The sequence below is a fragment of the Anabaena azotica SJ-1 genome, from assembly GCF_047275885.1.
In the GTDB taxonomy this organism is placed as follows: Bacteria; Cyanobacteriota; Cyanobacteriia; order Cyanobacteriales; family Nostocaceae; genus Trichormus_B; species Trichormus_B azotica_A.
The window spans coordinates 2,709,389-2,824,731 of the sequence record NZ_CP178454.1 but is presented as its reverse complement, the minus strand read 5'-3'; the positions used below and the strand labels follow the sequence as shown (position 1 = coordinate 2,824,731).

Genomic DNA, 115,343 nt, shown 5'->3' with positions numbered 1-115,343 from the left:
AGACAACGATGAGCTTTCAACGCTTGACCAATTTGAATAGCAGCAGTTTCAAAAATATGCTGAGTTTGCAAACTTTGACGAATTTGATCAGTGATTTGCTTGAGTAGTAGTTCCTTTTGTAATTTCTGTTGTAAGGCTGATTCCACTTGTTTACGCCCAGTAATATCTGTCAGCATCGCTAATGCGCCTGCATATTTTCCTGTCGTATCGAAAATCGGTGTAGTAGAAACTATTGCCCATAACTCAGAACCATCTCGACGGCGAAATTTGAAATCGTGTTGTTCTTGAATACCTTGATGCCGACGTTCTAAGTTTGTTTTGGCTATTTTTTGTTCTTCTATGCCGATGAAATCAAATAATGGTTTTCCTAGCATTTCTTCGACGGAATAGCCCAGCATTGCTGACATTTGGGGGTTGACAAAACTGGTATTACCTTCTCTATCGAGCATCCAAATTCCTTCAGAAGTGGTTTCTACAATGCGTCGATATTGTTCTTCACTTTTTTGGAGTGCAATTTCTACTTGTTTGCGATCGCCTTCAAGTCGCGCTTTTTCACTAATGTCTCGAATTAGTGCCAGCATTCCTATATAATTGCCTTGCTCATCTTTGAGGATGCTGATTGATGATTCGACAAATATCTCATCTCCATTGAGTTTACAATGAATATTTTCTCCTTGCCAAAAGCCTAAAGTGGCTAAGGCTTCATGGAAATTTTCTTGATCTTCCGGTTGAATCCAGTGGTGTTCTAAACATTCCGCGATGGGCTTTCCTAATGCGTCTTCGGCTTTGATGCCATACTGTTTTTCTGCTGCGGCATTCCAATGAATTACGCGATAAAAAAGATCAATTGCGACAACGGCATCACTCATTTGTTCCAACAACTGGGCTTGGAATTTGACTTGTTTTTCAACTTGCTGACGCTGGGTGATGTCGAGACCAACGCCTAAGAAAATGCGTTTTCCATTTTGTTCCATCCGTTGCAGATGAACTTCTACAGGATAACGACTGCCATTTGCACGTTCATGAATAGTTTGAAACTGGATAATTTCTTTTTCACCAGATAACAAGGGTGTGATTAAAGATTGAAACTGCTCTGTTGTCATCTCTGGTTTAATATCCAGGGGTGTTTTGTGCTGTAATTCTGACAAAGAGTAGCCTAAATTTTGCAGTCCTCCTTGGTTAACGTACTGAAATTGGAATGTTTCAACGTCAAAAACATAAATTTCATTGAGGCTGGCTTCTAGTAAATTGGAGAGGTAAAGTTTCTCTGCTTCTATGGCTTTGGATTGGCTCAAATCATCAAGAACATAGGAAAAACGAGGGCGATCGCTCTCACTCATACCAATGTAACAAACGGTAGCAGATAACCATTTTATTTTTCCATCTGTTATATGTTGATATTCAAAGCGAACTGGTTTACCTGTGCGTTGACTTTCTTGATAGTGACTAATCCAGACGTGAATATATTCTTGGGTTGTTCCCATTTGACTGGCAAGTTGATTGTGCATTGCCTCTGGGGTTGTTCTGAAAAACTGAGCAGTCGTATAGTTATCAGATAAATGCAATATGTCATTATCTAGTAATTCCACTACACCCATCATCATTGGGGCAGAATCATAAAAGCTTCGCACTGTTGCTTCTCTTTCTCTCAGTGCTGCTTTGGCTTGTTGAGAGCGAATTAACTCTTGTTGTAAACGTTGATTGGTTGCTTGCAATTCTTTAGTTCGTTCTACTACCTTGGCTTCAAGCTCGGCATTGACTTTCTGGACTTGTGCAAGTAAAGTTGCTTGTTTAATGGCGTTTGCTACCTGTGTTGATAGCTGTTCTAGAAATTCTATTTCGTCAGTTTGCCACTCACGCACATCATTACAGCTATGAGCAATTAATAATCCCCACAGGGAATCATCTAAAATAATTGGTACTGTTAAATTGGCTTTGATTTGAAACTGTGTTAAAAATTCTATGTGACAAGGACTCAAGTTTGATTGATGAATATCGGCAATAGCTTTAGAAGTTTTGTTTTGATAATGGTCTAGCCAATTCTGCTCGAAACAATTATCTACTACCACTTGATCTAAAATTGACCATTGGGGAATATCTACTGATTCCACAATCACTTTTCCATGCCAGTTAGAGTCAAAATGATAAATTATTACACGCTCAACTTCTAATAATTGACGTACTTCTGTAACTGTTTGATTGAGAATTTCGTCTAAATGCAAAGAGGCACAAATGCGTAAAGCGATATCAGCTAATAGTTGACTGCGTTGAAGTTGGGTTTTTAGTTTGGCTTTTTTGTTGCTGACTTGTTCTGTCAGATCGGAATTAAGGCGTTTGAGTAAATTGACTTTTTCAGTTTCTAGGTTATTTACTTGCTGTTGTAATAGGGTAATAATTTGGTGCAGTTCTCTGATATCACAAGCTTGTAAAATGCTGGTTTGGGTTAAAATCCCTGCTAGATATCCTTGGTCATCAGCAACAACAGATAGCTGTATATTCTGCTGCTGCATTTTGTGATGAGTTTCCCAAAGTGAATCTTCAGGATTGACTAACAACGGGGGATAACTCATTACTTGTTGGGCTTGTAGTTCCCTAAAGTTTATTTCTAGAAGTTGGAATTGAACAATATCTCGTTCTGTGACAATTCCTAGCGGTAGGACTTTTCCAGGTGCGATCGCTCTGCCAATGACAACACAACTGAGATCATGAGAATCCATCAGCTGTACTAACTCCAGAACTGTGGCTGTAGGAGGAGCATGAATCACATTTTCTGCCATTACCTCTCTGACATACCGACATTTGAGTAAATCTGCTGGTTGTAGCACACCTCGAAGGCTAGATTGTGTGACTAAACCCACAGGTTGATCCTGTTCGTTGACTATTGGTAAATGACGAATTCTATACTGACGCAGTAGCTGGATCACTTTCATTGGTTCCTGCACTTCCCATTCTTGGCAGGTAATCACATTCCTGGTCATGACTTCGGAAATTTTGGTTGTTCTTAAATTGCATTGTTGTGCAGCTATTCTCACCAAGTCTCTCTCTGTTAATAAACCAACTAGTTGCTGGTTATTTAAGACAAAAGCACAAGTAGCACGAAGGAGATTGGAACTAGAAACAGTTTCCCCCACTCTACTCATCATTTGTAAAACATCCATGAGATAGGCATCTGGATTGACTACTACAAAGTGACGCTGAATGCATTGACTACCGAAGTCAGACAGTGAGGTGTTTGCAGGTTCCATGATTAAACATCAACAAGTTAGTTCTAAAAGCTTTCGCTGATTGGCTCTAGTGTTCCCTTCTAGTATTCCCTAAATATTGGTATCACCAATAATCACACCTATAATTAATTCCCTAAGCTCATTAGCATTGAAACGTGCATATTTACATTTTTATGTAAATAATTCTGTAAAAAGGGGCAATTTATGAATTCCCCCTGCTTTCGTTATGTTTTGCATAATTTCTAATTATATAATTACATAGATTAAATAATTAGCATCCATACAGAATTATTACATTTTGCTACAAAGCTACTCCCTTCTCAGCGTAAGATTACATATCTTCTTCCTTCTTCACTTCGCGTCCTTTGCGTCTTTGCGGTTCATTTAATCCATATTCTTTGAGTGGGAAGGGAGTAAATAAATCCAGGGGGTTGAAGCACCCAGAAATTATTGGTAAAAATCAAATCTAAGTAGAACGATGGGAAAAAACAAAAGTATGTAAAGAAAAATAAATTAACCTAAAAACCTCTTCTCTCTTGCCTTTTGCCTATTGCCTTTTGCCTTGTCATAACGACAATTTTTAACGCCTACCTACTTATTGTCAGGTGCGTCAGATTTTGAAAATCTGTTGATATTAAACAATTTCTAGGTTTGACGCACCCTACTAATATGGCTGTTCTGTCTAGGAAAATTGCTGGGCATAAAACCGCGCATATTTACCTTCTAAGGCTAATAATTCTTCATGATTGCCTGATTCTACAATTTGTCCTTTTTCTAAAACTAAGATGCGATCGCACTTTCTCACTGTCGATAATCTATGTGCAATAATTAATACTGTACGGTTTTCCATCAATCTTTCTAAAGCTTCTTGTACCAATGCTTCTGACTCAGAATCTAACGCAGAGGTGGCTTCATCAAGTATCAATATTTGCGGGTTTAACAGTACAGCGCGTGCGATCGCAATTCTCTGTCTTTGTCCACCAGATAAATTTACACCACGTTCACCTACCCAAGTATTATAACCTTCTGGTAGTTGCTGAATAAATTGATGGGCATTAGCAATTTTTGCAGCTTCTTCGACTGCATAAATATCAAAACCTTTTTTTCCAAACGCGATATTTTGAGCAATAGTTCCTGAAAACATAATGGTTTCTTGAGGAACAATACCAATTTGTTTTCTTAAACTATTTAGTGTTACATCTCGAATATTGACACCATCTATAAAAATTTCACCAATTTCCGGATCATAAAATCGTGGTAACAGATTGACAAAAGTAGTTTTACCAGCACCAGAAGCACCGACCAGTGCGATCGCTTGTCCTGGCATTACCAATAAACTAATATTATTTAAGACAATTTCTCCTGGTTTATAAGCAAAAGTCACATTCAAATATTCAATTTTGCCAGTCACAGCAGGAAGATGGAAAGCATCGTCTTTTTCTAATACCGTTGGTTGAATTGCTAATAACTCAAAAACTCGGTCAACTGATGCCTCACCTTGTTTAAATTCATTATAGTTATTAGTCGTATGACCGATAGGATCAATTAACAAAGCTGCTGCTGCTAAATAACTAAAAAACTCACCTACAGTTAAATTGTTTTGAGAAATTTGCCATACTCCCACCATCAGCAAAGATAAAGCACTCAAAGCTTCCAAAAATCCGACAATGGGGATTTGAATTGCTTTTAATTTTTCTGCTGAATATTTAGCCTTTAAACTACGTTCTGCTTCATGGCTAAATCTAGCAATTTCATAGTTCTCAGCCGCAAAAGCTTGAATTAAACGAATACCACTAAATACTTCTGTTAAAATAGCTGATAAATCGGAAATTCGATTTTGACTTTTAAGTGAATATTTACGTAAACGTTCCCCAAACCAACCGATTAAAATTCCCATGATTGGGGCAACAATCACTGTAGCAAGAGTGAGTTGCCAATTCAAATAAATCATGTAGATGGGAATGGCTACCAATTGCAAAAGACAGGGTACAAAATCATGAAAAAGCTTATTGATAACTTCCCCAACCCTATCAACATCTTCTGTCAAACGGTAAGATAAATCTCCTGCTTTTGCGGTTTCAAAATAACTAAGATTTAGTTTTTGTAAGTGTGCGTAAACCTGTTGACGGAGATGAAAAGCCACTCTTAAAGCTGCACGTGCCATGTATAAATCTTGCACAGACTGAAAAAAGCCGCGCACCAGAAATACTAAAGCACACATTCCCGTTAATTGGGCGATCGCTACTACATTACCCTGTCCAAAGGGAACAGCCAACTTCCCAGCGAGATTAATCAGCGTTAAAGTGGCCAATACATATCCTAATATTCCCACAAAACCCTTAGCGATGGTTTCCCACTGGGTACGAATATAAGGTAAAAGTTGCCAATAATTAGAGCGTGAATTAGAGCGTGTGTTCAAAACCTAAACTTCCACAAAAAATATTTTTCCTTTGTTTGACGCTACCAGTTTTCGGCTAAATTTGGTAATTGGTAATCGGTAATTGCTAATTGGTATTAGTTGTTACCTTTATCTATCTGCCACTGTCACCTTTATTTATTCGCTCTATTTTCTTTAATGATATGAATAATCGAAGGCAATAAAGAAACAATAATGATTAAGCCAATGATTGGTAATAGATATTTATCTAATTGTTCTGCTGGTAGTGACTTACCTAAAAAGAAACCTAACATAGTAATGCCAAAAGTCCAAACAAAACCACCAATTAAGTTGTAAGACATAAAGGTTCGATAATGCATAGAACCAATACCTGCTACAATTGGGGCAAAGGTGCGAATAATTGGCATAAATCTTGCTAAAACAATAGTTTTTTTACCATGCTTTTCATAAAATGCTTGAGTTTTCACAACATGATTTTTATGAAATAACCAAGAATCTTCTTGATCAAATAATTTTCTGCCAAATTTATGGCCAGTAAAATAGCCAACATTATCCCCAAACACAGCACAAACAAACGCACCAAAAATTAGCACCCAAATATTCAGTAATTGCTGAGAAGCCACAAATCCTGCTGTAAATAGTAAACTATCACCAGGAAGAAAAAAGCCGATCAGTAAGCCAGATTCAGCAAAGATAATTCCCCATACCCCAAAGTAACCCAGTGATTTAATTAAATCTGGTAAGTTAAAATGCATGAAATCTCACCTGCTCAAGAAGTTGCATTCAACATCTTAACGTTCAAAATTTTCTGAAAATAAAAATTAATATTAAGATTATATAAAGTTATTTTAGATGTTGTAGATATTGGTTTAAAGGAAAAAAATGGAAAGATATATAAAAGTGCTACGATTATTTTGGACTGCTGCGATCGCCGCAGAAATGGAGTATCGTATCAACTTCATTATCGCCACCTTTAGTAGTATCGGCAATCTGGCTGGCAGTATTTTTGGGCTATTCTTGTTTTACCGCAACGGTTACACCTTTACTGGTTGGTCATGGTCGGCCGCTTTAATAGTTTTAGGAATATTTACCTTATTGCAAGGCTTTTCTGCCACTTTTCTAGCACCTAACTTAAACCGCATTGTTCGTCATGTCCAAGAAGGTACTTTAGACTTTGTATTATTAAAACCTATCCGCAGTCAGTTTTGGCTTTCCACTCATACCCTATCACCATGGGGATTACCAGATTTAATCTTTGGCTGTATCATCATTGGTTATGCAGGTAAAAATCTGGGTTTAGGAATAGACAAATACTTACTGGGTATATTTCCTTTGGGTTGTAGCTTGGTGATTCTTTACAGCCTGTGGTTTATGTTGGGATCTACTACAATTTGGTTTGTAAAAATATACAATGTTACGGAAGTATTACAGGGTTTATTAGAAGCTGGCAGATATCCAATTGTAGCTTATCCAGCTACTTACCGAGTTTTCTTTACCTTTGTAGTTCCAGTGGCATTTCTGACCACCGTTCCTGCACAAGCAATGTTAGGTCAAGGTGAGTTAATTTGGTTATTTGGTGCAGCCATATTAGCAGTGATATTATTTTTAATTTCTACTTGGTTTTGGCGGTTTGCATTAAGGTTTTATACTAGTGCTTCAAGTTAATAAATAACCATTTAGAAAAGATTAATGTTGGGTTTCCTTGCGTCAACCCAACCTACATTGAATCTACAAAGAAGAGATCACAACATATCTGGATTTTCACCCAGTTCTCTTAATCTAGCAGCCAATCTAGCCGCTTGTGCTTTTGCTTCTTCCTCTCGTGCTTTTGCTTCTTCCTCTCGTGCTTTTGCTTCCTCCTCTCGTGCTTTTGCTTCCTCCTCTCGTGCTTTTGCTTCCTCCTCCCGTGCTTTTGCTTCCTCTTCTGGTAACAAAACTAGATTTCCCGAAACATCGTAAAACCTTACCCAGATTGCAGTTTCCCTATCTATAGTTCCTTCCCAAGTTCCTAACCAAAAACCCAAACGTCTACACCATAACCAACCATTTTGATTAGGTGTTAAAGGTTGATATTCTTGGTTTTCATCTAAATGCCATCCTTGTAAGGAATTAGGGTCAAATGGGTCGTAGACAAAATAATCTGAAGTGCGGAAGGTCTGTTCATAAAGGTCTTTTTTAATTCCTTTATCTATTGCGGCTGTAGACCGTGACATTAATTCCACAATCACATCAGGATAACGACCATCTTCTTCCCAAACTACCCAACCTTGTCTAGAATTTGTGCCGTCAACATTGAGAACAGCAAAAAAATCAGGCCCACGAAAATCGCGGTTACGAATCTGGGTACTGCTGTAATAAATAAACATATTGCCCCCAGTAAAATAATCACTGCGGTCAGACCAAGCCTGTTGCAATGACCGAATCAGGACATTCATGGCAATACGGTGTCGATTTGATTCCAAGACTTCACCATCATCAAATATTAAATCTGTAGGTGGGTCATGAGGTTCCCAGTCTACAATGGCTAGATTGTTTTCGGTAGTCATGTGTGATTTTCACCTTTTTTCATCAAGCCGTAAATTTTAATCATAATCTGTCAGGAGATTCGTAAAAGCATTTTACTTAGGTACAAATTTTAGTTATTTATAAATTTCATGTAGAGTTTTTGTCAGAGGGAGTTGAGTTTTATACTCATGATTTGATTTAGAGGAAGATTAGATAAGTATTTTTTATAAAAAGGAAATTACTTAAAATGGCTAGACATTTTTGATATTCTACAGTAGGATTACATACATATAATTGATAGCAAACAGCCTATCCAGCTTTAAAGGTGCAAGATGAGTTCTGAATCTAATGTTAAACTCAAAATTGCTCTTTGCAATCCAGATTTAGATGCAGAGGATCAAGAGAGGGAAACACGTAATTTGCTGCGAGAGATTAAAGACTTAGATGTGGAAAATGCTGGACTTGTAGCAGCCACAGAAATTCCCGAAGGCTCAAAAGCGTTAGGAGGTGTTCTGCTTGGGATGTTGCAAGCTGAAGTAACTATTGGCAATATTAAGCAATTACTGGGTTTTTTAGGCGATCGCTTGGGTGGTAAATCAATTGAATTAGAAGTCGAAGCAAACGGAAAAAAGCTGAAAATTACAGCCAGCAGTAGGGAAGAATTAACAGCAGCACTGGAAGCAGCACAAAAATTTGTAGCAGAAAGCTGAGGAAAAATCGCAGACTAAATTTAGAGAATAGCAAAATGGTGAAGGTAGCACTGCTAATCGGAGTTAGCGAGTATGAACCTGGACTAAACCCATTACCAGCCTCTGTCAATGATGTGCAAGCGATCGCCAAAGTTTTGCAAAATCCTGAAATGGGTGGCTTTGCTGAAGCAGATATCCAAAGACTAGAGAATCCCAATCCTCAAACAATGCAAGAAGCAATTGAGGGATTATTTAGCGATCGCCGCAAGGATGATCTAGCAATAGTATACTTCTCCGGTCACGGCATTAAAGATGAAAGCGGCAAACTTTATCTTGCTACTCGCCTCACCCGCAAAAATCCTCAAGGACAACTGATTAAATCGACTGCTGTTCCCGCTAGTTTCGTCCATGACATCATGAGCAATAGTCGCTGTAAGCGACAAGTAATAATTCTCGACAGTTGCTTTAGTGGCGCATTCGCCGAAGGCTGGTCAGCAAAAGATGACGGTTCCGTTAATATCCAAACTCAATTAGGAGGTGAGGGACGAGTTGTTCTCACTTCTTCTACCTCTACACAATATTCTTTCCAACAAGAGGGAGAAAATCTTTCTATTTACACCCGTTACATCGTTGAAGGTATTGAAACAGGAGCAGCAGATTTAGATAACGATGGTGCAGTTTCAGTTGATGAGTTGCATGAATACGCCAAAAAGAAAGTTAAAGAAGCGGCACCAGCAATGCAACCAGAAATCTATGCAGTTAAAGAAGGTTTCAAAATTCGCCTTGCTAAAGCACCTATTGGGGATCCTAAACTGAGATATCGCAAAGAAGTTGAGCTTTTTGCTAGTCGTGGTGTAATTTCTGCCATTGGGCGCAGTACCTTAGACCTAAAAAGACAAAGTTTAGGACTAATACCTGAAGAAGCTACCGCTATTGAAACTGAGGTTATCAAACCTTATCAAGAGTACCAAAAAAGATTGCAGGAATACGAACAAGTATTAGTTAAAGAGGTTAATAAACAATATCCTTTTAGTGATCATACTCGCAAAGAATTAGCTTATTTTCAGCAAGCTTTAGGTCTGAGAAATGAAGATGTTGAACCGATACAAGCTCGTTGTGAACCTAAGAATATCCCTACAGAATCACCAGAAATTAAACCTAAAAACTCTACTCAAGTATTAGTGTCTGTTTGGGGGCGCATAGTAACTTTTAGTATAGGAGTATTTATATTAGGTAGTTTAGGATCTTGGATACAAAGCAATATGTCGACAAATCCAATTACTGTAACTCCAACACCTATACCAACAAAACCACCTTTTGGAACAGCACCTAAGTCTTTTTGTGTGAGATGGAAAAAAAATTGGGAAGCCGAAACAAAACGTTCTGGAAAGGATGATGAAGAGACTCGAGCTAAAATGGAAGAAAGAAACTGTAGTTATTGGGGCATAAATTTACCCGCACCTTCATCCAATCTGCCAGAGCCTTCACCAACAAGTGGGAATAATATTACAATGCCAACACCTAAAACAACAGAACCAGAAGTAGGATCATCCAAAATATTTACAGAACCTTCTCCTTCTAAATTAAAGGATTTATTTGAAGAAGCAAAAAAACTTCAAGATTCAATAAAGGAGAAAAAATTTGATGATGTTGATATAACTTTACCTCCTCAAATTTCTTCACAAACCAAACAAAATCAATCACCTAAATTCCCAGATGTTTCTGTAGCAGGAAGTTTTGGGTCTATACCTACATTTACAACAATTGATCCGAAATCAATACCAGATGATTACCATAAAAATCCACTGACACCACGTCCATTTTCATCAAGTGATTCATTATTCAATGATTCCAATAGCAATTTACTTTATAAAACAGAAAAAACAAAATGTCTTCAAGAAAAAGCAAAATTGAATACATTAATCAGGGATGGAGCGGTGAGTGAACAGGGAGCTAAAAGTATTTGGAATCAGAAAAAATGCAACAACTTTGATATAAGTTTTCCATAATTTCCAGTTTTAGTTATAAATGCAATTATCCTACTCTTACAAATTCTCCTTAACCCAACTCCTAAAATTCCGCATTGCTTGACTTCTGCCAATAGTTAAACACTGCTGTACATACTCATTAACTAATTCCACAATGGGAATATTAGGAAAATTAGGACTAGATTGAGATTTTACATAATTCCCTTCCTGTAACAAGAAAATCTCCAAACCTTGTTGTTTATATCGCCAAAGTTCAGGAACTCCCAAAATTGCATAATTTTCAAATCGAGTGCGGGAAGTAATATCAATTTCAATAGCTAAATCTGGTGGTGGATCTATATTTAAGTCAATCCGATTTTTTCCAATTACAGCCGCTTGATTTTGAATATAAAAACTGGTATCTGGTTCTACTGCTTGTCGCATTCTTTCGTTTTTCAGTGTTGTAGACCCAAAAGGTTCAAAATCAATTTCGAGTTTATCTAATAAAAGTTTAACTAAATCACCAAGAAGTTCTTTATCTTTTTCATGTTCAGGTAAAGGAACCATAATTTCTAACCAACCATCACTATAAGAAATACGTGCAGCACGCCTTTCTCCCATTTCTTCCAAAATATTTTCTAACTGCTGCCAACTAATATCTTTGAGTAACATCTGTTGACCTGGGTTGACAATAATTTGTTGCAGTTCTAAAAGCATATCGCCTCAGAGATTGTCAATTTTTTGATAATTGTCTTTCTTCATAATACGACCAAAAATGAAAATCTTACTTCATTCACCCCCAGTTGATATTTCCTGTAAAATCAACATCTGAAGATAGTACAACAGGAGAAACCAGGCGTGCCTACACTCGGTGTAAATATTGATCATATCGCTACTATTCGCCAAGCCAGACGGACTGTAGAACCTGACCCTGTGGCGGCTGCGGTATTGGCAGAATTAGCAGGTGCAGATGGAATTACCGTACATTTACGGGAAGATAGAAGACATATTCAAGACAGAGATGTGAGAATTTTAAGACAAACGGTGCGATCGCACTTAAACTTAGAAATGGCTGCAACTGATGAAATGTTAGCAATTGCCCTCGACATCAGACCCGATTATGTAACTTTAGTACCCGAAAAACGCGAAGAAGTAACCACAGAAGGCGGTTTGGATATTGTCGGACAAATTGCTAGAATAGGGGAGATAGTAGATAAATTGCAAAATGCTGGCATTCCCGTGAGTTTGTTCATTGATGCCGAATCAGCACAAATCGAAGCTTCTGTCAAAGTTCAGGCGAAATTTATTGAACTGCACACAGGACAATATGCTGAAGCAAAAGATGAAACAACCCGTCAACGTGAACTAGCTTTATTAGCACAAGGATGTGAGCAAGCAATTAAAGCAGGTTTACGAGTGAATGCCGGTCACGGACTCACATACTGGAACGTTTATCCAGTAGCGGCGCTTCCAGGCATGGAAGAACTAAATATTGGTCATACTATCATCAGTCGGGCAGCTTTAGTAGGAATGGAAAGAGCCGTCCGAGAAATGAAACAAGCCATACTGGGTAATGGGTAATTGGTAAAGTTTTTGCCTTCTGCCTTCTGCCTCCTGCCTTCTCAGAGGGGTAGTTAGCTGCGTAATCCGAAACAAGGTAAAGTCACATTTTTAAAATCAGACCTCTATGACTTCCACACAGTCTAACAACCTGCCTCTTTGGGTACAGGATCGAGATACAGTGATTGCATACAGTACCCATGCCGAATGGCGTTATCAAACACCACCGGATTATACTCGTTCCAAAGAAAATCTAGCGAAAGAAAGCACCTGCAATCACTTAGAAGGTACACTAGAAGCGATCGTACAGAACTTGGTGAGAACCTTCGAGATGGAGGTATCTTTCAAAAGTAACCCCCAGCAATGGTTATCTGTGGTAAGTGACAAGTTTCGGGTTAGTACCAATGGTGGTAAAGAGTATACAGCAGCAGATTTATCAGCCCAAGGTACTTATAACCTATTTATGGCTGATTCCCAACATTACAAAGCTTCTCAAGAAAGTTTTGAATCATCAGCTAAAATATTCCACAGCACATTTCCGCAAGGTTTTCCTTGGGAAGTGCTACAAGTGTACTCAGGACCACCTAATGTTACATTTAAGTGGAGACACTGGGGACATTTCCAAGGTGCTTACAAAGATTTTGCACCTACGGGGGAAACGGTGGAAATTATCGGTATAAGTGTAGCTCACGTTACTGATGATTTAAAAATTTTGTCCGTAGAACACTATTTTGATAACAACCTGTTCTTAGAAAAGCTAACAGCAGGTGGTAAACAGGTAAATAGTGACAACGAAAACAAAGGTGGTGGCTGTCCCTTCAGTTCTTTCTTTAAGGGATTCAAAAAAAGTTAACTGTTCAGGGTACAGTACGGCTACTGTACCCTATAAATTATTAAATAGTAACCAAAGGAAGAAAATGAAAACATACTATTACGTTTTGGCTAGTCAACACTTTCTACTGGAAGAAGAACCAATACACGAAGTGTTGAAAGAACGCACCCGTCATTATCACGAACAAGAAAAAGAAATTGATTTTTGGTTAGTAAAAAACCCAGCTTTTCTAGAAGCGCCAGAAATGGCAGACAATAAATCTAAGTGTCCTAGACCACCAGTAGCAATTATTTCTACCAATCATCAATTTATTACTTGGTTGAAATTGCGTCTAGAGTATGTAATTACTGGACAATTTGATGCACCTTCACCACAAATTCCTGATCCTTTGGCATCTTTAACAACTGTGTAATAAATTAGAATCTATGTAGGCATTTTGGCTTGGTGCTGAATGCTTACAAACATATAATATTAGGTATCCAATGTTTGTGCAAAGAGTTCATTCTTTACCAAGTGCTTTATTATTAGCAATAACTACACTCACCGCAGGCATAGCTCCTTTAATTAGTAGCATTAATCCTGTTTTTGCCCAACCAGCTATTCCTGTTTGTCAACCTCCTAGTGCGGGGGAGTATCTTTTATTAGTTGTTAGTCCCACAACTAATAGTCAACAGCAATTACGCAGTGCTTTACCATCGGATTTAAAAAGTGTTACTTGTCAATATTTGAATGAAACAGTAACCCGGATTGGTGGTTTTAAAAAGATTGATGATGCTAATCGTTGGGCAAAGTATGTTAACAATATAGTCGGTTTATCAGCCATTATCACCACTCGACCAACTTCACCAACAATCACACCCACAACCGTTGCACCTGCAATAACCTCATCAACAAGAGTTGCACCTGCAACAATCGCACCGCCAATAACCTCATCAGCAGTGATTCCCAATCAGAGACTGAGCTATAATCCCAGAGTCTTAGGAGATGGTTTTGCTGTATTGGTAGATTATTTCAACCGCCCCGAACTGGCAAATAGTGTGCAAAGAGCAGTTGGGGGTAATGTGGGTCTTGTTTCTTATGGACAACGCCCTTATTTATTGGCTGTTTATACTACCAATCAAACAGAGGCATATAACACATTACAAAAACTAAATGAAAATGGTTTTTTTGCCCTCTTAGCAGATGGGAGGAAAGTCATGTTACTGCGTTCAGTTGTCAATTCAAAGTGATTTTTTCAGTTATCAGTGATCATTTTTCCCTGTTAAGAGTTCCCTATTACCCATTGCTAATAAGCGGCTCTAGATAGCCAATAAATAGTGATACCTAAAGCTGAACCGGCGATGACTTGAACTGGTGTATGTCCCAGGAGTTCTTTGAGCCGGTCTTGGCTAAATTCCGGTTTTTCATGAAATAATTCATCAATCATTTGATTAAGTATTCGAGCTTGCTTACCAGCGGCTTGGCGCACTCCAGCAGCGTCGTACATGACAATGATGGCAAAGACCACAGCTACGGCAAAATCAGGGGATGCCCAACCCAGAGTTTGCCCCACACCAGCAGCTAAAGCCGTTACTAAGGCTGAATGGGCGCTGGGCATACCTCCTGTAGTGACTAAGACACGCATATCTATTTTGCGATGTTTAATCACTTCTACGATAAGTTTTAATCCTTGAGCCACAAAACAAGCTACAAGAGCAACCAGCAGCACCCGGTTGTTGAAAATGTCGCCTATGTCCTGCATGGTATTTTGATTAAGGTGAATTAAATTATGAGCAGCAGTTGTGTGTTGAGGAACAGTTTTTTACACCAGTAGTCAGCGTTCAGCATCCAAACTAGTTTGGTAGATGATTTTGTGACTAAATTTTGTATTTGCGATTTTAAATTTGGGATAGGTTGATCTAAAATCCAAAATCGTTAGTCCAAAATCCAAAATTCTTCTGTCTTTTGACGCTAGTGATCGCGATTAATGATAAAGTGTGCGATCGCCTGGAGAGGAACTGCTTTATCTCCATAGAATGCCAATTCCAAACAAGCTTCCTCAACCAGTTTTTGTGCTTTAGCTCGTGATTCTTCGATTCCCCACAAGCTGGGATAGGTGACTTTCTCCGCTTTCAGGTCTTTACCTGCGGTTTTGCCCAGTTTTTCTTGGGTAGCAGTGATATCGAGAATATCATCTATGATTTGGAACGCCAGCCCAATATTTTGAGAATAGCGAGTTAATTTTTGTATATCTTCAGGTGATGCTCCGGCGATAATTCCCCCACACACCACACAAGCTTCTAAAAGTGCAGCAGTTTTGTGGTTATGAATAAAATTTAGAGTTTCTAGGGAAATATCTGATTTACCTTCCGATTCTAAATCTACAACTTGACCACCAACTAAACCAGCAGCCCCCAGCGCCTTACCCAAACGGGCAATTACCTGTAAAGATCGCTCTGTTGGCACGTTTTTAGGGGTTTGGGTGGCTACGAACTCAAAAGCCAAAGCTAATAAGCCATCCCCGGCTAAAATCGCAATATCTTCACCGTAGACTTTATGATTTGTCAACTTGCCACGACGGTAATCATCATTATCCATTGCTGGCAAATCATCATGAATCAATGACATGGTGTGGATCATCTCCACCGCACAAGCTGTTGGCATAGCCATTTCCAGTGTACCGCCTATCATTTCACTGGTAGCAAGGCAAAGAATGGGACGTACACGCTTACCTCCGGCTAAGAGGGAGTAACGCATAGCTTCATAAATTTTTTCTGGATAAACGACAGGAATCGCTTGATCCAAAGCAGTATCGCAAAGCTTTTGTCGTTCTTTTAGATAGGCAGCGAGGTTAAACCTAGCTTGTTCTGATTTCTTTTGAAAGTTATCCGTTGCTACCATACTGCAATTCCTAAAGTTTTCGGTTTATCTTGATATGTGTGACAATTTTACGGTCTGATGGAGCATAAACACCCACTGGATTTTGGATTTTAGATTTTAGATTTGGGTGTGATTCCATAGTTGGAACCAGGAACTTTAACCAAAAAATCTCAAATCGGCTCAGTTAGCTGGGAAATTATCACTCCTTAATTACTGGTTGCTCGCAAATAGCTAGATACTGTATTTTGCAATAACAGAGTGACTGTCATCGGACCAATACCACCGGGAACAGGGGTGATATATTCTGCCACCATAGCCGTTGTGGGAAAGTCAATATCGCCAACCAGACGACTCTTACCACTGCTATCACTAATGCGATTTATCCCCACATCTACCACAACAGCGCCCGGTTTCACCATCTCGGCTGTGATTAATCCAGGAATACCAGCTGCTGCAATCAGAATATCAGCATTTTGGGTGATGGTTTTGAGGTCTTGGGTTCGAGAATGGGCAATAGTGACTGTAGCATCAGCCTCTAACAGCATCAATGCCATTGGCTTACCAACTAAAATACTACGTCCTACCACCACAGCCTGTTTTCCCACCAAAGGAATTTTATATTCTTCTAGCAGCCGCATCACTCCAGCAGGGGTACAACTGCGTAAACCTGCCTCACCCCGCACCAGTCGTCCTAAATTCACCGGGTGAAGTCCATCAGCGTCTTTATCCGGTGCAATTTTATGTAAAAGTGCGATCGCATCTAAATGTTTAGGCAAGGGTAACTGTACCAGAATCCCATCTACCCGTTCATCTTGGTTAAGTTCAGCAATTACCTCCTCTAGTTCAGTTTGGCTAGTTTGCGTGGGAAAATGTTGACCAAAAGACGCTATTCCCACCTTAGCGCAAGCTTTTTCTTTATTACTTACATAAGCGGCTGAAGCTGGGTTATCACCAACCATCAACACAGCTAAACCAGGAGGTCGTCCAATTTTCGGTTGTAACTCTGTAATGGTAGCAGCCAATTCTTGCTGAATTTTAGCGGCTAATGCTTTACCATCAAGGATTTGAGCAGTTTGTGTTTTCATCGTTAGTTGTCAGAAGAAGGAGTCAAGATTCAGGAGTCAGGAGAAGCAGGAGCGGGGTGCAGGGGGGCGGGGTGCAGGGAAGAAGAGTTATCCCCCTTGCTCCTTCCTTGTACTCTTCACTGTCACCTGTCACCTGTCACCTGTCACCTGTCACCTATTCCCCTGACTATTTTCTCAGATTAGTTGTGTCAACTGAAGGATAAAGAATAGATAGTATGAATAAAAATTTGAGAAAACTAGTGACAAGGTAAGGATTAATGCCAAAATTATCTCATTCGCTGGCTTTTATGAAACAAGCACAACTTTCTGCTTTCAGTCTCTTTCACCAAGGATTGGTTATTCTTCTGGTAATGGGACTTTGTAGTTGTGGTAATGGGAAATCTACAGAATTGAACTTAAATAATTTAAGGATTGGTGCTAATGTGACACCCATTCGAGAAATTAAACCAGTACCAGATAATAAGACTACAGTTTACATCCAAGGGAAAGTAGAAAAACAAGCGCCTTTAGTAAAACAGCAAGCATATCAAATTGCTGACTCTACTGGGAAAATTTGGGTTGTGACTAATCAAACTAATCTGCAAGTGGGACAAGATGCCGTATTTAAGGGCAAAATCAGATACAAAAGTATTCCCTTGGCTGGGCAAGAATACGGAGAAGTTTACTTGGAAGAAGAATAATATTATGAACAATCAAATTGAGCAAGTAGCGATCGCCATCCTTTACCAAAATAACAAGTTCCTCATGCAACTGCGAGATAACTTCCCTCATATTGCCCATCCTGGTTGCTGGGGATTATTCGGTGGACATCTAGAACCCAATGAATCACCAGAAATAGCCCTTCAGCGAGAAATTTTAGAAGAAATTGGTTATGATTTACCATCTTTTGAGAAATTTGGTATTTATTCTAATATCAAAGTTTTACATCATGTTTTTCATGCACCATTGTTAGTGGAAGTAGATCAATTGTGTCTAAATGAAGGCTGGGATATGGGATTATTAACACCAGACAATATTCGCCAAGGTAATTGTTATTCAGCAATAGCTGGAGAAATACGACCATTGGGGGATATAACTCACCAAATTATGCTGGATTTTATTTCTACCTAAAAAGAATTTTCACCCTCTTCTCTATCCCCTATACCCTATTATATGAATCATCAATTACCACAAGTTGCCATCATCATTCTTTGCCAAAACAACAAATTTCTCATGCAACTACGGGACAATATCCCTAATATAGCTGCTGCTGGTTGTTGGGGATTATTTGGTGGACATCTAGAACCAGGAGAAACCCCAGAAATAGCACTTGTGAGGGAAGTTATTGAAGAAATAAATTATGAATTACCATCTTTTGAGAAATTTGGAATTTATGCTGATGAAAAAATTATTCGTCATGTTTTTAAAGCACAATTATCAGTAGGATTAGATCAACTGGTCTTAAATGAAGGTTGGGATATGGGATTATTAACATCCGAAGATATTTACCGGGGTAGTTGTTATTCACCTATAGCTGGGGAAGTAAGACCTTTAGGAATTCCCCATCAACGCATTATGCTGGATTTTATTAATGGTTAAAAAATCATTACACTTCTATTTGATTTTTGTTAGCGATAGGCTACTTTCTGAGCTTACAAAACTCAGTACACCTGAATTATCTAAAATCTTTTTACCTACTTACATAAGTAAATATGGTTTTCGCTACGCTGCGCTATCAGAAATCAAACCGGATTCCTATAGTGTGTAGTAAGAGAGATGAAAATAGTTAGATGTAACCGCATAATTCAAATATAAACCGCTCAATCTGGAAAAATCAAATTCATGCAAACAATCAACAAATTACCAAGATGGTTAAGTATAGGCTTGGCTTTTCCTATCGCTATTCTTAACGGTTGGTTATTAATCCAAGTTATCCAATATTTTCAACCCTTAGTCAGTGTTATTTCTGTTGCCATTTTATTAGCTTTTGTCTTGGATTATCCGATCAAATTTTTCTATAAACGAGGAGTACCGCGTAATTTAGCCATTGTGGGAGTTTTACTGATAGCGGTAGTGATTTTGGGGGCTGTAGGCGTAATTTTAGTACCTTTAATTTTTCAACAACTCAATGAATTAGTTAACATTCTTCCAGTTTGGATTGATTCGGGGACTCAACAACTACAAGTTTTTCTAAATTGGGCTGCTACACAACAAGATTTACCAGTTAATATTAGTGGTTTAGCTACGCAGTTATTGGAAAGAATTTCTAGTCAATTTCAATCTTTTACGGGCAAGATTCTTGGCTTTGCTTTTGATACGATTGGATTTTTAGTTAATTTATTGTTAGCAGTGGTTTTAACTATTTACTTAATTCTCAATGGTGAAAGGTTGTGGGATGGAGTTTATCAATGGTTTCCTCCCAATATTAGCACCAGAGTTAGGGCATTATTAAAGGAAGATTTTCAAAATTATTTTATCGGTCAAGCAACTTTAGGGGCAATTTTAGCGGTGACAGTTACTTTGGCATTTGTAGCGTTAAGAATTCCTTTAGCTTTACTGTTTGGTATTGGAATTGGACTTTTCTCGATTTTCCCTTTTGGAACTGGTATTGGTATTGGTATTGTTAGTTTATTGGTGGCTTTAGAAAATTTTTGGGAAGGGGTAGAAGTTGCAGCTATAGCGGTAACAATTGACCAGATAAATTCTAATATTGTTGCACCAAGAATTTTGGGTAATTTGACTGGTTTAAATCCTGTTTGGGTGGTGATTTCTTTGTTAATTGGCGCGAAGTTAGGCGGGGTTTTGGGTTTGTTGGTGGCTATTCCTATCGCTAGTTTTATTAAGGATATTGCTGATAGTTGGCGGGCTGGTGAGTTGAGAAAGGTTGAGGATGTTGATGGGAGTGTGGTTGAAACGCAGAGGAACGCGGAGGTTAACGCGGAGGTTCGCTGAGGTTTATTTGGAGGAATTTTGGGAAAATTTAGGTGAGTAAATAGGAGGAGTAAGTGGAAGGTAAAAGATTTATTCATAAAATTAAGTTAACAAATTTTCTTTCCTATGGAAGTGAGGGGGAAGAAATTGAATTACAACCGCTAAATGTGTTAATTGGTCGTAACAGTTCAGGGAAGTCTAATTTAATAGAAGCTATTAGTATTTTAAAAGCAACACCCACAGATTTACCAGCACCTTTTCGTCAAGGTGGAGGTATTAATGAATTTTTATGGAAAGGTGAGGGAAGTAATTCTATAGCTAATCTAGATGTGATCTTAAATTATTCAGAAAGACACAAAAACAATTTACATTATAAATTAAGCATAACAGAAGTAGGACAAAGGCTAGAATTAGTAGATGAAGCTATAGAAAATGCACAAGTCTATGAAGGACAACAAGATGTATATTTTTATTATCGTTATCAAAATGGTCGTCCAGTTTTAAATATTAATAAAATTACAGATGATGGTAAGGAATTTAAAAGAACTCTCCGCAGAGAAGATTTAATTTTAGATCAGTCAGTTTTATCTCAAAGAAAAGATCCAGATTTATATCCTGAACTTTCTTATGTGAGTACAGAATTTTCTAAGATAGGTTTATATCGTCATTGGCAAATTGGGCGATATTCAGAACCAAGAAATTCTCAAAAAACTGATTTACCTCAACATCCTTTATTGGAAGATGGAAGTAATTTAGGTTTGGTATTAAAAGCTTTACAACGTAAATTAGGTATGAGAAAACTTATTGGATATCTGGAAAAATTCTATGAAGAAGCGGAAGAATTAGATGTAAGCATATATGGCGGTACTGTCCAAATATTCATTCGGGAAAAAGGGTTAATTCAACCAATTCCTGCAACTCGTTTATCTGATGGAACATTGAGATATTTGTTTTTAATGGCTTTACTTTTAGATCCAACTCCACCACCTTTAATTTGTATTGAAGAACCAGAAATAGGTTTACATCCAGATATTTTACCAACTATTGCTGAAATGTTAATAGAAGCATCTCAGAGAACTCAATTAATTGTCACAACTCATTCTGATGCTTTGGTTTCTGCTTTGAGTCAATATCCTGAATCAGTAGTAGTTTGTGAAAGAGATGGAACAGGAACTCATTTAAGGAGATTAGAACCTGATAAACTCAAAGATTGGCTAGAAAATTATACTTTGGGTGATCTGTGGTTAATGGGTGAAATTGGTGGTGACAGATGGTAAAAGAGATTAGAATTTATATAGAAGGTGGTGGAGATTCTAAAAATACCAAAAAATTAATCAAGGAAGGATTTGCAGGTTTTCTAAAACCCATTGCTGATATTGCAAGAAATCAAAAAATTAAATGGGATATTATTATTTGCGGTACTAGAAATAATGCTTTTCGTGACTTTAAAAATGCCTTAAAATCTCATCCCGATGCTTTTAATATTTTGTTGGTTGATGCAGAAGCACCTGTGAAAATCAATTCTCCTTGGGAACATCTGAAATTAAGAGATAATTGGGATAAACCAGCAGGAGTTGATGATAATAACTGTCATTTGATGGTACAAACAATGGAAGCTTGGTTTATTGCGGATATTGCAACTTTGAAAAAATTTTATGGACAGGGTTTTAAAGAAAATGCTGTTCCCAAAAATGCTAATGTGGAGATTATTGCAAAAGATAATTTAGAACGTATTCTCAAAACTGCGACTGGTAGCACTACCAAGGGAGAATATCACAAAATTAAACACGCTTACAAACTCTTAGAATTGCTAGATGTAGATCAGGTTTGTCAAGCTTCCCCTTATTGCGATCGCTTGTTTACTACTCTAACATCAAAAATGACTGTATCAACCAGCAATACTGACGCAGAATAAAGAAAATTTGATTTATATTACAAGTATTAAGTAAGCAAAATATATTGGGTCTTAATTATGCTGAAAAAACTGATTCTCGAAAATTGGAAAAGTTTCCGTTATGCTGAACTTCCACTTGATCCTTTAACTGTCCTTATTGGAACTAATGCAAGTGGTAAGTCTAATGTGGTTGAAGCTTTGGAATTTTTGCAAAGAATAGCTAATGGTGAAAATATTAAAACAGCTTTAGCAGGAGATAAAACACTTACTTCTATTCGTGGTGGTGTGGAATTAGCAGCAAGGAAAGGTGAAAATGAGTTTACTTTAAAAGTATTAATTGGAGGTGAAGATGATGAAATAGATTATCTTTATAGTATTATATTAACAACCAAACCATCTATTAATAATTTAAACGAAATAATAACTATCATTAATGAAGAAAACAATAAATATTATCCTATTCAATTTGGATTAAATACTGAAAAATTATATTTAATAAGTTCCTTGCTTAACCGCAGTTCGCTAGATAAAATTAGGTTAGATTTTATAGGTTTAAATAGTTTTGGCAGAGAACTAAATAAAAAAGAATCATATCAAATGAAAATAGTTAGAGAACAATCTTTGAATATAATCAATAAATATATTTTACCAACCATTCAAAATATCCATATTTTAAACCCCATGCCATCTACAATGCGTGATTATTCGCGACTTTCTGAAAACCTAGAAAGTGACGGTTCAAATATTGCTGGAGTTTTAGCAGCATTACCAGATGAGAAAAAAACAGAAGTTGAAAATACGCTATCTGAATATATTAAATATTTACCAGAAGGTGATATTAAAAAAGTATGGGCTGAACCAGTAGGAAGACTGAAAACAGATGCGATGCTGTACTGTCAAGAAGAATGGAAACCAGGAGAAATCACGGAAATTGATGCTAGAAGTATGTCAGATGGAACATTGCGCTTTCTAGCAATTCTCACAGCATTATTAACCCGTCCTGAAGGTAGTCAAATTGTAATTGAAGAAATAGATAACGGTTTACATCCCTCCCGTGCAGCATTACTGGTGAAAATATTAAAAGAAATTGGCAGTAAACGCAATATTGATATTTTACTAACTACCCATAACCCTGCTTTACTGGATGCTTTCGGTTCAGAAATAGTTCCCTTTGTAGTTGTTGCACATCGAGATTCAGAAACCGGAGAAAGTAAACTTACTTTATTAGAAGATATTGAAAACTTACCGCTTTTACTAGCATCAGGAACTTTAGGAAGATTAGCAACTAAAGGTGCGATTGAAAAAAGTCTTTCTACTCAAAAATAAAGCAGATTATGAAAAAAGTTCTGATTATTGATACTTCAATACTTTGTGTTTATCTGGGTGTTCCTGGTAAAGAAACCTGTGGTGATGATAATGATAAATGGGATAAAAAGAGAGTAGATAATCGTTTTTTAGAAGAAGAAAAACAAGGAACAAAGTTTATATTGCCATTAGCAACAATTATAGAAACCGGCAATCATATTGCACAAGCTAATTCAAAACGATATGAAATTGCTCAAGCTTTTGCTGACATTTTGATAAAAGTAGCTGAGGGAATCATCCCTTGGGCTGTTTTCACTACTGAATTAGATGAACTCTGGAGTAAAGAAAAGCTGAAGGAGTTAGCCATTGAATGGCCTAAACTAGCATCTCGTAACATTTCTCTAGGTGATGCTACAATAAAAAATGTGGCTAAATTTTATGCTAAAATTGGCTCTCCTGTAGAAATTTTTACAGGTGATCGTGAACTGAAAGCTTATGAACTAACAACTACACAAACTCGTCGTAGTAGTCGAAGATAAGGTAAAATTGAAACATATAATCTTACATAACATTCTATGAAAACTTTCACCGCAATTATTGAAAGAGATACACAAACAAAACTTTATGTAGGTTATGTTCCAGGGTTTCCAGGAGCGCATTCTCAAGGGGAAACATTAGACGAATTACAGAAAAATTTACGTGAAGTAATTGAAATGCTGCTTGAAGACAAAGAACCAGAATTTGAGACGGAATTTATTGGTATACAACAAATTATACTTCAGTCAGCATGAGCAGTATTCCTGTACTTAAACCTCAAGAGGTAGTGCGAATTTTAGAAAATCTGGGATTTATAGAAGTGCGTCAAACTGGTTCTCACAAACAGTTCCGTCATACAGATGGTAGAGGAACAACCGTTCCCTTTCACAAAGGACGTGATATTGCACCGACTTTGTTACGTAAAATTGCCAGTGATATCAATTTAACAGTTGAAGAATTTTTGGAAGCTCGCTAAAAATTAAAAAACCTTAAACAACTACCCTCATCTCCCCCACATCACGCTATCATCAAAAATAGTGCCTAAACTGTGCAACCTCAGCATCTACCATGACCACTCCCACACCAGAAAGCAATCAACCAAATACACCTCTTAGCGATACAAAACTGGTAGAAGATCGCAGCAAGCTGAGTAAAATGTATCAGCACTATGTAGAAATGAAGGATAAATATCCTCATGCGTTGCTGCTATATCGCGTCGGTGATTTTTTTGAAACTTTTTTCCAAGACGCTGTAACCGTCTCTAGAGAATTAGAATTAGTTTTAACCAGTAAACATGGTGGTGAACTTGGTCGTATTGCGATGACTGGTGTACCTCACCATGCTTGGGAACGCTACACAACCCTACTGGTAGAAAAAGGTTATGCTGTGGTGATTTGTGACCAAGTTGAAGACTCTTCGGAAGCGGTGGGTTTGGTAAAACGGGAAGTAACTCGCATCCTTACACCAGGGACTTTGCTGGAAGAAGGAATGCTGAAAGCTAGTCGTAATAATTACTTGGCGGCTGTGGTAATTGCTGTCAATCATTGGGGTTTAGCTTACGCAGATATATCAACAGGGGAATTTCTCACCTGTCAAGGTAGTGATTTAGAACACTTGACCCAAGAGTTAATGCGACTGCAACCATCAGAAGTGTTGTTTCCTACTAATGCTCCTGATTTGGGTAGTTTACTACGTCCGGGGGAAACTTCGCCATCTCTTCCCCAGTGTTTACCACCCACATTTTGCTATAGTTTGCGATCGCAACTCCCTTTTTCTCAAGCTGAAGCTAGAAGTAAATTATTGCAGAAATTCAAGCTGCGATCGCTTGAAGGTATCGGTTGTGAACATCTCCCCCTCGCAGTTCGCGCTGCTGGTGGACTTTTGGAATATATCGAAGATACCCAAAAACAGAACCCCGTACCTCTGCAATTATTACGCACCTATGCCTTAACTGATTATCTCATCGTTGACCACCAAACCCGACGCAACTTAGAAATTACCCAAACCGTGCGCGATAGCACATTTCACGGTTCTTTATTATGGGCTTTAAACCGCACTACCACCGCCATGGGTGGACGAGCTTTAAGAAGATGGTTGTTACAACCGCTACTAGACCTTAAAGGCATCCGAGCGCGACAAGATACCATTCAAGAATTAGTTGAAAATACTTCCTTACGTCAAGATTTACGAACATTATTACGGAAAATCTATGATTTAGAACGTTTAACAGGTCGGGCAGGTTCAGGAACAGCCAATGCACGGGATTTAATGGCTTTAGCTGATTCTTTCTCCCGTTTACCTGAATTATCTCGTATAGTGGAAGATGCGCGATCGCCATTTTTGAAAGCTTTGCAAAAAGTACCATCCATACTAGAAGAAATAGGAGAAAAGCTACACGCACACATCGTAGAATCACCACCTACACATTTAAAAGACGGTGGTTTAATTCGTCCCGGTATAAATCCCCTATTGGATGAAAGAAAAGCTACCGTAGAAGCAGATCAACAATGGATTGCAAATTTAGAAGTTGATGAACGTGCGAGAACAGGAATCCCGACTTTAAAGGTAGGATTTAATAAAACTTTTGGCTATTACATCAGTATTTCTCGTTCCAAGTCTGACCAAGTTCCTGATAATTACATCCGTAAGCAAACTCTGACGAATGAGGAACGTTACATTACTCCCGATTTGAAAGAGAGAGAAGCAAGAATCCTGACGGCGCGAGATGATTTAAATCAGTTGGAATATGAGATTTTTGCCGCTTTACGGGATGAGGTCGGTTCTCACGCCGAAACTATCCGCAATATTTCCCGTGCGGTGGCTGCGGCTGATGTGTTATGTGGGTTAGCTGAGTTGGCTGTACATCAAGGTTATTGTCGGCCGGAAATGGTGGAAGGACGGGAAATTGAGGTTGTTGATGGTCGTCACCCGGTGGTTGAACAGTCTTTACCTGCGGGGTTTTTTGTTCCTAATTCTACTTGGTTGGGGGGAATGAATTACGGAGGAATGAACCGCGAAGGCGCGTTCACGGAGTGTCTCGCAGAGAAGGAAGAGAAGAAGAGTACATCTTCTCCTGATTTGGTGATTTTGACAGGTCCTAATGCGAGTGGTAAGAGTTGTTATTTACGACAAGTGGGTTTAATTCAGTTAATGGCGCAAATTGGCAGTTTTGTACCTGCTAGGTCGGCTAGGTTGGCTGTGTGCGATCGCATTTTTACCCGTGTTGGTGCTGTGGATGATTTAGCAACGGGTCAATCTACTTTTATGGTGGAAATGAATGAAACTGCAAATATCCTCAATCATGCAACTGCTAAATCTTTGGTTTTATTAGATGAAATTGGTAGAGGTACTGCAACTTTTGATGGTCTTTCTATAGCTTGGTCTGTGGCAGAATATTTAGCAGTGGAAATTAAATCTCGGACTATTTTTGCAACTCATTATCATGAGTTAAATGAATTAGCTACTATTGTTTCTAATGTGGCTAATTATCAAGTTACGGTGAAAGAATTACCAGATCAAATTATCTTTTTACATCAAGTTCAACCAGGTGGTGCTGATAAATCCTATGGTATTGAAGCCGGAAGATTAGCCGGTTTACCTGCGGTGGTAATCAAGCGTGCAAAACAGGTAATGGGACAAATAGAAAAACATAGTAAAATTGCCATGGGTTTGCAGAATTTGGAATAGTCAAATCTTGCGTAAGTCCTATTTATATCAAATCCGGGTAATTATTTTGGAGATTCAGGGGGATATACTGGTATTGGATACCACAAAAATCTTTTCAAACACCCTCTTATGGTAAGTATCATTATCTTCACACCTTACCGATTAGGTTAAAATGTGTAAAATTTCACAATATCCCTTGGATTTCACCCAAAAAAATGCCAATATATAAGAGGCATTGTATAAAAAATTTATGTCACGACATAAACGAGTTAAAAGAGTCCTAGTAGTGGAAAACTGCTAAAAACCGTTTATAATCTGGGAAAATATGAAATTTTCTCCTATTCAATTGTATTCAAACTAGCAATTTATTACTTAAACAACACTAACTTGTATTACCTTATATGAGACACAATACGTACAATAATGGAGATATTATAGGGCGCTATAAAATCATAAAATTTATAGGTGGCGGTTCATTTGGAGAGACGTATTTAGTCGAAAATATACAGTCACCAGGATCTAATTATTTACTCAAATATCTAAACCCCTCAAATCCAGCCAGCTTGGAACAAGCAAGAAATAAGTTCGATATAGAGGCACAAGTTCTGAATGACTTAAACCACCATCAAATCCCAACGCTTTATGATAAATTCCAGGAAAATCAAAAAGACTACTTGGTGGAAGAATATATTAAAGGTCATAATCTCGAAGAAATAGCCAAAAATCATATTTTCATTGAAACAGAAGTTATTCAAATTTTGAATGATGTTTTAAACATATTAAATTATCTGTTTCAAAAGAATATCATCCACCGCGATATTAAACCGGCAAACTTAATCAAGAGAGAATCGGATGGGAAAATTTTTCTGATTGATTATGGCACAGTTAAACAAGTCAGTACATTAAATTCAACAATAATGGCTGGTACAGCCGGTTATATGCCCCAAGAACAAATAGCAGGAAACCCGCAATTTGCCAGTGACATCTATGCTTTGGGTATGACGGCAATTCAACTTTTAACAGGAGAAAATCCGATCAACTTATCAAGCTCTGAGAATGAAGTTATCTGCCAGAATTTAACTCAGTTTAACCCACACTTAGCGAAAATCTTAACCAAGATGGTGCGGCGCATTCCATTAGCCCGTTACTCACTAGCGAATGATGTTATTGCAGATTTAGAACCACTCACTTTCTTGAATCAAACACTAATTCAACGCTATAAAATTATTAATTATTTGGGTGGCAGTGGTGGCTTTAGTCATACATATTTAGCAGAAGATACTAAAAGGAAACAACGTCCTTGTATTGTTAAGCAATTTAACCTAAATAATAATCTACATATTGCACACGAGGTAGAAGCTCGTTTAGAAGTCGCATTACCATTACTAGAAAACTTCCCTAATCACGAGCAAATTTCACGGTTTCTGGATTATGTTAGAGACAATAAAAAATTATATTTAATCTATCCATTTATAGAAGGCGAAAATTTAAAAAACAAAATCACAAAAGGCAACTGCTGGAGTGAAAAAGAAGTTACTGATTTCTTGCAAGATGTTTTGCAGGTATTAAAGTTCATCCATGGGCAAGGAATTATTCATGGTGATATTAAGCCGTCTAATTTAATTCAACGACAACAAGATAAAAAATTTATTCTCATAGATTTTTCGGAATTCAAGCAAATTTTCACTTTAGAATTTAATAACAGAGATAACAGAATAGTTGTCAAACCAGGAGGTACAACTGGATATATGCCTCTTGAACAAGAGAAAAATCAACCGCAACACAGCAGCGATATTTATGCTTTAGGAATGACAGCTATCCAAGCTTTAACAGGAGTACATCCTCAAAATTTACCAAGAGATTCAAACCATGAGCTAATCTGGCAGAATGAAATTCAGATTAGTCCTGAGTTAGCAAAGATTTTAACTAAAATGGTGCGTTTCCGTTTAGGAGAACGTTACCAATCTGCACAAGAAGTTTTAGATGCTTTAAATCCATCACCACCACCAATACCTCCTCGTCCTGCTATAGAAATAATTTGGGAATGGTTGAAGAATCATAAGCGATTGGTATTCATCGGTGTATCTAGTCTAGGAATTTCAACATTTGTAAGTTGCCAAATAAACAGCCCAAAAGAAAGAGCAAACAATTTGCTTGCAATCTGTAAAGCAGAAACAGATAATAAACAGTATCTTCAAGCCATTCAAACCTGTAATCAATCAATCCAAATTCATCCCTTGCCAGCAGCTTACGTTTTTAAAGGTATTGCTTTACAAAGTCTAGCAAGAAATGAAGATGCGATCGCATCCTATGGTGAAGCCATAAAAATTGATCCAAACTATATATATGCCTGGGCTAATAAAGGCTCTATACATAATAATCTCAAAGAATTTGACAAAGGTTTGAGTTCTTGTGAAGCAGCAACTTTAATTGATCCAAACAATTTTAAAGGTTGGCTATGTTTAGGAATCGCTCAACAAGGTTTAAAACAATACGATGAATCAATCAACTCTTTTGATAAAACTATTAATTTAGCTTGTGGTGATAATAGTCCAGATGCTGCTTATGATTGCGCTCTCAGCTGGCATAATAAAGGTGAATCATTGCTGTTCAAAGCTCAAGATTTATTAAAATCAACTCCTCCAGATAAAGTTCAAGCTGTTCAACTTTTAAAAGAAGCTATTCCAGCCGTTGACATAGCAATTGAAAAAGGAAAAGCAATTAACATAAACACAGCTATTTTTTCCAAGACTAAAGCAGAAGCAGAAAAGCTTCTTTCAAAACTTCTTTCTGAGCAACGCTAACCCTTAATACAGTTAAAGCCAATTACCTATCAGAGTAAAAGCTGCCCAGTAAAGAGGATGATCATATTCTTTTTGTTCTATCAGAGAAATTTGGGCATTTCTAAGTGCTGTGGCTCGAGTCATTTTTTGATCACGATTAGTTAAATTTTGATCACGATTAGTTAAATTTTGATAAAATCGTTTCATCAACTCTGCGGTAGCTTTATCTGATACAGGCCATAAACTAGCAATGGTACTACTTGCACCAGAACGAAGAGCTACTCCAGCCATACCTAATATAGCTTTTTCATCACCTGAAGCTGTTTGACAGGCACTTAAAACCAGTAATTCAATATTTTTGTTTCTATTTTTACCTTGAGGGTTGAGCAAATTCTGGAAATTATTTATATCAATGGTATTATCCTCATCAGTATCTCCAGTTACAATAAACGTTTGCTCTCGATTAGAACTAAAAATACCATGTGTTGATAGGTGTACTACCGTAGGAGAAGATTTCATTTTGGCTTTAAAATTACTTTTGGTAAATGGCTGTTGACAAATTGTGTTCTCATCACAAAGTATGATCGGATTTACTCTTACTCTTGCTTTTAAATTCTTAATATTTGTCAATTCTGCATTTACATTTTCAAGTTCAAGAAAAGTATTCCCCCGTGCAGAGACACTTTTACTCATACCAGCTGCTAAAATTTCTATATTTTCTGGTTTAATTGGTTTTGGGTTTATTAGTTGCTGACCCAAACTTAATGCTATATTATACTTCTCAATCAAATAATCTTTGCCATTGTAAAGAGCAGCTATAGGAATTTTCTGGAAAGAACGATCTAGTAGCACAAATACTAAAGTTTCAATCTGGTCTAATTGATGATTTTTCTCTAAAGGTTTGATTAACCAATCATATACCTGTTGAGAACGCCTGAAAACTTGTTTTTTATTTTTATTAAGTTGATCTTTTCCTATGGTTTGATCTTCTATCAGAGATGAAGCAGATATTATTCCATCTTTGGGAATTTGAGTGTAAATAAGATCAGCTAAATTTTCAAGAGTATCGTTAACTTCTGTTTTAGCAATTTTAATAACTGGAGAAAGATAAGGTGATTTATTTTTTTTAAACAGCATCACCTGTAGCTGATTTTCTAAAATAATTGGATAAATAACCGCAGCTTTGGCATCAATATTTTCAAGTTGTACTAACTTATCTATTGGTGGTGAACATGGTTCTTGAAAGAAATTATCTAGTTCTGCTAATTGCAGAGATTCCATCACTAAACGAGCGACATTTAATGGATTATCTAAAATATTTTTTCCTGTTTCATCTTTATCGGAACTATATCTTGTGGTGATATTATTGAGTAATACCAATTTACTTAAATCAATTCCACTGCTTTTAGATTGCAATAATAAATCAATAAATTCCCGATATACAGGTTCGACGTTTTGACGAAAAGAAAATTGGTTATCAGCACTAGTTACTAAATCTGCTCTTAATGACTGGAGTATATTCCATGCTTCAGCATAAGATGTTAATGCTCCTTCAATATTTCCTGAAGCTTTCAAAATTCTTCCTAACTGGTGTCTGTAACGATATAAAATTTGCCGATTATCAACATTCATATCATTTAACAGACTTAGTGCTTGCTCTGTTAAATTTTTGGCTTGAGTAAGTTTATCTTGTCTTGTGAGGTCTTCTTGACGGGATGCTTGCAATTCACGTAATCTAGCAAGGTTGCTTAAACCTTGTGATTCGGCTTGTTTATCTGCAAATGTATGAGCTTGTTGAATAGCTGTAGATAGAAGTTTATCAACTTCATTGAGTTCAGGTATTTGTTGTTGTAAAAAATTATCCTTGTTAGTGTTGATATTAAGACGAATTAAGCTATTTGAAAAATTAATTTTTGCATATACTAGCTCACGAATGATCTCACTATTTTCAGGCAAATTACCCAAATCAGACCTGATTGGATTTAACAGATATTCTATTTTATTATCCAGGTCTTTTCTTAAATCAGACCAATCATTTTTTGAATTTTTGCTAATCTGTTCATTCCACCATTCCTGCATATCTAATAACAAAGTTAGTTGATTTAGTTTTGCTTGAATTTTGGTTAGAGGTTGAGTCTGATCATTTGTTGCTTGCTGATAATCTTTAAAAGATTCACTGTAATGTCTGAATGCTTGTTGATATAATTTTAAATTATCATTATTGCTACATTTTATTTCATATTGATATTTGTCTTCGTCACTCAGAATATCTGTATTCAAAACATTATTAAATTCATTATTGCACTTATTACTAAGAATAGTATCAATTTGGGGAAAATAATTTAATTTATCTCGGTCTTTATTACCAATAGATCGTTCTATATTACCTAAACTCAGTAAAATTGCACTTTTTTCTTCTGGATATTTTTCAGACTCTTGCAAAAGTATTTCAGAAATATTTTGTGGTTTTGGTAATTTGATTTTATTTCCATTATGATCGGCAATTTTTTCAAAATTTACTTGGGTTACAGGGATGTAAATATCTAATTTTAATAATATTTCAGCAAGCAGACGTAAGCCTCGTATTTTATTTAGAGAACTAGGTTGTTCTTGGATTTGGTTAATAAACTTCTTTTGAAAATCAGAATTTTTGAACTGCTCATTTAGACAACTGGAATTAAAATTTGTAAAAACTAGCATAATTTGACTACAAGCTTCAGGATATAACCCCAAAGATTGCAATGATTTAGCTTTGTTAATTAAATTTCTATTTTTGCCATCTTCATCTTTTCCATAAGCCTCTGCTGCTTTTTGCCAGATTTTGGCCGCTTCAGCAAAGCTGCCGATGTCGTAGTATTCTTTTCCCTGCTGTTCTAACTTTAAAGCATTGGATATTTGAGATATTAAAAATGAATTCGGTTTGATTTTATGTTCAGTTCCTATTACTTTTTCTGGAAATAAAATAGGAATAACTAAAGTAAAAATTAGGGTTAATAATCCTAAAAATAATGCTGTGAATTTTTGACGATTCTTTAACATATATATTCGTTTTAAAATGGATTGTACTGTACAGAAAAATAAATACCATTGTCTTGCCATGTTCTTTCTCTGGCGTTAATCTCAACTAAAGGAATACCATAATCTAAACGGGTTTTAAATCTTTCCCCCATTTGCCACTGTAAACCCAAACCAACAGATGTTAAAGTGTTAGAATCAGGATTTTTTCTACCAGGAATATTCCAAGCAGTTCCCACATCTATAAATGGAATTAATTGTAAAACATTTTCCCCATTATTGGTGTTGTAAATCGGTAATTGCAACTCCGCAGATGCAAAAATGCCATTATCACTAAAAACGGCATCTTGACGATAACCACGCACATTAAAAATCCCGCCTAATGTAAATTGCTCTAAAGGTAAAAGCGATGTAGTTGCTAGTTGAATATCAGAGCGGAATAAAAGGCGGGGTGTCAGCTTGGGATTATCAGTTTGAGAACCAAGCAAGCGCAACCAAACTAATTGTCCTCTCCATGCAAAAAAGCGACTATCAGGTTCTTGATTATTAATTGTCGCATCAAATGTTCCCACACCTAAACTAAATTGAGAACGAGCAACAAAGACTTGTTGGAAACTTTTTTTGTTCCATTCTTGAAAGAAACGTAGTGCAGAAATTCTGGTTTGTCCTTGTGCATTTGCTCCTACAGAAATAGGAAAGTTGATTCCTAAAATAGAACCATCACTTTCACGTCGATTGATTGTAAAACCTAGTGCAAATTCTTCGGTAAATTGTTGGTTAGCTTTCTGAGCTATGGGTTGACGGAATGTAAATTCAAAGTTGCGGGAATTTGATTCAATATCTAATTCATCAAATTTAGGTTCAATAATGTTGCTTTGGCTGTTGCTATAGTTAAAACTGATAGTACCATTACGGGAATTAAACGGGATGGTGTACTTGGCATTTATGGCGTTGCTACCATCAGTGTTGTCATAATTTATATTGAGGCTATCTCCTAACCCGGTTAAGTTAGCTTCCTCTATTTCTAAGCCACGCCGAAAACTACCAATGCTGGGGTTTCTACTATTATCGGCAGTAATTTTAGTGCTAAAAGAGTCTGCTTCTTCTATGTTAATTTTTAGTAAATTTGTCCCTGGAGTTGTACCAGCAGATAATTCTGCGGAAAGGTTTTCAATTAAGGGATCTAATTGTAGAAGTTGTAAAGCTTGTTGTAATTTGCGGATATTGAGAGGTTTGGTAGTAGCTAAATTCAAACGCGATCGCACATAATTATCATGCAAACGTTTTCTACTTTTCTCATCTCTAGTAATGCGAATTTCCTCCAAACTCCCTTCCACAACTTGGATTGTGACAACACAATTCTTTCCAGTTTGTTCTGGCTTTACAAAACAACCGCTTAAAGTTTGTTCAGGAATATAAGCACCAGAAGTCACATATCCTTTTTGAACGTAAAAAGCAGTAATTTTAGAAGCAGCTTGTAGTAATTGAGGAAAACTAATAGGTTTGTTAGTAAAATCCTGCAACTCGTTAGATAATATTTCCGAACTAAATACTGAATTTGTATTCCCAACAAATTCAAAACGCTCAACCCGAATAATTCCAGAAATATCTAAATTCTGTTCTGGTAAAATTGGTGCTGAAGGAGAAATTTGCAACAGTTCTTCTGGAGGAAGCAACGGTTCAGGTTTCTGAAGTTGGGGACGAGTCGGAGTAACTGAGTTAGGAACTTGAGTAGGAGGAATATTTTGCGATCGCGCTGACAAAGATATTCCACTCACAGCCAACAAGCAAAAGTTTACCACTAACAACTCACAAAACAACCAAAGGCTGTAAAAATGTTTAACGTACATGACAATTAGCTGTTGGTATTTGAGAACTTTGATTGATCGAATTAGCGGTAAGCAGCAATTCACCTTTGTCGTTGACTCCCCAACCCGTAGCTGGTCGCGGTAACTTTACTGAAGTTATCGAATTATCTGGAATTGTTCTCGCTTGTGATGAACTTACCCTCACCGTTTCACTACTCAGTGTTTCTGTTGCACTAGGTGGTAGTCCACCGCGTCCAGTAATAATAAATTGACTGCGGTTTTGTCCTTTTTCTGATGCACAAGCTGAAGCTACCTGGTTTTCAGGATTAAGAAAATTTTCTGGGGGAGTAACTAACCCTTGACTCGGTTCAACATCAGGAGTATTTATTGCTACATTGCCACTAAATTGTGTCCCCTGTGCAGAACTGGCAGTGATAGCATTTGCAAGGGAGAAAAGTCCTTGGGTTGTAATCTGCACATTACCACCTTGTATGCCAGCATCGGCGCTAATCTTACTATTTTCTAAAATGGCCAAAGCACCTGCGGTAATTTTGATGTTCCCACCATTTCCATTAACACCCGCATCCGTGGAAATTTCAGAATCACCCAATAGTTGCAAAGAGTCCCGAACTTCTAAGGTGATGTTAGCACCGCTACCCTTTACTGTTGCACCTATAATTGAGCCGTCTTGTAACCTAATTCCACCTGCGTTTACTTCCAAGTCTCCTGCTGTTCCTTCACCTTTGGCACTTACTGATACTTCTGCACCATCTCGCACAGTTAACAAGTCAGTATTAATTTTTAAGTTGCCACCTGCACCCGTAGCTTCATTATCTGCAATATTCGGTCTTATTTCTCCAGACAAAGCAAATAAACCACTGGCAAATGTCCGTGTTTCTATCTGACCATTGCGTAGCAGTTGCACTGTCTTCGTACCACTCAGTTCAATTTCTTTAGCATTAACAAATAAATTACCTCCCTTACCTCCAAGAATATCGTTGTCTATATCTCCTTTACCACGAGTTGATCCAGAAATTCTTGCACCATCTAGTACCTGCAATAAAGGAGTATTAATTGTTATATCACCGCCATCTTTAGTACCTTCAGTAGCCGCAAACAAACCGCTACGACTGAAAATGTCACTATCAGGAATAGCACTAGCTCCAATGAGTTTTATAGACTCCGAAGCATTAACAGTCAGGTTTCCTGAAGTACCCGTTCCAAAAGCTGTTACTGAAACATCTGCTCCATCACTAACTCTCAACTTTTTGGTATCAATAGTAATGTCGCCAGAATCACCGTTTTTACCTGATGTTGCCGCAATTGTACTGAAAATCTGATCTTTTGGAGGTGCAGTGCTATGTGAGACTCCTGTTACTTCTATGACATCAGCCGTGATCTTAATAGTTCCCGCATTACCTGTATTAGCTGTAGCGGCTGATACTCGCGCTCCATTACTAATCTTTAACTGCCCAGTTGTAATCTCAATGCTTCCAGCATTTCCTGTAGCTTCATTTTCTTCAATCTTTGGTCTTAGTTCTCCAGACAAAGCAAACAAACCGCTAGGAAATATCTTTGTTTCTGTTTCGATATTATCGGTTTTTAACAATTGCAAGGTTTCTACACCATCCAAGTATATCTCTGCTGCATCCACATTTAATACACCTCCATTACCACCTGTTTTACCGTCTTTTCCTGAACCGCGAGTTGATATCGAAACCCGCGCTCCATTGCTTACTCGCAATAAAGGAGTATTAATTGTTATATCACCGCCATCTCCAGTGCCTTCTGTAGCAGCAAATAAACCACTACGACTGAAATTTCTGCTATTGGGAATAGATACAGCCCCAGTTAGTTTTATTGACTCAGAAGCTTTTACCGTGAGAGTTCCACCCTTCCCTGAGCTAACAGTCTTCACAGATACATCACCACCATCTCTAGCAATTAATCTCTTGGTTGTAATATCTACATTCCCAGCATCTCCAGCATTATCTGATGTAACTGAATCTGATGTTGCCGCAATTGTACTAAAAACTTGTTCATCTGGAGGTGCAGTGCTATGTGATACTCCTGTCACTTCTATGACATCAGCCGTGATATTAATATTTCCAGCATTACCTGTATTAGCTGTAGCAGCTGATACTCGCGCTCCATTACTAATCTTTAACTGCCCAGTTATAATGTTTATGTTTCCACCAATACCTGTAGCTTCGTTTTCTGCAATATTTGGTCTTATTTCTCCAGACAACGCAAACAAACCACTGATAAACCTGCCATCAGCACTAGTACCACTCAGGTCTATTAGTGCCGCATTAACAAATAAATTACCACCCTGACCACCTGTTTTACCACCTTCTCCTTTACCCCGTGTAGATACCGAAACCCGCGCTCCATCTCGTACCTGTAACCAAGGGGTATTAATTGTTATATCACCACCGTCTCCAGTACCTTCTGTGGCAGCAAATAAACCGCTCCGACTAAAATTGTTACTATTGGGAATAGAGACAGCCCCAATTAGTTCTATAGATTCAGAAGCGTTGACGGTAAGGTTTCCTCCTTTCCCAGAGCCAACTGTCTTTACCGACACATCACCGCCGTCTTTAGCAATTAACTTTTTGGTGGTAATATCTATATTCCCAGAATTTCCACTTCCTGTTGATGTAGCGGCAATTGTACTAAAAACCTGACCATTTGGAGATGCCCCTTTCACCTCAATCTTATTAGCTTGTATAGTAATTTTACCCCCACTAGCTGTACTATTAGTATTAGCTAATATTGCTGAACCATCTTTTACTGTCAAATCTTTGGCTCTAACAAAAATTTCACCACCATTATCAGCACTTACTTTCGACTCCGCCTGTAGTTTAATATTACTAAAATTATTTATACCGTCATATCCTAAAGACCAACCATTGCCTGTGGGAGTCAAACTCACCAGACTATCACCAGCAACACTACCTAATTCAACTCGTCCCTGTGGTGCTGTTAAGTTACCAGCTTCTAAAGTAATATCCCCACCTATCAAAGCGATGGTTTTTTCAGATGATACTTGCAGGTTAGTAGCGCGATTAGTAATGCTTGCAGGCATTCCAGGAAATTGCAAACCCAAAGGAACGGTTATACTCAATCCAGATGTGCGTTGAGGATTAATAGCACTAAATTCACTACCATCAGTAAATCTAAGACTACTGGCTGTGCTTGCTACAAAAGAACCACCAATATCTAAAGTAGCATTTAGTCCAAAAATAATACCGTTGGGATTAAGTAGAAATAAGTTGGCGCTATGTTGGGTTTGCAGAACACCATCAATATTAGAAACTGATTTACCAGTCACCCTTGTGACTATATTTTGAATATTTAAAGAATTGCTAAAAGATGCTGTTTCACCAATACCAACAGAAAATTCTTGAAAACTATGGAATAAATTGCTTCCAGCTATAGTTCCCCCACTGATAGCTTTAATATTTCCTTGGGGTGTAACTAATGAGTTAATCGGCAGGGTTTGATCGGGAATTATTTGTGCTATTGTGGAATTTGTGACAGTAAGCAAGCATAGGGGAAGGAAGCGAGCAACCCAGATTGGTATAACACTTGGTTTCATTAAATACAGGCTAACGGGGTTATAGCTGTGACTGGACTAGTATTGATATTTACTATAAAACATAGACACCAGTCAAATAATTCCCTATTTTGTTTACAAATAGAAATTTAGTTACACTATTAAAGCCATGATTACACTTAAAAATTCGTTGTTAATTGGTTTGAGTTTGACAGGTATCGCACTTACAGCTACCCCTGGTTTCAGTCAGTCTACTTCTGTGAGTACAGAACCATTCCAATGTGGCATAATTGATGGACAACGAACAACCTTCGCTTATAATGCTGAAACGGGGACAAAAACACCATTAATTCGTTGGGAAAGCGAGTATATATCAGAGAATCTTGATACAGCTTGTAAAAATGCAGCTAATAAATTAAAAATATCTTATAGTAGCGGACGGGATTTTAAGATCCTAGTTGATGGTACTTCTTTGGCACCGAAAACTACCGTTTGCTTGATTAATGGATCAGGGAAGTGTGGTAGTAATAATAACTATGTTTTTTTCACTGTGAAATCAGAAGCTCCGTTGGACGAAGCTTTGCCCAAAATTATAGTAAATAGAAACCTTACTAACCTAGATATTAACGAGTTGGATAAAGCCAAGTTTAGAGCAGTCGGACGAATTTATTACCCCAGCATTCAACCAAGATCATTTTGGGAAATTTTATTGGGTAGATAGAAATCCTGATTTCCCTCCTGATTTGAATTTTAAACATCGCAAGTCTCAGATCATCGACTTCTTTTAAAAGTCGGTTATCTGGGATGATGTTTATTTCTACAAACCAAAGAGTGTCAATCTGAACGATAGGCAACCCGCAGACTTTGAACTAAAATCACTAAAGAAGCTACAGCCATTAAACCACCCCAAAACCAATAAGGTAATAGTAAATATTTCTGCATTTGTGCTGTATCGGAAAGTCCTAAAGAACCAGCACTATAACTAAATAGATAATTTAATTGGTGGTAGGTACTTACACAAGCTTGCACACCCAATAACTGAATAGCAAAACCCTGTACCCAACGCGGAGTTTTCAAAGCTATTCCCAAAATAATTAAACCTAGTAAGGGAATTGCTATTAAACCAAACCAAGAACGTACCCAAACTAATGTAGAAAATAGCAAAAAACCCCCCAAGATTTTCAAACTCAGGGAAGCAGCTTTAAAATTGCGAGAAGCGAGAATCAAAGCAGCACCAGCGATGGGTGGACCCATTGGCCCTGCGGCTGCAACTAACGCCGGAGCAATTGGACCCAAGGTTGATCGCATGGTGTAACTAGCTACACCAGAACCATTGCTAAAAATTAGTAATTTCTGAAAATTTCCCCCCAACATCAACGCCATTAAACCGTGACCCATTTCATGAAACCATGTTGCTAGGATTGTAAAGGGGTATAAAATATAATCTCCTCCTGGGAATTGCCACAAAACAGCAGTAGCGATCGCAGCTCCTATTAGCCATGTTAGCCCCATTCGCTCGACTTCTGGAGGCGCTTGGTGAGATAGCAAAGGTTGAAAATCGTTTGGTTCTCTCATGGGTGATATTCCTAATGATTAATCCGTAATTCGTAAATTATAATTACTCATTATTAATTACGAATTACGAATTATTCCGCTAAGAGAGTTGAAATAAGAAAGTTACCAAATCTCCCTTACCCAGACTGATGCGATCGCCTGGACGTAAGCGATGTCTGTTCCCTGGTAATAGCGGCAAATTATTAATATAGGTGCCGTTAGAACTACCCACATCTTCTATATAGTGAGCATCTCCCTCAACACGGATATCTGAATGAATCCGGGAAACAATTTCTGAATTGGGAAATCCAGCCACATCTATATCTGGGGGAATGCGGTCATTAGGTTTACCGATATGAATTACAGAGAGATTTTGCGGTAATTCAATTTCTTGATTACTTTGAACATGGAATAGCCGCGCCACTACTTGCTGTAACTGGGTTCTAGACGCAGTTACCATAGGTGCTTCTGGCGGTGGCACAGGTGCAGGTGGTACAGGTGGTTCAACTGCTTCTGGAGGTGGAGCCGGTACAGGTGGTGCAACTGCTTCTGGAGGTGGAACCGGTACAGGTGGTTCAACTGCTTCTGGAGGTGGAACCGGTATAGGTGGTGCAACTGCTTCTGGAGGTGGAACCGGTACAGGTGGTGCAACTGGTGCTGGAGGTGGAACCGGTACAGGTGGTGCAACTGCTTCTGGAGGTGGAACCGGTGCAGGTGTTGGAATAGGTTGTGGGGCTGCTGCTACCACTGTTGGGGGTAGAGTAGAAGTAGGAGGAGCGCCTAGTCCCAGAGCATCTGGTTGTAAAAGTTCTAACATTGGATCAGGAGTAACCAACGGTGGCACTTCCACAGGAAAATCGGGAGCCATCATTGATCCTACTACTGTTGCTTCTACTGCGGCAGCGTTAGAGTGTAGGTTATAACCACACTGACCACAAAAAGCAGCATCTGCTTGTACGGTTGCCCCACAACTGGGACAGTTAGTAGTCGCTGGTAACGGCGTGTAGCAAGCTTCACACTGAACAGCGCCGTCTGGATTGGGATGATTGCAATTCGGGCAGACGATCATGGATTTAAGCCTTTGTCAAGGTCATCGTAAAATATATTACTGGCAAGCAGTGGTCAGTTATCAGTTGTTCCCTGTCACCTGTTCACTGATTTAGGGTTTGAGTTCCAAACCTGCGGCTGCGTCTAGCAGCCATAACAATTCTCCTTGGGGTCTAATTAAGCGCGATGGATAAGCAAAATCATCAGCGACTGGTGCAAAAACTTGAGCTAAAGCAGGTCGTTTATTAGTACCAGCAGCTAAGAAAATAACACTCCGTGCAGCGTTGATGAATGGGTAAGTGAAAGTGATACGAAGATTATCATCTTTATTACCCACAGTTACCAAGCGATCGCTCACTTTAAGAGCTTCTGTGTGCGGAAACAAAGATGCAGTATGGGCATCATCACCCATTCCTAATAAAACTACATCCAAAGCAGGAAAGTTTCCCGGTGAAGAATTGAAAAATTTTTGTAGATGCTGTTCATGTTTAGCCGCATCTACTGCTGGATTGCCTGATAAAGTTGGTATGGCGTGAATATTCGCTGCTGGGATAGCTACGCGGTCTAGCCATGCAGCACGTGCCATCAATTCATTGCTATCAGGGTGATCTGGTGGTACATAACGTTCATCTCCCCAGAACACATGAATTTTATTCCAAGGCAGGTCTAAACAGCCTATTGCTTCGTACAACGGCTTGGGTGTGCTGCCACCAGATAAAGCAATAGTAAATTGCCCCCGTTCCCGAATAGCAGTTTCCAACTTGGACAGGATCAAATCTAGCGCCCGTGCTACCAGCGCAGGCAGATCCGGTAAAACTTCAACCGTTTTGTTCATGGCTTCATCATCACATAGCCGGCTTCCAGCATTACAATACCTAACTTCTGACTATTTCCCTTTTTAACTTTTGAAACTTTTAACATCATGAAGAGGCAGGAAGTAGGAGTCAGGAGGTAGGAGTCAGGAGTCAGAAGGCAGGAGGCAGGAGGCAGAAGGTAGAAGGCAGAAGGCAGGAGATAATACATTATTCTTCCCCATCCTCCCCATGACCCTCATCTTCCCCATCACCCCCATCTCTCTTACACCCAGTATCTTGAGTTTATTATCTTATAACTGATCACTGATAACTGTTAGCTGATAACTGTTAAAGTATGGGCTGCTCAAATAGTATTAAAGCCAGTATAAAATCCATGATAAAAATGGCTACCCACGTAGTCACAACTGCCGTTGTCGCAGATTCTCCTACTTCCTTAGCCCCTCCTTTGGTAGTCAGTCCCCAACTACAACCATTAACTGCTACTATCAGTCCAAAAATCAGCCCTTTGAGCAAAATAATAAAAACATCTGAAGGTGTTAAAAAATCTCGGACTGACTCTAAAAATGTTTCTGGTTGAACTTGATAAAAATATGATGCGGCAAAAGCTCCGCCTATGATGCCCATAATTACAGCAAAAATCATCATCAAAGGCATCATCAAACAGCAAGCGATCACTCTCGGTAGGACGAGATAATCAATAGGATCAGTTTTGAGCATATAAAGAGCATCAATCTGTTCTGTGACTCGCATTGCTCCTATTTCGGCGGCAAATGCTGAACCTACCTGTCCGGCGATAATACTAGCGGTCAAGATTGGTGCTAATTCTCGGCAAAAAGCCAAAGCAAAAGCACCTCCCACATTTTCCACAGCGCCAAATCTCACTAATTCTCTGGCTGTTTGAATGGTGAAAATCATTCCTGCAAAACCATTAACGAGGAGAACAGGTGGCAGGGAAGCCGGACCAGCTGTAACTGTATGACCCAAAACCTTACGATAATAGGTTTTTCCTTGAAGTATATGTAGCGAGATTTGACCAAAGAGCAGCACTGTGGACAAACAGCGGACAATCCACAATTGCTCTAAATTTTTAGTTGGTTGCAAGTTTACCGCCATTAGTCTTGACTTTTGTTATTTGTTAGTATTCAACACAAGTGACCATTGACGGGAAATATTGCATCTTAATTTCCTATCAGAATATTCCAATTAGTAATAGCATCCCGTTGAGCAATTAATAATTCCTGAATTCCTTTTTCGGCAACATCCAGCAACTTATTCAATTGCTGACGGTTAAAACTACCTTCCTCTGCTGTTCCCTGGACTTCTATAATTTCCAAGTTTTGATTCATAACTACATTAAAATCTACCGTTGCAGCTACATCTTCAATGTAATTAAGATCCAAAAATGACTCTCCCTCTAATAAGCCAACGGAAACTGCTGCCACTTGTCCACACAGAGGCGATCGCTCTAATACTCCCTGCTGCAATAATTGAGAAATAGCATGAGCTAAAGCTACAAAACTGCCCGTAATAGCCGTTGTTCTTGTCCCAGCGTCAGCTTGCAACACATCAGCATCTACAATCAGCGTCCGTTCTCCCAACACTTCAAAATCCAAAGCTGCTCTTAAACTGCGTCCAATTAAACGTTGGATTTCTTGTGTCCGTCCCGATAATTTCAATAATTCCCTTTCCTGTCGTTGTTGAGTAGCCGATGGCAACATCCTATACTCAGCCGTCAACCAACCTTTCCCAGTCCCATTTAAAAACTTAGGCACACTTTCAGAGATGCTAACAGTGCAAAGTACCTGCGTATCACCACATTTAGCCAAAACAGAACCAGGCGCAAAACGAGTGAAATTAGGGTAAAAACTTAAGGGACGAAGTTCACAAGAATTTCGACCGTCGGGACGCTGCCAAGCCATGGAAATTGCCTCAAAATTTTTGCATTCTGCCTTTAGATTACAGCAGAATCACGGAAACCGGTGACTGGGAAAGCAGGGAGCAGAGGAGCAGGGGGAGCAGGGGAGCAGGGGAGCAGGGGGGCAGAGGGGCAGGGGAGCAGAGGGGCAGGGGAGAGGGGGAGAATAAATAACCTTCTGCCTTCTGCCTTCTTTCTGTCACCTGTCACCTGTCACCTATTCCCCAGTAAACTGAGAATATTGTGGTGTACCTGTTCTGGGGAATCATCACCATTGATAGTTAACAGACGGCGACGACGATCATAGTATTCTAAAATAGGAATAGTGCGATCGTAGAATAATTCTACACGCCGCTGAACAATTTCTGGTTGATCATCTGGGAGCGATCGCCCTAAAGAACGATTAACCATCACTGCCTCTGGTACTTGCAGATAAATTGCCCAATCTAATTTTTGTTCCAAAGTGTCCAGCAAAAAATCTAATTCTTCAGCTTGAAAAGCCGTCCGAGGATAACCTTCTAATATCCACCCATAATTAACATCCTCTCGCTTTAGCCGAACTTTAATAAATTCAATCATCATTTCATCCGGCACTAATTCCCCTTTTTCAACATAAGGTTTGGCATAGCGAACTAAATCACGCATTTCACCATAGCCATTGCTGGAATTATCATCAGATATCGCTTCCCGTAAAATCTCACCCGTCGAAATCAGAGGAACATCAAAGTGTTTACCTAGCCTGTGTGCTTGAGTGCTTTTCCCTGATCCTGAACCTCCTAAAATTACCAATTTCACAACAATTTACTCCTCATCATCTTAAATTTATTTATTTTCTTGCTCTGTTTTTCGCAAATAGAATGATCAACCGACTACTTCCAGGATTTATTAGCCCCTATATTTGATTTTTAATTTATAGCGATCGCTAAAGATATTTAGGACATCAACTGATAATAAAATGGGCATACAAACAACTTTTAACCCTGTCACCCTTTGGCTAACGTTCATAATGAAGTCCGTTATTTGCTATATAGACACTGGTAATTGTTTGTTTGTATTTTTACAACTAATTTCCTGCAAAAAACTAAAATCTTAATAAAAATCCCTCTTGACTTCAGACTAAATCTAGTGTTTGACTAAGAATGCTAATCAAAAAATACCCTAGTCAGTAAAAAACAAATTGATTATACAGCCTAAATTTGCGTTTACTACTATCAGAAGCTATTTAATTTATTGTTACTTTTAAAACTAAGCCCTATGGTTGCCCAACTAGACACCCCCAGTATTAATTCGACTCTCAGCTTACCATACTCAGTTCAGGGACTAGTGCAAGTTTTCACCAGTTCCCACCGTAACTTTTTTACTAGCGTTATGTCTCAGGCGCTAAGAATCGCTGGTCAAGGTACACCAGTCTTAATAGTGCAGTTCCTCAAAGGTGGTATTCGTCAAGGAAAAGATAAACCTATTCAAATGGGGCAAAATTTAGATTGGATTCGCTGTGATTTGCCACGTTGTATTGATACACCACACTTAGACGAAACAGAAAATCAAGCCTTACAACAATTGTGGCAATATACACAAACAGTCGTATCTGAAGGCAAATATTCTCTTGTTGTTTTGGATGAATTAAGTTTAGCTATTAACTTTGGCTTAATTCCAGAAGCAGAAGTTTTAGAGTTTCTGACAAAACGCCCTCCTCATGTGGATATCATTCTGAGTGGACCGGAAATGCCCAAATCATTATTGGATGTAGCAGACCAAATTACAGAAATTCGTCGTAGTCATCAGCCATAAAAAAATTGCCAAGAGGATTTCTTCGCCGAGCTTAATATCTATTTAATAAATATATATATAGGCATATAGGCGAACTTTAGTTCGCCCTAATTCTAATTAACCCACATCATCATGAGCAAAGCGGTTAAACAAGAAATCTAGCGCATAGTTACGGAGTTGGTAATATTGAGGATCTTCCATAATTCTGGCTCTATCCCGTGGACGAGAAAAAGGAATTTCCATCACTTCCCCAATTTTGGCATGAGGTCCATTGGTCATCATTACCAACTTATCAGCCAAAAACAAAGCCTCATCAATATCATGGGTAATCATCAACACCGTACAACGATTATCACCCCAGATTTTTAGCAATTCTTCCTGTAATTCTTCCTTGGTAATCGCATCTAGCGCCCCAAAAGGTTCATCTAAAATCAACACCTTGGGACGAATAGCCAAAGCACGAGCAATAGAAACCCGCTGTCTCATCCCCCCAGACATTTGCATGGGTTTCTTTTCCATTGCGTCACCTAAACCCACCATTGCCAAATGGTCTCGGACAATAGCCCGTTTTTCCGCTTCTGGCTTAGTGGGATAAACTGCATTTACAGCCAGATAAATATTTTCAAAAGCCGTTCTCCAAGGTAATAATGCATAGTTTTGGAAAACCACCATTCTGTCAGGACCTGGCTTGGTAATTGGTTCTCCTTCTAATAGCACTTGTCCGCTGGTGGGAAAATTAAAACCAGAAACCATATTTAACAGGGTTGACTTTCCACAACCAGAGTGGCCGATAACGCAAAGAAATTCACCTTGTTCAACGTTGAGGTTAACACCATCAAGGACGGTAAAGGGTCCATTTTTGGTGGGATAAACTTTGCAAACGTCCTTAATTTCCAGGAAAGACTGACGGCTGATTGTACTGGTAGCTGTGTTGCTGGCTCTCAAGTTACGGTTTTGCATTTTAAATTTTGAGTTTTGTATTTTTTAATATCTCGTTATCTCGTTCCCAGTATCGGGTTGGGAATGCTATCAAGAGGCTCTGCCTCTGGTATCGTTGAAGGCAGAGGCTTCCATAATTAATTCCCATACAAAGTATGGAAACGAGAAAGAAGGTTTGTTTTAAGCTGCTGTTCGTCTGGGGGCATCTAGAACGACTTCGGCTATGGAGAAGTCGCGTTTAATTTCTAAATCGTTAAGATAGCTAATGGGGTCATCAGCGTTGAAGGGTTTACCATCAAATAATTGAATCGGTTGACGGGTGTAACTAATATCCAAGCCCAATTCTCTAGCGGCTGTACTGAAAACACGCACTCGACAGACTCGTTCAACAATTTCTACCCAGTTTCTGGGGAAGGGAGTATCACCCCAACGCGCCAATTGAGTCATAATCCAAATTTGTTCGGTGCGACTGGGGCGGTTAATGGCAGACTCAGAATAAAATTGGTGATGGGCATATTCCCGCATGGGATGGTCTAAGTCACAGGTAGTGCCATTCGGGTCTTCAATTTGGATATAGTCAATATCTGTGCTGACATATTCCCGACTTGCTAAAATCTGGCGAACTTCTTGGGCGTTGGCAGGATCTGCACAATATTGGCAAGCTTCTAGTAAGGCTTTGGTTAAAGCAATATGGGTATTAGGATAAGCTTCTGCCCAATCTTCCCGCACACCCAGAACTTTACCGGGATGTCCTAACCAAACTTCTAAATCAGTCGCAATGGTAAAGCCTGAACCTTCTACCGCAGCGCGATAATTCCAAGGTTCACCAACAGAGTAGCCGTCAATGGTTGCGCCTTTCAAATCTACTACCATCTGGGCAGGGGGAATATTTTTCATAGCCACATCATTGTCGGGATCAATCCCACCTGCTGCTAACCAATAACGTAGCAGTAAGTTGTGCATGGATGCCGGATGGACTACGCCCATTCTATGTTGTTGATCACGGGTCTGGAGAAGGTAGTTCTTGAAGTCGGATAAACTGTGTACACCTTGATCATAAAAACGTTTAGCTAAGGTAATGGCGTTACCGTTGCGGGTCATGGTCAGGGCGGTGACAACGGGTAAGGGTTCGTTTTTATTGCCTCCCAAACTCAACCACATGGGCATCCCTGATGGCATTTGTGCGGCATCTAAATAACCGCCTGTCATGCCATCTACAATTCCCCGCCAACTGCTTTCCCGGACTAAATTAACTTCATCTAAGCCATGTTTCACAAAAAAGCCTTTTTCTTTGGCTATAGCCAGAGGGGCGCAAGCGGTGAGAGGTAAGAAGCCAATCTCTAAATTAACTTTTTCTAAACCATGTCGGACAATAGCAGCGGTTTTCCGCGCCCGAATTTTCTTAACGCGTTTTTGTTGATTGAGGAAGTAAATCATTTCACTCCGCAAGGTGTAGTAACTGGGATGTTTTACTACTTCCATGCGTTTGCGGGGTCTGGGAATATCAACTTCTAAAATATCGCCAATTTTCGATTCCGGTCCGTTGGTTAACATGACTATTCTGTCAGATAACAAAACGGCTTCATCTACGTCGTGAGTTACCATAACGGCGGTAACTTCGTTTTCTTCGCAGATTTTCATTAATTGTTCTTGCAAATTACCACGAGTCAGTGCGTCTAAAGCACCGAAGGGTTCGTCTAGTAGTAATAGTTTAGGACGAATTGCCAATGCGCGTGCGATCGCTACCCGTTGTTTTTGTCCGCCCGATAACATCCCTGGTTGTTTGTCTGCATGGGGACGTAAACCCACCATATCTATATGTCTTTCGATGATTTCTTTACGTTCCCCTGCCGGCATTCCATTTAAGACTGAATCTACAGCCAAGGCGATATTTTCTCTAACAGTTCGCCAAGGTAAGAGAGAATAGTTTTGGAAAACTACCATTCTATCAGGTCCTGGTTTGCTGATTCTTTGTCCTTCCAAAGTCACCAAGCCTTCTGTTGGTAAATCCAAACCGGCAATCATGTTTAAAAGCGTGGATTTTCCGCAACCTGAGTGACCAATTAAAGAAACAAATTCGCCTTTTTTAATTTGGAGATCGATACCTTTGAGGGCAATATATTGACCGCCACCAGTTAATTCAAAAACTTTATCAATTTGATCAACGCCAACAAATATAGACATATTATTTGGTAATGGATAATTGGTGATTAGTAATGGGTGATTGGTGATTGGTAATTAGTAATTTGTGGCTGGTAACTTTCTTACCTATTACCTATTACCTATTACCAAATCTCTATTTTTGTTCTGAGGGAAGAATCCAGTTTTGTAGCGCAGCCATGAGTTTATCTAAAATTAGACCAACAACACCGATATAAACTAGAGCCAAAATGACTTCGCTGACGTTGTTATTTTGATAAGCATCCCAGATAAAAAAGCCAATTCCCACAATCCCCGACATAACGATTTCTGCGGCGATAATTGCCAACCAAGCCAAACCGATGGCAATTCTTAAACCTGTGAAAATGTAGGGCAGTGCTGAGGGAATGAGAATGTTAAAAAAGTAATCTTTGCGACTGAGTTGCAGAACTTTAGCAACGTTGTTGTAATCTTGGGGAATTTGAGTTACACCTACAGCCGTGTTAATGAGAATCGGCCAAATTGCAGTGATAAAGATCACGAACAATGCGGCTGGTTCGTTTTGGCGTAAAGCTGCCAAAGAAATAGGAACCCAAGCTAAAGGTGGTACAGTTCTGAGTAATTGAAATAAGGGATCTAAAGCTTTGGACATGGTTTTATTGACACCAATCAAAACCCCCAAGCCAATTCCGACAATTGCCGCTAATGTATAGCTAATAGCAACCCGTTGTAAACTAGCCCAAATTTGCCAAAATAGCCCTTTGTCAGTACCACCTTTATCATAGAAGGGAAACACAATTAAGATCCAGGTGTCTTGAATAACCTTTATTGGTCCTGGTAATGTTGCACCTGGAGTCCAAGAAAATAGTTGCCAAATAGTTAAGAAGATCAGGAGGGCGATAGCTGGAGGAATAAGTTCAGGAAATTGCTTTTGCAAACCTGATAAAAAGCTATTATCAAATTTAGGGCTTGTGGAACGTTTTTGGGCTAAAGTCATGGATGTTATTCTCCTCAAATTTACTAATGACTAATTACTAAACAGCAACTTTTTTGATTTTCAAACTCTTGAGATATTCTTCTGGCTTTTCTGGGTCAAATTTAACGCCATCAAAAAATTCTTCTACTCCACGAGAGGTACTGCTGGGAATATCAGCAGCAGGTACTCCTAATTCTTTAGCGGCTTCTTTCCAAATATCTTCACGGTTAACTTTTTTGATTAATTCTTTAGCTTTGGCTGCACCATTAGCAATGTAATCTTTGGGTAAGAATCCCCAACGCACATTTTCAGTTATGAACCACAAATCATGACTTTGGTAAGGATAAGATACGCTGCCTTTTTCATCTTTCCAGTAGTAAGCAGCCATTGATTTATCATCAATTTTCCGACCATCACCCATGTCATATTTACCTTGATATGGGTTGGCAAGAATTTCTGGTGAAGATAAGCCAAAATATTTTTTAGCCGCAAGAATGTCAGCCGCTTCTTTGCGGTTGTCAAAATTATCTAGCCATTGTTGGGCTTCCATGATGCCTTTGAGTAAGGCTTTTGTGGCTTTGGGATGTTGATCAACCCAATCTCCTCTCATGGCAAAATATTCTTCGGGGTGATTTTTCCAAATTTCGGCTGTTAATGCGGCCATGAAGCCAATTTTGTCGTTAACGAGGCGGAATGGCCAGGGGTCGCCGGTGCTGAAAGCATCCATTGTACCGGTTTTCATGTTGGCGACTGTTTGCGCTGCTGGTACTGTTAGCAATTTGACATCTGTATCCGGGTCAATTCCACTTGCTGCTAACCAGTAGCGAATCCACAAGTCTTGATTAACATGGGGGAAGGTGAAAGCTGCTGTGAAGGGTGTGGAAGATTTGAGTTGGGCAAATAGGGGTTTAGCAGCATCCAGTTTTAAGCTAATTCCTTTTCCTAGATGTTTGTTGGCGATCGCTATTGCATTACCATGGGTAATTAACTGTGCCAATACATACATCGGGATTTTTTTATTCCCTTTGGTAATTAAACCTTCTGTAATTAAGTGGGGCATGGGCATTTGCCATTGACCACCATCAATACCACCACCAGCAGAACCAATTTCGACGTTATCCCTTGCAGAACCCCAAGAAGCTTGTTTGGAAAGTTCTACTTCGGACATTCCGTATTTAGCAAAAAAGCCTTTCTCTAAAGCAATAATTAAAGGTGCAGATTCAACAATAGGAATATATCCAAGTTTGGCTTTTGTTGTTTCTGGTTTTTGTTCTGGGTTAGTAATAGCAGCTCCTTGAACCTCAGATTTAGTAGATGTGCTACCACTGTTACCAGGTTCTGGAGGATTGCCTAGACAGCCTTTCAGGAAAACAGCACCTGCTGATACTCCTGCTGTCGTAATAAATTTCCGCCGAGAAATTTGATTAAAAAATTCTGACATAATACATCTCCTTGATTGGCAAAGTCATTTTTTAGGCATGACAATCAGAGCAAGAACGAAAAAAACTTGAATTTCTTGCCTCTGCACTAAAATATATGTAGTCATGCAAATTCGACATTTTCTTAGAGAAAATGGCTAAATCGGCTATGGGAACAAAGTTAATTACTTTGAGTCACTAGGAAGGATGAGGAAGCATCTCTGACCTAGTGAAACCTAGTGTACAGGTTTTTTAGAGCAATTTGTCAACTTTGAAAAGCAATTATTAAATAAATATTAGATTGGATATATAAGCAAAAATTTATAATGGGGGCTTAATTTTGTGAAACCTTTCTAATATATATTGTTTAGTTGATAATAATGATTGTGTAGAGATTATGATATCCGTAGCTCTTAGTCTCTTTAGTTACATAATCAAGGCATGAAATAGATAAGTTGGATGTTAACCATAGAATCATACCTTTATCTATAGATGACTCTTATGATTACTATTTTTTATTTTGCACGACTACTTAAAGATGGATTAATCAATGGATTTCAAGATTAAGTGCTGGTATCAAAAAATCTAACTATACTCAAGACCTAAAACTGTTCCCTGTCTACACAGATAACTTTTATGGCTTACGCTTGGCGTTACCTATCAGCAAACCCTACTTAATAGAAATAGGACTTACGCAAGTGTCACACCAAACATCTATTTTATGGTGCGTCAGACTTCATAAATCCTGCGAATAAACAGATATTTGATATCTGACGCACCCTACTAATATGCCAGTTGCGTAAGTCCTGAGAAAGTTTAAAAATACCTCTTCCGTATTTTATAGATTCTTAGGAAAGAGGTATTTAAATTGATTAAAGTTTAGATGTTGCCTTAAGCAGCAACTTTTTCTTCCAGTGGTTTAAAAGTCTTTTTAGTTGCACCGCAAATAGGACAACTCCAATCATCAGGAATTTGTGCAAAAGGTGTACCAGGTGCAATTCCCGAATCAGGATCACCAACAACGGGATCATAAATCATGCTGCATTGTCTACAAATCCATTTTTGAGTTTGAGGATCTTCACCTGCTACTCTGGTTACAGCTTGTCCTCCATTTAATAGTTCTAATGCTTCGGTGTAACGATCTGCGTGATAATTCTCGATGAATTTTAGCAACCCAAAACGGTGTGCTGCGGCGCGGAATGTGTTAGCGTGGTCGCTAGATTCTTGAGCTTGTTTAAGAAATTCTTCGGCTGCGGGATTGTCTCTATCGTTTTGAGCAGCAGCAGCAAATTCAGGATACATTGTAGTGTACTCATAGGTTTCGCCTTCAATTGCTAAAGACAAACAGCGAGATACTATTTCCCGTTTTTGTTCATCAGTTAAACCAGCAGCATCTTTCACAACTAGTTCTGGATGTAATAACTCAAAATGTGCAAAAGCGTGTTCCGTTTCTTGATCTGCTGTTTCTTTAAAAAGTTTTGCTAAGTCTGAAAAACCCAGTTGACGCGCTACATTTGCAAAAAACAAGTATTTGCGATTTGCCATTGATTCACCACCAAAGGCAGATTCTAAGTTTTGGAGTGTAGTAAAATTTGACAAATCCATATTTGTGTGTGCCTGCGAAGTGATTTTTAAGGAAAAAAACAGACTTTCAAACTAGCATAGATGAGTTGCTACTTCAAAATATACCAAATAGGTTGTATAAAACCTATTTTGCTTCATCTTTGAATGACTTGATTTGGTGGCTGCTCTGGACAATTATAAAACTGAAAAACTTGGTTAGGTTAGGGATTATCTACAAGAATTGAGTTAAATTTGTGAAGATTCTATAGGAATCCGGCTTGATTCCTGAAATCATTTGTGCAGGCAGACAATAGGCAAGAGGCAAAAGGGTTTTAGAGGATTTAGGTGTACGGAGTTTTGTTCAATAATCAAATATAGTGATCCGATTTGATTCATGTTCGCGTAGCGTGGCGTAAGCCATATTTTTCGTGGAGGCAGGGAACAGGGAACAGGGAACAGGGAAGAAGGCTTTCAGTATGTACGGAGTTCTGTATGGCTACGCCACGCAAGCTATCAAAAATCAAATAGGAGTCCTATCACCTACTTAAATAGCTTGCCAAAAGAGACTAAATCTGAATTTCCATCACGGAGAATGCGATCGCCTCCCCAAACGTCAGCCACTCTTAACTGAGTCATAGGAGCCATGACAATCCGCTTAGGTAGAACATATAGTCCAAGCTGAACAGGTTTGACATACTCTCGCCCTAAAAGTGTGGAGATTCTTTCTTTCAAACAACAGTTGCAGTTTCATACCGTCTTACACTATCTCGCCCAACAGACAATGCCCTGCCCTGCTTGTTTGCACAATTGTATCAGAAAGCCGTCTCCGGTCTGGCTTTAAACCCATTTTTTTGGTAAAAAGATTTTTCTTGCTATCCATTTAATCAAATCTTTAAAAATAGACAGTCAAATTCAATATACTCATAAATCTTTAATAAAATTCCGAAATCTCACCAATTGAAAAGCCAAGTTCTCTGTAAAAATAATACTAAATAGATAATTTCTGTAAACTAAAACTGTCATATCAAAAACCATATCTATGACAAAAACAGCCCTAATTACAGGCATTACGGGTCAAGATGGCTACTATCTCAGTCATTTACTCCTTCACCAAAATTACCGAGTCGTGGGCTTGGTGCCTCCTCACCGACAACCTAATTTGTCAAAATTGGGAGACTTGGCAGATAAAGTAGAAATTTACACTGTTGACTTAAGAGATAGTACGGGTTTATTCACGGCCGTTGAACAACTACAACCCCAGGAAATTTATAATTTAGCGGCTCCCAGTTTCGTTCCTGATTCCTGGCATGATCCTTTAGGAACTCTCGATCTCATCACGGGTACTGCTACCAGATTATTAGACGCAATCCGCCAAGTTGGTTTATCTACAAGGTTTTATCAAGCCAGCAGTTCAGAAATGTTTGGGGATGTAACTGTTTCTCCCCAGGATGAAGAAACTCCTTTCCATCCTAAAAATCCCTACGCAGCCGCAAAATTACACGCCCACTGGACGATGGTACATCACCGACAGCGTTATGGTTTGTTTGCTTGCAGTGGTATTTTATATAACCATGAATCTCCTTTACGTCCTCCTCAGTTTGTGACACGCAAGGTTTCTTTAGCAGCAGCATCTATTAAATTGGGTTTAGCCCAAAGCTTGGAAATGGGAAACTTAGATGCTAAACGGGATTGGGGTTTTGCGGGAGATCATGTAAATGCTATGTGGCGAATGTTGCAGGTTGATGAACCAGAAGAATATGTAATTGGGACAGGTAAACTCCACAGTGTTAGAGAATTAATTAGCACTGCTTTTGATTCTGTAGGTCTGGATTGGCAAAAGTATGTAATTGTAAATACTAATTTATTACGAGCAGATGAACATTTTCAACTTGTAGCTAACCCTAATAAAGCTAAAAATAACCTGGGTTGGGAACCGCAAGTTAGTTTTGAACAACTTTTAGATAATATGGTAAAAACAGATTTACAGCAGTTGGAAAGTGGTAAAATTCAGCCTTTTATAGCAGTTGAGCATAAATAAAATCATAAAACCTACAAATGCTAATTAATAAAGTGCAGAATAATCATCTATTTGTTTTTTTAGAAATCTTTACACTTGAAGGTGGAATTCAATCCTATGTTAAGGATATTTTTCGAGCATATCAGGGATTAAATCAAACGTGCAAAGCTGAAGTTTTTTTGTTGCGAGATAGTCCTGATTGTATAAATATTTTTGCATCAGAAAATTTAAAGTTTCATTATTTTAAAAGCAAATCAGCCCAAATAGGTAGACTGAAATTGGCTTTAGCTTTACTTCAATATCTTCTGCAAAAACGACCGCAACAGGTTTTCTGTGGTCATATTAAGTTAGCAGGACTGATACAAATTTTATGTCAGCCCTTGGGCATTCCCTATACTGTACTCACTTATGGTAAAGAGGTATGGGAACCTCTAAACAATACAGAAAGACGTGCTTTAGCTTCCGCTTCAGCAATTTGGACAATTAGCCGTTATAGTCGCGATCGCGCTTGTGCTGCTAATGGGATCGACCCAAAAAAGGTACAAATGCTACCTTGTGCAATAGATGGAGAGAAATTTACTCCTGGGGAAAAAGCACTGGAATTAATTGAAAAGTATGGTTTACATAATGCCAAAGTATTAATGACGGTAGCGCGGTTGTGGTCTGGAGATATTTACAAAGGTGTGGATGTGACAATTAGAGCCTTACCGCAAATTATCCAGGTGTTGCCAGAGGTAAAATATTTGGTGATTGGACGTGGTGATGACCAACCAAGATTAGCCCAGTTAGCAAAAGATTTAGGTGTGAGCGATCGCGTGATCTTTGCTGGTTTTGTACCTACAGAAGCATTAATGTTACACTATCGCCTAGCCGATGCCTATATTATGCCCTCTCAAGAAGGCTTTGGTATAGTTTACCTAGAAGCAATGGCTTGTGGTGTGCCAGTGTTATCTGGTGATGATGATGGCTCGGCTGACCCATTACAAGATGGTAAACTAGGATGGAGAGTACCACACCGCAACCCTGATGCCGTGGCAGCAGCTTGTATAGAAATTTTTCAAAGTCAGGATCAACGTTGTGATGGTAAATGGTTACGAGAGCAAGCGATCGCTATTTTTGGGATCGAAGCTTTTCAACAACGTTTACAGCAAATGATCCAATTAACTAATAACTAATAACTAAGTAAGAATTCAGCAGTCAGGAGTCAGAATGTTTGAGAAATGGGTTAATCATCAAAAAGGTATTTTTAGCGTTAGCCCCAAAATGCTTACTGCTGGTAGCTGATAGCTTACAAAACTACGATCAAACTAGAGTAGAAAAAATTTGAGAAATGAGTCTTAAAAACTTGCAATTTAATCTTGAAAAACTCCGTCCTTGGCTCACTTTGTTAGCAGTGGCCTGGCTATTAGCATCATTAGGTTTAGGTTGGTTGGTTAATTCCCTACTAATTATTTTTGGCTTGTTGTTAGTAACACCAGTAATAGCATTTTTTGGATTTCGTTGGTGGCTACAAAAAAACTTAGTTACTGGTCAGTGTCCCGTCTGCGGATATGAATTAACAGGTTTAAACAACAGTCAATTGCAGTGTCAAAACTGCGGAGAACAGCTATCAGTACAAAATAATCAATTTAGCCGCTTCGCACCAGAAGGAACAATTGATGTTACAGCAATTGAAGTCCCAGCCAAATCACTAGAAGACTGATTCTGTTAACAGTTATCAGTCTCTGCACGTAAGAATTCAGGAGTCAGGAGTCAGGAGTCAGGAGTCAGGAGGCAGGAGGCAGGAGGCAGGAGGCAGGAGGCAGGATGCTATATGAAATGAACAATAGTGCAGAAGTGAGATTTTATCAAAATCCTCAAATTTGAGTAAAAAAGCCTTTATTTTCCTGACTTGGAGTATTCTCTATCCTGAATACTTACCTCTGCACTATTACCAATTACCAATCCCCAATCACCAATCACCAATTACTTTTTCTGTTGTTTGGAAATAGAAAGGTTATAAGTATGCTGTCCTGGGGATAGATTGCCTATATACAAAGAGTATTGACCAAGTTGCCAAAAACCCGCAAGTTCTGGTTTATTGTCAGAGTAATTATCAGCCAACACACAAAAGCGCCCTCCAGGTCCGTCAATTAGCAGTGTTGGCTTACCCTGACTCTCAACTGTTAATCGCAAATAGGGTAGGGATTCTGTAACCTTAATTACTTGACTAGGTTGAGCAGTAATATTTCCGCAATTACTCGGCACTGTTCCCCCCGCAGTACCATTGACAACCAGCGGGTCTTTTTTGTCGAAGTTTTGGTCAATGATGACAGGAGTTTGAGCTAAATTAGGTTGGTTGAATAACAAACTTATTGCCAAACTTACGGGAACAAGGGTTAATAACCTTAAAGTCTTCATTTTAATTAATGCTCCCGACTATTGATAAATCAATATTATGGATATATATTCTGATGATCTACTAGACGAAAACAATCCGTTGTTGTTCCCAAAGAGAAAGTATAAATTTTTATTGTCAAATTCAACTAATTTATGATCAAAAATTAAAATATCCTGAAGTAACGGGAAAGAAGCAGAAAAATCTTGCTGATACCCAAGTTATAATCACCTTTTTAGCTAAAATCACTAACACAACTAGCAAATAAGAAATTTGCTTAGTCGGTTGTATAACCAGTGTTCAAGCTGAGGTAAAAAAATCATGAATCCTCAACCCGAAGAAGATTTGCAGCGTCGTCTCCAACAGTTAGAGGCTGAGATGAATTCATTTTCTCCAACCTCATCCCCAAGAGAGACGCAAGAACAGACACAACAGTCTGGTTTTACCAAATTAACCTGGCATTTCCAGCGATCGCAAATTTGGTTTCAGGGTTTATCAGGGATGAAGAAGCTTGCTGTTGCCGGTGTAGCGATGTTCGTAGCCTTGTTGATACTGCAAACAGTATTTAAACTTGTGGCATCGGTGATAAGTCTGGCATTGTTAGCAGTGTTAGTGTATCTTGGATACAAATTTTTTGTATCTAATAGCTTTCAACGTAAGCAATAGTCTATTTTAACCGCGCCTAGATTGGCGTAAACATAAAGTCAAAGGGAATTATGCAATGACGACCCCAACTGTCAGGAGAAATTTTAATCAATCAAACCAGTCCCAAAAACCCGAAAAAGTTAATTCCCTGCCGCTGGGAACAAGACGGTTGGCCGCTTGGGCAGTCGAAATCACATTAGTAGTTGCCAGCGGGTTAGTTCCCTTTGGCATTGGTGTTTATGCCAATTCTCGCAGCGATCTTAATCGAGTACCTCTGAATCCGGTTTTGGTGGTGACAGAAAGAGCGATCGCTCGGCCTTTAGCTCTACCAGTAAGTTATGGTATTAATAATGTCGCCAGTCCGACTAATTTTTTATGGACAATCGCTTTATTAGCACCAATTACTCTCTCAGGGTGGCAGTTGTATTTACTGGGTAAAACTGGTAGCACCCTTCCCAAGCGTTGGTTTGGTGTCCGGGTAATAAATGAAGACGGTCAAGTTCCTGGTTTGGGAGTTGTGGTAGTGCGTGAAGGCCTAGGACGCTGGGCTGCACCATTTTCTGTTGCTTATATACTATGGCGTTATAGCTTTGCCTTTCCCAACTTAGGTTTATTCACATTTTTAGCTGTCATGTTGGTGCTGGGAGAAGGAATGGGCTGGCCTTCGCAAAAACGTCGTCGTTCCTTCCATGATCAGTTAGCCGGTACATATACCATAGATGCTAGAGACATCAATAAATGGGTAAAAACTCCTCCAGAAAATACTAGTGAACCGTTACCGCTGGAAAATGCTCAGGAAGTAAATACATCTACTCAACAGCCTAGTTCCACCAATATAATCCGCCGCAGTCCCAATTTCACCTTGTTTGTAGTCGGGCTAACGAGCATGATAGCGGTGTTATCAACATTAGTTGGTACACAAATTTACATCCAAAATCAAGAAAACTTGCGTAAAACCGAGCAAATTAATAGCCAGAAATTTCTCGAACTCGTCAAAGAACTTAATCCTGGGTCTGGAGCCACCAATGAAGAACGCCAAAGAGCAATTCTCGCATTAGGTGGAATGAATGATACACAATCAATAAAATTTCTCGTAGATTTACTGGTAAAGGAAAATGACCCCAGCACCATAGATACTATACAGCAAGCCTTGGCCAATATTGGACCCAAAGCCATACCAGAACTAAAACGCATGAATTTGTTTCTCGCCGGAGAAATAGAATCTGTCAGCACTTTCCGAAACATTCGACAACAGCAGTTAAGTCTTAACCAACAGGCAATCAACAAAATTCTCTCTGTCTACACTGGCAAAATTAAGGACATAGATTTGAGCAACGCCCAATTGGGTTCAAAAAGCTCTGAGGAAAATTCTTTATTTAGATTGGTACTGGATAATACTGATTTATCTGGAGTTGTTTTTAAATCTGCCAACCTTAACCAAGCCAGTTTAAAAGCTAGTCGTTTCCGCAGTGCTGGTGAAGATGGACGTTGGGATACTTATGATGATGCGATCGCTGATTTGAGTAAAATTCAAATGAAGCAAGCTAACCTCACGGAAGCTAATCTCAGCCGTGTATTGATGAATCGCAGCGATTTAAGCCGTGCCATCCTCAATAAAGCTAACTTATCCAATGCCAGATTAGTGGGAACTAACCTCAGCAGTACCCAACTAATAGGTAGCGATATGCAAAAAATAATTTTAGAAGATGCAATTCTCACAGGAGCAGACATAAGCGACGCAAAACTAATGGAAGCAGATTTATATGCTGCCAACTTAGGTCGAGTTTCTGCCATTGGTACACAATTATCACACGCCAATTTAACCAACACAGACTGGCAAGGTGCAGACTTATCAGAAGCCTATTTAGATAATGCTAACCTCACCAATGCTAACTTTAGTGCAGCTCGTTTATTAGGTGCTGTTTTACGCTCTGCCAACATGAAAAACGCCAACCTGCGAAATGCTGATTTAAGTCGTGCAGATTTACGGGGCGCAAATTTGGAAGGAGCCGATTTTCAAGGAACCATTCTCTTCCCTGGTAAACAAGACCCCGGAGATCAATTTGTCCAAACTTCCGATCTCGGTTCACAAGCAGCTATAGTCCAAGGAGTTGATTTTAGCCAAGCGAAAAATTTAGATCCCCAGCAACTAGCTTTCATTTGTACCAAGGGTGGTATTCATTCCCGTTGTCCATAGTATTTAGGTGACAGGTGACAGGTGACAGGTGACAGGGAAGAGAGCAGGGGAGCAGGGGGGCAGGGGAGCAGGGGAGCAGAGGGGCAGAGGGGCAGGGGAGTAGAGGAGAATAACTTTCTATCTATTCCCAATCACCAATTACCCATCACCAATCACCAATTACCAATCACCAATCACCAATTACTATTAAGGTAATATAGGTAACATATTTATATCAATGGTGTCAGGAGTAGTAGGGTAATGAAATATCTTAAATATTTAGCTTCTGTAGCTTCAGTTCTTGGTACTAGTGCTATTTTTAGTTTGGCTATCAATAATCAACCAGCACAAGCTCAAGTCGCTTATGGTAGTTATGTAGGTATTGGTCCGGCTGTTGGGTTAAGTGATGATACTCAACTAGGTGGGGTTTTGGCTTTTCGCTACAAATTGCTAGAAAGCCCTGTATCTTTCCGCGCTCAAGCTTTAATTGGTCAAGGTACGGCAATAGTACCTACCGTTTCCTATGATTTGCCCCTCAATTGGCAAACAGATGTTTACCTGGGTGCAGGAATGGTATTAACTAGTGGTGATAACGCTTCCCCTGTAGGTAATAAAATCAGTTTTGCTTTACAACCAGGAGTTGATTACGTTGTCCCTAATAGCAATACAGTAATTTTTGGTAACGCCATTATTGCTTTTGATGCCTATCGCAATGGTGGAGGTACAGCTTTATCTTTACAGGGTGGTGTGGGTTTGAGATTTTGAGAAGAGGTAGAATTCAGGAGTCAGGAGTCAGGAGTCAGGAGTCAGGAGTAAAAATCGCTTGATGTCTGGCTTTGAATTTAGATTCTGTACCTCATTTATTTGCAATGTGTTGTAAGTAGGTGAACGGAAAAAACCGAAATATGTAACGAAAAGTAAAGTTGTCCAAAATCTCTTTTCTGTTCCCTGTTCCCCGTTCCCCGTTCCCTGTTCCCTTGCCATAACGACAATTTTTAACGCCAACCTACTTAATAAAAATATTAGAAACAAAATCCCCGATTTATTAAAAAAGTTGGGGATTTATTGTATTATCAGCTTTAATATGGGGTTTTGTTTTTTAATTTAGTTCACGTAAATATTTATTTTTAGCTTTAAAACTAAAATTCTTGAAATATGAGCGACACATCAGGGATTCTCATCAAAAAGCCAGTTTCTATTTTAAATAAAAAGCTTAATATTAACTTCGGAAGTTTCTTCACAGCACTAACAAAAGCTGGGGCAAATGCGGCTGTGATGAATTTTGGTAATGTACCAGAAAATCTGGTGGAAGTTGCCGCAGCAGTTGGTTTAGGACAAGAATCTGGAGAAGTTGCTTGGGTGTTGATTTTTCGGTCTTTAATTCAAGCAATAGCTACTTTGGTGGAAGAGAGAAAAGATTTATTGCAGGAAGTTGATAATAAAATTAATCAAAAAAATCTTGAAGAACAATTTAAAGACAGTTTAGACAATTTAGAATCACAAGAAATAACTATTGATATTAACTTTTTTGAGCATCCTGAAAGATTGGTAATTATTGAAGAAATTAAAACACCTTTTGCCCAGTGGTTAGAAAGTTTTGGTATCAATTCAGCAGAAGCTAAAGTTATTAGTAATCAAATTCCTAGTCAGTTTGTCTATGCACTGCACAAAGAATGGTTAAAAAATAGTGATAAATATCAATCTTTAATCAATAACCTCAACAGCCCTTTTGTTAAAGCCACTGAACGACAACAAGCATGGAAAATTTATAGCGCGTGGCTGGAAAACCAAGTTAATGAAAGGATGTTTGATGAAGCCTTTGGTTTAAAACAGGTTTATGTACCGTTGCGGGCTTATTATAAACGCAAAATTCAGGGTAAAAAACCTGATACTTTTAGCAGAGAAGAAGAAAAAATTGAGCATATTGTTGTTGATTTAGAAACAGAAGTAGAAAATTGGTTAAATAAAGCTGATTCTAAAGATGCAATTAGGGTAATTAGTGGTGGTCCCGGAAGTGGTAAATCTTCCTTTGCTAAAATATTTGCAGCTAATCAAGCCAAAAAGGGAGAAGTTAGAGTTTTATTTATTCCGTTACATCGGTTTGAAGTTACGGATAATTTAGTTAATGCCGTTGGTAATTTTGTTGTGAGTAATGGCTTTATTAAAGAGAATCCTTTACAAGCAAATGATTTTGAATCACGATTATTAATTATCTTTGATGGTTTAGATGAATTAGCAATGCAGGGTAAGCTTGGGGCTGAAGTTGCTAAAGAGTTTATTTTGAAAGTCGAAAGAAATTTAGATAATTTTAATCAACGGGAAACTCGTTTACAAGTATTGATTACTGGACGCGATTTAACAATTCAAGCAAATAGTAGTTTATTGGATAACTCATCACAAGAAATATTATATGTTCTACCTTATTTTATAGATAAAAATGAGAAATATAATTACATTGATGAACACAAAATGTTAGAAACAGACCAAAGAGATTTATGGTGGCAGGGTTATGGTGAAGCAAAAGGCATAGAATATACTGGTTTACCATCTGAATTAAATAAAGGTAAGTTAGGAGAAATTACTGCTCAACCTTTGTTAAATTATTTGGTGGCTTTGAGTTTTGGTCGTGGAGAAGTATATTTTTCAGCCGCTAGTAATTTAAATAGTATTTATGCAGATTTACTCAAAGCAGTTTATGAACGTAAATGGGCTGATAAAAAACATCCTATAAATCAAGAATTTAAGATTAAAGATGAGGAAGAATTTGCGGAAGTTTTAGAAGAAATTGCTTTGGCTTGTTGGCACGGAGATGGTAGAACTACAACTGTTAGTAAAATTGAGAAAATTTGTAGTGATAATATTCATTTTAAAAATCTTTTCGCTGAATATCAGAAAGCAGCAGAAGCTGGTGTAACTCGTTTATTGACTGCTTTTTATTTTCGCCAAAGTGGGGTGAGGGAACAAGAGAAAACTTTTGAATTTACTCATAAGAGTTTTGGTGAATATTTGACAGCTAGACGGATAGTCAGAGAATTAGATTTAATTCATGAACAGTTAGAAGAACGTCAAAAGAATCGCCGTAAAGGCTGGGATGAAAAAGAAGCTTTAAAACAATGGGCTATTTTGTGTGGGACATCTCCCCTGAATGAATATATATTTAGCTTTATTTTTGATGAAATGCGGTTGCAAGAAACAGCAAATGTGGAAAAATGGCAGCAGACTTTATGTAATTTGATTAGTTTTATGTTACGTGAGGGGATGCCGATGGAAGAATTAAAGTTAGCTAATTTTTATGAAGAAAATCGGCAAGCGCGAAATGCAGAAGAAGCATTATTAGTTGTTTTGAATGCTTGTGCTAGGGTGACAAAGAAAATCTCGGAGATTAAATGGCATTCTCCTCAAGATTTTGGTGTATGGATTTCTCGATTACGGGGACAAAGATCATATTACGATAATAATATTTTTTGCTTAAATTATTTGAGTTTTTTAGATTTGCGGAAGTGTATTTTGATTCATCAAGATTTTTATAAAGCTTATCTGCAACTAGCGGATCTGCAACTGGCGAGTCTTCCAGGGGCTAATCTTCAACAGGCTAATCTTCAACGGACTAATCTTCCAGGGGCTAATCTTCAACAAGCTAATCTTCAACAGGCTAATCTTCAACAGGCTAATCTTCAACAGGCTAATCTTCAACAGGCTAATCTTCAAGGGGTGAATCTTAAACAGGCGTATCTTCAGGGGGCTAATCTCCAGGGGGCTAATCTTCAAGGTGTCTACCTTCAAGGAGCAAATCTACAACAAGCTAATTTTCAACAGGCTAATCTTCAACAAGCTAATCTTCAACAGGCTAATCTCCAGGGGGCTAATCTTCAAGGGGTCTACCTTCAAGGGGTCTACCTTCAAGGAGCAAATCTACAACAAGCTAAACTTCAACAGGCTAATCTTCAAGGGGTGAATCTTAAACAGGCGTATCTTCAGGGGGCTAATCTCCAGGGGGCTAATCTTCAAGGTGTCTACCTTCAAGGGGTCTACCTCCAAGGAGCAAATCTTCAAGGAGCTAAACTTCAACAGGCTAATCTCCAGGGGGCTAAACTTCAACAGGCTAATCTCCAGGGGGCGAATCTTCAAGGAGCTAAACTTCAACAGGCATATCTTCAGGGGGCATATCTTCAGGGGGCGAATCTTAGAGGAACTATTCTGGAAGGAAAAGATTTAACGAAATTGAATACAGACAAAGATTCCAGCACGGTGTGACAACAGCCGATATCATCAAAAGCTGTGTGAATCAAAATGCTGGCAAATAATGATATATCTAGTAGACAAGGCAGTTAGGACACTTTCAAAAGCTAAAAGCTAGTGATAATAAGAGTTTCACTTTTGCCTATTGCCTCTTGCCTTCCGCTATAAATTGTGCAAATCTGCGAGGATTTAGATGACTGCTGCTAATGTTTCTCCAATTTCCCCTACTAGTGACCCTGGTGTAGCTTCCCATAGTTTATTTGTGTGCAGAACCTGCGCCAGTGTTTGGCAAGATGGTAAGCGTGTCGGTGAAAGTGGCGGTCAAAAACTTTTACAAGAAATTCAGCAAGTCGCGCAAAGTTGGGATTTACGGGATGATTTCCCTATTAAAGAAGTTGAATGCATGAGTGCTTGTAACCGTTCCTGTGTCGTCGCTTTTGCTGGTGAAGGTAAGTTAACTTATCTATTCGGTGATTTGCCGGTTGAAGGTTGTGCTGAGGCTGTGCTGGAATGTGCCAGTAAATACTACTCTCAGCCTGATGGTGTCCTACCTTGGTCGGAACGTCCTGAACCTTTGAAAAAAGGCATTTTAGCGAGAATTCCCAGTTTATAGGTGACAGGTGACAGGTGACAGTGGTAAAAGTTTTCCATTGTCTACGGTTATCAATCCAAAATCCAAAATCCAAAATCTAAAATCCAAAATCAAGATGTTGCGCGTTTTAATTCTAGGTGGAACTGGTGATGCAGCGGAATTAGTTGCAAGAATATCTAATATTACCGGAATTGAGGCGATCGCATCTTTAGCCGGTCGGACTCGTGAACCTGTTTTACCCACTGGTAATGTTCGCGTTGGCGGTTTTGGTGGTGTAACAGGTTTAGTTGAGTATTTACAGCATCAACAAATTCATGTCTTAATTGATGCAACTCACCCCTTCGCCAATCATATCTCCTGGAATGCAGCCGCAGCCGCCACAGCAGCAGGTATTCCTCGATTATTGTTCAATCGTCCTCCCTGGGAAAAATTCCCAAGTGATAACTGGATTGAAGTAGAAAATATTACCGATGCAGCCGCAGTTTTAGAACAGCAAGCTTTAGAAAATCAAGTAAAACGGGTATTTCTGACCATTGGTAGACAAGAAGTTTCTGCTTTTAGCCATTTGCAGGAACTGTGGTTTTTAATGCGAATGATAGATCAACCTAACGCTGATATAGTAACACCTCCAGGGATGACGTTGTGCGATCGCGGTCCCTTTAATTTAGAAAACGAACGGGAAATTTTAAACCACCATCAAATAGATACCATTGTTAGCAAAAATAGCGGCGGTAATGCCACATATCCCAAAATTATTGCAGCACGAGAAATGGGAATAAAAGTCGTCATGGTAAACCGTCCACCCATACCACCAGGAGAACAAGTCCCAGATGTAGAAAGTGCCGTCAAATGGTTATTAAATAAAATTAATTTTCAGTAGGGTGTATTACGGCTTTAGCCTAACGCACCTTGTTATTGTTAATTTTTAAGTTGTCTATTGCTTACCATAAACATTGCATATTTAAATTTTTATTTAAAATTTTTTATTATCAATCATAGAAACAAACAAATCTAGATATCCTGGAGATATTATGCCAAAGCGTATAATTATAGAAGTAAATAGTTGGTTTAAAAGAGATAGAATTATCCGTAACTTAGAAATTTTTCAAGACATTATCGTTATTTCTTTGTGTGTAGGTTTATTTTGTGTCATGCTCATCAGATTAGGAGATATGTTCCTCTCCTTTTTGCATCCACTAGATTTGCGGCTAGTCACATCTGATATTTTATTTATCTTGATACTTGTTGAATTATTTAGATTATTAGTTGATTATATCCAAGAACATAGTATATCTGTAGGTGCAGCAGCAGAAATTACAATTGTTTCTGCTTTGCGAGAAGTAATTTTACGTGGCGTGCTAGAAATTCCCCGTGATCAAATTTTTGGTATTTCTGTATTTTTATTAGTTTTAGCAGGAATTTTCATCTCTATTCCTTTGATGTCTCGCTGGTTTGAACAAGTTAAAATCCCTAATCAAGATACGGAATTACAGTAAAAATAAGTGATCATGCAAAATTAACTTCCTACGTGGAGAGAGGGAACAGGGAACAGAAGAGTGTAATTTATTCTGCCTAATTACTTACAAAGTCTACAAGCCGATTTCATGTATTTAATAGTTACCTGAAAAAGGCATCTACCTATTTTTAATCTCTTCATCCAAATCTGTTGGTAATTTTACCTAACCAGCAAATATCTAGCCAGTATTTTTTTAGTCAAGAAGCAAAAAAAGAATTTTCTGAATATGTATAGTTTTATTGCGGGCATTTGTTACAATTAATGAAATTTTTATCTAAAAAATACCATTATGGCCTTATACGCTGAATTACATCGACACTTGGGGGGTTCTGTTGTCCCCCGTGTGTTGTGGCGATATTTTGAGCGCCATGCTACAGATTTAATTTCTCGTTTTGCTGAATATTCAGAATTTGAAGACTTTTATACTCGTCCTCGTAACACCTTAGATGAATATCTAGAACTACACACCTTGGTAGAAAGTGTGCAAACTGTAGAAACTTTGCCTTACTTTATCTATCGGTTGCTACGGGGTGCGTATATCTTTGAAAATTTGGCTTATTTAGAACTCCGCTATACTCCCTATTTGCGGACACCTGAACATCTGAGTCAAAACGAAAGAATTGACAAGATGGCGGAAATTGTGGAGATTGTGGGAAAAGCCAGCCATTCCTCAGAATATCCCATTGTTAACAGTCAAATTCTCTGTATGCACTCTCGTTTACCTTATGAAGTAAACAAAGCAATTGTTGATTTAGCAGGTCAGAATAGAGAATATGTCTGTGCAGTAGATATAGCTGGTGGCGATAGTTATTATGCTGAACGTATGGATGAATGGGTAAGTTTATATAATTATGCCCGTTCTTTAGGTTTGAATACTACCGGACACCTTTACGAAACTACAGCAGGTTGTTATCCTCAACTGCTACCTTATTTAATGCGAATCGGTCACGGTATCCAAATTCCATTACTTTATCCTGAATTATTACCAGATTTAGCCAAACGTGGGCAATGTTTAGAAGTTTGTCCCACAACTTACCTAAAAACAGGAACTTTACAGGATATCCGTCAACTAAAGTTAGTATTTGACCGCTGTTTTGAAGCAGGGGTTGATATTGCAATTTGTACAGACAACGCTGGCTTACATAACGTGCGGCTACCGTTTGAGTATGAAAATCTCCTGACTTACGACATCATCAATTTTCAACAGCTACAAGCTTGTCAAGATGCCGCTTTTCGCCATGCTTTTGCTTGGCCTCATAGTCAACGTCCTGCATCTCTACTCAATGGTTTGTTGAAACCTGAACCACCTAAAGTTTTGGCAAAGTTTTAGTAGTGTAACAAAGACTAATTTTGAATGTTTCAATTTTTAATAATTTCCCCCACTCTGATGTCTCTCAGATGGGGGATTTTTAGATAATCAATTAATTTTGTGATTGAAACCTGTCGTAATTACAGAATATGGGTCAAGAACTGCTAGGAATACGTTCTATTTCTGCATAACCGCTAAAAATTAACCTTTGTCCTTCAGTTTCTAACCGATTAAGTCGCATTTTTACCCCATCTAAATCAAAGCGATCTAAATCGACCATATTATCTAAAATTTCTACCAGTGCAGTGCTTAAAGTTTGGGAAACTTCTCGCTGTGCTTCTGGAATTTGCTCAAGTTCAATTTTTGGATCTTTAAAAGAAACCCGTCGCCGTCTTTCAATACCGATACCAAGAGTCATACTCAGGGGTATGAGTTCGCCGTTGTTTAAATCGGCTTTAGCTACCAGATGTAAGCGGTTTGCCGGTAATAGCTTTATTTCTACTTCCGTAAACGAAACTGGTTCACCACCAGATATCGCCGTTAAAGTTGCTTCAGAAAGGTTGAGCAGACGCTTTTTAACCAATTCTGCCTGAAAGGCTTGATTTATACCTGTTTCCGATAATATTACTTGCGCTACTGCTTGGGTGGGTTGCTTGAGGCTAAGTTTGCCACTCAAAACCGAGCCGAAGTCAATTGACACTGCATCGGTTTCAAAGGACATTTCTTCAACTGCGAAGTCTTTACGAATTACTAAACCACGTCCGCTCATTTTAAAGCTATCAATGCTGCCTTGCAACAGTTTGCTGGAGGGATAGCAGCGCACAAAGACTTCTACTGACTCGCTTTGGGTAAATAGGTGGCGAATCGTTTGGCTGGCAACTGTATTGAGCATTCGCTCCCCCCAGTCTGTGCCTTTGGGATCTGTGAAACCAGTAAGTCCGCCTAACATTAGGTTCAGGGTCTCTAGAAGTTCTTTGTACTTTTGTAACAAATTGTGAACAATAGTGCAAGCGATCCCCAGATTTATTCTTCTGATGACTGTGAGCAGTATACCTGATGCTTGATAGTTAAATGTATCAGATATGACAGTGTTAGCTGTGATAGCGTTAGTCTACTTGTTCTAAATACTGGTTAATATCCTCAATCAAGCGAGTGAGTTCAGCTTCTGTAGTTAAGCGAATGTTGATATTGCGGATTGTCAGCAGAACTTTGGCGGCAAAGGGTGTAGGCCAAATATTGGGGTTACAGAAAACTTCTAAAAATACTTCACCGGTGTAGCGATACTCTAAAGGAGGTTGGGGAGTAACTTTACCACCTCCAGGGGTGGGTTTAGCTGCAACAGCTTTGAGGCTGACCATTAATTCATTGATTGCTGCTTTTAATTCTCGTGCTGCTTGGGGTGAAAAACTGAAGGATACAGAACCTTCACCGAGGTTCAGTGTCATGGGGGTAGAAGACATAGACTTTTTTGATTCCAACTTCTTGGTAATTACATATTTTACCAGCATGGAGTAATTGGGTGTGGGGTGTGGGGGAGGAGAGGAAAAATCACCAATGACAACTGATTTAGGACTTACGCAAGTGTCACTATCAGATATCTTGTAGGGTGTGTCAGACCTATAAATTGGTTAATATCAATAGATTTTCGGCATCTGAGGCACCATCCTAATCTGCCAGGTATGTCAGTCTTGTGACTATTTTAGATTTTGGATTAGAAATTCTTTTCTGCTGCTCGAAAATTTGGATTTTAAACTCAAATTTTCGAGAATAATAGTCTGTTATGAACAAATACAGTATCTATATCAATACTGTATTTCCATGAATTTTAACTATAATTAATCTCAATAACTTGGTAAAAAAATAGAGTTTATAGAGAGATTTATTCCTTATAGAGCAAGATTTTGATACATTTTATTTGTTTTGATTTGTGCTTTAGGTTTTACAGTGGAAATCATAAAGAATGATGTGATAAATTTTTTATGACTTACGATAATCGTGCCGAAGTAAGAAAGGTTTTAATTATTACTCTCTTGCTCAACTTATTTGTGATGGCATTAAAAGCAGTGGTAGGGTATTCGACAGGTTCTTTAAGCTTGTTAGCTGATGCCTTACATAGTGTGACAGATAGCGCCAATAACGTTTTAGGATTGATTGCTAGTACGTTTTCTTCTCCCCTGCCAGATCGAGAACATCCCTATGGACACCATAAATTTGAAGCTGTGGGTGCTTTGGGGATAGCGGCTTTTTTAGGGATAGCTTGTTTTGAAATTCTTCAAGGAGCGATAGAACGAATTCTCAAAGGTGGTTCACCTGTGAAAATATCAGGTTCTGATTTGTGGTTATTATTAATTGTGCTAGGGGTAAATATTTTTGTCGCTTTTTATGAACGTAATGTTGGTAGACGGGTAGGTAGTTCAATTTTAATTGCTGATGCTACACATACGATGAGTGATGTGTGGGTGACTATTTCTGTGCTGGGTGGGTTGATAGGTATTTGGTGGCTAAATTTTCAATGGTTAGATGTGGTGTTGGCTTTTCCGGTGGCTTTGTTGGTATTTTGGAGTGGTTGGTCGGTTTTAAAAGAGAATTTACCTTGGTTGGTAGATCAAATGGCGATCGCACCGGAAGCCATTCATGCGATCGCTGTTTCAGTTCCTGGTGTAATTAACTGTCATGATATTGCTTCCCGTGGCGTTTTGGGTCGCCAAGTTTTTATAGAAATGCATTTAATAGTAGATGCACCAGATGTAGAAACTGCTCATCGAATAACTGAAGAACTAGAACGTCAATTAGAAGCACGCTTTAGTCCTGTCAGGATTTTAATTCACGTTGAGCCACCAGCTTATAAGTCTGAAAGCATCAGTTTTGACAATGGAGTCAGGTAGTAGATTTTGATTTACTCCGATTCCCAAATTAACGCTGAGAAAATGTGACTAAATTGGCGATAATTTCTACTAATTCACTAGGATCGACTGGTTTAGCTATATGAGTTTGAAAGCCAGCTGCTAAGGCGCGGCTACGATCCTCACTATCTGCATAACCAGTTAAAGCAACAGCCGGAATTCTGCCGCCTTGATCAGCTTTGAGCGATCGCACTTTCCGAATTAAAGTGTAGCCATCTTCACCAGGTAGTGCAATATCGCAGATCAAAGCATCAGGTTTAAATCTGGGTAGCATTTCCAGAGCTAATGCTGCTGATGGAACTGTTCTCACTATGGCTCCATCTGCTTCTAAAACGATAGTTAGGTAAAAGCAACTATCATCATCATCATCAACTACCAGAATGCGTAATCCAGTTAAACGGAGATTATTTTGCATAACATCTCCATAGGTGTTGGGAATTAGAAAGAAGAATTTTAAACAAATTTCCTTGCTATCCTCAGTCACCATACCAATGGTAATTTTACTGCGATAAATGTAATTTATTAGGGTTAATTAATTTTCTTAATTTTGTCAGAAGTCAGGAGGCAGAAGTCAGGAGTCAGGAGTCAGGAGTCAGGAGTCAGGAGTCAGGAGTCAGGAGTCAGGAGTCAGGAGTCAGGAGTCAGGAGTCAGGAGTCAGGAGTCAGGAAGAAGAAGAAAGAAGAAAGAAGGAATTAATCTTTCCCCCTGCTCCCCTGCTCCTCTGCTCCCCTGCCCCCCTGCTCTCTTCCCTGTCACCTATTTATTCCCACTCAATGGTTCCAGGTGGCTTGGAGGTAATGTCATAAACCACACGGTTAACGCCTTTTACCTCATTGACGATTCTGTTAGAAATTCCTTCTAGGACATCGTAAGGAACCCGCGCCCAGTCTGCGGTCATCCCATCTTCACTGGTGACAATTCGCAAAACAATTGGGTAAGCATAGGTACGTTTATCACCCATTACGCCTACACTCCGAATTGGTAACAACACAGCAAAAGCTTGCCAATAGTCATGATACAAACCACGCTGATTAATTTCTTGGCGGACAATTAAATCAGCATCGCGTAAAATATTTAACCGTTCGGCTGTGACTTCGCCTAAAATCCGAATTGCTAAACCGGGTCCGGGGAAGGGTTGTCTTTGGACAATTTCTTCTGGTAAACCAATGGAACGGCCTACTTTACGAACTTCATCTTTAAAAAGTTTCCGCAAGGGTTCGACGAGTTTAAATCTGAGGTCTTTGGGTAAACCACCGACGTTGTGATGACTCTTAATTTTTACTGCTACTCGTTCACCGGTTTTCGGGTCAACATTAGTATCAGCAGATTCGATGACATCAGGATAGAGAGTACCTTGAGCTAAATAATCAAAGTGACCGAGTTGTTTGGAAGTTTCTTCAAAGACGCGGATAAATTCATGGCCGATGCGACGGCGTTTTTCTTCGGGGTCTGTGACACCAGCAATAGCATTAATAAAGCGATCGCGTGCATTGACATACTCTACGGGAATATGAAACTGTTCTTGGAATAGTTTGAGTAATCTTTCCGGCTCTAATTTACGCATAAAGCCTTGGTCAATAAACACACAAGTTAGCTGTTCACCAATGGCTTTATACAGTAAAAATGCCAGGGTGGAAGAATCTACTCCCCCAGAAAGAGCCAATAATACGCGCTTATCACCAACTCTAGCGCGAATTTCCCGAATTGATTCTTCCACAAAAGCCGCTGTTGTCCAGGTGGGTTCACAGTCACAAATGTGGTAAACAAAGTTACGAATTAATGCTATTCCACCCAGGGAATGTACGACTTCTGGATGGAATTGTACACCATAAAGTTTTTTGTCGTGGTCAGCAATAGCCGCACAGGGAGTATTTTCTGTATGTGCCAATAATTCAAATCCAGATGGCATTTTTGTAACTGAGTCGCCATGACTCATCCACATTGTTGTTCCATCTTCAACATTAGTGAGCAAATCTGTAGGATCATCTATATATAATGATGCTTTGCCGTATTCACCCCGATCAGCTTTGGTGACTTCCCCACCTAGTTGGTTCACCATCAACTGCATTCCATAGCATACACCTAAGATGGGGATTCCCAAATTCCAGATTTCTGGGTCACAATGGGGGGCATAATCGCTATATACTGAATTTGGCCCACCAGACAAGATAATTCCCTTGGGATTTAATTGGCGTAAGTGTTCTGCTGTGGTGCGATAGGAGAGAACTTCAGAGTATACTTGAGTTTCACGGATACGCCGAGCGATTAGTTCAGAATATTGAGAACCAAAGTCTAAAATAACAATTATTTGGCGATTAAGCGCCCCCAAATTTTCTTGTATTTGAGGTGCTTGTTCGGTTGGTAGAGTCACCGCTGTATTCATGATGTCGAGAGTGTGTCTTTAAAGATAAAACGTGATTACCACTTCCGGCTGTTTAGGCTAGTAATGGTCAAAAAACCCTAATAGATAGACGCGACTGCTGCCGCGTCTGTTGAGCCGATAAATTTGGCTGGTATTAAAATCTAGAGTAGGTACAACAACAAGATTATTTATTTGGTTTATTTATGATTATTCATAATAAGTTAACATAATTTTTCCACTAAGATACAACCAGTTTTACTCTTAACGATAATTTTTCGATCGCGATCAAAAAGAACTGAACCACAAACTGTTGTGGCTGTAACCCGGTCACTGTGGCTTTTCAGATATTCTTGGCAACGGATATCAATGGTTTCGGCAATGGTGCTATAAACTTGATTTACCCAATTACTGCCAGTATTACTGTCTAGGGAATGGAGGTGTTTTAATGCAGCTTCAGCAGTAGGGCTGTGAAATACTACTTGTACATCTGAAGATTGTAAACCTGCGATCGCACAATGGGCTGCTAAAATTTCCCGTCGGCCATCTGCTAAGTGATGATGGGTGTGAAAAATTCCCCCTGCCAATTTCATCAGCTTACCGTGATAACCAAATAATAAAATTTCTTTAACTCCTAAAATATCAGCTTCTACTAACATTGCTCCTAACCAGTTAGCAGTTTTTACCAATTTTTCAGGGTTAATGCCCAATTTTGCTGCTAAATCCAAGCCATTTTCGCCAATACAAAAAACTAAACTCTCAAACCGACTGGCTTTAGCTTGTAAATCAGCACGGAAAGCCATTAATTGATCTGGTGTACTCAAAGGTTGAGAAATCCCTGTTGTTCCTAACAAAGAAAGACCTTCAACTACACCAAAAGCAGAATTAGAAGTTCTGACAGCGAGCGATCGCCCTTCAGGTAAAATAATTGTGACTGTGATTTTTTCCCCAGGTGCTAAAAGCCGTTGCAAATTCTCCTTTAACAATCTCTGAGCATAACTATAAATTGCGGCTTTCCCTTCACCATTAAGTTGCTTTCCAATCCCTTCTCCTCCCTGAATAATTACTGAATCCCCATCTCCCTCATACCATGTCACCATTGCCCAAATTGGTGTATTTTTAGTCAAATCCAAGTTATCACCAGGATCACTGCGAGTAATAGCCAAAGCCGAATTTTCAGATATTCCTGCTACCTGTTCAATTGGTATTTCTGCTCTTTCGGCTGGTGAAATCAAATCAACAGCAGTTACGTTCAGAGATTGACGATAACGTAACCAATGCAAAGCAGCAACAGCCGCAGCACAGGCAAAAACCGGGAGAGTGTATCCAGCACGGGACATAGGAATAATTAAAAATTACAAATTAAAAATTAAAACAAGTAATTGGTAATTGGGAGAATGTAGAAGGCAAGAAGTTTGTCTTCCCCTGCTCCCCTGCTCCCCTGCTCTCTTCCCTGTCACCTGTCACCTATTTTAAACACCAACTTCTAAAAACAAAGCTTCCATTGCTTCCCAAGAAATACCTTGTTGAATGTAACGGGGTGATTCAGGATTATAAGGACTAGCTATGCGGTCAATACTGATAATTGTTGCTTCATCTGGTAATACAGGTACATCTGGATCAAATGCCGTTGATTGCATTAAAGAACTAGAAAAGCCCTTAAAAACTGCAATTTTATCTTGCTCATCAGCAATACTTATAGACACTATGAGGACTTCTTGAGGTCGTTTGATGGTATATTGTTCCAGCCGTTTACCAATTGAATTATTCATCAAAAAAAACAAAGTACAAGTTAGTTGATTATTTGCAGTATTATCATTAACTCGACAATTAAGCTGTATACTTTATCTTTTTTTTATTGTGTCGCGGAACGTCCCTTCTTGCCTAGCTTGATCATGACAAAATAGCTTAAGTAAGCCACATAAACTATTAAAGCTATTATTCCCAGAAAGCCTAAAAGGGCTGGTTTACTATTGTGATGAAAATAGTCTTTAAACATTAATGGTGCTTCTAGCCAAACGCTACAATAGGGAGTTTTGAGGGCATTTCCTGAAAAACCACAACCCAAAAAAGGTGCAAAACCTATTATCCCTAAAGCGCAGTAAAGAGTCATTGCCCAGCGCCAAGATGTGAACACCAATTTTAATAGGCTATTTGGTTGATACTCAATTTCATCGTTGAGATCCACCCAAAACCATAGGGATATGGGAATCAGAAAACGAGCTATTAGACCAGAGATAAAACTTACTGCCATACCGCCAATCATCAAGTAAGCTGTAATTGCTAATAGACTCGCTACTCGCCAGTAAATCATTAACAATCGTTGTATTCCTTCTGATTTTTGCACGAATGCCCAAATTAGGAGAATTAGGGGAATAATTAAGGCAAATAATATTGTTAATCTAACATCCATCCAGACGTAAGGGCGAAACCAAACTTGTGGCATAATTTTGTCAGTTGATCAATGATAAATTTACAGCAGAATTCAGAATTAAGGAATCAAATCCTTTTGATACTTGATAGAGCGACGTAGCTTATAGACGTTGGGCTAGAGGCATTTTTAAATTTAAATTTTGTACTTCTTCATTTACCTGCAATTTGCTTTATTTATCTGTTACTTGATTGATAAAATCTTTCAATAGAGGTTGCTGCGGATCTAGCTTACTAACGGCTGAATACTTAATGCTCTAGCTTTAAATAAGTAAGTTGGTGGGTAAATTTGATAGTTTCCTATCTATTTGTAAAAAAAGCAAGCAACATTGACGTTTGTCGCTGATATTCTGCACTTGTCTCTCAATGCTATTAGGGTGAATTGAGATTTTACCCTGATCTGCTGAGAATTGAACATACCCAGATGCAGGTAGATTTTTGCAGCCTTTCTGGGATTTTGGTTGATTTTCCCTCTATAAACTTGCTTTTTTACCCAGATTCACAGATCATCTAGGAAAAATGCGAGATTTATAGGGGAATGTGCTGGAAGTGCAAGATGTTCAGATTATAGATATTGGTTGCTTGCCGACTAGACTAAAAAGAAAAGCCGTTGGCGCAATTTCTATTAGTCTTCGTATAACCGGCATTCATCTGCTTCTGGGTTAGCATCACAGTATTTTTCTAGGGAGTTTTTGGGCTTGCTTTGACGCTGATGGGAAGCTTCTGCTTGTAATTCTTCAACAGCATCCCAAGCCGCAGCACATTCTGCGGAATTGCCACCTGAAACATCACAGACAGCACGCGCTTGTTCAATCTCGTCTTGAATCTTTTCTTGGATGTCGTTTACTTTTTCTGTAATATTGGTCATTACGTTAATCTCGCTATGTATTGTTTATACCAGTGTGAAAAAAACAAAAATTGCTATTTTTGCTCTATGACTCGCTTACTATTCTAACCACTGAGCTGTTCAGTTCGTATTGCACCCTGATAATCAATAAGTAATACAGCAAATTACTTCATTTGTACCGTGTTTCTGTTAATGTTTTAAGATTTTGTGGTTACAGGTCTACAGAAAATGAATCATACAATATATTTAGATTCATCAGGAGTCAGGAGTCAGGAGGAGGCAGTGCGGTGGACGGGTCTCCCGGCATAAAGCAACTGCCGTTCAGGAGGCAGAAGGCAGAAGGCAGGAGGCAGGAGGCAGGAGGTAATACATTATTCTCCCCATTTCCCTACACCCCACACCCTTAACAAAAAACCCCCATACCCTAAACCCCTGAATAAGAAAAATTTCCAGCCTCAACACAAAGAGAATTCCAAAACTCATGGCAGATCAAATGCAGTGGGCAAATGCCCTATCAACCCATCATTCTTTGGAAGCAGCTGTTACAGATGTGGTACAACAAGCTGTTTCATCTTTAACAGCACCTGCTGATTTAGGGCTGGTGTTCATTTCTTCTGCTTTTACAAGTGAGTATTCCCGACTTTTACCGTTGCTGGCTGAAAAACTATCAGTACCTATGTTGATTGGCTGTAGTGCTGCGGGTGTAATTGGTACGAAATCAGGAAATAAAACTCAAGAAATCGAATCTGAACCAGCTATCAGCTTGACTTTAGCTCATTTGCCCGGTGTGGATATTCGAGCTTTTCATATTCTGGGTGATCAGTTGCCTGATTTGGATAGTTCACCGGATGCTTGGATTGATTTAGTGGGTGTGTCACCATCATCTGCACCCCAATTTATTTTGTTGTCTAGTGCTTTTGCGTCAGGAACTAATGATTTGTTGCAGGGGTTGGATTTTGCTTATCCTGGTTCGGTGATTGTGGGGGGACAGGCCAGCGGTGGTTTTGTGAGCGATCGCATTGCTCTATTTTGTAATAATCGCCTGTATCGTCAGGGTACGGTGGGTTTGGCTTTAAGCGGTGATATTGTTGTGGAAACTATTGTTGCTCAAGGATGCCGACCTATTGGTGAACCATTACAGGTGACGAAAGCTGAACGCAATATTATTTTAGAGTTGGATGAACAAGTACCTTTGGTGGTGCTGCGGAATTTAATCAGTAGCCTCAGTGAAGAGGAGAAGATGCTGACACAGCATTCTTTGTTTGTGGGTTTGGCAATGAATGAGTTTAAGCTTTCTTTAAAGCAGGGTGATTTTTTAATTCGCAATTTACTGGGAGTAGATCCATCCGCTGGGGCGATCGCTATTGGCGATCGCGTCCGTCCTGGTCAAAGGTTACAATTCCATCTGCGAGATGCTCAAGCCTCGGCTGAAGACCTAGAATTTCTTTTACAAGAGCATCATGAACAAAGCAGCGGTGGTTCTTCTCCTATGGCTGCACTGATGTTTAGTTGTGTGGGTCGTGGTGTCGGACTCTACGGTAAACCCGATTTTGATTCCCAGTTATTTAAGAGTTACTTCCAAGATATCCCCATGGGGGGTTATTTCTGCTCTGGTGAAATCGGTCCTGTGGGTGGCAGAACTTTTCTTCATGGTTATACTTCAGTTTTTGCAATTTGCCGACAGCGTAATAGGGAACAGGTGACAGGTGACAGGTGACAGGTGACAGGGAAGAGAGCAGGGGAGCAGGGGAGCAGGGGAGGATGGGGAAGATGGGGAGGATAGGGAAGTAATTTTCCTAATCACCAATCACTAATCACCAATCAATAATCGACTGTTGTTATCAATGGGGGTAGGATGACCAGTGTGAGTAATTGCACCATATTTTTGGATGTAGTGACGTACTTCTAGGGGAAATTCAGGGTAGTCTAAGACTCCATCTCCATCGGCAATGGTAGCCCAAAAGTCCCGCAAATCGGGAGCTAGTTCTTGTGCTTGTGCCAATGGTAGGTTGAGGGGTGGTAGGGTTAGTAATTTGATCAGGAAGGGATAAGAGCGATCGCCCATCCATTGTCTAGATGACTGTTGTAAATCAGGGAAATCTGGTACTGATTCAACACGATGAGATACAATTTGTAACCATTCCCTACCTATATTATCTCGCTCAAACTCCAGTACCCTATAAGGATGGGGATAGCTGACTAATGAACCAGTGGTAATATCATAGATTCCATCTGCACAAGCTACATCCTGGACGTGCAAATGCCCTGTGAATACTAATCTCACTCCATGTTTACGCAACAAATCTAGAAGTTGTGGAGCATTCTCCAACATATAGCGATTTGCCATTGGATGATCGGATTGATCTGGCAAATGCTCAACCACATTATGATGGATCATTACCAAAACTAATTCATCCGTAATTGCTCCTAATTCTGCTTCTAACCATCTGAATTGGTGATCATCCAATCTGCCTATCTGCTTACCTTGGTGATCATAGGAGTTAGAATTTAAACCAATCAGTCTTACTCCTGGTAGGATTTGATGATTGTAGTAACATTGATCTAGATTTTTATAACCAAACTGACGGTAATAATGGGGAAAATCTGCAAAAGCAATAGATTGTTCATTGGCCATTAAAACCGGAACATCATGATTACCAGGAACAACATAGACTGGAAAAGGTAATTGAGATAATCTTTTTGCTAACCAAGCATGATTTTCTGGTTCACCATGTTGGGTTAAGTCTCCGGGGATCAAAAGAAAATCTAAATCGAGTTGTGTTAAATGTTCTAGTACACTTTCAAAGGCGGGGATACTAACTTCCACTAGATGAAATCGGCTGGGATGATCCCATATTGTGTGCGGAAGACCAATGTGTAGGTCACTAACTATGGCAAAGCGAAAATTGATATCCATTAGATTTAAGAAAATGTTAAAAGCAGAAATGCAAATACTCGTTTCTCAAAAGTATACCTTTTGCTTTGTCTGACTGCGTAGCAGCACATATACTTAATATTTGTACACATTTATGTTTAATTTTGTTAACCTAAAGGAGAGTTAATTTTGCCTTTGATTCGAGTACGACAGCACGTTAACCCACTAGCAAGAAAGTTTCAAACTCCAGTTGATCCCCTAGAATGGGAAAAAGTTTATACAAAGCCAAATCAACCCCTACATTTAGATATTGGGTGTGCCAGAGGAAGGTTTTTACTACAGATGGCACCAATAGAAGCGAACTGGAATTTTTTGGGTTTGGAAATTAGAGAACCTTTGGTAGAAGAAGCGAATAGGTTGCGTACTGAATTGGGTTTAACCAATTTGCATTATTTGTTTTGCAATGTAAATAATTCTTTAGCACCAATTTTATCTACCTTGCCAACAGGAATTTTACAGCGGGTAACAATTCAATTTCCTGATCCTTGGTTTAAAACTCGTCACGCAAAAAGGCGTGTAGTGCAACCGGAATTAGTCACAGAATTAGCTAATTATTTGGCTGTGGGTGGGATAGTGTTTTTGCAATCTGATCAGAAATTTATTGCTGTAGAGATGTGCGATCGCTTTACTGAAAATCCCGCATTTGCGAAAATGGGTACAGAGGAATGGTTAGCAGAAAATCCTCTACCAGTTCCCACAGAAAGAGAAATAGCAACACAAAAGAAAGGTGAACCTGTGTATCGGGCTTTGTTTGTGAAACAATGAGTAATTTCACTCAGTAATTACAGGCATAATTATTTGATCGAAATACCAAAAACTAATTAATATCTTATGAATTGGAGTGCTGCATTACCAACTTTTTTCATTACTTTACGCGAAGGTGTCGAAGCTGCTTTAGTGGTGGGAATTGTCTTTGCTTGTTTACAGCAAGCTCAACAACAAAAATTACATCGTTGGGTATATTTAGGTGTTATCAGTGCGGTAATAGCTAGTTTTATTGTAGGGTTAATTCTTAATTTAACCATCCAAGGATTACAAACCTCAGATTTGCGCTATGCACCTGTTTTCAAACAATTATTTGAAATGGGATTAGGGTTAATAGCAATTTCTATGCTCAGTTGGATGTTAATTTGGATGACACAACAAGCAAAATTCCTAAAAGCTGAAATCCAAAATTCTGTAACTAGTGCTTTGGATGAAGACAAAAAAGCAGCTTGGGCAATTTTTAGCTTAATATTTATTGCCGTTTTTCGAGAAGGTTTAGAGACAGCATTATTTATTGTGGCTCAATTTCAATCTGGCTTAATACCTGTATTGGGAGCAATAGGAGGACTAACCATAGCAGTATTAATTGGTATGCTCTTATTTAGATGGAGTATCCGCATTAACCTGAGCCAATTTTTTCAATGGATGGGTTTATTACTATTAATAATAGTCTCTGGGTTAGTAATTTCTGCTCTCCGTCATCTTGATGCCGCAGTCATGGCTTATAACCAAATTAATGCCCTGAATATTTGTCAAATAGGAAGTAATGCTTGTATTTTAGGTTTGCAAATTTGGGATTTTTCGGAAATTTTACCTGATAAACAATTTCCTGGAATTTTGCTAAAAACCCTGTTTGGTTATAACCAGAAATTGTATTTAGCACAAGCTTTAGGGTATATACTATTTTGGTTGATTATTGGTGGTTCATATTTCCGCAGTCTCAACCAACCTACACCATTAAAACCAGCAACCAAAAATTAACTAATTGCAACGGTAGAGGTATTTAAGATATCTCTCCCAATTGATTTTTATTCAAACTTGAAGAGAATAATTAATTTTACATATACTAAATATTCTGTTAAAATTCAGTGCTGCGGCTTATGCTCTCAGTCTTGGGGTACTTGCCCATGCAGCCCTTCAAACCCACATTCCGCCTAAGACTGACGCTGTAATGAGCGACAGGCCGATGTTATTTACGGAGTTCTATGTCTTTTTCTAATCTCGGCTTGTCCCCTGAAATTATTCGCGCAGTTACTGAACGGGGATACACTAAACCCACACCAATACAAATACAGGCTATTCCATCGGTGTTATCGGGTGGTGATTTACTAGCGGGCGCTCAAACTGGTACTGGAAAAACCGCCAGTTTTACTTTGCCACTTCTGCATCGGTTGTCATCAAATAATAATGTTAAAAGCAGTTCTACTGGATGGGTGCCAATACGGGCGTTGATTCTCACTCCTACACGGGAACTCGCCGCACAGGTACAAGAAAGCGTCCATGATTATGGCAAGTACCTGAAGCTGAAATCAATGGCGATGTTTGGTGGGGTCAGTATCAATCCTCAAAAACGCCAGTTGAAAAGTGGTGTAGATATCCTGGTTGCCACTCCAGGAAGACTGCTAGACCATCTAGAACAGGGTTCGGTGAACCTGTCGCGGGTGGAGGTTTTGGTGTTGGATGAAGCAGACCGGATGCTGGATATGGGCTTTATTCGTGATATTCGGCGTATTCTGTCTATTTTACCCAAGCAGCGCCAAAATTTGTTGTTCTTTGCTACCTTCTCCGATAATATCAAGCAATTAGCGGCAGGGTTGCTGAATCAGCCGACGATGATTGAGGTGGCACGCCGTAATATTACTGCTGATACGATCGCACAAAGAGCTTATCAGGTAGACCGTGACAGGAAGCGTCAATTACTTTCTTTCTTGATTAAACAAGACGAGTGGTATCAAGTTCTAGTATTTACTCGGACTAAATACGGTGCTGACCGTCTGGTGAGGCAGTTGAATGAAGACCGCATTCAAGCATTGGCAATTCACGGTAATAAAAGTCAGGGGGCGCGTACCCAGGCTTTAGCAAAGTTTAAGGATGGTAAGTTACAGGTACTGGTGGCCACGGATATTGCTGCTAGGGGTCTTGATATTAGCGAATTACCCCATGTTGTAAATTACGATTTGCCCTTTGTACCGGAAGATTATGTGCATCGGATTGGTCGCACAGGCCGCGCTGGTGCAAGAGGTGAAGCTATATCTTTGGTGTGTGTTGATGAACACCATCTGTTGACAGATATCGAAAAACTGATTCAGCAGAAGTTGCCATTGGAAGTAGTTACTGGCTTTGGAATTAACCCAGATATTAAACCGGAACCAATTCAAAATGGACGCAAACAAAAACCCAAACCTGGACGTGATCAGGACATAGTTGGTTCTGGTGATAAACCTAAACCGTCACCCCAAACATCGGGTAAACGTAAGGCTGCACCACCTTCTACAGATGGCAAAAAGTCTGGTGCTAGTTCCTCTGCTGCCCCTGAACGCAAACCAAAACCCAAGCTTGGACGTGATCATGAAACAACTCGTTCTAGTCCTAAACCCAAACCGTCATCAGCAGCATCAGGAAGACGTAAGGCTGCACCACCTGCTACGGGTGGCAAAAAGTTTGGTTCTAGTACATCTTCATCACGTCGTTCTCCAAAACGCGATCGCTAGGATAACAGGTGAGAGGTGACAGGTGACAGTAGATATTTTTCTGTTCCCTGTTTCTTAAATCACCGTACAACATCCAAACCCAAGGCCACAGCCCCCCACAACGGGGCATCATCCCCCAATAATGCCCGCACGACTTCAAAATTCACTTCTGGTAATGCGGTTTCCTGTGCCACCTTGCGGACTATAGCCCAAAAACTATCACCGGCTTTGGTGACACCACCACCTAAAACAAAACGTTGGGGATTCATCAAGTTAGCCACATTACCAATTCCTACTCCTAGCGCCCAAGCGGCTTTGTATAAGACTTCTTTTGCTAGTTCATCACCATTGGCTGCGGCTACACTCACTATTTGCCCAGTGATTAAGTTTAAATCGTTACCTACCAAATATTTCAGTATTTCTCCTCTGGTGCTGGTGGGGGAATTATGGGTTTCTTTCTCCAGTAGTTCCCGCGCATTTTGTGCTATGTAAGGCCCAGAAGCTAAACGTTCTACACATCCGCGTTTTCCACACAGACATACTGGCCCGGTGGGATCTACAACTATATGGCCAATTTCTCCAGCCATACCACCTGCACCTTGCCAAGGTTTACCGTTGAGTATCCAACCGCCACCTACACCTGTACTGATGGTGATGTAAAACAAGCTATCATATCCCTGTCCAGCCCCAAACCGATGTTCACCAACAGCAGCGACATTAGCATCATTGTCTACACCCACGGGAGCATTATATTCTTCTTCTAGCAGTTGTTTGAGGGGTATATTTTCCCAACCAGGAACATGGTGAGAAAGTCGGACAAGTCCAGTGGCTGCGTCTACGGGGCCGCCAAAACTCACACCAATAGCATCGGGTTTACGTCTATCTAGCACAGAATCAATGAGCGATCGCATAATTTCTATATCACTCAAAGCATCAGCATTTGTAGGTGAAAGCCGATTTTCATAGTGCAACCATTCCCTAGAACCAGCTTCCACTGTAGCTGCTGCTAGTTTAGTCCCACCAAAATCAAGAGCTAATATTAATGTCATAATCGGTAATTGGTAATTAGTAATTGGTGATAGGAAATCAGTCTGACTCATCACCGATTGATTACCCATGACCCATTCTCATTATCTCGTCAATAAAATTTTGTAGTCGTGCATAAAGTGACCCTTTCCTTATAAACAAGTACAAATTTATCTGCCTCAATTCTTTCTTCCTGTACCTCGCTGAGATAGTGGTGACAGCAGGGAAATTTTTCAATTCTTTGTAATACTTGGTAACATAAGCGAAAAGCTATTTATTGTATTGAAAAACTTAATGATATCTTATAGGCAATATTGATTAAACTTATTTAAACTAAAGATACTGAGAAAAATTGGCAAAATAAGAAAATTTATTAGATACTTGCTTTTGTAATTAAATTCTGTTACTGTTGATACAGATAATTGAAATACAGTTATAATCAGGCTTTCAGTGTTCTAGAGATTGTTGAGTACAGCAACATGGAGAAAACCTCATATTTATCCTCTTTTCTACCTCTGGGCTGATTCATGGCATCAAGTAGATATGTTGTAGTTAGAGAAAGTTAAACGGTCTAACAGTAAACTCATCAGTTACACTTTTTGATTGTTTATCCTTACCATAGCTTTATCAGCTATATTTTTTTAGAAGCTTATTGAGAATAATTAGCAATATAAAACAATAAAATGAATACAAGCTCAGACACTCAAAGTATGTCTTTAAGTATACACACAAAGGTTTTTGGTAAAAATATGGATAATTTATACAAAAATTTACAAATTAATCTTGCGGTTAAAAATAATGCTAATTGTATTTTTAATTACATTCAAACATTTAATAAGTCTCAGGCTAATTGCGTTTATCCCACCCTAACAAAGGTTAATTTTTTTTGCTAAAAGCGTCAAATCAGATTTGATCAGCACAAAATTACAGCAGGTAAAATTTTCTGAATTGTTCAATAAAATTAGATACCAAATCAATTTATCTTTTACAGTAATACTTTTTATAGATAGCATTGAGTTTTAGAGATGGCAAATTTATTAACCGGAAAGACTTGAAAAAACCGGAAACTTATAAAATGGCATCGGTTTTTAGTCGTTAACCCTATTAAAACTAAAACTGGTAGCTAGAAACACAATTTTAGATTTCCCTTACCTTTGTCTATAAAATCAATTGTTGAGTGAATTTATATGAATCATTTTTTTTGTTCTGACTATTCCCGGCAACTAGGAGAAGATATTATCGGTAGTGCTACAAACTACCAAACTTACATTTTAGTAGAATGTCCACAACCTTGGATGTCAGAAGCATTTCAATCAAAATGGATTCCCGATAACTTGCGGGTGTTGGTTGAAGAAGTGCAGCGGCGTAAATTATCCATTAGGTTTCTATTAATTGCTAATGATGAATCACATAAAATAGAACAAACTACATTATTGATTTATCAAAAACAAGAGGGTATAAGCAATGGCTACCACAAGCAAGAATTTAAATTACCAAATATTGAACAAGCTGCCGGAGTTGTCCGGAAATGGTTATCAGATGGAAAACCTGATTATCAAATAGAAAGCAGTATCACCAGAGATATTTTAGTTTGTACACATGGTAGCCATGATCAGTGTTGTGCCAGATATGGCAATCCTTTTTACTTTTATGCTAAAAATATTATTTCTGATTTGCAATTAGATGATGTAAGAGTTTGGAAATCCAGCCATTTTGGAGGACATCGGTTTGCACCCACAGCCATAGATTTACCAGAAGCAAGATATTACGGTGTCCTGGATCAAGATTCCTTCAAATCAATTTTAACCAGAACAGGTGATATTGAATTTTTGCATAAAGTTTATCGTGGTTGGGGACTTTTACCATCAGCATTACAGATTTTGGAAAGAGAAATAATTCTCCATCATGGATGGGATTGGTTTAACTATAAAGTAGTCGGTAAAATCTTAGAGCAAAGTATGGATAATAATACAATTTTGGCAGAGTTAACTTATGAAAACCCTGCGGGTTCTCTCTACACTTACCAAGCTAAACTTGTAAAAGATGCAGTGAAAACTCAAGTGTTAAAGAGTTCTTGTCATGCAACACAAGAGTCATTGGTTGTTAAATATGCTGTAGCTAATCTTTGGCTGGTTGATAGAAAAGTGGCTAGTACCGCAGGATGGAATTAAAAATTAAAAATTAAAAATGAGTACAGCCTCAGCTTTTTACTTTTCAAATATTGGGAAATTTTGAATTATTACTTGTAAGTATTCAAGATAGAGAATCCTCCAAGTCAGGAGAATAAAGGCTTTTTAGTCAAGTATGATGATTTTGATAAAATTTCACTTTTGTCTATTCTTCATTTCATAAGCATTCTGACTCCTGACTCCTGAATTCTTACTATTGCTTCTTTTTGTTTAAGCTAAAAATTTTGTAGAGATATTCCCAAGGAACACCTCTACAGATAAATTCATCCTGAGATTCAGAAATACATTCAAATCATTACTGAAAAATCAAGACCAAGCTAATTTCACGAACTGTAACCCATTCCTGAGCCTCTACCCATTCCTGAACCTCTACCCATTCCTGAGCCTCTGCCCATTCCTGAACCGCCACCCATTCCTGAACCGCTACCCATTCCTGAACCGCTACCCTGTTGACTTTGTAGAGTAGTGGCGCTGGGTGTCTGAGTCTGGGTATTACAACCGCTTGTACAAGTGGGATTAGATGTGGTACCAGGTGGTTGTTGAGGAGTAGGAAGATTTTTACAAATTTGGTCAAAAGTCACATATTTGGGACTTGAGCTAGGAGTGAATGAACTCTTAGAAAGTGGTGTACAAGGAGGTGTTCCCGTACCATTAACAACTACATTCCGCATCATTCCCAAATCTTCATGAATGAGAATATGACAGTGAAGCACATACTCACCATCGTAATCTGGGAAACGATGCACAATTGGTACACATGAATTTGCATTAACCGCTATTGTATCCCACCACCGCCAGTTACTAGAATCATTTGGGCCTTTGGGATCTATCATATCCCCAACCTTTTGGAAAGGATTAACGTGAATATGGAATGGATGAGGTGAACCTCCTGTAGCGGCTCGTATATTCCGCAAAGTCCAAACTTCTGCTGTGTTTAAGCCTACGGTTATATCACCAGCATTTACATCATATTGCTCTTCATTGACTTCATACTTGCCATACTTATTAGTAGTCTGTCCTGTTCCTTGGGGAATTGTGAAGCGGATATCTTGGACTGGATGTTGCAAAGCTCCTGTTTGATTATTATATATTTCCTGGTATTCAATTGGTTGTAAATAATCTGGTAATGTTCCAGGAATTAAGTAATTGTTGACAGTCGGATTTGGATCAGTACCTTGATTAGCTGTTACTTGAACTTGAGCTAAAAGGGTTACTTGATTTGGTTGTACACCTCCTCCTGTAAATGCATCCTTAACTATATAATAGTTAGCATTTTCATCAGTATCCTCTGGCAACCAAAAGATAAAATCGGCTCTATTGCCAGGAGCAAGATCCCATCCTTGATTTAATTGAGGTTGCTTACCGTAGAATGAAATCCCATCTACAGCAATTAGGTACATGGGAATAACTGCTTCGTATTGTTTGGTTGCTGGATTAAAATTCTTGACTAATTTCAAGTTCATCAAACTACGTGGCGTTGCTCCTGCATTGATAAACCGCCAACGCTGCCACTGTTTTTTGTTGACAGTAATTATTGGTTGATAAATGCCGTTGACTAAATAGTTTGCGAGAATGCTCCTACCTTGTCCTCCTCCTTGTGGGTAAATGTCGGTTTGTTTTGCAAGACCACCAATTACTTCTTGTATCAACCAAACTTTATCCTGTTCTGGAGGAACGATTTGATTTTCTGGAGGTTCAGGAATAATGATGGCTCCCGCTAATCCATTAGATACTTGTAAACCACTTGCCCCATGCAGATGGGAATGATACCAGTGTGTACCAGGTGCATGAAAATCTGGCAATTTCACACAATATTTTTGGCTACCACCTGGTTCTACTTGAATTAATACACTGTCGGATGCGGTACCATCTGGTTGAGATTGAGGTGATACGTGCAATCCATGAAAATGCAGGTTAGTGGTGTTGAAACAGCCAGGGGCATAATTTCCTTCAGTTGTATTAATGTGACAGGGGATGTTATCAGTCAGCGGAAACTCGTTTTGTAGAGTGATATTGATTTGGTCGCCGGGATTAACATATAAAAAGTCACCAGGAATACTACAGTCATAAGTATGTACATCTATGCTTTTATCTCCGGCCTGTTGTGGCAGTTTTAGTGAGGCAATCCGTGTATTTATTGTCTTGTTAAGTTGTCCTTCGCAACTAGTAATTTTTGTTGCTTCTTGGAATGGTTCATTAACAGCAACATTGATTGTAGTATCACAATTTTGAGTAGATACGGTTGTTGCCTGTGCTGAACTACTAGCTTCTGCTTGGGCTAATTTAGGTAAGGCGAAAGCGGCGGCGGCCATGACACCTGCACCCATAAATTGACGGCGGGTGAAGATAGATTTTTCTGCTTCTGGATTTTGATTTTCTGGTTCGGATGGTAAATGTTTTTGTTGTGTCATGGGAAACTCCTGGTATAAATACAAAAGCTGTCAATAATATCTGCGCTAATTTCGCTGAAATCCTCTTTCAATCAGGTTTTCAGTAATTGAGTATTGAGGATTGTCAATTTCTTAAATGCCAACTGGAAAAGGTATCCAGAGAACAGATGTGTTGTGTAAGACAAAACTGACAATCTTAATCAAATCCGGTCATGAAAATTGCTGAATTTGACTGCTTTCTAATATTGCAAATGGTTTGAGTAAGTAAGTCTGAGGCAATGTGTAACTAAATTTTTGCTGGTTTTTAATCTCTGCACATATAGCAACAGACATATCAGTTAGGACATCATATTTTGATTCACAGAGAACTCTTAATAGGGAACAGACAATAAAAAAACGTCCTAACAATTGCGGCTACTGCTATAAGTAGATCTATTTAAATCACACATTACCTAGATTTATCAATCACAGCTAACGGCTGTAGTTATAAAATGCACATATAAACCGCAGACACTGGTTATTTTGAGAACTCTTCTCTGTGCATCTAGGTAAATTTTTAACCCCGACGAATACTGGAGCGGAGTACATTTACTTCTTGGATTAAGTCAATGATACGCTTTTTAGCATCCCGTGCAGAACTTTTGTCTTTGCCTCCTAAACCCAGCCTGGCTTCAGTCCAATCACGGATGATTTGTTCTTCTTCTGCTTCGTCTCCCTCATCCAGAATCATGAACCGACGGAAATAGGGTACATCCCACTCGATCATGTGTGTCCATACGTCGTAGGGGGCGATTGTCCAATCAATTTGCCAAACTTGTCTCAGTAATCTGAGGAAGACTGTTTCTTCAGGAGTGCGCTCGCCTCTATCTATTAATGATTGAATCCCTGCGCTAAGTTGATCTTTATCCATTCCAGCCTCCAAAAAAACTTTGGATCATTTTTCTTTTACATCTTACACGGATTATTTCATTAGCTATGTATACATTTATTTCAAATAAAAATGATTTTCAACCTATAAATCTATGATTACAGACGCAAAAGATCAATTATTTAATATATTTTTTACCAAAATGTAAAATATTATTTTTTTTTAATAATGAAAGATTCTGTTTGCTCAAGCTTTTACTTTTTGGTTGATAACCAAATACTCTTGGTGTTCAGCATTTTGTCAGATGGAATGCACAATCCCATCAAGCCTCATAAATGTTAAGTTTTCTGTAGAAAGTCGCTTTGTATCTATCTTTCAGTCCTTTATGGAAGCAAGCCGTAACCGAACTTATGTCAAGTTCAGACTGGTTTTTCCCTAACTAATTTTTATTGATAACTAAATGGCTATATAAAAAAATAAAATTTACATTTATATCTTTCTTCAGTCATAAATTCAACTTAATAATTTATTATGACGGTTGGTAAAATGTTGGTATTAGACAACATGAAAAGATTTGTATCAGATTCTATATTTAAATCAAAATAACAATTATTGCCCTTGTGATAAATCTCAGAATATGACAAATAATAATAAGGCTAGGAAAATGGTTTAATCTATTAAAATATCACTGTGGAATTTCTTCCCCCATCTTTTGATAATCAAGCCAATAGTTATGATCAACGTGCAGGTTTATCTGAGGAACTTTGCCGTCAAATTGTCGAAGTTGTACTTTCTTGTGCTGAAGTCCAACCTGATGATCTTGTCGTTGAAGTAGGCGCTGGTACAGGCATCATTGGTCAGTGGTTTGTGCAGTCACCATGCCGTTACATAGGTTTTGATCTCTCCTCGAATATGTTAGAAGTGTATAAATCGCGACTGAACTGTAATCAAGATAATTGGAGGTTGGTAGAAGCAGATGGCAATCAACAGTGGCCAGTTGCTGATACTACAGCCCGTGTGATTTTTAGTTCCAGAGCTATCCACCTCTTGGATATAAAACATACAGTCAATGAATTGTACAGAGTGGCAAGCGATCGCACACTTTTCATGGTTGGACGTATTAAAAGACACAAAGAAAGTGTGAGAGAACAAATCAGACAACAGATGCAACAACAACTGCAACATCACGGGTTGTCAGGAAAACGGGGAGAAAAAAATCAGCATCAGCTGATGGAATTATGTGTGCAGCGTGGGGGAAGGAAAATTGAACCAGTAATGGTTCAAGAGTGGAAAGTTACTACTACGCCACAGGAATCTCTAGATAATTGGCAAAAAAAACCAGGTTTAGGGGGTATCAACCTGCCTGAACAGATCAAGCAAAACATCTTAGACGAACTGCGAATCTGGGCTAAAGACAAATTTGGCCAACTTGATCAGCAGATGGAATCCCAAGAAGCCTACATTTTACAAGGCGTTGATCTGACAAAAACTAGGGTGTAGGGGGAGTCCTATTTTTAGTCAGGTGTGAGGAATAAACTCAGGTAAAAATTGTTGTGACAATTATGACAAATACAATTCCGACTCTAGACAATCAACTACTATCTCAATTAGGACAATCCATTGTTCAGGGTTCACTCAGTGATCAACAATTACTCGCTCAGACATCTAGAGAACCATCAATCAAGATTTTGCCTAATGCTTGTGTTCTGAAAATAGGTGGTCAGAGTTTCATTGACCGGGGTCGGGCAGCTGTCTATCCTTTAATTGAGGAAATTGTTGAAAACTTAGGCCAGCACAAAATGATTATCGGTACTGGAGGGGGTACTAGAGCGCGTCATGCTTACAGTGTGGGGCTTGATTTAGGTCTACCAACAGGAGTTTTAAGCGTTCTGGGAACTTTTGTCAGTATGCAGAATGCAAGGATGATCCATTATTTATTAGCCGAGAATGGCATTCCTTTTATTGAACCAGTGCAGTTTCCTCAGTTACCTCTCTATCTAGCAGAACGGGGAGCCGTGGTTTTCTTTGGAATGCCTCCTTACACTTTTTGGCATGAAAACCCAACAGCAGGGAGAATACCTCCCCATCGTACAGACACAGGCGCTTATTTAGTCAGCGAAGTGTTTGGAGCTAAATCCATGATTTTTATCAAAGATGAGGAAGGACTTTACACTGCTGATCCAAAAAAAGACAGAAATGCCAAGTTAATAAAAAATATCTCTGTCTCTGAACTCAAAAGCTTAGATTTGCAAGATGTAATTATTGAGCGTTCAGTTTTGGATTTGATGGAAAATGCCTGTAATAGCCGTTCAATTAGGGTAATCAACGGACTAACAAAAGGAAATTTAACACGGGCTTTAAATGGCGAAGATATCGGTACTCTTATCTATGTTGATTGAAATTTAATTCAAATTTAATTCAGGAGCTAATTATCAAATGATGCAGACAAATATTAACGGTGATTACAGGCAACATCTGACATCCTTATTGATGCGCGAAAGTTTGATGGATAAGGATGTAGAGATATCCACAGAAGACAAGTTAGTAGAAGCGCCAATTATTCGGATGCTTCCAGATACCCATGTTGTAAAAATTGGTGGGAGATCAATTATTGATGCTGGTAGGGCTATTACTTATCCAGTAATTAAAGCTTTAGGAACACTCCTAGAATCCAAGAAGTTGATTATTGGTGCCGGTGGTGGTGTCAGAACTCGCCACGTTTTTTCAATTGGTATTGATTTGGGTATGCCTACTGGTGTATTAGCTACACTCGCTCAAGCTGATGCGTTGGGTAATGCTCATATTTTGGGTGCTTTACTCGCTCCCTATGGGGTGGTAGCTATTCCCCCGGAAATTTTTGGCCACCTTTTACCGTTGTTTATTCGTACTGTTCCTGGTGTAATTTTTAGTGGTGTTCCTCCTTATTCTTTGTGGGAACATCCCCCAGCCATTGGCCGTGTACCTCCTCATGGTAGTGATGCAGGAGCTTTTTTGTTAGCAGAGTGTTTTGGTTGTGAAAGTGTAACTTTAGTTAAGGACGTTGATGGCTTATTTGATCAAGATCCTAAACAAAACTCTAGTGCTAATTTTATTAGGGAAATATCCACATCGGAAATTAGGCAGCGGGATTTTCAAACATTACCTTTTGAACGAATTTTGATTGATTTGCTGGAACATTCTCGACTAATTAAGCGGGTGCAAATTGTGAATGGTTTACACCCGGAAACAATTATTGCCGCTGTAGCAGGTGAACAAGTTGGGACAATGATATATGGGGATTAAATAGGAATAATGCCCCTACTCTTTCCTATGGGTGGGGCTATGATCACTAAGTTTTGCGGTTTTCCCGTCGCCATTTGGCTTTCACTAAACGAATTTCATTAAAACTATAACTTTCACCTAAATATTCGCGAATGGGAGTTAGAGAAATATCACCAAGAACTTCTAAGACTTGCCAGATTTTTTTTTGTCGTTCTAAAGGTATTAATTGGTTTAAGTCTATAGATTGATTTTTTTCAATTAGGTCTGATAAATGCTTGATAATTGTGGAAGTTTTAACATTACGTTTTTGGGCGATTTCTTCAATATTCAAGCCTTGTTGATATAGTTCTAATGTGCTTGATTCGGTATCAGAGGGAAAGTTATCAACTGGTGCATAATAAACTGGATTATTTTTTTGTGGCTGTAAACTTTGTTGTTGACAATAAGCTTGAATTTCTGCCAAGAATTTATCACCGTATTGGGCTAATTTATGACTCCCTACTCCAGAAAGTTCACCAAATTCATCTAAGGTTTTTGGTTGTATTTGCGCCATTAATTTTAGGGTAGAATCATGGAAGATGACGTAAGGTGGAACAGCTTGTTCATCAGCTAGTTGTTTACGGAGCGATCGCAACCTGTGCATGAGAGCTTCTACCTCGGCAGCTTTGCCAGTTCCTTCATCTAAACTAATCTTTTGGGCGATGGGAACAGCAATGGAAACTGAACGCTGTTTTCGCATTACTTCCCAACTCAAGGGGTTAAGCTTCAAAACTGAGTAACCGTCGGCTGTTTGTTCTAATAAACCTTGATGTAAAAGCGATCGCCCCAAGATTCGCCACTCATCTACTGTTTTATCTTTACCTATTCCATAAGTAGAAAGTTGATCATGTTTATTGAGGGCAATTTTTTGATTTTTCGCACCCCGCAATACATCAATAATATACAACATTCCATATCTTTCTTTACACCGTGCCACACAAGATAAAAACTTCATCGCTTCAATTGTCCAATCTTGTACAGGTTTGGGATAAAGACAATTATCACAATTTCCACAATTACCAGGAAATCGTTCTCCAAAATATCCTAACTGAATGGTGCGTCTACAATCTGTTCCTTCTGCATAATCAATTACTTGACGTAGCTGTTGTTTAGCAATTAACTGTTCTTGAGGATCTGTTTTTTGGTTGATACTCCATTCAATAGTTTTAACATCGCCAAAGCTAAAAAATAGTGTACATCGCGAAGGTTCACTATCTCTACCAGCACGACCAGATTCTTGATAATAACTTTCTAAATTACGGGGTAAATCAAAGTGAACCACAAACCTTACATCAGGTTTATTAATTCCCATCCCAAAAGCTATTGTGGCTACCATTACCCGCACATCATCCCGAATAAATCGAGTTTGATTTTTGGAACGTTCATCATCACTTAATCCTGCATGATAAGGCAAGGCTGAAATTTTATCATTTTGCAGTTTAAAAGTTAATTCATCAACTTTTTTTCTAGTTAAACAATAAATAATTCCTGAACCTTCATTTTCTCTAACTATTTCTAATAATTCAGCATAAGCACGTTGATTTTTAGACCTGATTTCATAATAAAGATTTTGGCGGTTAAAGCTGGCAATGTGAACACTGGGTTGTTTTAATCCTAATTGTTGAATAATATCAACACGCACCCGGTCTGTCGCAGTGGCAGTCAGGGCAGTAGTGGGAACATCAGGATAGCGTTTTTTTAATAAAATTAATTGCCGATATTCTGGACGAAAATCATGTCCCCATTCAGAAACACAATGGGCTTCATCAATAGCAAAGTTAGCAATACCAATTTTTTCTTTGACTACATCTAAAAGTGGCAGAAATCTATCACTAATTAAACGTTCTGGGGCAACATAAAGTAACCTAACTTTACCATTCATGATCGCTTCTTCACGAGAGCGAACTTTATAGGAGTTAAGACTACTATTGAGAAATGTGGCAGAAATGTTGTTATTACGCAGTGCTTCTACTTGGTCTTGCATCAATGCTATCAACGGTGATACGACCACAGTTAAGCCTGATTTCAACAGTGCAGGTAATTGAAAACACAAAGACTTACCCCCACCAGTCGGCATCACTACCATTAAATCTCGATTTTGCAGTGCATCCTCGATAATTTGCCTTTGTCCAGGACGAAATTGATCATAACCAAAGTGATATTTTAAGGCTTTTTCTAGTTGGGGATACTCAAGCATGGTAGATGTCTTGCGGTGCTAACTTTCTGGGTTGAGATGAAGATATCAGGATTGTAACTCAGGGCTTTAGTCATTGGTGATTGGTGATTTTGTCGGTTGTTCCCCACACCCTCATCTCTTGTGAGTTTTTGGGACTTATTGACTTTTATTGCTAAAAGCTCTAAATTCATTTATCGAAATAGTTGAAATAATTTAGCAAAAATACTGAGAATCTTTCCTAATGAATAGTCAGAAAATGGGTGTGAGTAAAAAGGGTTTATTGGCTGCTGGTGGGGCATTAGCAGCACTAACAGGGTTAGTTGCTAGTACCTTGCTAGGAATGCAAGCAACTGTGGCTACACCTAATCCTAATCAAGAAACACCTACCTTACTTGCCCAAAAGTTAAAAACCTTAACAATAGTTTTTCCTAGTCGTTCTGATTCTATAGATTTACAAACCAAAGCCAATGCGGTGGGCAGCTTTTTGTCCAAACAATTAGGAATTGCTGTCAAAGCTCAGATAGGTGATGAAACGTCTGCGGTAGAAGCTTTGCGAGGAAATCGGGCTGATGTTGCTTTTTTGAGCAGTCGTCCGGCTTTAAAGGCTGAACAATTAGCAAATGCTCGTTTGTTTTTGGCTGAAGTTCGTCCCAATTATTCGGGCAGATACACATATAACTCTATATTTGTTGTCCCTGCAAATAGCCAGCTTAAAAGCAAAAATTCCGCTAAAGCGACTCTGGAACAGTTGCGTGGTAAAAGAATGGCGTTTACTTCCCCTACCTCTGGTTCTGGGTTTATTTTTCCTGTGAGTGAGTTGGTAAAACAGGGATTTGTACCCAACCGCGATCGCTTGGATGGATTTTTTAGTCAAATTACTTATGGTGGTAATTACAGCAAAGCGTTGGAAGCAGTGGTACGTGGACAAGCTGATGTGGCTGTTGTCTCAGAATATGCTCTGTTTCCTCCATATCTCTCCCCTGAAAATAAAAGTAAGTTAAGGGTGCTGTATAAAATCTCTGGTGTTCCTGCTCATGGTATTGTTATTGATGATGATGTTCCAGTGATCATGCGGGAAAAAATTATTAACGCTTTACTAAAGTTGAACAAGCCAGAAAACAACGAACTTCTCAAAAGCTTGTATAATTCTACAGAGTTGGTGAGAGTTGATCATGATCGTCACCTCCAACCTGTCCGCAATGCCTTGAAAAACCTTGGTATAGAACCGTAAAGATATTATCTATCAAATAAAAATTCAGGAGTATGGCTTTGCTTTTTCTCAAGCCCTCCAGAATTTCTTCCGTCTAGCACCAATTACTGATTACCGGCGTGAAACTGATTGAATGTTATAACCTAGAAACAGCTTATATTGCATCTTTGAATCGTCCTATCCTCAACGGTATTAATTTTCATATTAATCAAGGTGAGTTTGTTGTTTTGTTAGGACTTAATGGTGCAGGTAAGTCTACATTATTGCGATCGCTGTTAGGGTTAGTCCCATTGGTATCAGGAGAAATTTACGTTCATGGTGTACAAATAACTCCCCAAACATTACGGAAAGTTCGCCGGGACATTGGGATGTTATTTCAAGGTGGTGGTTTAATTCAGCAATTATCAGCTATTGAAAATGTGCTTTGTGGTCGTTTAGGTGTAAGAACAACTGGACAAACTTTGTTTGGTTTTCCTGAACGCGATCGCATTCTCGCTCTGGAATTATTAGAACAACTCGGTTTAAAAGAACAGATATATCAAAAAACTTCTAGACTCAGTGGTGGACAACAACAACGAGTGGCGATCGCCCGTGCTTTAATTCAATCACCGCAAATACTTTTAGCTGACGAACCCACCACCGGGTTAGATGTGGTTGCATCCCAACAAGTGATGCAAACTTTAGCACAACTCAATAGCGAGCAAGGCTTGACCATTATTACAGTTTTACATGATTTGGGCATAGCAGCAGAATACGCCCAAAGAGCGATCGTTTTAGATGCCGGACGTATCGTTTATGATGGAAAATGCAATAACCTGCAAGCCCAATTTGCCCAAGGATTTAAGCTTGTAGAAACATACAAAGAATATGAAGAATAAATCTTTTAATTCCCAATTCTTAAACCGCTATACTTGGCTGATTAATCTAGTCATGCTGTTAGCTATTCTGGGAATTTATATTTGGGCTTTGCAAGGTTTAAAAGTAGATTTTGAACTATTAAAAAATAGCTGGCCTTATATCACTGATTTTATTGTCAGGTTATTCCCACCAGATTTGAAAGTTGTAGATATCGCAATTAAGGCATTAATTGAAACTATACAGATGTCTGTTTGGGGAACTTCTATCGGTGCAATCCTTTCTGTACCAATAGCGATCGCCAGTGCTAATAATGTGGCTCCTTTATGGTTGCGTTGGGTAGCAAATTTACTCCAAAATGCTGTTCGTTCTGTTCCCTCTATTATTTTAGGGCTAATTTTTGTTGCTGCTACTGGTTTAGGCGCACCTGCGGGTACATTAGCTTTGTCAATCTACACAATAGGTTATTTGGCTAAATTTTATCAACAAGCAATTGAAGCTGTTGATTCTCGGTCTCTAGAATCTTTACAAGTGATAGGTGCATCCAGAATTCAAATAGCTCAATATGCTATCCTACCGCAGGTGTTGCCCTTGGTTTTAGGTTATACCCTGTGGATGTTTGAATACAATATTCGTGCAGCTTCCGTACTCGGTGTAGTTGGTGCAGGTGGGATTGGCTTTCAGTTAAAAAGCTATATAGACGGTTTTGAATACACAAAAGCCACAACCATGATGTTGGTGTTGTTGGTGGTGGTGACTGTAATAGATGTTTTCAGCAGTAAATTACGTCGTCACCTCGATTCAATGTAAGGGAAGATGAGGGAGATGAGGGAGATGGGGGTGATGGGGGTGATGGGGGTGATGGGGGGATGAGGGTGATGGGGGAGAATAATCTGTAACCTGTAACCTGTTCCCTGTTCCCTGTTCCCTGTCACCTGTCACCTGTCACCTGTCACCTGTCACCTGTCACCTGTCACCTGTTCCCTGTTACAAATATTTCTGCAACAACAAAGCCAATTTATCCTTCGTAGCTGTGGGTGCATTGGCTAAATTGGTTAAAATTGCATATTTCAAAGCGGAATGTGCATCACTCACAGGGGGATTTTCACTGAGACGCTTCACCGTTTCTTCAATTACCTTTTGTGCATTTACCGCATTTCGCTGTAAATTAGCAATTACCATCTCTACGGTAACACTGTCGTGATCTGGGTGCCAACAATCATAGTCGGTGACTAAAGCTAAGGTAGCATAAGCTATTTCTGCTTCTCTGGCTAACTTTGCTTCTGGCAAGTTTGTCATACCAATGACTGTTGCATCCCAACTTCGATAAAGATTTGATTCTGCTTTGGTAGAAAATGCTGGGCCTTCCATACATACATAAGTACCACCACGGTGGAGAGTAACATCTGTTAAATTCAAAGAAGCGATCGCATCAGCTAAAACTCCAGCCAAATTTTTGCAAATCGGCTCACCAAAAGCAATGTGCGCCACAATTCCTTCCCCAAAAAACGTAGAAATGCGATTTTTTGTTCTGTCAATAAACTGATCTGGCACTACCATATCTAGTGGTTTTGCTTCTGCTTTTAATGAACCGACTGCACTAGCAGAAATTAAGTATTTCACACCTAATTGCTTCATAGCATAAATATTAGCGCGAAAGGGCAACTCCGTAGGTAATAGCGTATGATTACGACCATGACGAGCTAAAAAAGCAACTCTCGTTCCCGCCAGCGTCCCCAGGATTACTGCATCTGATGGTGCGCCAAAAGGTGTTTGCAGTTCTAAAGATTCCACATCTTTAAGAGCTTCCATTTTGTATAACCCACTGCCACCAATAATCCCAATCTGTGCTAGTGTCATTTTTTTAAATCATGAAATTTTAAACTGCTAAGTTATTCTACCGAAAATGAGAATAATCTAAAGCTACACGCTAGTAATCAAATAGATTTTTTTTGTTTAAGTAAAGCTACGAATGGCAAATTTACCAAATCTTGTTATTCTAAAGTTACTTAGTTAGTTAGTATGAAAAGTATATTAAAATGCTAGAAAACAATATGCAATTCAATATCAACATCAACTCCAACCCTAGCAATTTAGAACCTATCTTGGAACGCATATTTGCTAATCGCCGAATTACACGCCAAGATCAACAGATTATGATGTCCAGTCTTTTGACGGAAGAAGGATTAAGTGAACACCATCTAAGACAAATTAATAAAGTATTCGATGCTTTAAAAAGAGGATTAATTAAAGTTGTAGATTAAGGTAACTTTTAATTTGTAATAGTGCCTCCAGTCCCTAGATGGATAAGTAATTTATAGTTCGTAATTAAGTTTTTTAACTCAGAATTAAACCACACCATAAAACTTACTGCTTCTAAAAGTGGGGGATTTAAACCACTTGAAAACTAAAGTTAAGACTTGCCCAATTATTCACATCTAATACATAAGAATCCGCAGCAGTTCCAGTAATTTCAACTTTAATTTTACTGGCATTATGTAAATCTTGAAGCAAGGCTTGAGCGACTTCTAAAGCGTTAACTAAAGGACTAATAGGCTGTTGTTCAGAAGTGGGATACTTGGTAGTTACCAAAACTGCAAGGGTTTCAGTGAAGGGAGAGGTACTCAGAATTAGTTGGTGTTCACAAAAGAAAACTGGGGAAGGAAGCGTCCAACTAGCAGTAGTATTGTTGTCTGGGAATCTCAGGGTTTGTCCAGGAGAAATGACTATTTCTTGCAGACGAAGTTTGGTGTCGGAGACATCTTCTAGATTAGAGATTTCCCAAGGGTAAAAAGCGAAAGCACTTCTGCTATTATTTAACCCCACCAACATTAAATATATCGGGCGATCGCTCAAATTTTCCACCCGATACTGCATCGTACTTCCGGCGGGAACTGTGGGAATAGCTGTTCCTGGGGTAGTGAGTGCTTTATGAGTTGTACTTTCCCCACTCAAACCACGCCATGTTTGCTGTTGCATCACAACACGGGGTGAGATGTTGTTGACCATCTCTAAAGACGCTTTCACCGCCAAGCGAGAAGAACCTTGATTTTCTGTCAGTCGCCATAACTTTGCTGCTAACAGGGTAGAAAATTTTGGTGTTAATCTCTGCACTGCTACTTTTACGGCTTCTCCAGTTTCCCCGGCCGTATTGAGAATTACTTCACTATCAAGGGAAAAAAGACCATAACGACTGGGTATGTTCTTTAACTTGCCAAATATATAATCTGGCTTCTGTTCTGTGGCTGTAATGTTAACTATCCGAGTAATTGTCGCAAAGGCGCTGGTAGCATCTACACGCTCAATTCTTTCTAGACCAGAATCTAAGAGAACAGTTAAACTAATATTTCGGGGTAACACGCGCACTGCTTCTTGTACTAGTTGCCCAATTTGTAGCGATGTGGTAGCGTCTTGGTTGAATATCTGTGCTTTTGCAGTTAAACCATTGCGCGACTTCAAGATTAACTGTTCTCCCATCGGTGTAATTAATCGGGAATTAACTCCATAGTATTCTAAAACTGGCAGAGGTAATCCTCCCAGCCATAACTCAACTGCTTTACCATCTTCATTTATAGCTATCACCACTCCTTCTGCATCGCTACTTACCAGGGGGAAATTATCAATAATTAAGCCACTTTGAGGATTTTTCTTTTCAGTCCATAACCCTGATTGCTGTTTGCTACCCAATTTGTACATGGAACTACTGACATGAGAGAGCAAAATTTGAATAGTTGTGGCTGGGGTAGTTTCCCATAAATATTGGGTCAATGCGTAGGTAAATAAACCTGCGCTGAAATTACCAAAAAGCAATTCTCCCGCTTGCTGATGTTCTGACGAGGTTGCTTTGAGAAGCATTGCATTGTTAACTGGGGAATTCTGGGTTTGTAGCTGTTTGAGAAATGCCAATTCCTCCGGTGCTAACGTTGCTACTGCTGATTCTGGTCGGGAACGAAATTTTAAACCAGCGGTCTGTAATGTAGTGGGAGCATAATAACTAGTATCTAATATTGCTGTGACTCGTTTGGTGGGGAGCGATCGCAATAAAAGTAAAAGAGTTGTTTCTAATAAATAGTTGACAGATAGTTGATTTTGTGTATTTTCGTCGAAAGGAATCAAGGCATTTTCCACAGTTTCGGGAAAATTTGCCAATTTAACACGAGTACCATAGCCACTAAAATGAAAAAAGACCGTATCATCAGCTTTTGCTTGCTTACCCAAATGATCAACAAAAGCCGCTTCAATAAATTCTCGGCTAGCTTGTTCCTCAGTTAAGGTGAGAATGTCCGCAGATGCAAAGCCAAAGCGGTGAATCAAGAGTTCTTTTTGCAATTCCACATCTGTCAGACAACCAGCAAGGGCGGGACTCTGTGGATATTGATTAATACCTATTAACAATGCCAACTTGCGCGGTTTGGGTTGTGCTAAAGCTTGATAATAGCGATTTCCTAAAGTCAACCACTCAGCTTCACTCAGTCCCAATACTGCGAGTATGGAGCCAATTCGTTCTAAAAACGCACGCCGTTTCATAAAATTAACTATGAGAAATCAGCCCTTCAGCATCATAGCTTAAAGGGCAAAAGTCTGTAGGGTAAAATTTCTGACTATACTTTTTCCTAACTAGGAGTCAATCCTAAGCTAAAGCTGGTTGTGGGATAGACATTGCCCGTGCTAACTCAGCCGCTACTTCAGGACGAGAGAATTCTGGTGGGGGTAACTCACCACGACGTAGCATTTCCCGGACTTTTGTCCCCGATAGGTGAACCCGTTCCTCTGGTCTGCTAGGACTGGTTTTGGTTGTCGCCATTTGTTTGGTGCGTGTGCAGTAGAAAGCGTGTTCAAACTTCATTGGCACAATACCCAATTCTTCAGGCGCAAACTCATCAAATATATATTGAGCATCATAAGTACCGTAGTAGTCACCTACACCAGCATGATCGCGCCCAACAATAAAGTGTGTACAGCCGTAATTCTTACGAACCAAAGCATGGAAAATGGCTTCCCTGGGGCCAGCATAACGCATTGCCGCTGGATTAATTGCCAGAATTACTCTATCTAATGGGTAATAATGTTCCATGAGTATTTCATAACAACGCATCCGTACATCAGCGGCGATGTCATCTTCTTTGGTTGCGCCTACTAATGGGTGTAAGAATAGACCATCTACTGTTTCCAAGGCACATTTTTGAATGTACTCATGGGCGCGGTGGATGGGGTTACGAGTTTGGAAACCGACGATAGTTTTCCAACCCTTTTCTCTAAACATTTGCCGGGAAGCAGCGGGATCAATTTGGTAGCTGGGAAACTGGGGATGAGAATCACGTTGTAGTAACCAGATATCCCCAGCTAGATTCACGGAACCTTGATTGTATACTACCTGCACTCCAGGGTGTTTGACATCTTCTGTGCGGTAGACATGGATAGCTTCGCGTTTTTTGTCATAGCTATACTTTTCGCTCAGTTCCAATACCCCAATAAACTCACCATTGGGGTTATCCAGACGCACTAAACCACCTGGTTGAAGAGGGGCTGCAACTTCTTCTGTGACAGATAGTGTAATTGGGATTGACCAGACAACACCGTTAGCCAGCCGCATTTCTATCACCACGCGATCGTAGTCGGCTTGGTTCATGAAACCAGTCAGTGGGCTAAAACCACCAATGGCTATCATTTCTAAATCGGAAACGGCTCGCTCATCAAGTGTCACTCGTGGCAGAAAGTCAGCTTTGGAGAGAAATACTTCTCTTTGTTCTGACGAAGCAACCCGGTTAATTAACTCTCCGCCGTGGGGGGAGATGGCATCTGGATGGTAACTCAACGTGATTCCTTCCCTAAATTATTGTTGCGAACTATGTACTAAGTTATCAAACTGTTGGTACAAATAGTTAAATTTCTGTGAACTTTTTTCCTTTGCCGGTCGGAAAGGGTGAGATTGGGGAAAGGAAGCAGGGGGGCAGACTAAGAACACGAATTCAAGAGGGTTTTAGAGATATTTGGCGTAAGTCCTGATAAAATCTAGTTTTTAGCTGATTGTGTAATTAATACAAATATAGTAAATATGCAAGCAAGCTTTTTGACTGCGGTTGTTTTGCCTATGTCCTTGGCTGTCATTATGCTAGGGATGGGATTATCTCTTGTACCAGAAGATTTTCAACGGGTAAAGAAGTATCCCAAAGCTGTCTCCATTGGCTTGATCAGTCAATTAGTTTTTTTACCTATTATCGGTTTTATTATTACTAAAGTTGTACCCATGCAGCCGACAATAGCAATGGGTTTAATGATACTGGCACTGTGTCCAGGTGGAGTATCGTCGAATATTATTACATTCCTCGCTAAAGGTGATGTTGCACTTTCAGTGACTCTGACGGCTTTTAGCAGTGTGATTACAGTTTTTACAATTCCCGTTTTGGGAAACTTGGCATATCAGCATTTTATTGGAAAAACTGCGGCGATCGCTCTGCCTGTTGGGGAAACTATACTGCAAATTTTGCTGATGACGCTGTTTCCTATTGTGTTGGGAATGGGAATGCGGCAGATGTTTCCAAAATTTGCCCTTTCTTTGGAAAAGGTAACTAATCGTCTGGCGGGAATATTACTGGCTGTAATTATTCTCCTGTTAATTATTCGTGAGTGGGCGCGTCTGCCTGATTTTATTCTCCAAGTTGGATTTGGTGTTGTATTGTTGAATATTATTTCCATGTTTGTAGGGTTTTATATTAGCAAGCTAATGAACCTCGATCCTCCTCAACAAATATGCATTGCCATTGAGGTGGGACTACAAAACGGTACACTAGCGATCGCAATTACTGCTGGAATACTCAATAATCCTGATATGGCCGTACCAGCTGCTGTTTACAGTTTATTTATGTATGTGACAGGGTTTATTGCTATTGCTTACGGTAGAAAGTTGGCTGCAACTAACCCTGTCTAGTTCATATTCTGTTCGTTACTGTTCAATTATTCCCCCACCCAATACTTTATCCCCTTCATACCAAACCGCTGCTTGTCCAGGGGTAATGCTGAACTGAGGTTCATCAAACACTAAGCGAACACGGCCATTTTCTAACGGAATTACAGTCACGGGTACGGGTTGGGAACGATAACGAATCTGCACTTCTGCATGGATGGGGGTTGCGGGTTCAGTGATGGAAACCCAATTTACCCGATTTACTGTACATTCTGATTGAGTTCCTTTGGTGCGATCGCCTACAATTACTCTATTATTAACCGCATCCAATTCAATCACATACAAGGGTTCAGCCGCAGCAATTCCTATCCCTTTACGTTGTCCAATCGTATAATGATGTACACCATCATGTTGTCCCAAAACTTTTCCAGTGGTATCCACAATATCACCGGGTTTGGGTGCTAAATATTTATCTAAAAATGCCCGCATGGAACCATTACTTTCCACTAAGCACAAATCTTGACTTTCTGGTTTATCGGCGGTTGTTAAACCGTATTCAGCCGCAATTCTGCGGGTATCGGCTTTATTCAATTCTCCTAAAGGAAAGATAGAAGAACCTAATAAATCTTGAGACAAATCATACAGGAAGTAAGACTGGTCTTTGTTTCTGTCAACTGCGCGTAACAATTGATAACGTCCGGTGGTGTCATCATAGCGAATTTGGGCATAATGACCTGTAGCGATCGCATTACTTCCCAATTTTTCCCGCGCATATTCCACCATTGGACCAAATTTCACCGTTTTATTGCATTGCGAACAAGGTAACGGCGTAATTCCCACACTGTAACCCGATACTAAATAATCCACAATATTGGCTTGAAAGACATCCCGAATATCAACAATTTCGTGAGGGATGCCTAATTGTTCACAAATACTAGCCGCGTCGATCATTCCTTCAGAGCAACATTGCCCTTTGCCTTTCATCAGCCAAAGGGTTAAACCAATTACATCATAGCCCTGATTGTGTAACATAGCGGCAGCTACAGAACTGTCAACGCCACCAGAAAGACCAACGACAACTTTTTTCATAATTCACACTTTTAACAGTGCTTGCTACTGATTATTACTGGGAGATTATTTTTCACCCTAAACAAAACGCGAGACTGTCCAATTGTAGCACAAGTTCCTGAAAAGCTTTGGTAGCAAGCAACTTTCAGTTATGGGGTTTCAGCCATCTCTGTAATTATCCATTAACTGTTTACAATGATGAGTAATGGAAAATAGTTGCTCAAGAGAGTGATAAATATGCGGATTTTCATAATCAGTCCATTTACTTACCTATCTGTTTCGCTATTTATAGGCAGTTCTTTGGCGATCATCCCCCAAAATGGCACAGCACAAGCACAATTTAATCAGTATCAAGATAGATCAGATTTAAACCAAATTCTTACTACTGCACAAGCATTGCCTCAATTACAACCAACGCAAGCTATAGAATTTAGTCAAAATCGTCAAAAATATCAACCTTCCCAAACCAAACAATTCAGTCAATATAACCAAGATTTTGAACGTTATTTTGTTTATGTTGACGGTGATAATCCTCAAACTTTGCAACGCATACGTCAAATTGAAAGTAGTGCTTATGTTCGACAGTACAGTGGCAGAACAATAATTCAAGCAGGTGTTTTTAGTAAACCATTTAATGCTCAACAAAGGGTGAAAGAACTGGAATTAAATGGTATTCCTGGCGCTCGTTTTGTCGGTTTCTCTAATAATGGAACAGGGGGTGAGAATAATCCTATATATTCCAGCAATACCTCGCAAGTATCTTATTATTCCCCTAGCTATAATGATCCAATAACCAGAATTAATTATAGCCAAAGAAATCCTACTTCTTATTATGTGATTATTCCCAGTAGTCCTAATAATTTACGCAATTTGGGTGAACAAGTCCGCCGGAGTATTGGTCAAAATAGTAATGTGTGGATGAGAACCCAGCCACGAGGAGCGCATATAGCGGTGGGTCCTTTTAGCGAACGTCCAGAAGCCGAACAATGGAATGATTATATTAAAAAATTAGGCTACGGAAATGCGAGAGTTTATTACGGAAGATAGGTGACAGGTGACAGGTGACAGGTGACAGGTGACAGGTGACAGGTAACAGTTAAGCAACAAATTACTAATGATTAAAGAACAATTTGTAGTAACTTCTGCCCAAATGCGTGACATTGAAGGGCGAATATTTGCAGCGGGAATGCCTGTTGCAGCTTTGATGGAAAAAGTAGCGGGACTGATTAGCGATCGCTTACAGGTTATCATACCAAAAGGGCGATGTGTGGGAATTTTAGTCGGACCAGGCCATAACGGTGGTGATGCTTTAGTTGTAGCCCGTGAACTACACTTTCGTGGTTATCAAGTTTGGATCTATCAACCCTTCTCTAAACTGAAGGAATTAACTAATCAACATTTTCAATATGCTCAAAGTTTGGGAATTCCTTGTTTTCAAGAAATTGATAAAGTACCAAATTGTGATTTTTTAATTGACGGTTTATTTGGTTTTGGTTTAGAAAGAGAAATTACAGATTATATTGCTGCTGCAATTAATTATTTTAATGCCTGGAATAAACAGATTTTTAGTATTGATTTACCTTCCGGTTTACATACAGATACAGGGGAAGTTTTAGGAGTTGCTATTCGCGCTACTCAGACCTTTTGTTTAGGTTTATGGAAACAGGGTTTATTACAAGAACAAGCATTAGAATATATTGGACAAGCTGAATTAATTGATTTTGATATTCCTTTAGCAGACATTGATGCTGTTTTAGGAGAAGTACCAAAAATTCAACGCATTACTCAAACCACAGCAATTGGGACTTTACCTTTACCTCGTTCCCCAATTACACATAAATATAAATCAGGACATTTACTATTAATTTGTGGTTCAAGACGTTATGCTGGGGGTGCAATTTTAACAGGTTTGGGTGCGCGTGCTTCTGGTGTGGGAATGTTATCTATTGCCGTACCTGAATCTATTAAACCGCTGTTAGTTTCTCATTTACCAGAAGCTTTAATTATCGGGTGTCCTGAAACGGAAACAGGGGCAATTTCTCATTTACCATTACCAGAAAAAACACATTTAAGCTCATTTAGTGTCATTGCTTGTGGTCCTGGTTTAACTCAAGATAGCACGCCAATTGTTCAACAGGTAATTGAAAGTGATGTTCCTTTAATTCTAGATGCCGATGCTTTAAATATATTGGCGCAATTGGGGACTATTTCCACTTTAAAAAAACGTCAAACAACAACGGTTCTGACTCCCCATACAGGTGAATTTCATCGTTTATTTCCTGATATTTCCTACACAAATAGAGTCAAAGCAGTACAAACAGCAGCGGCTCAAACAGGGGCTGTAGTTTTGTTAAAAGGGGCAAGAACAGCTATATCTAACCCTGAAGGTGTTGTTTGGATCAATTCTGAAAGTACACCAGCTTTAGCCCGTGGTGGTAGTGGTGATGTTTTAACTGGGCTAATGGGTGGATTATTAGCGCAAGCGGCAATTAAACAAACTCCTATTGAAGATGTGGTTGCAACTGCGGCTTGGTGGCATTCTCAAGCGGGTATTTTGGCAGCGGCAGAAAGAACCGAATTAGGTGTTGATGCTTTTACTTTGACACAATATTTAATGAAAGTTCTGCTGGATTTTACGTAGAGTTCGCTGAATAATCCATTACAAAATTTGCAAAATTACCAATGTCATATCATCAGTATTTTGCTTATCAGGACCAATAAATTCTTCAACTTTATCAAATAAATAATCAACAATTTCCTGGGGTCCATTGCAATAACGACAAGCCGCATTAAATGAAGTGACAAAATTATCTTCATCAAAGCGATCGCCACTAGCCGCAGCCGCATCAGTCAAGCCATCCGTATAATAAATAACCGTATCACCTGGTTCTAACTGCACTTCTCCATCTTCATATTGGCTGTTAGCATCCAAACCAATCAGCATACCTAAAGTATCCAATCTGCTCACAGTTTTAGTCGCAGCGTGCCACCACAAAGGCGGATTATGTGCTGCATTGCTATAAGCTAAAACTTTTGTGCGGGGATTATATTCTGAATAAAACATTGTCACAAAGCGGTGGGAATTTTCCAAATCCGCATACATAACTCGATTCAAATTTTGCAAAATTCCCGCAGCCGAATTACCATGTAACACTTCACCTCTTAGCATTCCTCGCAACATTGTCATAATTAAACCAGCGGGAACACCTTTACCCATCACATCACCAATTACCAAAGCCCAACGGGCATCTTCTGCACTACTATTATTATTTAATTTTAACTGATTATTATTTGTGGGAATAAAATCATAGTAGTCTCCACCCACACGGTTAGCAGGTTTACAACGTGCTGCTAAAACTGCACCAGGAATACTAGGACATTGACGTGGTAAAAGTCGGCGTTGAATTTCTGCCCCAATTTCTAATTCTTGATCTAAGCGTTCTTTTTTCCTCAGTTCTACCGCTAGTTCATCGTTTTCAATGGCTACGGCTGTTTGGTCTGCAACTAACCTAACTAACTTTTGTCTAGTTTCTGTCCAGCTATATTCTGGATCACGGCTTAATACATAAAGCCATCCTCGTTCTGTATGCTTAACTAAAATCGCTGTACCGAAAATTTGGACATCGGGACCTAAATAGCGATGCATTTCATCATCTAAGATGCCGGTGGTTGCTGTTAGTGGTGCAGAATTAGGTAAAAGAGTAATTTGACTGCTGGCAGTTTCTAGGGCTTTCCTAATATTTTTTCGTTGTTGGCTATCTTGCCAATGTAGCTGTTCTAACCTAATTTGACCATTGGGTTTATAGAGAAATAAGGCGCTACCATCAGCATCAGTAACTCTTGTGGCCATGAGTGGAATCAGTTCCAAAAACTGATTCAAATTATTAAAGCTTCTGAGGGCAAATCCTAAAGAACTGAGCAAATCTTGAATTTTGTTCTGTTCGCGATTCAACCTGGCCACAAGTTCTTTCAATGCCACAACTGGAGTGACATCTGTCGCGGCACTACTATTACTTTCAGTGGGGTGAGAAGGCACTTGAGACACAGGTAAATATACTATTGCACTTGATATTAGCAGATGGCAGATTTATGATTTTTTTCAATCCTTTGTTTTTGGTATTGCTCAATTATCTTGGACAAAATTAGCCATTTTAGCAAGAGTAGAAAGACTTAGGATGGAATTTTTCTGAGTATTGCATTTGCTGATTGGGGTTTCTTAACTTTATAGGACTTTATAGCAATTTATTTTTTACTTAAAAAGGGGTCAGAAAAACAGTAATTTTCACAACTATTCAGTCGGCTTATAATTTTTTCATGACTGAATTAGTAATTCATATACCCTGAGAAATAAAATTTTTTTGCTTCCAAAGTCATCTCTTAGACTTAAAGCGTAAGTCTTAAGAATTTTGGCTTGATGAATTTTGTATGGGGTTGTTTATTATTGTTTTGCTGCTGGAGTTGGAGAAAAAAGATTTATCATCATCACCTGCCAAAACAAAGATACAACTTAGATATTGCCAACATTTAACTGGTATAACATACATTTCCAGAAGATTTGCACCAATATAAATTTTCCATATTCAATTTATTGGTTAGCAGATTTTAAATTGCTGAAAATGCAATTTGCTTTGGGCTAAAAATATCTAGAATGTATGGAAATACTACCTAGAACAGGAATAATTTCCAATCTTTAACCCCAAATCCAGATAGTTTTAGGTAAACCATGACAATTCAAATGTCTAAATAGCTGAAAAATAGTGTTTATGAGCAATTTTGCAAGTAGAATCTGATCAAAAAATCAGGGGTATTCAGCCAGCTTACTTACAGGAATCTGGTTGTTTGTTGATGTTTTGTGCATTAATCAAGTAATCCTGATCTGCTTTGGATCAACTACCAGGCGCTTGAGCAAAGTGGCTTTAGTGTGAAATTCTACCAGAAGTTATGCTTTTTTTGTTAAAAAAAAGAATTATTTTAAGTTTTAGATATCAGGGGTAGGGTATGGGGAATCCCATAATTAGGGCTAGGAGTCAGAAGTCAGGAGTCAGGAGTCAGGAGGAAGAATTGGAAGGAGTCAGGAGTCAGGAGGAAGAATTGGAAGGAGATCAAAACAGTCTTGAATCTTGGTAAGTGAAGGGTTTTTGATGATTTCATCGCTTATTCCTTGCACTTTATTCACCTTTTATCCTTCTATCGTCATTGATTTATCTAGGTTTTCACTTTCTATGGCTTACGCCACGCTACGCTATCAGCCAACCATAGTTAAAATCAGGGGTTTCAAAGTCGGACTTTGTATTTCTGGTGCTGTGCGTCTGGAACTACTGATAACTGATAACTGAAATTAGCTTGAACAAAAAGAAGCCTCTCGCCTACCCGGAACGGGAGGCGACGAGTTGACCTCCGACCATTATCAACCGTTAGGTTGATCAGAGAGTGGGGTCAAGGAGGAGTCGCCAATCTTTACATTTGGCATCCTATCGATCCAATCCTCAACCAACTGGGTAACTGTTTTTTCTCTAGATTCTGCATAAGATTTAAGCTTGTCGTACCTTCTCTGGGAAAGCCTAATTCTGATAGATTTTTCCTTCACGATGTATCACTACTATGGATACATCTATAGTAATATATAGGTGGTCATTGACCCACCCACACGGCTGTAAACAAAACGAAGTAGCGGTACGACGCTTGCGGAGGTAACTAGCGTGAGTAAGGGGGAAGGGAATTTGCCACTGGGACGCATAGGCACACTCCACGTAAATTCACGGATTACAATTAACTGCCTTGGGAAGCAGGGCAGCTGCCTGGGTTCTGGCTTTGACCAGATAAAGGGGTTTTCCCCAGAGATGCTACATCAGACTCAGAGCGTTTTTGGTAACGCACATTGTTTTTGCAATGTTCCTAACAGAGCGGTGGCAAATGAGACAGGAAGCCAACACTTACTGCTTGCAGAAGTGTTGGTACTTCACCCATTTAATAGGGCTTCAACAAACTCATAACTGGAGAATGGGCGCAGGTCTTCAATTCCTTCTCCAGCACCAATAAAGCGAATGGGTAAACCTAGTTGTTGGACTACGGCCAGGGCAACGCCGCCTTTGGCTGTACCATCGAGTTTGGTTAAGACTACACCGCTGAGTTGGGCTGCTTGGGAAAATACTTCAGCTTGTCGGAGTCCGTTTTGTCCCAAGGTAGAATCTAAAACTAAGAGAGATTCTACGTGAGTATTTGGGGCTTTTTTGTCGATAATACGGCGAATTTTACTCAATTCGTCCATTAAGTTTTTCTTGTTTTGGAGTCTTCCAGCGGTATCTATTAATAGTAGTTCTGTGCCTCGTGATTGGGCTGCGGCGATCGCATCAAATACCACTGCGGCTGGATCTGTGTTCTGTCCGGGATTGGCAATTACTTCTACGCCGCTTCTACTACCCCAAACCTTGACTTGTTCGACTGCGGCAGCGCGGAAGGTGTCAGCAGCGCCAATTAAGCATTGATAGCCAGATTTTTGAGCTAAATGAGCTATTTTGCCGATTGTGGTTGTTTTCCCCGCACCGTTAACTCCAGTGATTAACCAAATGGTTAAGTTGTTTTTTTCTGGGGCAAAGCTAGATTTTTCGGCTGCTTTATTTGGTGCATCTAGCATATCCCGGAGGATTTTTTTCAGGTAGGCGATCGCTTCGTCTGGAGGTGTGACTTCATCCCGGAGTTTTTTCTGTAAAGCATCAATAATAAAATCTGTCGCCTCTACACCCACATCAGCTTGCAGTAGTAATGCTTCAATTTCCGATACAGCAGCTTGATTTAGAGGCCCTTGACCAACTATTGCTTTCAGTTGGTTGAGGATATTTCGCCGTGTTTTATCTAAGCCTTGGCGTAACTTTTTGAGCCAAGTAATTTCTTCTATGGAAACATCTTCTGCCCGTCTTCCTTGGGCTGCCAAAACTTCTACTGACCACACAAACCCATCATCAAATTCCAGTTCGGGAATTTCTGCTTCTATATCTAGTGTAGTTGTAGTTGATGCCAAGGTTGGTGTTGTTTCTGGTTCTTCAACTTCAATAGCTGTGGCTATCAATCTTTCTTGTTTGGCTTGTCTTTCTGCTGCTGCCCGTTCTAAAAAAGATAAGGTAGCTGGATTTTCTGGGCTAGAAACTTCTGCTGTTTCTTCAGAAATAGCTACTGGGGTTACTTCTGCGGTGACAGATGTTGCTACTTCTTCTAGAGTGGGTTCTTCAGAAATAGCTGCTGGGGTTACTTCTGCGGTGACAGATGTTGCTGCTTCTTCTAGAGTGGGTTCTTCAGAAATAGCTACTGGGGTTACTTCTGCGGTGACAGATGTTGCTACTTCTTCTGGAGTTGTTTCTTCAGAAATAGCTGCTGATATTGATGCATCTTCCTCAGCAGAGTCAGTTTCTTGAATCTGAGCTTGTTGTTTTTGCTGAATATTTTTGTAAGCAGCTTTAGCAAACGCCAACAAGTCAGCCGTGTCTTCTGTAGTTTCTACGGCTGGTTCTGGTTGTGTTTCTTGTATAGGCTGCGTTTCCCCCTGTGGTTGTTGTTCAGGGGTGTCCGAAGACTCATTATGTTGACGACGAAACCAATTAAAAACCATTGCAGCAAGATTATTTAGTTATCAGTTATTAGTTAGCGATCGCTGTTCCAGTTGAGTAAGTCCTGAGACTGTTATGATAAAAACCAGATACAAAAAGACTTTCAACCTTTTTCCCTGCTATATCAGTTTAATTTAATCCGCCACGTTTGCTGGAGAGGAAAACTTACGGGTTATCCTCACAGTGTTGAAGTGAGGATGATACCTATGCGGTTTGTTTTTGCTCTGCGACGCGGCGCAAGACACCATTAATAAACCGATGTCCTTCATCTCCGCTGTAGCGTTTGGCTAATTCTACGGCTTCGTTGATAGCAATACTGGCTGGGACTCCCATAAATTTCATTTCTGCTGTTGCAATTTGTAGAATATCTCTGTCGATTTGGGCTAAACGAGTTACTTGCCAATCTACTAAAGCATCAGAAATAATTTGATCGATGACATGGCGATTGTCGTTGACGGTGATGATAATTCCTTTGGCGTAATTGCGAACTTCCTTATCCTGATTAGCCAACTGAATTAATTCTGGAAAATCAACTGCTGTACCCAATTGATTGATGGCTGTTTGAGTATAGGTGATCGCTTCTTGAAGCATAGTTCTAGCTGTATTTAGGTCTGAAGCCCTAGTTTGGCTAGTTAGGAGGCGGTCATTACTGCGTTGCAGTTCACCTGCGGCATTATTCAGGGTATCTTGAACTTCTGTAGTCAAAGTGCGTACTGCGCCTAAAACTAACTTGGCTACTAATTGTTCATCTGGTAATTTCTCCAATTTCTTGGGGTTTACAGGTAGTTGGCTGAGGCTTAACAACGCCAATTCACGGGCTATTTGTTGGGGTTTGCGAGGTTGCATAATTTTGGGGGGTAAGATTACTAAATTAATTACAAAGAGACAAAGCTACTAATATATCAGTTTTTACACATTTACAAAATCAAAATAGGGATTGGGGATTGGGGATTGGTGATTGGTGATTGGTGATTGGTGATTGGTAATTGGTGATTGGTGATTGGTAATTGGTGATTAGGGAAATTACTTCCCCATCTTCCCCATCCTCCCCTGCTCCCCTGCTCCCCTGCTCCCCATCCTCCCCATCTCCCTCATCTCCCCCAAATCCCCTGTCCGTAATTTATGTTTCTTCAACCGAAATTATGTGCTGTTGAGCTTCTAGAGATGATACTGGTTTCGGTAAAACCAAGGGAGATAGGGGTGCATTAGAGGCAACAATACCACCAGAAACAATGATTTTAAAGGCCTCTTCGACTGATATTGTGAGGTTGACTACTTCTTCTTCTGGTACTACTGCATACCATCCGGTGGTGGGGTTAGGTGTGGTGGGGATAAAAACGCTCAACATTGTTTGAGACATTTTAGCTTGGATCTCAGTGTTAATTGCACCAGTGACAAAGGCGATCGCCCAAATTCCTCGTCTGGGATATTCTAATAAAACCACACGGCGAAATTTGCCATTGGAATCTTTGAGTATTGTTTCCAATAATTGCTTGAGGGTTTTGTACACCTGGCCAGCTAAAGGTATGGCTTGCAATAAACGCTCACCAAAATCTAGTAACCACTTACCAGCTATATTACGAGCCATCAAGCCAATAACCAGGATACTTAGTAGTGGTACAGCCAATCCTACTACCAAGTTAAGTACATTAACTAATATAGGATGTAGACCATCAAAGGGATTTAGCTGTTTGGGAATTTGGGTGAGAAAGTTAACTACCCAACTGGCAATAGTAATAGTCAGCCAGATGGTAGTTGCTAGGGGAATCACCACCAACAAACCAGCAATCAGGTCATTTTTTAAGTCCTGTTTTAGGCGTTCAATTACCAAGCCCCTATTCTCCTTTTTTTAGGCTACTAAAATTTTTGTGATTGGTTTCCATAGTCCCCAAAAACCGGGAAATTTGTCTCATACTTCTTTCTGGGCGGGCTACATTTTGATTTAGCACGCTAAACCGTCCGCAATTATCAAGTTAATAGCTGTTGAGACTGCTTTGCGTACAAAATTCAATACCTACCAAAGAAAAGCGTTAGTTTTGGGTATTTAACCAGTGTTACTTTTCTTTGTAATACTTGTAAATGATTGTTGCAAGTTTCTTGGGTATTACTAATCCTAACGTGCAATCTCACCAGATGCTCATAATTATATAAACAGCAGTATATAGCCTAAGAATATCTCTGGATTGATGAACAAGTGATATATTCTCAGAAGTGAATTTTTTAAATAAGTTTTGTTAAGAAGATTAATTTTCTGTGTTTAGTGGTGGTTATGTGTTGGATAAGGCTGACATCAAGGAGATTTTTCTGCTGACTGCTGACTGCTGCTATATTTCATTTCCCAAACTTTGAGCAAGATCAGGTATTCGTAGAATGCTTGCAAAGTACACCAAGCTAAACCAGCTTGTCCATCCAAGCAACCACCTAAGAAAAAATACATATAAATAAAGCGTGTCAATGGTCTGGCTGGTATCCGCAAAGATACATCCTTGAGAGCGCGTCGTCTTTCCACTTCTGATTTACCAAGAAATAAATCTTGCCAGTTCACAGCACCTTTTTCTAATTGATACACCGTTTCTTTAGCTTCATCTGTAGAATAACGGTTATGTTTTTCAATCCAGCGGCTCAAACCTTTACTACAAGTGTAATGGGGATAAGTTTCTTTAATAAAGCTGGTTGCTCCATCACAAACTTCCCGTTCCGTATGACCATAATCTGTGAACCAAACTTTACCATGACGGAAAAGACGCATTTGGTAGCGGGGATATTGGGTGCTGTAACGAATCCAATGATTCATGAAAATTACCCGTTCAGCAACGTAGTAACCGATATAGTCTGGATTTTGAGTTGCGGCTACACATTCAGCAAAAAGTTCTGGTGTCATTCGCTCGTCGGCTTCGAGAATGTAGACCCATTCATATTTAGGAGTGACAGACTCTAACATCCAGGTGCGTTGTTTCCCGTGACTTTCAAAAGCGTGTTCAACGATGCGAACTGGATAACGACTGGCAATTTCTACAGTGCGATCGCTACTACATGAGTCTACAACCATGATGTCATCGGATAGCATCGCTGATTCAATGCAAGCGGCAATATCTACCTCTTCGTTATGGGTAAGTATGTAAATTGATAGCATTTCTGGTTTTATAACGATTTAACTAAATTTGAATTGCTTTGTAAAACTGATTCATAATAAGCCGTCAAATCTAATTGACGGCCGATACTCGCTGATGTGTGGTAGATTAACGTGCTGGTGCTTTTCGTTTTCCACCAGCTTGTAAAGCACCCATACCTTTTAATCCTGTCCAACCAATGATGATATAACCAATGGATAATAGTAAGCTGCTGATACCAATCCGCAATCCAGACTTCCAAGCACCATCTTTAGCTTGTTTTTCAGCTTCTTCTTTACGCTGACGAATTTGGCTAATTCTTTGATTAGCTACTTCTTTAGGATCTGTTTGTTGGTCAATAAATTTGTCAAGTTCTTGGGGATTAGCTTTAAATTTCTTGAGTAATTCCTTTTGTTCTGCGGGTAGTCGGGGGTTATCCAGTGCTTGCTTATATTTCTGCTCATCTTTTAGCAGTTCAGCAAACTGAGCTTTAGCTTGGTTTCGCACCTGTTCTAACTGAGCTTTAGCCTGATCGTTATTTAGCTGTTCAATAAATTGAGATAGTTGGTTGTTGAGTTGGGTTTCTGCTTGCTGGGCATCTTGAGAGATTTGAC

Annotated in this window: 94 protein-coding genes and 1 pseudogene (2 of these 95 running past the window's edge); 48 read left to right on the top strand and 47 right to left on the bottom strand. The window is 39.1% G+C overall.

Features of this window, described 5'->3' with window-relative positions:
* The 3 genes from ACLLO5_RS12400 to ACLLO5_RS12390 all read right to left on the bottom strand — a co-directional run.
* Positions 1-3,245: the 5' portion of a PAS domain S-box protein gene (locus ACLLO5_RS12400; RefSeq protein WP_413175758.1), read on the bottom strand. Its footprint begins 1,960 nt before the window's first position; only the first 3,245 of its 5,205 coding nucleotides appear in the window; the start codon lies at positions 3,243-3,245; the stop codon falls past the left edge of the window.
* Positions 3,246-3,906: 661 nt separating this feature from the next.
* Positions 3,907-5,643 (bottom strand): ABC transporter ATP-binding protein, encoded by a 1,737-nt coding sequence (locus ACLLO5_RS12395; protein ID WP_413175757.1) that lies wholly within the window; start codon positions 5,641-5,643, stop codon positions 3,907-3,909.
* Between the two features lie 131 nt (positions 5,644-5,774).
* Positions 5,775-6,377 (bottom strand): DedA family protein, encoded by a 603-nt coding sequence (locus ACLLO5_RS12390; RefSeq protein WP_413175756.1) that lies wholly within the window; start codon positions 6,375-6,377, stop codon positions 5,775-5,777.
* 127 nt (positions 6,378-6,504) lie between these two features.
* On the opposite strand from ACLLO5_RS12390, the gene ACLLO5_RS12385 reads away from it, so the two are divergent.
* On the top strand, positions 6,505-7,287 hold the full coding sequence (locus tag ACLLO5_RS12385; protein ID WP_413175755.1) for an ABC transporter permease: 783 nt from the start codon (positions 6,505-6,507) through the stop codon (positions 7,285-7,287).
* 77 nt (positions 7,288-7,364) lie between these two features.
* Here the strand turns inward: ACLLO5_RS12385 and ACLLO5_RS12380 are convergent, their stop codons facing one another.
* Entirely contained in the window at positions 7,365-8,168 is an 804-nt protein-coding gene (locus ACLLO5_RS12380; RefSeq protein ID WP_413175754.1) for a Uma2 family endonuclease, read from the bottom strand.
* Between the two features lie 291 nt (positions 8,169-8,459).
* On the opposite strand from ACLLO5_RS12380, the gene ACLLO5_RS12375 reads away from it, so the two are divergent.
* The gene (locus ACLLO5_RS12375) at positions 8,460-8,837 is read left to right on the top strand and encodes a hypothetical protein (RefSeq protein ID WP_413175752.1); all 378 of its coding nucleotides are present in this window, start codon (positions 8,460-8,462) and stop codon (positions 8,835-8,837) included.
* A gap of 35 nt (positions 8,838-8,872) precedes the next feature.
* Positions 8,873-10,825: a caspase family protein gene (locus ACLLO5_RS12370; RefSeq protein WP_413175751.1), complete on the top strand. Its 1,953-nt coding sequence runs from the start codon at positions 8,873-8,875 to the stop codon at positions 10,823-10,825.
* A gap of 36 nt (positions 10,826-10,861) precedes the next feature.
* Here ACLLO5_RS12370 and ACLLO5_RS12365 read toward each other — a convergent pair whose 3' ends face one another.
* The gene (locus tag ACLLO5_RS12365) at positions 10,862-11,500 is read right to left on the bottom strand and encodes a Uma2 family endonuclease (protein ID WP_413175750.1); all 639 of its coding nucleotides are present in this window, start codon (positions 11,498-11,500) and stop codon (positions 10,862-10,864) included.
* Positions 11,501-11,641: 141 nt separating this feature from the next.
* On the opposite strand from ACLLO5_RS12365, the gene ACLLO5_RS12360 reads away from it, so the two are divergent.
* The 4 genes from ACLLO5_RS12360 to ACLLO5_RS12345 all read left to right on the top strand — a co-directional run bounded on the left by ACLLO5_RS12360 (position 11,642) and on the right by ACLLO5_RS12345 (position 14,404).
* Positions 11,642-12,364, top strand: a complete 723-nt coding sequence (locus ACLLO5_RS12360) for a pyridoxine 5'-phosphate synthase (RefSeq protein WP_413175749.1) — start codon at positions 11,642-11,644, stop codon at positions 12,362-12,364.
* Positions 12,365-12,470: 106 nt separating this feature from the next.
* Positions 12,471-13,196, top strand: coding sequence for a SnoaL-like polyketide cyclase (locus ACLLO5_RS12355; protein ID WP_413175748.1), 726 nt, complete (start codon positions 12,471-12,473; stop codon positions 13,194-13,196).
* A 64-nt stretch (positions 13,197-13,260) separates the two neighbouring features.
* The gene (locus ACLLO5_RS12350; RefSeq protein WP_413175747.1) at positions 13,261-13,587 is read left to right on the top strand and encodes an MgPME-cyclase complex family protein; all 327 of its coding nucleotides are present in this window, start codon (positions 13,261-13,263) and stop codon (positions 13,585-13,587) included.
* A gap of 70 nt (positions 13,588-13,657) precedes the next feature.
* Positions 13,658-14,404 carry a hypothetical protein gene (locus ACLLO5_RS12345; RefSeq protein ID WP_413175746.1) on the top strand — a complete coding sequence of 249 codons (747 nt, stop codon included), beginning with the start codon at positions 13,658-13,660 and terminating at the stop codon, positions 14,402-14,404.
* A 56-nt stretch (positions 14,405-14,460) separates the two neighbouring features.
* Here ACLLO5_RS12345 and ACLLO5_RS12340 read toward each other — a convergent pair whose 3' ends face one another.
* The 3 genes from ACLLO5_RS12340 to folD form a co-directional block, all read right to left on the bottom strand.
* On the bottom strand, positions 14,461-14,916 hold the full coding sequence (locus ACLLO5_RS12340) for a divergent PAP2 family protein (protein WP_413175745.1): 456 nt from the start codon (positions 14,914-14,916) through the stop codon (positions 14,461-14,463).
* A 209-nt stretch (positions 14,917-15,125) separates the two neighbouring features.
* Positions 15,126-16,055, bottom strand: coding sequence for a geranylgeranyl diphosphate synthase CrtE (gene crtE, locus ACLLO5_RS12335; protein WP_413175744.1), 930 nt, complete (start codon positions 16,053-16,055; stop codon positions 15,126-15,128).
* 185 nt (positions 16,056-16,240) lie between these two features.
* Entirely contained in the window at positions 16,241-17,119 is an 879-nt protein-coding gene (gene folD / locus ACLLO5_RS12330) for a bifunctional methylenetetrahydrofolate dehydrogenase/methenyltetrahydrofolate cyclohydrolase FolD (RefSeq protein WP_413175743.1), read from the bottom strand.
* 257 nt (positions 17,120-17,376) lie between these two features.
* Between folD and ACLLO5_RS12325 the strand changes: the two genes are divergently transcribed.
* The 12 genes from ACLLO5_RS12325 (at position 17,377) to ACLLO5_RS12270 (ending at position 29,734) form a co-directional block, all read left to right on the top strand.
* Positions 17,377-17,799, top strand: coding sequence for a hypothetical protein (locus ACLLO5_RS12325; RefSeq protein ID WP_413175742.1), 423 nt, complete (start codon positions 17,377-17,379; stop codon positions 17,797-17,799).
* 4 nt (positions 17,800-17,803) lie between these two features.
* The gene (locus ACLLO5_RS12320) at positions 17,804-18,229 is read left to right on the top strand and encodes an NUDIX hydrolase (protein ID WP_413175741.1); all 426 of its coding nucleotides are present in this window, start codon (positions 17,804-17,806) and stop codon (positions 18,227-18,229) included.
* A 42-nt stretch (positions 18,230-18,271) separates the two neighbouring features.
* Positions 18,272-18,697 (top strand): NUDIX hydrolase, encoded by a 426-nt coding sequence (locus tag ACLLO5_RS12315; protein ID WP_413175740.1) that lies wholly within the window; start codon positions 18,272-18,274, stop codon positions 18,695-18,697.
* A gap of 243 nt (positions 18,698-18,940) precedes the next feature.
* The gene (locus tag ACLLO5_RS12310; RefSeq protein ID WP_413175739.1) at positions 18,941-20,050 is read left to right on the top strand and encodes an AI-2E family transporter; all 1,110 of its coding nucleotides are present in this window, start codon (positions 18,941-18,943) and stop codon (positions 20,048-20,050) included.
* A 53-nt stretch (positions 20,051-20,103) separates the two neighbouring features.
* Positions 20,104-21,306 carry an AAA family ATPase gene (locus ACLLO5_RS12305; RefSeq protein ID WP_413175737.1) on the top strand — a complete coding sequence of 401 codons (1,203 nt, stop codon included), beginning with the start codon at positions 20,104-20,106 and terminating at the stop codon, positions 21,304-21,306.
* The gene (locus tag ACLLO5_RS12300) at positions 21,300-21,944 is read left to right on the top strand and encodes a DUF4276 family protein (RefSeq protein WP_413175736.1); all 645 of its coding nucleotides are present in this window, start codon (positions 21,300-21,302) and stop codon (positions 21,942-21,944) included. The genes ACLLO5_RS12305 and ACLLO5_RS12300 overlap by 7 nt, the downstream gene beginning before the upstream one ends.
* 57 nt (positions 21,945-22,001) lie before the next feature.
* A complete protein-coding gene (locus ACLLO5_RS12295; protein WP_413175735.1) occupies positions 22,002-23,249 on the top strand; it encodes an AAA family ATPase in 1,248 nt (415 codons plus the stop codon).
* A gap of 8 nt (positions 23,250-23,257) precedes the next feature.
* Entirely contained in the window at positions 23,258-23,767 is a 510-nt protein-coding gene (locus ACLLO5_RS12290; protein ID WP_413175734.1) for a hypothetical protein, read from the top strand.
* A gap of 36 nt (positions 23,768-23,803) precedes the next feature.
* Positions 23,804-24,019 (top strand): type II toxin-antitoxin system HicB family antitoxin, encoded by a 216-nt coding sequence (locus ACLLO5_RS12285; RefSeq protein ID WP_413175733.1) that lies wholly within the window; start codon positions 23,804-23,806, stop codon positions 24,017-24,019.
* Complete coding sequence (locus ACLLO5_RS12280) at positions 24,016-24,240, top strand: type II toxin-antitoxin system HicA family toxin (RefSeq protein WP_413175732.1); 225 nt, start codon at positions 24,016-24,018, stop codon at positions 24,238-24,240. The genes ACLLO5_RS12285 and ACLLO5_RS12280 overlap by 4 nt, the downstream gene beginning before the upstream one ends.
* A 92-nt stretch (positions 24,241-24,332) precedes the next feature.
* Positions 24,333-26,951 (top strand): DNA mismatch repair protein MutS, encoded by a 2,619-nt coding sequence (gene mutS, locus ACLLO5_RS12275; RefSeq protein ID WP_413175731.1) that lies wholly within the window; start codon positions 24,333-24,335, stop codon positions 26,949-26,951.
* Between the two features lie 380 nt (positions 26,952-27,331).
* On the top strand, positions 27,332-29,734 hold the full coding sequence (locus tag ACLLO5_RS12270) for a protein kinase domain-containing protein (protein WP_413175730.1): 2,403 nt from the start codon (positions 27,332-27,334) through the stop codon (positions 29,732-29,734).
* A gap of 12 nt (positions 29,735-29,746) precedes the next feature.
* Here ACLLO5_RS12270 and ACLLO5_RS12265 read toward each other — a convergent pair whose 3' ends face one another.
* From ACLLO5_RS12265 to ACLLO5_RS12255, 3 genes are read right to left on the bottom strand one after another with little or no spacing between them, the layout of a single operon-like run.
* Positions 29,747-32,752 (bottom strand): CHAT domain-containing protein, encoded by a 3,006-nt coding sequence (locus ACLLO5_RS12265; protein WP_413175729.1) that lies wholly within the window; start codon positions 32,750-32,752, stop codon positions 29,747-29,749.
* Between the two features lie 11 nt (positions 32,753-32,763).
* Complete coding sequence (locus tag ACLLO5_RS12260) at positions 32,764-34,578, bottom strand: ShlB/FhaC/HecB family hemolysin secretion/activation protein (RefSeq protein WP_413175728.1); 1,815 nt, start codon at positions 34,576-34,578, stop codon at positions 32,764-32,766.
* Positions 34,568-38,137, bottom strand: a complete 3,570-nt coding sequence (locus ACLLO5_RS12255; protein ID WP_413175727.1) for a filamentous hemagglutinin N-terminal domain-containing protein — start codon at positions 38,135-38,137, stop codon at positions 34,568-34,570. Before ACLLO5_RS12255 ends, ACLLO5_RS12260 begins: the two co-directional genes overlap by 11 nt.
* 127 nt (positions 38,138-38,264) lie before the next feature.
* Here ACLLO5_RS12255 and ACLLO5_RS12250 point away from each other — a divergent pair, with 127 nt between their 5' ends.
* Complete coding sequence (locus ACLLO5_RS12250) at positions 38,265-38,816, top strand: COP23 domain-containing protein (protein WP_413175726.1); 552 nt, start codon at positions 38,265-38,267, stop codon at positions 38,814-38,816.
* A gap of 113 nt (positions 38,817-38,929) precedes the next feature.
* Here the strand turns inward: ACLLO5_RS12250 and ACLLO5_RS12245 are convergent, their stop codons facing one another.
* From ACLLO5_RS12245 to ACLLO5_RS12220, 6 genes are all read right to left on the bottom strand, one after another.
* Positions 38,930-39,670 (bottom strand): M50 family metallopeptidase, encoded by a 741-nt coding sequence (locus ACLLO5_RS12245; RefSeq protein WP_413175725.1) that lies wholly within the window; start codon positions 39,668-39,670, stop codon positions 38,930-38,932.
* A 79-nt stretch (positions 39,671-39,749) separates the two neighbouring features.
* A complete protein-coding gene (locus ACLLO5_RS12240) occupies positions 39,750-40,718 on the bottom strand; it encodes an FHA domain-containing protein (protein ID WP_413175724.1) in 969 nt (322 codons plus the stop codon).
* 90 nt (positions 40,719-40,808) lie between these two features.
* Positions 40,809-41,531: a 6-phosphogluconolactonase gene (gene pgl, locus ACLLO5_RS12235; protein ID WP_413175723.1), complete on the bottom strand. Its 723-nt coding sequence runs from the start codon at positions 41,529-41,531 to the stop codon at positions 40,809-40,811.
* A gap of 307 nt (positions 41,532-41,838) precedes the next feature.
* Positions 41,839-42,624, bottom strand: a complete 786-nt coding sequence (locus ACLLO5_RS12230) for an MlaE family ABC transporter permease (RefSeq protein ID WP_413175722.1) — start codon at positions 42,622-42,624, stop codon at positions 41,839-41,841.
* Positions 42,625-42,689: 65 nt separating this feature from the next.
* Positions 42,690-43,430 (bottom strand): ribonuclease PH, encoded by a 741-nt coding sequence (gene rph, locus ACLLO5_RS12225; protein ID WP_413175721.1) that lies wholly within the window; start codon positions 43,428-43,430, stop codon positions 42,690-42,692.
* Between the two features lie 209 nt (positions 43,431-43,639).
* A complete protein-coding gene (locus ACLLO5_RS12220; protein ID WP_413175720.1) occupies positions 43,640-44,221 on the bottom strand; it encodes an adenylate kinase family protein in 582 nt (193 codons plus the stop codon).
* Positions 44,222-44,680: 459 nt separating this feature from the next.
* On the opposite strand from ACLLO5_RS12220, the gene ACLLO5_RS12215 reads away from it, so the two are divergent.
* Positions 44,681-45,217, top strand: coding sequence for a P-loop NTPase family protein (locus ACLLO5_RS12215; protein WP_413175719.1), 537 nt, complete (start codon positions 44,681-44,683; stop codon positions 45,215-45,217).
* 96 nt (positions 45,218-45,313) lie between these two features.
* On the opposite strand, the gene ACLLO5_RS12210 is transcribed toward ACLLO5_RS12215, so the two are convergent.
* The 5 genes from ACLLO5_RS12210 to ACLLO5_RS12190 form a co-directional block, all read right to left on the bottom strand.
* On the bottom strand, positions 45,314-46,156 hold the full coding sequence (locus tag ACLLO5_RS12210; RefSeq protein ID WP_413175718.1) for a nitrate ABC transporter ATP-binding protein: 843 nt from the start codon (positions 46,154-46,156) through the stop codon (positions 45,314-45,316).
* A gap of 159 nt (positions 46,157-46,315) precedes the next feature.
* Positions 46,316-48,319: a nitrate ABC transporter ATP-binding protein gene (locus ACLLO5_RS12205; protein WP_413175717.1), complete on the bottom strand. Its 2,004-nt coding sequence runs from the start codon at positions 48,317-48,319 to the stop codon at positions 46,316-46,318.
* 112 nt (positions 48,320-48,431) lie between these two features.
* Positions 48,432-49,271, bottom strand: a complete 840-nt coding sequence (gene ntrB / locus ACLLO5_RS12200) for a nitrate ABC transporter permease (RefSeq protein ID WP_413175716.1) — start codon at positions 49,269-49,271, stop codon at positions 48,432-48,434.
* 37 nt (positions 49,272-49,308) lie between these two features.
* Positions 49,309-50,691: a CmpA/NrtA family ABC transporter substrate-binding protein gene (locus ACLLO5_RS12195; protein ID WP_413175715.1), complete on the bottom strand. Its 1,383-nt coding sequence runs from the start codon at positions 50,689-50,691 to the stop codon at positions 49,309-49,311.
* Between the two features lie 868 nt (positions 50,692-51,559).
* A complete protein-coding gene (locus tag ACLLO5_RS12190) occupies positions 51,560-52,273 on the bottom strand; it encodes a rubrerythrin family protein (RefSeq protein ID WP_413175714.1) in 714 nt (237 codons plus the stop codon).
* 997 nt (positions 52,274-53,270) lie between these two features.
* Here ACLLO5_RS12190 and ACLLO5_RS12185 point away from each other — a divergent pair.
* From ACLLO5_RS12185 to ACLLO5_RS12175, 3 genes are all read left to right on the top strand, one after another.
* Entirely contained in the window at positions 53,271-54,269 is a 999-nt protein-coding gene (locus ACLLO5_RS12185) for a GDP-mannose 4,6-dehydratase (protein WP_413175712.1), read from the top strand.
* A 17-nt stretch (positions 54,270-54,286) separates the two neighbouring features.
* Positions 54,287-55,423 carry a glycosyltransferase gene (locus ACLLO5_RS12180; RefSeq protein WP_413175711.1) on the top strand — a complete coding sequence of 379 codons (1,137 nt, stop codon included), beginning with the start codon at positions 54,287-54,289 and terminating at the stop codon, positions 55,421-55,423.
* A gap of 155 nt (positions 55,424-55,578) precedes the next feature.
* Positions 55,579-55,950 carry a hypothetical protein gene (locus ACLLO5_RS12175; RefSeq protein WP_413175710.1) on the top strand — a complete coding sequence of 124 codons (372 nt, stop codon included), beginning with the start codon at positions 55,579-55,581 and terminating at the stop codon, positions 55,948-55,950.
* A 263-nt stretch (positions 55,951-56,213) separates the two neighbouring features.
* On the opposite strand, the gene ACLLO5_RS12170 is transcribed toward ACLLO5_RS12175, so the two are convergent.
* A complete protein-coding gene (locus tag ACLLO5_RS12170; protein WP_413175709.1) occupies positions 56,214-56,648 on the bottom strand; it encodes a hypothetical protein in 435 nt (144 codons plus the stop codon).
* Between the two features lie 298 nt (positions 56,649-56,946).
* On the opposite strand from ACLLO5_RS12170, the gene ACLLO5_RS12165 reads away from it, so the two are divergent.
* The 8 genes from ACLLO5_RS12165 to ACLLO5_RS12130 all read left to right on the top strand — a co-directional run bounded on the left by ACLLO5_RS12165 (position 56,947) and on the right by ACLLO5_RS12130 (position 67,123).
* A complete protein-coding gene (locus ACLLO5_RS12165) occupies positions 56,947-57,291 on the top strand; it encodes a hypothetical protein (protein ID WP_413175708.1) in 345 nt (114 codons plus the stop codon).
* A gap of 55 nt (positions 57,292-57,346) precedes the next feature.
* A complete protein-coding gene (locus ACLLO5_RS12160) occupies positions 57,347-59,467 on the top strand; it encodes a pentapeptide repeat-containing protein (protein ID WP_413175707.1) in 2,121 nt (706 codons plus the stop codon).
* A gap of 240 nt (positions 59,468-59,707) precedes the next feature.
* Positions 59,708-60,211, top strand: a complete 504-nt coding sequence (locus tag ACLLO5_RS12155) for a hypothetical protein (protein WP_413175706.1) — start codon at positions 59,708-59,710, stop codon at positions 60,209-60,211.
* A gap of 390 nt (positions 60,212-60,601) precedes the next feature.
* Positions 60,602-63,700 (top strand): pentapeptide repeat-containing protein, encoded by a 3,099-nt coding sequence (locus ACLLO5_RS12150; protein WP_413175705.1) that lies wholly within the window; start codon positions 60,602-60,604, stop codon positions 63,698-63,700.
* A 178-nt stretch (positions 63,701-63,878) separates the two neighbouring features.
* Positions 63,879-64,298, top strand: a complete 420-nt coding sequence (locus tag ACLLO5_RS12145; RefSeq protein ID WP_413175704.1) for a DUF1636 domain-containing protein — start codon at positions 63,879-63,881, stop codon at positions 64,296-64,298.
* A gap of 94 nt (positions 64,299-64,392) precedes the next feature.
* Positions 64,393-65,157, top strand: a complete 765-nt coding sequence (locus tag ACLLO5_RS12140) for a cobalt-precorrin-6A reductase (protein WP_413175703.1) — start codon at positions 64,393-64,395, stop codon at positions 65,155-65,157.
* 151 nt (positions 65,158-65,308) lie between these two features.
* Entirely contained in the window at positions 65,309-65,773 is a 465-nt protein-coding gene (locus ACLLO5_RS12135; RefSeq protein ID WP_413175702.1) for a phosphate-starvation-inducible PsiE family protein, read from the top strand.
* 309 nt (positions 65,774-66,082) lie between these two features.
* A complete protein-coding gene (locus ACLLO5_RS12130; RefSeq protein ID WP_413175700.1) occupies positions 66,083-67,123 on the top strand; it encodes an adenosine deaminase in 1,041 nt (346 codons plus the stop codon).
* A 133-nt stretch (positions 67,124-67,256) separates the two neighbouring features.
* On the opposite strand, the gene ACLLO5_RS12125 is transcribed toward ACLLO5_RS12130, so the two are convergent.
* Both ACLLO5_RS12125 and ACLLO5_RS12120 read right to left on the bottom strand, forming a co-directional pair.
* Entirely contained in the window at positions 67,257-68,051 is a 795-nt protein-coding gene (locus ACLLO5_RS12125; RefSeq protein ID WP_413175699.1) for a DUF2993 domain-containing protein, read from the bottom strand.
* Positions 68,052-68,208: 157 nt separating this feature from the next.
* Positions 68,209-68,562, bottom strand: a complete 354-nt coding sequence (locus ACLLO5_RS12120) for a hypothetical protein (protein ID WP_413175698.1) — start codon at positions 68,560-68,562, stop codon at positions 68,209-68,211.
* Positions 68,563-69,081: 519 nt separating this feature from the next.
* Here ACLLO5_RS12120 and ACLLO5_RS12115 point away from each other — a divergent pair.
* Entirely contained in the window at positions 69,082-69,987 is a 906-nt protein-coding gene (locus tag ACLLO5_RS12115; RefSeq protein ID WP_413175697.1) for a cation diffusion facilitator family transporter, read from the top strand.
* Between the two features lie 28 nt (positions 69,988-70,015).
* On the opposite strand, the gene ACLLO5_RS12110 is transcribed toward ACLLO5_RS12115, so the two are convergent.
* From ACLLO5_RS12110 to ACLLO5_RS12085, 6 genes are all read right to left on the bottom strand, one after another.
* Positions 70,016-70,420 carry a response regulator gene (locus ACLLO5_RS12110; RefSeq protein ID WP_413175696.1) on the bottom strand — a complete coding sequence of 135 codons (405 nt, stop codon included), beginning with the start codon at positions 70,418-70,420 and terminating at the stop codon, positions 70,016-70,018.
* A gap of 346 nt (positions 70,421-70,766) precedes the next feature.
* Positions 70,767-72,389 (bottom strand): glutamine-hydrolyzing GMP synthase, encoded by a 1,623-nt coding sequence (gene guaA, locus ACLLO5_RS12105; protein ID WP_413175695.1) that lies wholly within the window; start codon positions 72,387-72,389, stop codon positions 70,767-70,769.
* Between the two features lie 200 nt (positions 72,390-72,589).
* Positions 72,590-73,705 (bottom strand): cobalt-precorrin-5B (C(1))-methyltransferase CbiD, encoded by a 1,116-nt coding sequence (cbiD, locus tag ACLLO5_RS12100; RefSeq protein ID WP_413175694.1) that lies wholly within the window; start codon positions 73,703-73,705, stop codon positions 72,590-72,592.
* A 132-nt stretch (positions 73,706-73,837) separates the two neighbouring features.
* Entirely contained in the window at positions 73,838-74,137 is a 300-nt protein-coding gene (locus ACLLO5_RS12095) for a hypothetical protein (RefSeq protein ID WP_413175693.1), read from the bottom strand.
* A gap of 83 nt (positions 74,138-74,220) precedes the next feature.
* Positions 74,221-74,811, bottom strand: coding sequence for a DUF3177 family protein (locus ACLLO5_RS12090; RefSeq protein WP_413175692.1), 591 nt, complete (start codon positions 74,809-74,811; stop codon positions 74,221-74,223).
* A 609-nt stretch (positions 74,812-75,420) separates the two neighbouring features.
* On the bottom strand, positions 75,421-75,663 hold the full coding sequence (locus tag ACLLO5_RS12085; protein ID WP_413175691.1) for a Calvin cycle protein CP12: 243 nt from the start codon (positions 75,661-75,663) through the stop codon (positions 75,421-75,423).
* Between the two features lie 460 nt (positions 75,664-76,123).
* Here ACLLO5_RS12085 and ACLLO5_RS12080 point away from each other — a divergent pair, with 460 nt between their 5' ends.
* On the top strand, positions 76,124-77,359 hold the full coding sequence (locus ACLLO5_RS12080) for an FIST N-terminal domain-containing protein (protein ID WP_413175690.1): 1,236 nt from the start codon (positions 76,124-76,126) through the stop codon (positions 77,357-77,359).
* Positions 77,360-77,452: 93 nt separating this feature from the next.
* Here the strand turns inward: ACLLO5_RS12080 and ACLLO5_RS12075 are convergent, their stop codons facing one another.
* On the bottom strand, positions 77,453-78,559 hold the full coding sequence (locus tag ACLLO5_RS12075; protein WP_413175689.1) for a metallophosphoesterase family protein: 1,107 nt from the start codon (positions 78,557-78,559) through the stop codon (positions 77,453-77,455).
* A 147-nt stretch (positions 78,560-78,706) separates the two neighbouring features.
* Between ACLLO5_RS12075 and trmB the strand changes: the two genes are divergently transcribed.
* The 3 genes from trmB to ACLLO5_RS12060 all read left to right on the top strand — a co-directional run bounded on the left by trmB (position 78,707) and on the right by ACLLO5_RS12060 (position 82,053).
* A complete protein-coding gene (gene trmB, locus ACLLO5_RS12070) occupies positions 78,707-79,342 on the top strand; it encodes a tRNA (guanosine(46)-N7)-methyltransferase TrmB (RefSeq protein ID WP_413175688.1) in 636 nt (211 codons plus the stop codon).
* A 66-nt stretch (positions 79,343-79,408) separates the two neighbouring features.
* Positions 79,409-80,323 (top strand): FTR1 family iron permease, encoded by a 915-nt coding sequence (locus ACLLO5_RS12065; RefSeq protein ID WP_413175687.1) that lies wholly within the window; start codon positions 79,409-79,411, stop codon positions 80,321-80,323.
* Positions 80,324-80,547: 224 nt separating this feature from the next.
* Entirely contained in the window at positions 80,548-82,053 is a 1,506-nt protein-coding gene (locus ACLLO5_RS12060) for a DEAD/DEAH box helicase (protein ID WP_413175686.1), read from the top strand.
* A gap of 59 nt (positions 82,054-82,112) precedes the next feature.
* Here the strand turns inward: ACLLO5_RS12060 and ACLLO5_RS12055 are convergent, their stop codons facing one another.
* Entirely contained in the window at positions 82,113-83,081 is a 969-nt protein-coding gene (locus ACLLO5_RS12055; RefSeq protein WP_413176076.1) for an ROK family protein, read from the bottom strand.
* Between the two features lie 1,164 nt (positions 83,082-84,245).
* Between ACLLO5_RS12055 and ACLLO5_RS12050 the strand changes: the two genes are divergently transcribed.
* Positions 84,246-85,229 carry a sucrase ferredoxin gene (locus ACLLO5_RS12050; RefSeq protein WP_413175685.1) on the top strand — a complete coding sequence of 328 codons (984 nt, stop codon included), beginning with the start codon at positions 84,246-84,248 and terminating at the stop codon, positions 85,227-85,229.
* A 341-nt stretch (positions 85,230-85,570) separates the two neighbouring features.
* Here the strand turns inward: ACLLO5_RS12050 and ACLLO5_RS12045 are convergent, their stop codons facing one another.
* Positions 85,571-87,658: a multicopper oxidase family protein gene (locus ACLLO5_RS12045; protein WP_413175684.1), complete on the bottom strand. Its 2,088-nt coding sequence runs from the start codon at positions 87,656-87,658 to the stop codon at positions 85,571-85,573.
* A gap of 535 nt (positions 87,659-88,193) precedes the next feature.
* Positions 88,194-88,547 carry a hypothetical protein gene (locus tag ACLLO5_RS12040; RefSeq protein WP_413175683.1) on the bottom strand — a complete coding sequence of 118 codons (354 nt, stop codon included), beginning with the start codon at positions 88,545-88,547 and terminating at the stop codon, positions 88,194-88,196.
* Between the two features lie 648 nt (positions 88,548-89,195).
* Here ACLLO5_RS12040 and ACLLO5_RS12035 point away from each other — a divergent pair.
* From ACLLO5_RS12035 to ACLLO5_RS12025, 3 genes are all read left to right on the top strand, one after another.
* Entirely contained in the window at positions 89,196-90,005 is an 810-nt protein-coding gene (locus tag ACLLO5_RS12035; RefSeq protein WP_413175682.1) for a class I SAM-dependent methyltransferase, read from the top strand.
* A 62-nt stretch (positions 90,006-90,067) separates the two neighbouring features.
* Positions 90,068-90,904, top strand: coding sequence for a hypothetical protein (locus ACLLO5_RS12030; RefSeq protein WP_413175680.1), 837 nt, complete (start codon positions 90,068-90,070; stop codon positions 90,902-90,904).
* Positions 90,905-90,941: 37 nt separating this feature from the next.
* On the top strand, positions 90,942-91,787 hold the full coding sequence (locus ACLLO5_RS12025; protein ID WP_413175679.1) for a hypothetical protein: 846 nt from the start codon (positions 90,942-90,944) through the stop codon (positions 91,785-91,787).
* Positions 91,788-91,833: 46 nt separating this feature from the next.
* On the opposite strand, the gene recQ is transcribed toward ACLLO5_RS12025, so the two are convergent.
* Together recQ and ACLLO5_RS12015 are read right to left on the bottom strand one after the other, a co-directional pair.
* Positions 91,834-94,002 (bottom strand): DNA helicase RecQ, encoded by a 2,169-nt coding sequence (gene recQ, locus ACLLO5_RS12020; protein ID WP_413175678.1) that lies wholly within the window; start codon positions 94,000-94,002, stop codon positions 91,834-91,836.
* The gene (locus ACLLO5_RS12015; protein WP_413175677.1) at positions 93,981-94,172 is read right to left on the bottom strand and encodes a hypothetical protein; all 192 of its coding nucleotides are present in this window, start codon (positions 94,170-94,172) and stop codon (positions 93,981-93,983) included. Before ACLLO5_RS12015 ends, recQ begins: the two co-directional genes overlap by 22 nt.
* 65 nt (positions 94,173-94,237) lie before the next feature.
* Between ACLLO5_RS12015 and ACLLO5_RS12010 the strand changes: the two genes are divergently transcribed.
* The 3 genes from ACLLO5_RS12010 (at position 94,238) to phnE (ending at position 96,856) form a co-directional block, all read left to right on the top strand.
* A complete protein-coding gene (locus ACLLO5_RS12010; protein ID WP_413176075.1) occupies positions 94,238-95,212 on the top strand; it encodes a phosphate/phosphite/phosphonate ABC transporter substrate-binding protein in 975 nt (324 codons plus the stop codon).
* Positions 95,213-95,310: 98 nt separating this feature from the next.
* Complete coding sequence (locus ACLLO5_RS12005; protein WP_413175676.1) at positions 95,311-96,069, top strand: phosphonate ABC transporter ATP-binding protein; 759 nt, start codon at positions 95,311-95,313, stop codon at positions 96,067-96,069.
* Entirely contained in the window at positions 96,059-96,856 is a 798-nt protein-coding gene (gene phnE, locus ACLLO5_RS12000) for a phosphonate ABC transporter, permease protein PhnE (protein WP_413175675.1), read from the top strand. The genes ACLLO5_RS12005 and phnE overlap by 11 nt, the downstream gene beginning before the upstream one ends.
* Positions 96,857-97,033: 177 nt before the next feature.
* On the opposite strand, the gene ACLLO5_RS11995 is transcribed toward phnE, so the two are convergent.
* The gene (locus ACLLO5_RS11995; RefSeq protein WP_413175674.1) at positions 97,034-97,906 is read right to left on the bottom strand and encodes an S-methyl-5'-thioadenosine phosphorylase; all 873 of its coding nucleotides are present in this window, start codon (positions 97,904-97,906) and stop codon (positions 97,034-97,036) included.
* Positions 97,907-98,085: 179 nt separating this feature from the next.
* Between ACLLO5_RS11995 and ACLLO5_RS11990 the strand changes: the two genes are divergently transcribed.
* A complete protein-coding gene (locus tag ACLLO5_RS11990; protein WP_413175672.1) occupies positions 98,086-98,310 on the top strand; it encodes a hypothetical protein in 225 nt (74 codons plus the stop codon).
* A 127-nt stretch (positions 98,311-98,437) separates the two neighbouring features.
* Here ACLLO5_RS11990 and ACLLO5_RS11985 read toward each other — a convergent pair whose 3' ends face one another.
* Together ACLLO5_RS11985 and sat are read right to left on the bottom strand one after the other, a co-directional pair.
* Positions 98,438-100,573: a caspase family protein gene (locus ACLLO5_RS11985; RefSeq protein WP_413175671.1), complete on the bottom strand. Its 2,136-nt coding sequence runs from the start codon at positions 100,571-100,573 to the stop codon at positions 98,438-98,440.
* A gap of 103 nt (positions 100,574-100,676) precedes the next feature.
* Positions 100,677-101,861 carry a sulfate adenylyltransferase gene (gene sat, locus ACLLO5_RS11980; RefSeq protein WP_413175670.1) on the bottom strand — a complete coding sequence of 395 codons (1,185 nt, stop codon included), beginning with the start codon at positions 101,859-101,861 and terminating at the stop codon, positions 100,677-100,679.
* A 240-nt stretch (positions 101,862-102,101) separates the two neighbouring features.
* Here sat and ACLLO5_RS11975 point away from each other — a divergent pair, with 240 nt between their 5' ends.
* Positions 102,102-102,974, top strand: coding sequence for a bile acid:sodium symporter family protein (locus ACLLO5_RS11975; protein ID WP_413175668.1), 873 nt, complete (start codon positions 102,102-102,104; stop codon positions 102,972-102,974).
* Between the two features lie 15 nt (positions 102,975-102,989).
* Here ACLLO5_RS11975 and mnmA read toward each other — a convergent pair whose 3' ends face one another.
* On the bottom strand, positions 102,990-104,039 hold the full coding sequence (mnmA, locus tag ACLLO5_RS11970; protein ID WP_413175667.1) for a tRNA 2-thiouridine(34) synthase MnmA: 1,050 nt from the start codon (positions 104,037-104,039) through the stop codon (positions 102,990-102,992).
* 216 nt (positions 104,040-104,255) lie between these two features.
* Between mnmA and ACLLO5_RS11965 the strand changes: the two genes are divergently transcribed.
* Both ACLLO5_RS11965 and ACLLO5_RS11960 read left to right on the top strand, forming a co-directional pair.
* A complete protein-coding gene (locus ACLLO5_RS11965) occupies positions 104,256-105,065 on the top strand; it encodes a hypothetical protein (RefSeq protein WP_413175666.1) in 810 nt (269 codons plus the stop codon).
* 67 nt (positions 105,066-105,132) lie between these two features.
* On the top strand, positions 105,133-106,659 hold the full coding sequence (locus ACLLO5_RS11960) for an NAD(P)H-hydrate dehydratase (RefSeq protein ID WP_413175665.1): 1,527 nt from the start codon (positions 105,133-105,135) through the stop codon (positions 106,657-106,659).
* Between the two features lie 18 nt (positions 106,660-106,677).
* On the opposite strand, the gene ACLLO5_RS11955 is transcribed toward ACLLO5_RS11960, so the two are convergent.
* From ACLLO5_RS11955 to ACLLO5_RS11930, 6 genes and pseudogenes are all read right to left on the bottom strand, one after another.
* The gene (locus ACLLO5_RS11955) at positions 106,678-108,063 is read right to left on the bottom strand and encodes a PP2C family protein-serine/threonine phosphatase (RefSeq protein WP_413175664.1); all 1,386 of its coding nucleotides are present in this window, start codon (positions 108,061-108,063) and stop codon (positions 106,678-106,680) included.
* A gap of 1,914 nt (positions 108,064-109,977) precedes the next feature.
* Positions 109,978-111,621: a signal recognition particle-docking protein FtsY gene (ftsY, locus tag ACLLO5_RS11950; RefSeq protein ID WP_413175663.1), complete on the bottom strand. Its 1,644-nt coding sequence runs from the start codon at positions 111,619-111,621 to the stop codon at positions 109,978-109,980.
* A 202-nt stretch (positions 111,622-111,823) separates the two neighbouring features.
* Positions 111,824-112,465 carry a transcription antitermination factor NusB gene (nusB, locus tag ACLLO5_RS11945; RefSeq protein WP_413175662.1) on the bottom strand — a complete coding sequence of 214 codons (642 nt, stop codon included), beginning with the start codon at positions 112,463-112,465 and terminating at the stop codon, positions 111,824-111,826.
* A 274-nt stretch (positions 112,466-112,739) separates the two neighbouring features.
* Positions 112,740-113,502, bottom strand: a pseudogene (locus tag ACLLO5_RS11940) (DUF502 domain-containing protein).
* Between the two features lie 407 nt (positions 113,503-113,909).
* Positions 113,910-114,752, bottom strand: coding sequence for a glycosyltransferase family 2 protein (locus tag ACLLO5_RS11935; RefSeq protein WP_413175661.1), 843 nt, complete (start codon positions 114,750-114,752; stop codon positions 113,910-113,912).
* A 106-nt stretch (positions 114,753-114,858) separates the two neighbouring features.
* Positions 114,859-115,343, bottom strand: the 3' portion of a protein-coding gene (locus ACLLO5_RS11930; RefSeq protein WP_413175660.1) for an HpsJ family protein. The gene runs 352 nt beyond the window's last position; 485 of the gene's 837 nt are visible here — the last part of the coding sequence; its start codon lies off the right edge, out of view — the gene reads right to left on this strand; its stop codon occupies positions 114,859-114,861.

Excerpts from the sequence above, each read along its gene's own strand:
- ACLLO5_RS12390 (WP_413175756.1), bottom strand. The coding sequence starts at position 6,377 with ATGCATTTTAACTTACCAGATTTAATTAAATCACTGGGTTACTTTGGG.
- ACLLO5_RS12385 (WP_413175755.1), top strand. The coding sequence starts at position 6,505 with ATGGAAAGATATATAAAAGTGCTACGATTATTTTGGACTGCTGCGATC.
- ACLLO5_RS12380 (WP_413175754.1), bottom strand. The coding sequence starts at position 8,168 with ATGACTACCGAAAACAATCTAGCCATTGTAGACTGGGAACCTCATGAC.
- ACLLO5_RS12375 (WP_413175752.1), top strand. The coding sequence starts at position 8,460 with ATGAGTTCTGAATCTAATGTTAAACTCAAAATTGCTCTTTGCAATCCA.
- ACLLO5_RS12370 (WP_413175751.1), top strand. The coding sequence starts at position 8,873 with ATGGTGAAGGTAGCACTGCTAATCGGAGTTAGCGAGTATGAACCTGGA.
- ACLLO5_RS12365 (WP_413175750.1), bottom strand. The coding sequence starts at position 11,500 with ATGCTTTTAGAACTGCAACAAATTATTGTCAACCCAGGTCAACAGATG.
- ACLLO5_RS12355 (WP_413175748.1), top strand. The coding sequence starts at position 12,471 with ATGACTTCCACACAGTCTAACAACCTGCCTCTTTGGGTACAGGATCGA.
- ACLLO5_RS12350 (WP_413175747.1), top strand. The coding sequence starts at position 13,261 with ATGAAAACATACTATTACGTTTTGGCTAGTCAACACTTTCTACTGGAA.
- ACLLO5_RS12345 (WP_413175746.1), top strand. The coding sequence starts at position 13,658 with ATGTTTGTGCAAAGAGTTCATTCTTTACCAAGTGCTTTATTATTAGCA.
- ACLLO5_RS12340 (WP_413175745.1), bottom strand. The coding sequence starts at position 14,916 with ATGCAGGACATAGGCGACATTTTCAACAACCGGGTGCTGCTGGTTGCT.
- crtE (WP_413175744.1), bottom strand. The coding sequence starts at position 16,055 with ATGGTAGCAACGGATAACTTTCAAAAGAAATCAGAACAAGCTAGGTTT.
- folD (WP_413175743.1), bottom strand. The coding sequence starts at position 17,119 with ATGAAAACACAAACTGCTCAAATCCTTGATGGTAAAGCATTAGCCGCT.
- ACLLO5_RS12325 (WP_413175742.1), top strand. The coding sequence starts at position 17,377 with ATGCCAAAATTATCTCATTCGCTGGCTTTTATGAAACAAGCACAACTT.
- ACLLO5_RS12320 (WP_413175741.1), top strand. The coding sequence starts at position 17,804 with ATGAACAATCAAATTGAGCAAGTAGCGATCGCCATCCTTTACCAAAAT.
- ACLLO5_RS12315 (WP_413175740.1), top strand. The coding sequence starts at position 18,272 with ATGAATCATCAATTACCACAAGTTGCCATCATCATTCTTTGCCAAAAC.
- ACLLO5_RS12310 (WP_413175739.1), top strand. The coding sequence starts at position 18,941 with ATGCAAACAATCAACAAATTACCAAGATGGTTAAGTATAGGCTTGGCT.
- ACLLO5_RS12300 (WP_413175736.1), top strand. The coding sequence starts at position 21,300 with ATGGTAAAAGAGATTAGAATTTATATAGAAGGTGGTGGAGATTCTAAA.
- ACLLO5_RS12295 (WP_413175735.1), top strand. The coding sequence starts at position 22,002 with ATGCTGAAAAAACTGATTCTCGAAAATTGGAAAAGTTTCCGTTATGCT.
- ACLLO5_RS12290 (WP_413175734.1), top strand. The coding sequence starts at position 23,258 with ATGAAAAAAGTTCTGATTATTGATACTTCAATACTTTGTGTTTATCTG.
- ACLLO5_RS12285 (WP_413175733.1), top strand. The coding sequence starts at position 23,804 with ATGAAAACTTTCACCGCAATTATTGAAAGAGATACACAAACAAAACTT.
- ACLLO5_RS12280 (WP_413175732.1), top strand. The coding sequence starts at position 24,016 with ATGAGCAGTATTCCTGTACTTAAACCTCAAGAGGTAGTGCGAATTTTA.
- mutS (WP_413175731.1), top strand. The coding sequence starts at position 24,333 with ATGACCACTCCCACACCAGAAAGCAATCAACCAAATACACCTCTTAGC.
- ACLLO5_RS12270 (WP_413175730.1), top strand. The coding sequence starts at position 27,332 with ATGAGACACAATACGTACAATAATGGAGATATTATAGGGCGCTATAAA.
- ACLLO5_RS12265 (WP_413175729.1), bottom strand. The coding sequence starts at position 32,752 with ATGTTAAAGAATCGTCAAAAATTCACAGCATTATTTTTAGGATTATTA.
- ACLLO5_RS12260 (WP_413175728.1), bottom strand. The coding sequence starts at position 34,578 with ATGTACGTTAAACATTTTTACAGCCTTTGGTTGTTTTGTGAGTTGTTA.
- ACLLO5_RS12255 (WP_413175727.1), bottom strand. The coding sequence starts at position 38,137 with ATGAAACCAAGTGTTATACCAATCTGGGTTGCTCGCTTCCTTCCCCTA.
- ACLLO5_RS12250 (WP_413175726.1), top strand. The coding sequence starts at position 38,265 with ATGATTACACTTAAAAATTCGTTGTTAATTGGTTTGAGTTTGACAGGT.
- ACLLO5_RS12245 (WP_413175725.1), bottom strand. The coding sequence starts at position 39,670 with ATGAGAGAACCAAACGATTTTCAACCTTTGCTATCTCACCAAGCGCCT.
- ACLLO5_RS12240 (WP_413175724.1), bottom strand. The coding sequence starts at position 40,718 with ATGATCGTCTGCCCGAATTGCAATCATCCCAATCCAGACGGCGCTGTT.
- pgl (WP_413175723.1), bottom strand. The coding sequence starts at position 41,531 with ATGAACAAAACGGTTGAAGTTTTACCGGATCTGCCTGCGCTGGTAGCA.
- ACLLO5_RS12230 (WP_413175722.1), bottom strand. The coding sequence starts at position 42,624 with ATGGCGGTAAACTTGCAACCAACTAAAAATTTAGAGCAATTGTGGATT.
- rph (WP_413175721.1), bottom strand. The coding sequence starts at position 43,430 with ATGGCTTGGCAGCGTCCCGACGGTCGAAATTCTTGTGAACTTCGTCCC.
- ACLLO5_RS12215 (WP_413175719.1), top strand. The coding sequence starts at position 44,681 with ATGGTTGCCCAACTAGACACCCCCAGTATTAATTCGACTCTCAGCTTA.
- ACLLO5_RS12210 (WP_413175718.1), bottom strand. The coding sequence starts at position 46,156 with ATGCAAAACCGTAACTTGAGAGCCAGCAACACAGCTACCAGTACAATC.
- ACLLO5_RS12205 (WP_413175717.1), bottom strand. The coding sequence starts at position 48,319 with ATGTCTATATTTGTTGGCGTTGATCAAATTGATAAAGTTTTTGAATTA.
- ntrB (WP_413175716.1), bottom strand. The coding sequence starts at position 49,271 with ATGACTTTAGCCCAAAAACGTTCCACAAGCCCTAAATTTGATAATAGC.
- ACLLO5_RS12195 (WP_413175715.1), bottom strand. The coding sequence starts at position 50,691 with ATGTCAGAATTTTTTAATCAAATTTCTCGGCGGAAATTTATTACGACA.
- ACLLO5_RS12190 (WP_413175714.1), bottom strand. The coding sequence starts at position 52,273 with ATGGATTTGTCAAATTTTACTACACTCCAAAACTTAGAATCTGCCTTT.
- ACLLO5_RS12185 (WP_413175712.1), top strand. The coding sequence starts at position 53,271 with ATGACAAAAACAGCCCTAATTACAGGCATTACGGGTCAAGATGGCTAC.
- ACLLO5_RS12180 (WP_413175711.1), top strand. The coding sequence starts at position 54,287 with ATGCTAATTAATAAAGTGCAGAATAATCATCTATTTGTTTTTTTAGAA.
- ACLLO5_RS12175 (WP_413175710.1), top strand. The coding sequence starts at position 55,579 with ATGAGTCTTAAAAACTTGCAATTTAATCTTGAAAAACTCCGTCCTTGG.
- ACLLO5_RS12170 (WP_413175709.1), bottom strand. The coding sequence starts at position 56,648 with ATGAAGACTTTAAGGTTATTAACCCTTGTTCCCGTAAGTTTGGCAATA.
- ACLLO5_RS12165 (WP_413175708.1), top strand. The coding sequence starts at position 56,947 with ATGAATCCTCAACCCGAAGAAGATTTGCAGCGTCGTCTCCAACAGTTA.
- ACLLO5_RS12160 (WP_413175707.1), top strand. The coding sequence starts at position 57,347 with ATGACGACCCCAACTGTCAGGAGAAATTTTAATCAATCAAACCAGTCC.
- ACLLO5_RS12155 (WP_413175706.1), top strand. The coding sequence starts at position 59,708 with ATGAAATATCTTAAATATTTAGCTTCTGTAGCTTCAGTTCTTGGTACT.
- ACLLO5_RS12150 (WP_413175705.1), top strand. The coding sequence starts at position 60,602 with ATGAGCGACACATCAGGGATTCTCATCAAAAAGCCAGTTTCTATTTTA.
- ACLLO5_RS12145 (WP_413175704.1), top strand. The coding sequence starts at position 63,879 with ATGACTGCTGCTAATGTTTCTCCAATTTCCCCTACTAGTGACCCTGGT.
- ACLLO5_RS12140 (WP_413175703.1), top strand. The coding sequence starts at position 64,393 with ATGTTGCGCGTTTTAATTCTAGGTGGAACTGGTGATGCAGCGGAATTA.
- ACLLO5_RS12135 (WP_413175702.1), top strand. The coding sequence starts at position 65,309 with ATGCCAAAGCGTATAATTATAGAAGTAAATAGTTGGTTTAAAAGAGAT.
- ACLLO5_RS12130 (WP_413175700.1), top strand. The coding sequence starts at position 66,083 with ATGGCCTTATACGCTGAATTACATCGACACTTGGGGGGTTCTGTTGTC.
- ACLLO5_RS12125 (WP_413175699.1), bottom strand. The coding sequence starts at position 68,051 with ATGTTAGGCGGACTTACTGGTTTCACAGATCCCAAAGGCACAGACTGG.
- ACLLO5_RS12120 (WP_413175698.1), bottom strand. The coding sequence starts at position 68,562 with ATGTCTTCTACCCCCATGACACTGAACCTCGGTGAAGGTTCTGTATCC.
- ACLLO5_RS12115 (WP_413175697.1), top strand. The coding sequence starts at position 69,082 with ATGACTTACGATAATCGTGCCGAAGTAAGAAAGGTTTTAATTATTACT.
- ACLLO5_RS12110 (WP_413175696.1), bottom strand. The coding sequence starts at position 70,420 with ATGCAAAATAATCTCCGTTTAACTGGATTACGCATTCTGGTAGTTGAT.
- guaA (WP_413175695.1), bottom strand. The coding sequence starts at position 72,389 with ATGAATACAGCGGTGACTCTACCAACCGAACAAGCACCTCAAATACAA.
- cbiD (WP_413175694.1), bottom strand. The coding sequence starts at position 73,705 with ATGTCCCGTGCTGGATACACTCTCCCGGTTTTTGCCTGTGCTGCGGCT.
- ACLLO5_RS12095 (WP_413175693.1), bottom strand. The coding sequence starts at position 74,137 with ATGAATAATTCAATTGGTAAACGGCTGGAACAATATACCATCAAACGA.
- ACLLO5_RS12090 (WP_413175692.1), bottom strand. The coding sequence starts at position 74,811 with ATGCCACAAGTTTGGTTTCGCCCTTACGTCTGGATGGATGTTAGATTA.
- ACLLO5_RS12085 (WP_413175691.1), bottom strand. The coding sequence starts at position 75,663 with ATGACCAATATTACAGAAAAAGTAAACGACATCCAAGAAAAGATTCAA.
- ACLLO5_RS12080 (WP_413175690.1), top strand. The coding sequence starts at position 76,124 with ATGGCAGATCAAATGCAGTGGGCAAATGCCCTATCAACCCATCATTCT.
- ACLLO5_RS12075 (WP_413175689.1), bottom strand. The coding sequence starts at position 78,559 with ATGGATATCAATTTTCGCTTTGCCATAGTTAGTGACCTACACATTGGT.
- ACLLO5_RS12065 (WP_413175687.1), top strand. The coding sequence starts at position 79,409 with ATGAATTGGAGTGCTGCATTACCAACTTTTTTCATTACTTTACGCGAA.
- ACLLO5_RS12060 (WP_413175686.1), top strand. The coding sequence starts at position 80,548 with ATGTCTTTTTCTAATCTCGGCTTGTCCCCTGAAATTATTCGCGCAGTT.
- ACLLO5_RS12055 (WP_413176076.1), bottom strand. The coding sequence starts at position 83,081 with ATGACATTAATATTAGCTCTTGATTTTGGTGGGACTAAACTAGCAGCA.
- ACLLO5_RS12050 (WP_413175685.1), top strand. The coding sequence starts at position 84,246 with ATGAATCATTTTTTTTGTTCTGACTATTCCCGGCAACTAGGAGAAGAT.
- ACLLO5_RS12045 (WP_413175684.1), bottom strand. The coding sequence starts at position 87,658 with ATGACACAACAAAAACATTTACCATCCGAACCAGAAAATCAAAATCCA.
- ACLLO5_RS12040 (WP_413175683.1), bottom strand. The coding sequence starts at position 88,547 with ATGGATAAAGATCAACTTAGCGCAGGGATTCAATCATTAATAGATAGA.
- ACLLO5_RS12030 (WP_413175680.1), top strand. The coding sequence starts at position 90,068 with ATGACAAATACAATTCCGACTCTAGACAATCAACTACTATCTCAATTA.
- ACLLO5_RS12025 (WP_413175679.1), top strand. The coding sequence starts at position 90,942 with ATGATGCAGACAAATATTAACGGTGATTACAGGCAACATCTGACATCC.
- recQ (WP_413175678.1), bottom strand. The coding sequence starts at position 94,002 with ATGCTTGAGTATCCCCAACTAGAAAAAGCCTTAAAATATCACTTTGGT.
- ACLLO5_RS12015 (WP_413175677.1), bottom strand. The coding sequence starts at position 94,172 with ATGAATTTAGAGCTTTTAGCAATAAAAGTCAATAAGTCCCAAAAACTC.
- ACLLO5_RS12010 (WP_413176075.1), top strand. The coding sequence starts at position 94,238 with ATGGGTGTGAGTAAAAAGGGTTTATTGGCTGCTGGTGGGGCATTAGCA.
- phnE (WP_413175675.1), top strand. The coding sequence starts at position 96,059 with ATGAAGAATAAATCTTTTAATTCCCAATTCTTAAACCGCTATACTTGG.
- ACLLO5_RS11995 (WP_413175674.1), bottom strand. The coding sequence starts at position 97,906 with ATGACACTAGCACAGATTGGGATTATTGGTGGCAGTGGGTTATACAAA.
- ACLLO5_RS11990 (WP_413175672.1), top strand. The coding sequence starts at position 98,086 with ATGCTAGAAAACAATATGCAATTCAATATCAACATCAACTCCAACCCT.
- ACLLO5_RS11985 (WP_413175671.1), bottom strand. The coding sequence starts at position 100,573 with ATGAAACGGCGTGCGTTTTTAGAACGAATTGGCTCCATACTCGCAGTA.
- ACLLO5_RS11975 (WP_413175668.1), top strand. The coding sequence starts at position 102,102 with ATGCAAGCAAGCTTTTTGACTGCGGTTGTTTTGCCTATGTCCTTGGCT.
- mnmA (WP_413175667.1), bottom strand. The coding sequence starts at position 104,039 with ATGAAAAAAGTTGTCGTTGGTCTTTCTGGTGGCGTTGACAGTTCTGTA.
- ACLLO5_RS11965 (WP_413175666.1), top strand. The coding sequence starts at position 104,256 with ATGCGGATTTTCATAATCAGTCCATTTACTTACCTATCTGTTTCGCTA.
- ACLLO5_RS11960 (WP_413175665.1), top strand. The coding sequence starts at position 105,133 with ATGATTAAAGAACAATTTGTAGTAACTTCTGCCCAAATGCGTGACATT.
- ftsY (WP_413175663.1), bottom strand. The coding sequence starts at position 111,621 with ATGGTTTTTAATTGGTTTCGTCGTCAACATAATGAGTCTTCGGACACC.
- nusB (WP_413175662.1), bottom strand. The coding sequence starts at position 112,465 with ATGCAACCTCGCAAACCCCAACAAATAGCCCGTGAATTGGCGTTGTTA.
- ACLLO5_RS11935 (WP_413175661.1), bottom strand. The coding sequence starts at position 114,752 with ATGCTATCAATTTACATACTTACCCATAACGAAGAGGTAGATATTGCC.